At 62.7% G+C, this 110,854-nt stretch carries 109 protein-coding genes, 1 tRNA gene and 4 pseudogenes (2 of these 114 running past the window's edge); 54 read left to right on the top strand and 60 right to left on the bottom strand.

Annotated elements, in window-relative coordinates:
- Together AC1DYW_RS01895 and AC1DYW_RS01890 are read right to left on the bottom strand one after the other, a co-directional pair.
- Window positions 1–3,618: the 5' portion of a DUF7929 domain-containing protein gene (locus AC1DYW_RS01895; RefSeq protein WP_477224927.1), read on the bottom strand. It extends 240 nt beyond the left edge of the window; only the first 3,618 of its 3,858 coding nucleotides appear in the window; it begins with the start codon at window positions 3,616–3,618; the stop codon falls past the left edge of the window.
- Window positions 3,619–3,628: 10 nt separating this feature from the next.
- Window positions 3,629–5,587, bottom strand: coding sequence for a hypothetical protein (locus AC1DYW_RS01890; RefSeq protein WP_477224926.1), 1,959 nt, complete (start codon window positions 5,585–5,587; stop codon window positions 3,629–3,631).
- A 489-nt stretch (window positions 5,588–6,076) separates the two neighbouring features.
- Here AC1DYW_RS01890 and dnaK point away from each other — a divergent pair, with 489 nt between their 5' ends.
- The 9 genes from dnaK to AC1DYW_RS01845 all read left to right on the top strand — a co-directional run bounded on the left by dnaK (window position 6,077) and on the right by AC1DYW_RS01845 (window position 13,360).
- Complete coding sequence (gene dnaK, locus AC1DYW_RS01885; RefSeq protein ID WP_095083681.1) at window positions 6,077–7,993, top strand: molecular chaperone DnaK; 1,917 nt, start codon at window positions 6,077–6,079, stop codon at window positions 7,991–7,993.
- Window positions 7,994–8,195: 202 nt separating this feature from the next.
- Window positions 8,196–9,326 (top strand): molecular chaperone DnaJ, encoded by a 1,131-nt coding sequence (gene dnaJ, locus AC1DYW_RS01880; protein ID WP_184872869.1) that lies wholly within the window; start codon window positions 8,196–8,198, stop codon window positions 9,324–9,326.
- Between the two features lie 153 nt (window positions 9,327–9,479).
- Window positions 9,480–10,082: a phospholipid N-methyltransferase PmtA gene (pmtA, locus tag AC1DYW_RS01875; protein WP_477224925.1), complete on the top strand. Its 603-nt coding sequence runs from the start codon at window positions 9,480–9,482 to the stop codon at window positions 10,080–10,082.
- Window positions 10,083–10,170: 88 nt separating this feature from the next.
- A complete protein-coding gene (locus AC1DYW_RS01870; protein WP_477224924.1) occupies window positions 10,171–10,767 on the top strand; it encodes an NADPH-dependent FMN reductase in 597 nt (198 codons plus the stop codon).
- Window positions 10,768–10,793: 26 nt separating this feature from the next.
- Window positions 10,794–11,507 carry an orotidine-5'-phosphate decarboxylase gene (gene pyrF / locus AC1DYW_RS01865; protein WP_477225553.1) on the top strand — a complete coding sequence of 238 codons (714 nt, stop codon included), beginning with the start codon at window positions 10,794–10,796 and terminating at the stop codon, window positions 11,505–11,507.
- Window positions 11,508–11,525: 18 nt separating this feature from the next.
- Window positions 11,526–11,813, top strand: coding sequence for a DUF1330 domain-containing protein (locus tag AC1DYW_RS01860; protein ID WP_457150881.1), 288 nt, complete (start codon window positions 11,526–11,528; stop codon window positions 11,811–11,813).
- Window positions 11,814–12,121: 308 nt separating this feature from the next.
- Window positions 12,122–12,442: an ArsR/SmtB family transcription factor gene (locus AC1DYW_RS01855; RefSeq protein WP_095084355.1), complete on the top strand. Its 321-nt coding sequence runs from the start codon at window positions 12,122–12,124 to the stop codon at window positions 12,440–12,442.
- Window positions 12,439–12,903, top strand: a complete 465-nt coding sequence (locus tag AC1DYW_RS01850; protein WP_477224923.1) for an SRPBCC family protein — start codon at window positions 12,439–12,441, stop codon at window positions 12,901–12,903. Before AC1DYW_RS01855 ends, AC1DYW_RS01850 begins: the two co-directional genes overlap by 4 nt.
- Window positions 12,904–12,946: 43 nt before the next feature.
- Entirely contained in the window at window positions 12,947–13,360 is a 414-nt protein-coding gene (locus AC1DYW_RS01845; protein ID WP_477224922.1) for a GFA family protein, read from the top strand.
- 99 nt (window positions 13,361–13,459) lie between these two features.
- Here AC1DYW_RS01845 and AC1DYW_RS01840 read toward each other — a convergent pair whose 3' ends face one another.
- The 9 genes from AC1DYW_RS01840 to AC1DYW_RS01800 form a co-directional block, all read right to left on the bottom strand.
- Entirely contained in the window at window positions 13,460–14,533 is a 1,074-nt protein-coding gene (locus tag AC1DYW_RS01840) for a D-alanine--D-alanine ligase family protein (RefSeq protein ID WP_477224921.1), read from the bottom strand.
- Between the two features lie 119 nt (window positions 14,534–14,652).
- On the bottom strand, window positions 14,653–15,534 hold the full coding sequence (locus AC1DYW_RS01835) for an SMP-30/gluconolactonase/LRE family protein (protein WP_477224920.1): 882 nt from the start codon (window positions 15,532–15,534) through the stop codon (window positions 14,653–14,655).
- On the bottom strand, window positions 15,534–16,172 hold the full coding sequence (locus AC1DYW_RS01830; RefSeq protein ID WP_477224919.1) for a 2-dehydro-3-deoxy-6-phosphogalactonate aldolase: 639 nt from the start codon (window positions 16,170–16,172) through the stop codon (window positions 15,534–15,536). Before AC1DYW_RS01830 ends, AC1DYW_RS01835 begins: the two co-directional genes overlap by 1 nt.
- Window positions 16,169–17,128: a 2-dehydro-3-deoxygalactonokinase gene (locus AC1DYW_RS01825; RefSeq protein WP_477224918.1), complete on the bottom strand. Its 960-nt coding sequence runs from the start codon at window positions 17,126–17,128 to the stop codon at window positions 16,169–16,171. The genes AC1DYW_RS01830 and AC1DYW_RS01825 overlap by 4 nt, the downstream gene beginning before the upstream one ends.
- On the bottom strand, window positions 17,125–17,892 hold the full coding sequence (locus AC1DYW_RS01820; protein WP_477224917.1) for an SDR family NAD(P)-dependent oxidoreductase: 768 nt from the start codon (window positions 17,890–17,892) through the stop codon (window positions 17,125–17,127). Before AC1DYW_RS01820 ends, AC1DYW_RS01825 begins: the two co-directional genes overlap by 4 nt.
- A 216-nt stretch (window positions 17,893–18,108) precedes the next feature.
- On the bottom strand, window positions 18,109–19,458 hold the full coding sequence (locus AC1DYW_RS01815; protein ID WP_477224916.1) for a putative bifunctional diguanylate cyclase/phosphodiesterase: 1,350 nt from the start codon (window positions 19,456–19,458) through the stop codon (window positions 18,109–18,111).
- A gap of 153 nt (window positions 19,459–19,611) precedes the next feature.
- Window positions 19,612–21,372, bottom strand: a complete 1,761-nt coding sequence (locus AC1DYW_RS01810; RefSeq protein ID WP_477224915.1) for a GtrA family protein — start codon at window positions 21,370–21,372, stop codon at window positions 19,612–19,614.
- Between the two features lie 166 nt (window positions 21,373–21,538).
- Entirely contained in the window at window positions 21,539–21,937 is a 399-nt protein-coding gene (locus AC1DYW_RS01805) for a GtrA family protein (RefSeq protein ID WP_477224914.1), read from the bottom strand.
- Entirely contained in the window at window positions 21,934–23,220 is a 1,287-nt protein-coding gene (locus tag AC1DYW_RS01800) for a glycosyltransferase family 2 protein (RefSeq protein WP_477224913.1), read from the bottom strand. Before AC1DYW_RS01800 ends, AC1DYW_RS01805 begins: the two co-directional genes overlap by 4 nt.
- A gap of 238 nt (window positions 23,221–23,458) precedes the next feature.
- On the opposite strand from AC1DYW_RS01800, the gene gshB reads away from it, so the two are divergent.
- Window positions 23,459–24,400, top strand: coding sequence for a glutathione synthase (gshB, locus tag AC1DYW_RS01795; protein WP_457150892.1), 942 nt, complete (start codon window positions 23,459–23,461; stop codon window positions 24,398–24,400).
- A gap of 387 nt (window positions 24,401–24,787) precedes the next feature.
- Window positions 24,788–25,027 (top strand): annotated as a pseudogene (locus tag AC1DYW_RS01790) (magnesium chelatase domain-containing protein); the annotation flags it as partial.
- Between the two features lie 976 nt (window positions 25,028–26,003).
- Here AC1DYW_RS01790 and AC1DYW_RS01785 read toward each other — a convergent pair.
- Complete coding sequence (locus AC1DYW_RS01785) at window positions 26,004–27,002, bottom strand: pseudouridine synthase family protein (protein WP_477224912.1); 999 nt, start codon at window positions 27,000–27,002, stop codon at window positions 26,004–26,006.
- A 127-nt stretch (window positions 27,003–27,129) separates the two neighbouring features.
- Between AC1DYW_RS01785 and AC1DYW_RS01780 the strand changes: the two genes are divergently transcribed.
- From AC1DYW_RS01780 to AC1DYW_RS01755, 6 genes are all read left to right on the top strand, one after another.
- A complete protein-coding gene (locus AC1DYW_RS01780; protein ID WP_477224911.1) occupies window positions 27,130–27,369 on the top strand; it encodes a helix-turn-helix domain-containing protein in 240 nt (79 codons plus the stop codon).
- Window positions 27,366–27,863, top strand: a complete 498-nt coding sequence (locus tag AC1DYW_RS01775) for a thermonuclease family protein (protein ID WP_477224910.1) — start codon at window positions 27,366–27,368, stop codon at window positions 27,861–27,863. Before AC1DYW_RS01780 ends, AC1DYW_RS01775 begins: the two co-directional genes overlap by 4 nt.
- A gap of 492 nt (window positions 27,864–28,355) precedes the next feature.
- Entirely contained in the window at window positions 28,356–28,646 is a 291-nt protein-coding gene (locus AC1DYW_RS01770; protein WP_477224909.1) for a hypothetical protein, read from the top strand.
- Window positions 28,647–28,768: 122 nt separating this feature from the next.
- On the top strand, window positions 28,769–28,972 hold the full coding sequence (locus tag AC1DYW_RS01765) for a hypothetical protein (RefSeq protein WP_477224908.1): 204 nt from the start codon (window positions 28,769–28,771) through the stop codon (window positions 28,970–28,972).
- Window positions 28,973–29,182: 210 nt separating this feature from the next.
- Complete coding sequence (locus AC1DYW_RS01760; RefSeq protein WP_477224907.1) at window positions 29,183–29,389, top strand: hypothetical protein; 207 nt, start codon at window positions 29,183–29,185, stop codon at window positions 29,387–29,389.
- A gap of 177 nt (window positions 29,390–29,566) precedes the next feature.
- A complete protein-coding gene (locus AC1DYW_RS01755; RefSeq protein WP_477224906.1) occupies window positions 29,567–29,731 on the top strand; it encodes a hypothetical protein in 165 nt (54 codons plus the stop codon).
- 524 nt (window positions 29,732–30,255) lie between these two features.
- Here the strand turns inward: AC1DYW_RS01755 and AC1DYW_RS01750 are convergent.
- Both AC1DYW_RS01750 and AC1DYW_RS01745 read right to left on the bottom strand, forming a co-directional pair.
- Entirely contained in the window at window positions 30,256–30,762 is a 507-nt protein-coding gene (locus tag AC1DYW_RS01750; protein WP_477224905.1) for a hypothetical protein, read from the bottom strand.
- Between the two features lie 103 nt (window positions 30,763–30,865).
- Window positions 30,866–31,123 carry a hypothetical protein gene (locus tag AC1DYW_RS01745; RefSeq protein ID WP_477224904.1) on the bottom strand — a complete coding sequence of 86 codons (258 nt, stop codon included), beginning with the start codon at window positions 31,121–31,123 and terminating at the stop codon, window positions 30,866–30,868.
- Window positions 31,124–31,437: 314 nt separating this feature from the next.
- On the opposite strand from AC1DYW_RS01745, the gene AC1DYW_RS01740 reads away from it, so the two are divergent.
- Window positions 31,438–31,743, top strand: a complete 306-nt coding sequence (locus AC1DYW_RS01740) for a hypothetical protein (RefSeq protein ID WP_477224903.1) — start codon at window positions 31,438–31,440, stop codon at window positions 31,741–31,743.
- Between the two features lie 1,387 nt (window positions 31,744–33,130).
- On the opposite strand, the gene AC1DYW_RS01735 is transcribed toward AC1DYW_RS01740, so the two are convergent.
- A complete protein-coding gene (locus tag AC1DYW_RS01735) occupies window positions 33,131–33,331 on the bottom strand; it encodes a hypothetical protein (RefSeq protein ID WP_477224902.1) in 201 nt (66 codons plus the stop codon).
- A 512-nt stretch (window positions 33,332–33,843) separates the two neighbouring features.
- Here AC1DYW_RS01735 and AC1DYW_RS01730 point away from each other — a divergent pair.
- Complete coding sequence (locus AC1DYW_RS01730; protein WP_477224901.1) at window positions 33,844–34,647, top strand: hypothetical protein; 804 nt, start codon at window positions 33,844–33,846, stop codon at window positions 34,645–34,647.
- Between the two features lie 1,016 nt (window positions 34,648–35,663).
- Entirely contained in the window at window positions 35,664–35,819 is a 156-nt protein-coding gene (locus AC1DYW_RS01725; protein ID WP_457154839.1) for an entericidin domain-containing protein, read from the top strand.
- Window positions 35,820–35,931: 112 nt separating this feature from the next.
- On the opposite strand, the gene AC1DYW_RS01720 is transcribed toward AC1DYW_RS01725, so the two are convergent.
- Both AC1DYW_RS01720 and AC1DYW_RS01715 read right to left on the bottom strand, forming a co-directional pair.
- Window positions 35,932–36,168 (bottom strand): hypothetical protein, encoded by a 237-nt coding sequence (locus AC1DYW_RS01720; RefSeq protein WP_457151013.1) that lies wholly within the window; start codon window positions 36,166–36,168, stop codon window positions 35,932–35,934.
- An 80-nt stretch (window positions 36,169–36,248) separates the two neighbouring features.
- A complete protein-coding gene (locus tag AC1DYW_RS01715) occupies window positions 36,249–36,464 on the bottom strand; it encodes a hypothetical protein (protein ID WP_477224900.1) in 216 nt (71 codons plus the stop codon).
- A 206-nt stretch (window positions 36,465–36,670) separates the two neighbouring features.
- On the opposite strand from AC1DYW_RS01715, the gene AC1DYW_RS01710 reads away from it, so the two are divergent.
- Window positions 36,671–36,922 carry a hypothetical protein gene (locus AC1DYW_RS01710; RefSeq protein WP_477224899.1) on the top strand — a complete coding sequence of 84 codons (252 nt, stop codon included), beginning with the start codon at window positions 36,671–36,673 and terminating at the stop codon, window positions 36,920–36,922.
- Between the two features lie 101 nt (window positions 36,923–37,023).
- On the opposite strand, the gene AC1DYW_RS01705 is transcribed toward AC1DYW_RS01710, so the two are convergent.
- From AC1DYW_RS01705 to AC1DYW_RS01695, 3 genes are read right to left on the bottom strand one after another with little or no spacing between them, the layout of a single operon-like run.
- Window positions 37,024–38,277, bottom strand: coding sequence for a response regulator (locus AC1DYW_RS01705; RefSeq protein ID WP_184873623.1), 1,254 nt, complete (start codon window positions 38,275–38,277; stop codon window positions 37,024–37,026).
- Window positions 38,274–38,663: a response regulator gene (locus tag AC1DYW_RS01700; RefSeq protein ID WP_184873622.1), complete on the bottom strand. Its 390-nt coding sequence runs from the start codon at window positions 38,661–38,663 to the stop codon at window positions 38,274–38,276. Before AC1DYW_RS01700 ends, AC1DYW_RS01705 begins: the two co-directional genes overlap by 4 nt.
- On the bottom strand, window positions 38,660–43,306 hold the full coding sequence (locus AC1DYW_RS01695) for a GAF domain-containing protein (protein ID WP_477224898.1): 4,647 nt from the start codon (window positions 43,304–43,306) through the stop codon (window positions 38,660–38,662). The genes AC1DYW_RS01700 and AC1DYW_RS01695 overlap by 4 nt, the downstream gene beginning before the upstream one ends.
- Window positions 43,307–43,978: 672 nt before the next feature.
- Here AC1DYW_RS01695 and AC1DYW_RS01690 point away from each other — a divergent pair.
- The 5 genes and pseudogenes from AC1DYW_RS01690 to AC1DYW_RS01670 all read left to right on the top strand — a co-directional run bounded on the left by AC1DYW_RS01690 (window position 43,979) and on the right by AC1DYW_RS01670 (window position 47,790).
- Window positions 43,979–44,515, top strand: coding sequence for a cytochrome b (locus AC1DYW_RS01690; RefSeq protein WP_477224897.1), 537 nt, complete (start codon window positions 43,979–43,981; stop codon window positions 44,513–44,515).
- A 78-nt stretch (window positions 44,516–44,593) separates the two neighbouring features.
- Window positions 44,594–44,791, top strand: a pseudogene (locus tag AC1DYW_RS01685) (hypothetical protein); the annotation flags it as partial.
- Window positions 44,792–45,285: 494 nt separating this feature from the next.
- Complete coding sequence (locus AC1DYW_RS01680; RefSeq protein ID WP_477224896.1) at window positions 45,286–46,041, top strand: phosphatase PAP2 family protein; 756 nt, start codon at window positions 45,286–45,288, stop codon at window positions 46,039–46,041.
- Window positions 46,005–46,964, top strand: a complete 960-nt coding sequence (locus tag AC1DYW_RS01675; RefSeq protein ID WP_477224895.1) for a diacylglycerol/lipid kinase family protein — start codon at window positions 46,005–46,007, stop codon at window positions 46,962–46,964. Before AC1DYW_RS01680 ends, AC1DYW_RS01675 begins: the two co-directional genes overlap by 37 nt.
- A 16-nt stretch (window positions 46,965–46,980) precedes the next feature.
- The gene (locus AC1DYW_RS01670) at window positions 46,981–47,790 is read left to right on the top strand and encodes a metallophosphoesterase (protein WP_184873619.1); all 810 of its coding nucleotides are present in this window, start codon (window positions 46,981–46,983) and stop codon (window positions 47,788–47,790) included.
- Between the two features lie 289 nt (window positions 47,791–48,079).
- Here AC1DYW_RS01670 and AC1DYW_RS01665 read toward each other — a convergent pair whose 3' ends face one another.
- Complete coding sequence (locus tag AC1DYW_RS01665; RefSeq protein ID WP_477224894.1) at window positions 48,080–48,484, bottom strand: MAPEG family protein; 405 nt, start codon at window positions 48,482–48,484, stop codon at window positions 48,080–48,082.
- A 264-nt stretch (window positions 48,485–48,748) separates the two neighbouring features.
- Here AC1DYW_RS01665 and AC1DYW_RS01660 point away from each other — a divergent pair, with 264 nt between their 5' ends.
- The 7 genes from AC1DYW_RS01660 (at window position 48,749) to AC1DYW_RS01630 (ending at window position 53,855) form a co-directional block, all read left to right on the top strand.
- Entirely contained in the window at window positions 48,749–48,940 is a 192-nt protein-coding gene (locus tag AC1DYW_RS01660; protein WP_477224893.1) for a hypothetical protein, read from the top strand.
- 106 nt (window positions 48,941–49,046) lie between these two features.
- Window positions 49,047–49,325 carry a PepSY domain-containing protein gene (locus AC1DYW_RS01655; protein WP_477224892.1) on the top strand — a complete coding sequence of 93 codons (279 nt, stop codon included), beginning with the start codon at window positions 49,047–49,049 and terminating at the stop codon, window positions 49,323–49,325.
- Between the two features lie 43 nt (window positions 49,326–49,368).
- The gene (locus AC1DYW_RS01650; protein WP_184874377.1) at window positions 49,369–49,899 is read left to right on the top strand and encodes a cytochrome b/b6 domain-containing protein; all 531 of its coding nucleotides are present in this window, start codon (window positions 49,369–49,371) and stop codon (window positions 49,897–49,899) included.
- Window positions 49,900–50,299: 400 nt separating this feature from the next.
- Window positions 50,300–50,599, top strand: coding sequence for a hypothetical protein (locus tag AC1DYW_RS01645; protein WP_184873615.1), 300 nt, complete (start codon window positions 50,300–50,302; stop codon window positions 50,597–50,599).
- A complete protein-coding gene (locus AC1DYW_RS01640; protein WP_477225552.1) occupies window positions 50,587–50,814 on the top strand; it encodes a hypothetical protein in 228 nt (75 codons plus the stop codon). Before AC1DYW_RS01645 ends, AC1DYW_RS01640 begins: the two co-directional genes overlap by 13 nt.
- Window positions 50,815–50,892: 78 nt before the next feature.
- Window positions 50,893–51,528 carry a recombinase family protein gene (locus tag AC1DYW_RS01635; RefSeq protein WP_184873614.1) on the top strand — a complete coding sequence of 212 codons (636 nt, stop codon included), beginning with the start codon at window positions 50,893–50,895 and terminating at the stop codon, window positions 51,526–51,528.
- 575 nt (window positions 51,529–52,103) lie between these two features.
- Window positions 52,104–53,855 (top strand): adenylate/guanylate cyclase domain-containing protein, encoded by a 1,752-nt coding sequence (locus tag AC1DYW_RS01630; protein WP_477224891.1) that lies wholly within the window; start codon window positions 52,104–52,106, stop codon window positions 53,853–53,855.
- Between the two features lie 1,084 nt (window positions 53,856–54,939).
- On the opposite strand, the gene AC1DYW_RS01625 is transcribed toward AC1DYW_RS01630, so the two are convergent.
- A complete protein-coding gene (locus AC1DYW_RS01625; protein WP_477224890.1) occupies window positions 54,940–56,265 on the bottom strand; it encodes an adenylate/guanylate cyclase domain-containing protein in 1,326 nt (441 codons plus the stop codon).
- A 262-nt stretch (window positions 56,266–56,527) separates the two neighbouring features.
- On the opposite strand from AC1DYW_RS01625, the gene AC1DYW_RS01620 reads away from it, so the two are divergent.
- The 4 genes and pseudogenes from AC1DYW_RS01620 to AC1DYW_RS01605 form a co-directional block, all read left to right on the top strand.
- Window positions 56,528–56,872: an excalibur calcium-binding domain-containing protein gene (locus tag AC1DYW_RS01620; RefSeq protein WP_477224889.1), complete on the top strand. Its 345-nt coding sequence runs from the start codon at window positions 56,528–56,530 to the stop codon at window positions 56,870–56,872.
- A complete protein-coding gene (locus tag AC1DYW_RS01615) occupies window positions 56,866–58,236 on the top strand; it encodes an acyltransferase family protein (protein ID WP_477224888.1) in 1,371 nt (456 codons plus the stop codon). Before AC1DYW_RS01620 ends, AC1DYW_RS01615 begins: the two co-directional genes overlap by 7 nt.
- A gap of 99 nt (window positions 58,237–58,335) precedes the next feature.
- Window positions 58,336–59,016, top strand: a complete 681-nt coding sequence (locus tag AC1DYW_RS01610) for a hypothetical protein (RefSeq protein ID WP_477224887.1) — start codon at window positions 58,336–58,338, stop codon at window positions 59,014–59,016.
- Between the two features lie 36 nt (window positions 59,017–59,052).
- A pseudogene (locus AC1DYW_RS01605) lies at window positions 59,053–59,277 on the top strand (transposase zinc-binding domain-containing protein); the annotation flags it as partial.
- Window positions 59,278–59,289: 12 nt separating this feature from the next.
- Here AC1DYW_RS01605 and AC1DYW_RS01600 read toward each other — a convergent pair.
- The 6 genes from AC1DYW_RS01600 to AC1DYW_RS01575 all read right to left on the bottom strand — a co-directional run bounded on the left by AC1DYW_RS01600 (window position 59,290) and on the right by AC1DYW_RS01575 (window position 65,063).
- Window positions 59,290–59,856 carry a recombinase family protein gene (locus tag AC1DYW_RS01600; RefSeq protein WP_477224886.1) on the bottom strand — a complete coding sequence of 189 codons (567 nt, stop codon included), beginning with the start codon at window positions 59,854–59,856 and terminating at the stop codon, window positions 59,290–59,292.
- A gap of 444 nt (window positions 59,857–60,300) precedes the next feature.
- The gene (locus AC1DYW_RS01595) at window positions 60,301–61,683 is read right to left on the bottom strand and encodes an adenylate/guanylate cyclase domain-containing protein (RefSeq protein ID WP_184874267.1); all 1,383 of its coding nucleotides are present in this window, start codon (window positions 61,681–61,683) and stop codon (window positions 60,301–60,303) included.
- Window positions 61,684–63,323: 1,640 nt separating this feature from the next.
- Window positions 63,324–63,500 (bottom strand): hypothetical protein, encoded by a 177-nt coding sequence (locus AC1DYW_RS01590; RefSeq protein ID WP_477224885.1) that lies wholly within the window; start codon window positions 63,498–63,500, stop codon window positions 63,324–63,326.
- Entirely contained in the window at window positions 63,497–64,291 is a 795-nt protein-coding gene (locus AC1DYW_RS01585; RefSeq protein ID WP_477224884.1) for a hypothetical protein, read from the bottom strand. The genes AC1DYW_RS01590 and AC1DYW_RS01585 overlap by 4 nt, the downstream gene beginning before the upstream one ends.
- Before the next feature lie 326 nt (window positions 64,292–64,617).
- Complete coding sequence (locus AC1DYW_RS01580) at window positions 64,618–64,866, bottom strand: PC4/YdbC family ssDNA-binding protein (RefSeq protein ID WP_477224883.1); 249 nt, start codon at window positions 64,864–64,866, stop codon at window positions 64,618–64,620.
- Complete coding sequence (locus tag AC1DYW_RS01575) at window positions 64,866–65,063, bottom strand: hypothetical protein (RefSeq protein ID WP_477224882.1); 198 nt, start codon at window positions 65,061–65,063, stop codon at window positions 64,866–64,868. The genes AC1DYW_RS01580 and AC1DYW_RS01575 overlap by 1 nt, the downstream gene beginning before the upstream one ends.
- 170 nt (window positions 65,064–65,233) lie before the next feature.
- On the opposite strand from AC1DYW_RS01575, the gene AC1DYW_RS01570 reads away from it, so the two are divergent.
- Window positions 65,234–65,722, top strand: a complete 489-nt coding sequence (locus AC1DYW_RS01570) for an Arc family DNA-binding protein (protein WP_477224881.1) — start codon at window positions 65,234–65,236, stop codon at window positions 65,720–65,722.
- Here the strand turns inward: AC1DYW_RS01570 and AC1DYW_RS01565 are convergent.
- Entirely contained in the window at window positions 65,719–66,993 is a 1,275-nt protein-coding gene (locus tag AC1DYW_RS01565) for a tyrosine-type recombinase/integrase (RefSeq protein WP_477224880.1), read from the bottom strand. The two genes, AC1DYW_RS01570 and AC1DYW_RS01565, sit on opposite strands and share 4 nt — an antisense overlap.
- 172 nt (window positions 66,994–67,165) lie before the next feature.
- Here AC1DYW_RS01565 and AC1DYW_RS01560 point away from each other — a divergent pair.
- A pseudogene (locus AC1DYW_RS01560) lies at window positions 67,166–68,476 on the top strand (YifB family Mg chelatase-like AAA ATPase); the annotation flags it as partial.
- A 78-nt stretch (window positions 68,477–68,554) separates the two neighbouring features.
- Here AC1DYW_RS01560 and AC1DYW_RS01555 read toward each other — a convergent pair.
- From AC1DYW_RS01555 to AC1DYW_RS01525, 7 genes are all read right to left on the bottom strand, one after another.
- Complete coding sequence (locus AC1DYW_RS01555) at window positions 68,555–70,726, bottom strand: malate synthase G (protein WP_477224879.1); 2,172 nt, start codon at window positions 70,724–70,726, stop codon at window positions 68,555–68,557.
- A 230-nt stretch (window positions 70,727–70,956) separates the two neighbouring features.
- Window positions 70,957–72,999: a hydantoinase/oxoprolinase N-terminal domain-containing protein gene (locus tag AC1DYW_RS01550; protein WP_477224878.1), complete on the bottom strand. Its 2,043-nt coding sequence runs from the start codon at window positions 72,997–72,999 to the stop codon at window positions 70,957–70,959.
- Between the two features lie 265 nt (window positions 73,000–73,264).
- Complete coding sequence (locus AC1DYW_RS01545; protein WP_477224877.1) at window positions 73,265–73,891, bottom strand: CDGSH iron-sulfur domain-containing protein; 627 nt, start codon at window positions 73,889–73,891, stop codon at window positions 73,265–73,267.
- A gap of 169 nt (window positions 73,892–74,060) precedes the next feature.
- Window positions 74,061–74,432 carry a hypothetical protein gene (locus AC1DYW_RS01540; protein ID WP_095083724.1) on the bottom strand — a complete coding sequence of 124 codons (372 nt, stop codon included), beginning with the start codon at window positions 74,430–74,432 and terminating at the stop codon, window positions 74,061–74,063.
- Window positions 74,433–74,547: 115 nt separating this feature from the next.
- Window positions 74,548–74,904, bottom strand: coding sequence for a hypothetical protein (locus AC1DYW_RS01535; RefSeq protein WP_477224876.1), 357 nt, complete (start codon window positions 74,902–74,904; stop codon window positions 74,548–74,550).
- 49 nt (window positions 74,905–74,953) lie between these two features.
- Complete coding sequence (locus AC1DYW_RS01530) at window positions 74,954–76,438, bottom strand: pyridoxal phosphate-dependent decarboxylase family protein (protein WP_477224875.1); 1,485 nt, start codon at window positions 76,436–76,438, stop codon at window positions 74,954–74,956.
- 12 nt (window positions 76,439–76,450) lie between these two features.
- On the bottom strand, window positions 76,451–77,539 hold the full coding sequence (locus AC1DYW_RS01525) for a PLP-dependent cysteine synthase family protein (protein WP_477224874.1): 1,089 nt from the start codon (window positions 77,537–77,539) through the stop codon (window positions 76,451–76,453).
- A 215-nt stretch (window positions 77,540–77,754) separates the two neighbouring features.
- Between AC1DYW_RS01525 and AC1DYW_RS01520 the strand changes: the two genes are divergently transcribed.
- The 3 genes from AC1DYW_RS01520 (at window position 77,755) to AC1DYW_RS01510 (ending at window position 80,341) form a co-directional block, all read left to right on the top strand.
- Entirely contained in the window at window positions 77,755–79,773 is a 2,019-nt protein-coding gene (locus AC1DYW_RS01520) for a transcriptional regulator (RefSeq protein WP_477224873.1), read from the top strand.
- Between the two features lie 117 nt (window positions 79,774–79,890).
- Window positions 79,891–80,070, top strand: coding sequence for a hypothetical protein (locus AC1DYW_RS01515; protein ID WP_164548818.1), 180 nt, complete (start codon window positions 79,891–79,893; stop codon window positions 80,068–80,070).
- Between the two features lie 97 nt (window positions 80,071–80,167).
- Window positions 80,168–80,341, top strand: coding sequence for a hypothetical protein (locus AC1DYW_RS01510; RefSeq protein WP_477224872.1), 174 nt, complete (start codon window positions 80,168–80,170; stop codon window positions 80,339–80,341).
- A gap of 87 nt (window positions 80,342–80,428) precedes the next feature.
- Here AC1DYW_RS01510 and AC1DYW_RS01505 read toward each other — a convergent pair whose 3' ends face one another.
- From AC1DYW_RS01505 to AC1DYW_RS01455, 11 genes are all read right to left on the bottom strand, one after another.
- A complete protein-coding gene (locus AC1DYW_RS01505; protein WP_095083735.1) occupies window positions 80,429–80,737 on the bottom strand; it encodes a UBP-type zinc finger domain-containing protein in 309 nt (102 codons plus the stop codon).
- Window positions 80,737–82,428, bottom strand: a complete 1,692-nt coding sequence (locus AC1DYW_RS01500; RefSeq protein ID WP_477224871.1) for an FAD-dependent oxidoreductase — start codon at window positions 82,426–82,428, stop codon at window positions 80,737–80,739. The genes AC1DYW_RS01505 and AC1DYW_RS01500 overlap by 1 nt, the downstream gene beginning before the upstream one ends.
- 149 nt (window positions 82,429–82,577) lie before the next feature.
- Window positions 82,578–82,662 (bottom strand) — tRNA-Leu (locus tag AC1DYW_RS01495).
- Window positions 82,663–82,746: 84 nt separating this feature from the next.
- Complete coding sequence (locus AC1DYW_RS01490; RefSeq protein WP_477224870.1) at window positions 82,747–83,367, bottom strand: 2,3-bisphosphoglycerate-dependent phosphoglycerate mutase; 621 nt, start codon at window positions 83,365–83,367, stop codon at window positions 82,747–82,749.
- A gap of 47 nt (window positions 83,368–83,414) precedes the next feature.
- Entirely contained in the window at window positions 83,415–84,227 is an 813-nt protein-coding gene (gene dapB, locus AC1DYW_RS01485; RefSeq protein WP_477224869.1) for a 4-hydroxy-tetrahydrodipicolinate reductase, read from the bottom strand.
- Entirely contained in the window at window positions 84,224–86,083 is a 1,860-nt protein-coding gene (locus tag AC1DYW_RS01480) for an ABC transporter ATP-binding protein (RefSeq protein WP_477224868.1), read from the bottom strand. Before AC1DYW_RS01480 ends, dapB begins: the two co-directional genes overlap by 4 nt.
- An 81-nt stretch (window positions 86,084–86,164) precedes the next feature.
- Window positions 86,165–87,211 carry a glucokinase gene (locus AC1DYW_RS01475; RefSeq protein WP_477224867.1) on the bottom strand — a complete coding sequence of 349 codons (1,047 nt, stop codon included), beginning with the start codon at window positions 87,209–87,211 and terminating at the stop codon, window positions 86,165–86,167.
- Window positions 87,212–87,399: 188 nt separating this feature from the next.
- Window positions 87,400–88,491 carry a penicillin-insensitive murein endopeptidase gene (gene mepA / locus AC1DYW_RS01470; protein ID WP_477224866.1) on the bottom strand — a complete coding sequence of 364 codons (1,092 nt, stop codon included), beginning with the start codon at window positions 88,489–88,491 and terminating at the stop codon, window positions 87,400–87,402.
- Window positions 88,492–88,555: 64 nt separating this feature from the next.
- On the bottom strand, window positions 88,556–89,458 hold the full coding sequence (locus tag AC1DYW_RS01465) for an SDR family oxidoreductase (RefSeq protein ID WP_477224865.1): 903 nt from the start codon (window positions 89,456–89,458) through the stop codon (window positions 88,556–88,558).
- The gene (gene queG, locus AC1DYW_RS01460; RefSeq protein WP_477224864.1) at window positions 89,455–90,609 is read right to left on the bottom strand and encodes a tRNA epoxyqueuosine(34) reductase QueG; all 1,155 of its coding nucleotides are present in this window, start codon (window positions 90,607–90,609) and stop codon (window positions 89,455–89,457) included. The genes AC1DYW_RS01465 and queG overlap by 4 nt, the downstream gene beginning before the upstream one ends.
- Complete coding sequence (locus AC1DYW_RS01455) at window positions 90,590–91,282, bottom strand: glutathione S-transferase family protein (RefSeq protein ID WP_109667600.1); 693 nt, start codon at window positions 91,280–91,282, stop codon at window positions 90,590–90,592. Before AC1DYW_RS01455 ends, queG begins: the two co-directional genes overlap by 20 nt.
- Before the next feature lie 160 nt (window positions 91,283–91,442).
- Between AC1DYW_RS01455 and AC1DYW_RS01450 the strand changes: the two genes are divergently transcribed.
- Window positions 91,443–92,249, top strand: a complete 807-nt coding sequence (locus tag AC1DYW_RS01450; protein WP_477224863.1) for an undecaprenyl-diphosphate phosphatase — start codon at window positions 91,443–91,445, stop codon at window positions 92,247–92,249.
- A 261-nt stretch (window positions 92,250–92,510) separates the two neighbouring features.
- Here the strand turns inward: AC1DYW_RS01450 and AC1DYW_RS01445 are convergent, their stop codons facing one another.
- Both AC1DYW_RS01445 and rsmI read right to left on the bottom strand, forming a co-directional pair.
- Complete coding sequence (locus tag AC1DYW_RS01445) at window positions 92,511–92,906, bottom strand: YraN family protein (protein WP_477224862.1); 396 nt, start codon at window positions 92,904–92,906, stop codon at window positions 92,511–92,513.
- Window positions 92,881–93,792: a 16S rRNA (cytidine(1402)-2'-O)-methyltransferase gene (rsmI, locus tag AC1DYW_RS01440; protein ID WP_477224861.1), complete on the bottom strand. Its 912-nt coding sequence runs from the start codon at window positions 93,790–93,792 to the stop codon at window positions 92,881–92,883. Before rsmI ends, AC1DYW_RS01445 begins: the two co-directional genes overlap by 26 nt.
- Window positions 93,793–93,940: 148 nt before the next feature.
- Between rsmI and AC1DYW_RS01435 the strand changes: the two genes are divergently transcribed.
- Entirely contained in the window at window positions 93,941–94,126 is a 186-nt protein-coding gene (locus AC1DYW_RS01435) for a hypothetical protein (RefSeq protein ID WP_457150267.1), read from the top strand.
- Window positions 94,127–94,133: 7 nt separating this feature from the next.
- Window positions 94,134–94,322, top strand: a complete 189-nt coding sequence (locus tag AC1DYW_RS01430; RefSeq protein ID WP_457150266.1) for a hypothetical protein — start codon at window positions 94,134–94,136, stop codon at window positions 94,320–94,322.
- 115 nt (window positions 94,323–94,437) lie between these two features.
- Here AC1DYW_RS01430 and AC1DYW_RS01425 read toward each other — a convergent pair whose 3' ends face one another.
- From AC1DYW_RS01425 to rph, 5 genes are all read right to left on the bottom strand, one after another.
- The gene (locus AC1DYW_RS01425; RefSeq protein WP_457150265.1) at window positions 94,438–94,761 is read right to left on the bottom strand and encodes a low molecular weight protein tyrosine phosphatase family protein; all 324 of its coding nucleotides are present in this window, start codon (window positions 94,759–94,761) and stop codon (window positions 94,438–94,440) included.
- A gap of 3 nt (window positions 94,762–94,764) precedes the next feature.
- Window positions 94,765–95,928, bottom strand: coding sequence for a radical SAM family heme chaperone HemW (hemW, locus tag AC1DYW_RS01420; protein ID WP_457150264.1), 1,164 nt, complete (start codon window positions 95,926–95,928; stop codon window positions 94,765–94,767).
- Entirely contained in the window at window positions 95,925–96,572 is a 648-nt protein-coding gene (rdgB, locus tag AC1DYW_RS01415; RefSeq protein ID WP_457150285.1) for an RdgB/HAM1 family non-canonical purine NTP pyrophosphatase, read from the bottom strand. The genes hemW and rdgB overlap by 4 nt, the downstream gene beginning before the upstream one ends.
- 14 nt (window positions 96,573–96,586) lie before the next feature.
- Complete coding sequence (locus tag AC1DYW_RS01410; protein ID WP_477224860.1) at window positions 96,587–96,997, bottom strand: VOC family protein; 411 nt, start codon at window positions 96,995–96,997, stop codon at window positions 96,587–96,589.
- Between the two features lie 197 nt (window positions 96,998–97,194).
- A complete protein-coding gene (gene rph, locus AC1DYW_RS01405) occupies window positions 97,195–97,911 on the bottom strand; it encodes a ribonuclease PH (RefSeq protein ID WP_095083768.1) in 717 nt (238 codons plus the stop codon).
- 178 nt (window positions 97,912–98,089) lie between these two features.
- Here rph and hrcA point away from each other — a divergent pair, with 178 nt between their 5' ends.
- The 6 genes from hrcA (at window position 98,090) to AC1DYW_RS01375 (ending at window position 103,594) form a co-directional block, all read left to right on the top strand.
- A complete protein-coding gene (hrcA, locus tag AC1DYW_RS01400) occupies window positions 98,090–99,175 on the top strand; it encodes a heat-inducible transcriptional repressor HrcA (RefSeq protein ID WP_095083770.1) in 1,086 nt (361 codons plus the stop codon).
- Window positions 99,176–99,198: 23 nt separating this feature from the next.
- Window positions 99,199–99,396: a hypothetical protein gene (locus AC1DYW_RS01395; RefSeq protein WP_095084361.1), complete on the top strand. Its 198-nt coding sequence runs from the start codon at window positions 99,199–99,201 to the stop codon at window positions 99,394–99,396.
- Window positions 99,397–99,488: 92 nt separating this feature from the next.
- Window positions 99,489–100,859, top strand: coding sequence for a PQQ-dependent sugar dehydrogenase (locus AC1DYW_RS01390; protein ID WP_477224859.1), 1,371 nt, complete (start codon window positions 99,489–99,491; stop codon window positions 100,857–100,859).
- A 115-nt stretch (window positions 100,860–100,974) separates the two neighbouring features.
- Window positions 100,975–101,592, top strand: a complete 618-nt coding sequence (locus tag AC1DYW_RS01385; RefSeq protein ID WP_095083777.1) for a LysE family translocator — start codon at window positions 100,975–100,977, stop codon at window positions 101,590–101,592.
- Window positions 101,593–101,806: 214 nt separating this feature from the next.
- On the top strand, window positions 101,807–102,787 hold the full coding sequence (gene cysK / locus AC1DYW_RS01380) for a cysteine synthase A (RefSeq protein ID WP_095083779.1): 981 nt from the start codon (window positions 101,807–101,809) through the stop codon (window positions 102,785–102,787).
- 180 nt (window positions 102,788–102,967) lie between these two features.
- The gene (locus AC1DYW_RS01375) at window positions 102,968–103,594 is read left to right on the top strand and encodes a glutathione S-transferase family protein (protein WP_477224858.1); all 627 of its coding nucleotides are present in this window, start codon (window positions 102,968–102,970) and stop codon (window positions 103,592–103,594) included.
- A 20-nt stretch (window positions 103,595–103,614) separates the two neighbouring features.
- Here the strand turns inward: AC1DYW_RS01375 and AC1DYW_RS01370 are convergent, their stop codons facing one another.
- From AC1DYW_RS01370 to AC1DYW_RS01350, 5 genes are all read right to left on the bottom strand, one after another.
- Complete coding sequence (locus tag AC1DYW_RS01370) at window positions 103,615–104,862, bottom strand: RNA polymerase sigma factor (protein WP_477224857.1); 1,248 nt, start codon at window positions 104,860–104,862, stop codon at window positions 103,615–103,617.
- On the bottom strand, window positions 104,859–105,233 hold the full coding sequence (locus AC1DYW_RS01365; protein WP_477224856.1) for a YciI family protein: 375 nt from the start codon (window positions 105,231–105,233) through the stop codon (window positions 104,859–104,861). Before AC1DYW_RS01365 ends, AC1DYW_RS01370 begins: the two co-directional genes overlap by 4 nt.
- 207 nt (window positions 105,234–105,440) lie before the next feature.
- Complete coding sequence (locus AC1DYW_RS01360; RefSeq protein WP_095083790.1) at window positions 105,441–105,827, bottom strand: thiol-disulfide oxidoreductase DCC family protein; 387 nt, start codon at window positions 105,825–105,827, stop codon at window positions 105,441–105,443.
- 265 nt (window positions 105,828–106,092) lie between these two features.
- Window positions 106,093–106,233 carry a hypothetical protein gene (locus AC1DYW_RS01355; RefSeq protein WP_095083793.1) on the bottom strand — a complete coding sequence of 47 codons (141 nt, stop codon included), beginning with the start codon at window positions 106,231–106,233 and terminating at the stop codon, window positions 106,093–106,095.
- Window positions 106,234–106,283: 50 nt separating this feature from the next.
- Complete coding sequence (locus AC1DYW_RS01350; RefSeq protein ID WP_477224855.1) at window positions 106,284–106,613, bottom strand: hypothetical protein; 330 nt, start codon at window positions 106,611–106,613, stop codon at window positions 106,284–106,286.
- On the opposite strand from AC1DYW_RS01350, the gene ku reads away from it, so the two are divergent.
- Window positions 106,612–107,484 (top strand): non-homologous end joining protein Ku, encoded by an 873-nt coding sequence (ku, locus tag AC1DYW_RS01345; protein WP_477224854.1) that lies wholly within the window; start codon window positions 106,612–106,614, stop codon window positions 107,482–107,484. The two genes, AC1DYW_RS01350 and ku, sit on opposite strands and share 2 nt — an antisense overlap.
- A gap of 13 nt (window positions 107,485–107,497) precedes the next feature.
- Window positions 107,498–110,038 (top strand): DNA ligase D, encoded by a 2,541-nt coding sequence (gene ligD, locus AC1DYW_RS01340; protein WP_477224853.1) that lies wholly within the window; start codon window positions 107,498–107,500, stop codon window positions 110,036–110,038.
- A gap of 35 nt (window positions 110,039–110,073) precedes the next feature.
- Here the strand turns inward: ligD and AC1DYW_RS01335 are convergent, their stop codons facing one another.
- On the bottom strand, window positions 110,074–110,748 hold the full coding sequence (locus AC1DYW_RS01335) for an ArsR/SmtB family transcription factor (RefSeq protein WP_477224852.1): 675 nt from the start codon (window positions 110,746–110,748) through the stop codon (window positions 110,074–110,076).
- A 68-nt stretch (window positions 110,749–110,816) separates the two neighbouring features.
- Here AC1DYW_RS01335 and AC1DYW_RS01330 point away from each other — a divergent pair, with 68 nt between their 5' ends.
- Window positions 110,817–110,854, top strand: the 5' portion of a protein-coding gene (locus tag AC1DYW_RS01330) for a DUF1127 domain-containing protein (protein ID WP_477224851.1). It continues 172 nt past the right edge of the window; only the first 38 of its 210 coding nucleotides appear in the window; it begins with the start codon at window positions 110,817–110,819; its stop codon lies off the right edge, out of view.

Below are 110,854 nucleotides of genomic sequence, written 5' to 3'. Positions count from 1 at the left end.
CTGCGGCCTGGACCTGCGGCATGCGCCGTCGATCACCTCGGTCCCGCGCGGACAGACACACTCGCCGCGCTTGTTATGGACCTGGCCGCGAATGTCGCACTGCTCCACCGGCGGCTGTTTGCGCCGGCAGGCATTGCCTTGCACCTCGGTACCCCTCGGGCAGACACAATTGCCGTTGGCGTCGTGGACCTGGCCACGGATGGTGCATTGCTCGGGCTGCGGCCGGATCGGTCGGCAGGCATTGCCCCGGACTTCCGTACCTTTCGGGCAGACACAGTCGCCATCGGCATTGTGGACCTGGCCACGGACGGTGCACTGCTCGGGCTGCGGCCGGATCGGACGGCAGGCATTGCCCCGGACTTCCGTACCTTTCGGACAGACACAATCGCCATCGGCATTGTGGACCTGGCCACGGATGGTGCACTGCTCAGGCTTCGGCCGGATCGGGCGGCAGGCATTGCCCCTGACTTCCGTACCCTTCGGGCAGACGCAATCGCCGTCCGAATTGTGGACCTGACCGCGGATCGTGCACTGCTCAGGCTTGTCGGTCTTGACGCACTTCCCGTTTTGAAGCCCGGTTCCGCGTGGGCAGACGCAACGTCCGTCCTGGGTGCGGATCTGGCCTTCGAGCAGCACGCAGGGCCGCGGCTTTGGCTCGACGATGACGCCACCGTCGGGCGAGCACTGGCCGTTGCGGAAGGTGGTGCCTTGCGGGCAGACACACCTGCCGGCGTCGTTCATGACGAAACCTGGCGAGCACTCGTTCTTCACCTCATGTGTGATGGTGAAGGGATGGCACGCATAGGCCTTGCCACGATCGCCCTGGACATTGGCCTGGTCGCCGGGGAGCATGTCGCCGCCTTGCACCCGGGTGTCGGGAGACAGGACGCCGACGCAGTTCTGGCCGCTGACATTGCCCTGCAGATTGGCCAGGCGGCCGTCGTCGGGAATGACCACGGTGACTTGGTGCACCTGGCTCTCCCCTGCGCCGAGCGTCAGGTTGGCAATGCAGGACAGTGGCAAGGTCGCCGGTTCCGGCGAGCAGCCGAAAGGCGGATCGATCGAGGTGATCGCAACGCCGTCCAGCCTGCCGAGACCTTCGACGCCGATCGCATCACCGATGCGAACCGGACCGGAGAAGGGGCTCGTCCCATCGTTCGTGATGGTGATCTCGAACGAGCAGGGTTGGCCGAGCTTGCATTCGCGGTCACCGGTCTTTTCGACGCGGATGGTCGAAGAGCCGCCGCCCTTGGCGCAGGCCTGGCCGATCGGATAGACGATGTCGTCGCCGGGCGCCGGACCATACGAGCCCCGCGCGCAGTTTTCGAACTCGCCGTTCGCCGAAACCGTCACGTCGAAGTGGCGGCTGGTTCCAGGTGTCATGACGGCACCAGGAATCTGGCACGACAGCGCATTGGCCGGAACCGGCCCGCACGCCCATTCCGCGCCGTCGGGGGTGACGGTCTGGATCTGGACGGGCGCGCCGCCCGCCACCAGCGTGGCGGCGTCGTTGACCCGCACCGGACCGGTGGGGGCAGCGGTGCCGGCATTGACGACGGTGATGCGGCAAGAGACGACCGCCGCACCGGCCAGCGAGCCATTGCACACCTTGGTGATGCGCAAGGCGGGCTTGCCGCCATTGGGGTGACGAATGCGTTCCTTGGCGCAGGCCTTGTTGTTGGTGAGATCGGTTTCACCAGGGATGGCCTTCACCTCGGCGCAGTTCTCCACCGTATCGGACTGATAGCCGGCCGGCATGACCGCCTTAACGAAGATCGGTGTCGAGGCGCCCGGTGCGAGCGATATGCCCGCATTGTCGCAGCGGAACTGGCCGGGGCCGGTCGGGCCGCATGTCCATGGTGGGGTCGGACCGAAGGTCGAGGAGGCAGGCGCGCCGCCTGGATAGCTGTCGATCACCGTCAGCGGTCCATTGTAGGTGAAGGTGCCGTTGTTGATGATATCGATCACGAAGGTGCAGATGCCGTCGGCCGTGCAGACCTCGGTGCGGGCACGCTTCTTCAGGATCAGGTCGACCTTCTTTTCGACCGGTGGCTGGCATTCGCGATCACGATCGCCACGCCGGCAGATCGGGATCGAGGCACAGCCGCGATCGTTCGACTGGCTGCCGAACAGCGGCTTGCCGCTGGCCGCATAATTGTAGGTGGCGCAGTTGCGCAGCACGCTGCCTTGCCAGCCTCCGGCCGGCTTGAAGCCGAGCTTGAGGTCGACGAAGGCTCCCGGATTGAGCGTGGTCACCGGATAGGTGCACGTCATGGGGGTCGTGCCGGGTACGCAGACCCAAGGCGGATTTGGCCCCGAATCGAGCGTCGAGCCGGCCGGCAGCGTCACCTCGTCGAGCACGATCTTGCCGTGATAGGCACCGGTGCCGACATTGGTCACCCTGATGGTGAAGTCGCAGCCGCCGCCCATCGTGCAACGCTGGACTTCGGCACGCTTTTCAACCTTGAGGTCCGGTTCCTTGTCCTTGGGCGGGCATCTCTGGTCGCGCGGGATGACGATGTCGATGGTCTGCGTGCAGCACAGGCCCCAGCCTTCCTCCGGGCCGGCATAGGTTTCGATGCCGGTGACGATGAGGTGGATGACATCGCCGGGTGACGCGCCAACGATCTTCCAGTTGAGCACGCCGCCGCCCGCCGGCACCAGCTGGGTGTCGGGGATGATGGTGATGCCGGGTGTTGTCGTCGACACCTGCACCCATTTGCCGCCCATCTCCGGGCCGACCGGCATGTGGTAGATGAAGGCGCCGCCACCGGGCACGCAATCAACCGTGCCGCGCTCCACCTTGAAGCATTCCTTGCCGGGAGGCGGCGGTGGCGGGTTGCACTTGGTGACATCGATCTTGATCGAGGTCTTTTCGCCGGTCTTGATGTCGCCGTCGTCGGGCTTGCTCGGATCTTGCGACGGGATGATGATCCCCGTGCCGGCTTCCGGCGTCACCTTGATCATGCCCTGGTTGTCGACGATGGTCGGCGAAGGAAACGCCGCATGGTCGATCTTGGCCGTGATCTGGAAGGTGATGACGCGCTCGTTGGGAGCGCCGACGCCGTCGAGATCGGAGGCGGAAATCCGGAAATCGGAAACCGTCGCCGTGTCGTTGGGATTTGCCGATGTGCTGATCGTTGCACCCGGCAGTGGTCCGCCGGCCGCATCCGTGCCGTCGCCGGACACATTGACGTTGACGATCTCAAGGCCGTGCGGAAGCTGGTCCTTGAAGTCGAGCCGGGCCTTTTTCAGTCTGGCCGCGAAGCCAGGGTCGGCAAAACCCTGCGGGTCGCCGCGCAAACCGAAGCTCAGGGAATAGACAACATAGTCGCAGCCTCTCTGGGTGCCCTTCTTGGTGAAGAAAGGCACGACCCGGCCCGGTTCCGGATTGATGATGCGCGGATTGTCGAGGTCGAGTCTGGGCTCCGTAATGACGGTGTACACCTCTTCGGCGAAGCCTTGCACCGGGGTCAGGGTGGCGACCGCGATACCGGCCGCCATCAGCCAGCGCGCGCCGCGCCTGGCGAGTGACAGGGGTTTCATGATCGTCTCCAAGACGGTTGACTGCTTTGACTGGTTGCTCGTTGCGAGCGGGGAAAGTGCGAGATTTTTCATCTTCCCCTCCTCAACGTTCGCAGCTGACGGCTGGGGTTCTGAGCGGCAAAGTCATCTTGCAGCAAGGGTAGTAGCCACCCTTGTCCTTGTCGGACTTCCTGTAGAAGCAGAGCCCAACATCGACTGTGTCGCCCGGATAGTGGCCGGTGATGCCGATCGTGTATGGCGTGCCGGGCGCATGCGACATGGGGGAAGTCACCCCGACGCCTGGCGTCCTGGACTGGGCCTTGATCGAATCGCCGCCGAAGCCGGCATGGTCATGGAGATAGAGATCGGCCTCGAGGCCGGAAGGCGTGCAGTAGTACTGGACGTCCTCGACATCGAGACAGGGAGGCAGATTGCCGGGCGGTGGGAAGTCCGGCGGGTAGAAGGGGGGCAGATAGCCGCCCGGGATTTCTTCATAATAGCCGGCGCGACCTTCACAGGGATGCCAGACCGCGACGTCGCCGACATGGCCTTCCACTTCGGGATCTTCGAAATAGCCGTCGAAATCGACGAACCAGGAGCCGAAGGGCGGCACGTTGGCCGGTTTGACCAGCTCCCTGGGCGTGATCTGCACGCCGTGCACGGCCAGCGGCCCGCCGGCGGCGAGCTGCTCGGCGAGCGCCGGATTGTCGCGCAGCTTGTCGCCGGTGTTGACAAGCGTCTGCGTGCAGACCGAGGTGTCGAGATTGCCGTCGGCATCATAGCCATATTGCAGGTCGAGACCGCCGGCCGACTGCCGGTTGCCTTGCGGGAAGCCTACCGCATATTCCTGCGGCACTTCGACCCAGACCGATTCCGTCGCCGGATCGTCCGGATTCTCGCGCCAGTAGCGAATGACCTCGCCCTTGCCGGAATCGGCGAACTGGCTGTAATCATAGCGGTTTTCGACCGGGCCGCGCTGTGCCAGATACATGAAGCCGCTGTTGTCGAAGGCGATGTCGGTGACGGCGTAGTCCTTGTCGGCCTTGACCGTCAGTTCCCAGCGCGGATCGCCGGCGAAGGTGCCGTCGCGGGCAATGCCGACCGACCAGATTTCCGACTTTTCGCCAACCGAATAATAGAGCCGGCCGCCGTGATAGGAGACGCCCCAGACGCGGCGCTCGTCCTGCGTGTAGCCCCAGCTGTCGGGGTCTTCGCTGTCGAAGGCCGCGCCCTGTATGTCCATCACCGAACCGTCGTCTGCGACCGGGGCCAGCCCGTGCGCCGGACGCCCGGCAACGCCATGGTCGAAGCTGTCGATCAACCTGCCTTCGGCGTCGATGCGATGGATCAGGCCGGTGTCGAGGTCGGAAGCGAAGAACTGGCGGTGGATAGGATCGAAGGTGAGATTGCCGATGCCGGGACCGCTGTTGGTGTCGATGTCGGCAAATTTGGAGACCTGGCCGGTGATGCCGTCGATCTTCCAGATGGTGCCCGGCCCGCCGCCGTTTTCAGTGCCGAACTGGCCATCCATGAAGGTGGCGCCGGCCGCGCCGCGGCGCTGCCGCTCCGGCCTTCCATCGCTATCGGCATCCGGGGTGACGATGCGGATGCCGTGCAGCGAGGTGGCGCCGGCATAGAGATTGGGGACGCCCGACGGAACACCGTCGCGCACGCCGTCATCATAGGTGAGGCCGAACACCTGGCCGATCTGTTCGGCCGTCACCTCGAAGGGCGGCGGCGTGGAGACGAGCTGGCCAGCGGCCGGCCCGCCGAGATGCGAGACGTCGAACACGCGCAAGGTGGCGCGGGTGGTGTCGATGAAGGTTTCGTCGACCGGATCGACGCCGGGCGGCAGGCCCTCGTCGAAATTGGGAATGATGGTGCCGGAAAATCCGGTTACCGCCATCGAGCCGGGATAGATGATCTGGGTGTCCTGCGCCCGTGCTGCGTCACCCAGCCAAAGGCCGGCAGTGAGTGCCAGCACAAGCAATCCGCCCGGATGCACGGCGCGGCGCAGGCCGCTGTTGAGAGAAGACACGAATGTGCCGCGGACGCGAGACATGAAGCTACCCCCGTTAGCCACGGGAGAAACATCCGGCGTTACCGCGCAAACCAGGGCAAGGCGCGGTGGTCCGGCACGTTCTTCCCTGATCGAATTGTCTGCTTTCCTCATCTTGACGATACGCCTGCTCTTACGCAGGGTCAACGGAATCAACAGGAAGCCCAGCGCGTCGACCTCGTCCCGAAGGCGGTGGTCGCGCCGAGTTCCTGTTGTTCCCGGAGACCTCAGAGCCTCTGGGTTAATGGTCATGGGGGCTTCCTTTCCGGGCCGCACAATGCGGCACCTGGACATCAGTCGCGGGCTGAGGTGGAAAGGTTCATGGAAGCCTTGCGCAGAATGCTTGCGCGCGATGCTGCCTGTTCTTATATACGCGCCAAGCCGTTCGGCGCCGGAATGCCGGTTGCCGGAACGGAATTTCTTGTGAACAGGGGCTTTCGTCGGAACGCCTGTACGGGTCCTGAGAGCCTGCTTAGCGGAGAGACTAGAAAAATGGCAAAAGTAATCGGTATCGATCTCGGCACCACCAACTCCTGTATCGCCATCATGGATGGCAAAGAGCCGAAGGTGATCGAGAATGCGGAAGGCGCGCGCACGACGCCTTCCATCGTCGCCTTCAGCGGCGACGGCGAACGTCTCGTCGGCCAGCCGGCCAAGCGCCAGGCGGTCACCAATCCTGAAAACACCATCTTCGCGGTCAAGCGCCTGATCGGCCGCCGCTATGACGATCCGGTGACGGAGAAGGACAAGAAGCTTGTCCCCTACAAGATCGTCAAGGGCGACAATGGCGATGCGTGGGTCGAGGCCGGCGACAAGAAGCAGTCGCCCAGCCAGATCTCGGCCATGATCCTGCAGAAGATGAAGGAAACGGCGGAAGCCTATCTCGGCGAGAAGGTCGAGAAGGCGGTCATCACCGTTCCGGCCTATTTCAACGACGCCCAGCGTCAGGCAACCAAGGACGCCGGCAAGATCGCCGGGCTGGAAGTGCTGCGCATCATCAACGAGCCGACCGCGGCCGCGCTCGCCTACGGCCTCGACAAGAAGGATGGCAAGACCATTGCCGTCTATGACCTTGGCGGCGGCACGTTCGACATTTCGGTGCTCGAGATCGGCGACGGCGTGTTCGAGGTGAAGTCGACCAATGGCGATACCTTCCTCGGCGGCGAGGACTTCGACATGCGCCTGGTCGAGTATCTGGCGGCCGAGTTCAAGAAGGAACAGGGCATCGACCTGAAGAACGACAAGCTGGCACTGCAGCGCCTCAAGGAGGCGGCTGAAAAGGCCAAGATCGAGCTGTCGTCGACAACGCAGACCGAGATCAACCTGCCCTTCATCACCGCCGATGCGACCGGGCCGAAGCACCTGACGCTGAAGCTGACGCGCGCCAAGTTCGAGCAGCTGGTCGACGACCTCGTCCAGCGCACCATCGACCCTTGCAAGGCGGCGCTCAAGGATGCCGGCCTGAAGGCTGGCGAAATCGACGAAGTCGTCCTGGTCGGCGGCATGACCCGCATGCCCAAGATCCAGGAGATCGTGAAGCAGTTCTTCGGCAAGGAGCCGCACAAGGGTGTCAACCCGGATGAGGTCGTCGCTCTCGGCGCCGCCATCCAGGCCGGCGTGCTGCAGGGCGACGTCAAGGACGTGCTGTTGCTCGACGTGACGCCGCTGTCGCTCGGCATCGAGACGCTGGGTGGCGTGTTCACGCGGCTGATCGAGCGCAACACGACGATCCCGACCAAGAAGAGCCAGGTGTTCTCGACGGCCGAGGACAGCCAGTCCGCGGTGACCATCCGCGTCTTCCAGGGCGAGCGTGAAATGGCCGCCGACAACAAGGCGCTTGGCCAGTTCGACCTGGTCGGCATCCCGCCGGCGCCGCGCGGCGTGCCACAGATCGAGGTCACCTTCGACATCGACGCCAACGGCATCGTCAACGTTTCGGCGAAGGATAAGGGCACCGGCAAGGAGCACCAGATCCGCATCCAGGCATCGGGTGGCCTTTCGGACGCCGACATCGAGAAGATGGTCAAGGACGCCGAGGCCAACGCCGAGAGCGACAAGAAGCGGCGTGCCGTGGTCGAGGCCCGCAACCAGGCCGAGGCGCTGGTGCATTCTTCCGAGAAGTCGCTGAAGGAATATGGCGACAAGGTCTCGGAAGCCGAACGCACGGCGATCGCCGATGCGATCACGGCGCTGAAGGCCGCGGCCGAAGGCGACGACGCAGCCGATATCGAGGCCAAGTCGCAGGCGCTTGCCGAGGCTTCTATGAAGCTTGGCCAGGCCATGTACGAGGCTTCGCAGAAGGAAGCGGCGGAAGCCGACGCCAAGGCGGATGCCGCCAAGGACAGTGACGTGGTCGATGCCGATTTCGAGGAAATCGACGAGGACGACGACAAGAAGAAGTCGGCCTGAACCGTTTGACGGCAAGATAAAGCGAAAAGCCCGGCGCAGGCCGGGCTTTTTTGCAACCCTGGCGGAAAAAATCGCTGAAAAACACGGGCAGAACCGCGCCGGCCCTAGCATCCGGGCAGCACCGCTCCTAAATCGAGACAACGTGCCGGCAAACGACGCAACATATGCATCAAGACGTTGAACATCCGGACTGCGGGAAAAAATGAAAGCTGATTTCTACGAAACGCTGGGTGTCCAAAAAGGCGCCGACGAGAAGGAGCTCAAGAGCGCTTTCCGCAAGCTCGCCATGCAGTTCCATCCCGACCGCAATCCCGGCGATCATTCCTGCGAGCACAAGTTCAAGGAAATCAACGAAGCCTACGAGACGCTGAAGGACCCGCAGAAGCGGGCGGCCTATGACCGTTTCGGTCACGCGGCCTTCGAGCAGGGTGGCATGAATGGCGGCGCGCAAGGCTTTGGTGCCGGCGGCTTCGCCGACATTTTCGAGGATATTTTCGGCGACATGATGGGCGGGCGCCAGCGCCGCTCGTCGGGCGGCCGCGAGCGCGGCGCCGACCTGCGCTACAATATGGAAATCTCGCTGGAGGAAGCCTACGCGGGAAAGACCGCGCAGATCCGCGTGCCAGCATCGATCTCCTGCTCGGAATGCTCGGGCAGCGGCGCCAAGCCGGGCACCCAGCCTGTCACCTGCTCGATGTGCAACGGCCACGGCAAGGTGCGCGCCACGCAAGGCTTTTTCTCCATCGAGCGCACCTGCCCGCAATGCCAGGGCCGCGGCCAGACCATCAAGGATCCGTGCCCGAAATGCGCTGGTCAGGGCCGCGTCACCGAAGAGCGTTCGCTGTCGGTCAACATCCCTGCCGGCATCGAGGACGGCACCCGCATCCGCCTTGCCAACGAGGGCGAGGCCGGCCTGCGCGGTGGGCCGTCGGGCGACCTCTATATTTTCCTGGCGGTCAAGCCGCACGAATTCTTCCAGCGCGACGGCGCCGATCTCTACTGCAAGGTGCCGATCTCGATGACGACGGCCGCACTTGGCGGCTCCTTCGAGGTGACGACGCTGGATGGCACGCAGACCAAGGTGAAGGTGCCGGAAGGCACCCAGAACGGCCGCCAGTTCCGCCTCAAGGGTAAGGGCATGCCGGTGCTGCGCCAGCCCAATGTCGGCGATCTCTACATCCAGACCGCGGTCGAGACGCCGCAGAACCTCACTCGCCGCCAGCGCGAGCTGCTGGAGGAGTTCGAACAGCTCTCCTCGCAGGACAATTCGCCCCAATCGAGTGGCTTTTTCACCCGCATGAAGGATTTCTTCGAATCCTTCGGCGAGCGCTGATGGGAATTCTAGGCAAGCCGCGTGATTTCGTGAAATGCGTCGCATCTTGAGACGCGACGAAACTTATCTTATCCGCGACATGCGTCTGACCGCGCCTTGCCTTGCGCCGCTCAGATGTTAAGTAATTTGGGGGGAATGCTGAGGAGAGCTTGCATGACACGTCCCGGACTGCGCAAGGCGCTTGCCGAAAAGTTCGACGACGAGCTCAAATTCTTCAAGGGCTGGATCGACAAGCCGAAGACGGTCGGCTCGATCGTGCCGACCAGCTCGATCACCGCCCGCAAGATGGCCTCGATCGTCAATCCGAAATCCGGCCTGCCGGTGCTTGAGGTCGGTCCCGGCACCGGCGTCATCACCCGCGCTATCCTGGCCCTCGGGGTGCGGCCCGAAAATCTCTACGCTGTCGAATATTCCACCGACTTTGTCCGCCACCTGCGGCAACTCTATCCCGGCGTTAACGTCATCGAGGGCGATGCCTTCAACCTCAACGCCACGCTTGGCGAAAAGAGCGGGATGATCTTCGATTCCGTGGTTTCCGGCGTGCCGCTGCTCAATTTTCCGGTGGCCCAGCGCATCGCCTATATCGAAAGCCTGCTCGACCGCATCCCGCCCGGACGGCCGATCGTGCAGCTGACCTACGGGCCGATGTCGCCGATCCCGGCCGGCCGTGGCGACTACACGGTCAAGCATTTCGATTTCATCTTCCGCAACATCCCGCCGACGCAGCTGTGGATCTACCGGCGCGAGGCGCATTAGGGCGACCTGAATTTCGACTTTGATTTTTGGGCAGGTGCGTTGATTTGAGCGGCCTCTGGCTGTACCTGTCCGGGAACAAGGTTGGCCAATGGCAGTGATCCCGAAAATCCTCGTCTTCGCCGGCTCGGTGCGCAGTGGCGCCTACAGCGGCAAGACCGCCGACGTGGCGCAAAAGGAGCTCGCCATGCAAGGCGCCGAGGTGACCCGCATCTCGCTCGCCGACTATCCCCTTCCGATCCTCGACGAGGATCTGGAAAAGGAAAAGGGCGTTCCCGTGAATGCCCTGAAACTTGGCCGTCTGGTCATCGCCCATGATGGGCTGCTGATCGCCACGCCCGAATATAACGGCTCGATCCCGCCGCTGCTCAAGAACACGATCGACTGGGTGAGCCGGGTGCGCCGTGATGGCGGCCGGACGGTCAGGCCGCTGGCCGGCAAGGTGGCTGGCCTATGCTCGTCCTCCAACGGGCACTTTGCCGGGATCCGCTGCATCAACCATCTGCGCGCCGTGCTGGTGCGTTGCCAGATGGAGGTGGTGACGCCGGAATGCTCGGTGCCGGAAGGCGGCAGCGCCTTCGACGAGGGCGGCAATTTCCGCGACGAAAGACTTTACAAATCGATGGAGCACCTATGCCGCACGCTGATCGAAACCTCGCGCATGCTGTCGACCCGGATCGAGGCGTGATCGCCGAAACCATGCGGTCAGAATCCATCCAGGCCCCATCGATAAAGGCCAAATCCATGCAGGAAAGACTGATCGTCGGCCTCGACGTACCGACCGTGCAGGAGGCCGAACAGGCGGTGCGCGAACTCGACGGCGTCGTCTCCTTCTACAAGATCGGCTATCAGCTGGCGTTTGCCGGCGGGCTCGACTTTGCCAGGGAACTGGCCCGCGGCGGAACAAAGATCTTCCTCGACATGAAGCTGCTCGACATCGACCACACGGTGGCCAGGGGCGTCGAGAACATCGTCAAGATGGGCGTGACCATGCTGACCATCCACGCCTATCCAAAGGCGATGGCGGCGGCGGTGGAGGCGGCCAGGGGTAGCGGCCTTTGCCTGCTGGCGGTCAGCGTGCTGACCTCGATGGACGAGCAGGACATGATCGACGTCGGCTATGAATACGACCCGCACACGCTGGTGCTGCGGCGTTCGGAACAGGCGCTGCATGCCGGCATGGGCGGCATCGTCTGCTCGGCCGCGGAAGCGGAAGCGGTGCGCCGCATCGTCGGGCCCGACATGGCAGTGGTGACGCCCGGCATCCGGCCGGCGGGTAGCGACCATGGCGACCAGAAGCGCGTGGTGACGCCGGCACAGGCGATCCGCAACGGCGCCAGCCATCTCGTCGTTGGCCGGCCGATTGTTGCGTCGGCCAACAGACGAGAAGCGGCCGAAGCGATCATCGCCGAAATGCGCTCAGCGTAAACAACAGGGAGAAGAAGAATGCCCAAGGGATACTGGATCGCCCGCGTCGATGTGCGCGATGCCGAAGGCTACAAGGAGTATGTCGCCGCCTCGAAACTGGCCTTCGACCGCTTCGGCGCGAAATTCCTGGCGCGCGGCGGTGCGCATGAGCTGGCCGAGGGTGTCGGACGCGCACGCAACGTCATCATCGAGTTCGAATCGCTCGCCATGGCGCACGATTGCTACCACTCGCCGGAATACCAGCGCGCGGTCGCCATCCGCCAGAAGGTCGCCGATGGCGAGATCGTGCTCGTCGAAGGTATCTGAAGCGATCGATCAGAGTCCGGCGGCGCGTCAGCGAAGTCCTGACGGTCCCCTTCCCTTAGCTCCGTCCCGCTAAGCCGAGCACTCCGATCAGCTGGTGCTTGAAGGCCAGGGCAGTTTCACTATGCCCTGGCCGACAACCGGGCGGAGCCGTTCGACAACGACCGCCACATGGCCGGCGCACGGCCCATGCAACAATTGATCGCCGAGCCAGAGTCGCTTTCGCCCGAGGTGAAGCGACCGGGCTGGTTGCCAGTTGACATGCAGGTATTTACCTGCATATTACACCTCGAAAGCAACGAGTGAGGCTGATGGACGCTGACAAGGTTTTCAAGGCGCTGGGCGACCCGACACGCAGAAGGCTGCTTGACCTTCTTTGCGAGAAGAACGGGCAGACGCTCAGTCAGCTTTGCGAAAACCTGGACATGGCAAGGCAATCCGCCACCCAGCACATCGACCTGCTGGAAGCGGCGAACCTGGTGAGCACGGTCAAGCGCGGCCGGGAAAAACTGCATTTTATCAACCCCGTGCCGCTGCACGAAGTCTACGAGCGGTGGGTGCGGAAATTCGAACGGCAGCGGCTCAGCCTGTTGCACGATCTGAAGCAAGAACTCGAAGGAGAGGACCAATGACCCGAGAGACAACCAGCTTTGTCTACGTGACCTACATCAAATCGACGCCGCAAAAAGTTTTCGAGGCCATAACCAGGCCTGACATTGCGAAACGCTACTGGGGCCACGAGAACGTCTCCGACTGGAAGCTGGGATCGAGATGGGAGCATATCCGCGCCAATGACGAGCGGACTGTCGAACTCGTCGGCAAGGTCGTCGAGATCTCGCCGCCGACCCGGCTCGTCATCACCTGGGCGAACGCTTCGCAGGCCAACGATCCCACGCAATACAGCCGGGTGACGTTCGGCATCGAGGAATACGACACCATGGTGCGGCTGACCGTCACCCATGACGAACTCGAAGCCGGCAGCGGCATGGCGAAAGGCGTCAGCCAAGGGTGGCCGGCGGTGCTGTCCAGCATGAAATCCTTCCTCGAAACCGGCAGCGGCATCGACCTTTTCGCCAAGCCGAAATCGGCCTGATGCCCTGCGATATCATACAGAACCAGGCCAGTGGAGAACGACAATGACCAAGCGCTATATCGGCGGCTGTGCGTGCGGCGCGATCCGCTATGAAACCAGCGGCGAGCCCATCTTCCAGAACCACTGCCAGTGTCTCGACTGCCAGAAGCGTGCAGGCACCGGCCACGGATCCTATCTGACCTTCGGCCGGCGCGCCGACATGAAAATTGCAGGCGAGGCGACCACCTGGCGTGTGAGAGGCGACAGCGGCAACGAAAAGGTCCACGCCTTCTGCCCGACCTGTGGAACGCCGGTCTACCTGACATTCGTCGCCATGCCGGACCTGATTGCGATCAACGCGACCAGCCTTGACGACCCCGGCCAATTCGACCCGCAGGTGGTCACATACGCCATCCGCGGCCATGCATGGGACACGATCGATCCCACGTTGCAGAAATTCGAGCGAATGCCGGGATAGCGGTTTCGCCTCGGGCTGTCATGTCATGTCGGGCGCTCGTCGCGGGCGCTTGCGCCTGTTGGCAGCGCCCCGAGCATTTCCGGATGCGCCGCCGCGCGTTCAAAAATGGTGGTTTTGGCCGAGTAGCCGGCTGGCAGCGGTTTCGGCCATGGCGTCGGCAAGCTCGAGATCCCATTGCTGGCGGCAGTAGGCGCGGAAATCGAAGCAAGGCAGGCCGGGGCAGACCTCGAACTCGATGAGGTGAACCGTGTCGTCGGCCTCGACGCGAAGGTCGATGGAAAACACATCGCGCAGGCCAAGCCCGCTCATCAGCCGCTCGGCGATCGCGCGAACCCTGGCATCGGCGATCGGCTGGCTGTCGGCGACCGCAACGAGCTCCGGTTCGGCATAGTGTCCAGCCGCCTTCGCCGCCTCGCCGGTGTCACCGTAAAGCGCCAGGCTGTCCGCCATGGTCTGAAAATCGGCGCCTGAATCGACAAACGCCACGCCAAGCGCTTCGACCCCGGCGCCCGGCACCAGGCCGAGGAAACTGGCGCGCACGTTGCGGCCGGCAACGTAGGGCTGGACAACGACATCGTCGCGATAGGCCGCAAACACACGCCGGCTAAGCTCCAGTGCGTGGCCGAGATCGCTGATGCGCGAATCCGCCCATATGCCGATCTTGGCGCCTAGCCGGTTGGGCTTGACGAACCAGCCGGCGGCCGACGCCGGCGGCTCAACCAGCCATTTGCCGTCGCGCGCAAGACCGGCCTGCGGCACCGGCAGACCGAGCGCGCCAAGCACCGCGCCGGAACGGAACTTGTCCTGGCAGAGCGCAAACAGCGCATCGTCGGCGCCGATCGTCTTGAGCCCGCCGAGCCTCGCCAAGGCGGGTGCGGCGCTGCCACGGAAATAGGCAATGCCGTCGGTCAGCGTCCAGACCAGCGTCGTGCCGGGATGCTCGCCGGCGAGCACGCCCGCGGCATCGTCCAGCTCCACCGGCGTGAACGACAGGCCGCGCGCCTGGCAAACGGCGGCAAGCGCATCGAATTCATGGGCGAGATCAGTCGACTGCGCCAGATATGAGGCGATTTCGGCGGCACGCTCCGGTGCATGGCCCTCGGCGACGAGACGGTCGTGGCAGGCTTTTTCCGGCTCGTGGACGAGGATCAGTCTTGGCTTTTGGCTCGTCATGGATTTGCATTGTTTTCCAGCGATGGCGTCGCCTACCATCGCATGGGAAGCGCAATCGGCTGCCGCGAAACCGACCGGGTCGGACGGTTGCGTGACAACCAACCGCCGACCGCGTTCAATCAGGCGATCAGCACGCGCGGCTCGAAACGGCCGTTGACCTTGATGTCGAGCAGGAAGGTCATGCCCGCCTGCGGATCGAGCTTACGCTGCTTCTCGTCCTTGCCCTTCCAGGCGGACGTCACCGCCAGCCGATCGGCATTCTTGCCGACAAAGGCCGGACAGGATGGCTGTGTCACCGGCATGGCGACGGACCGCAGCAGCGTGCCGTCAGGAGCATAAGCCTTGACCACTTTGCCGCCCCAGACGGCGTTCCACAGCACGCCGTCACGATCGACCACCGAGCCGTCGACATAACCCTTGGACGAGCGGTGATCGACGAAAACTTTCGGCTCGCCGGTGGGCAGGCCGGTCGCCGGGTCGCAGTCCACGCGCATCAACAATCCGGTCGAGGTGTCGGTGTAATAGGCGAGCCCGCCATCTTGCGAAAAGCATATCGAGTTGGAGACCGTGATGTCCGAAAAGAGCCGGTGCAGTTCGCCCTTGAAAAACCAGTAGATGGAGCCAGCGCCCTTTTGCTCCATCTTGCCCATCGTTCCGGTCCATAGGGCGCCACAGGGATGGACGCGGGAATCGTTGGAGCGGGTGGCGGGATTGTCGGCCTCGATCGGCGTGTGCAGTGTGATGGTGCCGGTCGCGACATCGCGGACATGAAGCCCGGTCTCGGTGGCGATCAGCTGGCGCTGGTCGTCGATAATGGCGATGGCGCTTGCCATCTGGCCAAGCTCGTGGATTTTCAGCGCGCCGCCGGCCACCGGCTTTTCCAGAAGCTGGCCGTTGACGATGTCGAACCAGAACAGCGCATCGGTGACTGGATCGTAGCTTGGCCCTTCGCCGAGCTGGCAGATGTGGTCGGAAAAAACCGAAACGATCGCTTCGCTCATCATGCTTCTCCGAACACCGCATCCCAGGCCTCGACGGCGGCATGCGCGCGCGCAGCCACCTCGTCGACGCTCATGCCAGGCTTGAACAGGCTGGAGCCGAGACCAAACACCGTCACGCCGACGGCCTTGTAGCCGGCAAAATCCTTTTCCGAAACGCCGCCAACCGCGCCGACCAATGTCTGCGCCGGCAGCACCGCACGGATCGCTGAAATGCCGCTGGCGCCAAGCACGCTCGCCGGAAAGAACTTCAACGCCGAAGCGCCGAGCCGGATCGCCTGGAAGGCTTCGGTGGGCGTGAACACGCCGGGCATGGTGACCATGCCGTAGTGCATCGCACGCGCCATCACTTCGGCATCGATGTTGGGGCTGACCAGTAGCCGCCCGCCAGCCTTGTGCAAGCCATCGACATCGGCTGGCGTCAGCACCGTGCCGGCGCCGACCAGTGCCGTTTTCGGCAGCACTTCGACAATCCGGGCGATCGACGAAAACGGCTCCGGCGAGTTGAGCGGCACTTCGATCGCCTCGATGCCCGCGTCGAACAGCGCCTGGCCGATCGCGATCGCTTCGACCGGCTTGAGCCCGCGCAGGATGGCGACCAGGCCGCGCTTGAGCTTTGGGAAAGGTGCGGTCTGGCTCATCGGGCTGCTCCGGTTCTGGCGATCATGCCGTTCTCGCGTGCCGCTTCGATGAGCCCGGCACGCACAGCCTCGTCGGCATCGACGGTGCGGACCTCAAGTCCGGCAAGGCCGAGTGCGGCCTGGTAAAGCGCTGAAAGCGCACCGGACGCCACCAGCACGACAGGTTCGGCGCCGGCGCCATGGCGGCGGCTGGCCGAGGCTATCTCGCCACCGATCAAAAGGCCGGACAGGCAAGCGGCGGCATCATCGGCCTTTAGATCCTGCAGCAGGCCCGCGGCACGGATGGAAAACAACCTCGAGGTGACATCGCCGGCCTCGGCCAGTGCGGTTTCGCACCAACTGCGGAAGAATGGATTGCTAGGGGTGACCGGCTTGGGATGTTCGCCGAGCGAATGGCGCAGGATCGAGTGCGCGGCAAGCACCGAAAACAGCTCGCCGGTCGGCCAAGTCCCGAAACCGGCAACCGCGCCGTCCTCGATCAGCACCCATTTCGAATGAGTGCCGGGCATGCAGACCAGTTGGCGCCCTTTGACCGGCAGGCCGGCGCCGGCAAGCTGCGTTTCCTCGCCGCGCATCACGTCGGGCGCATCGATCTGGCGCTGGGCGAGGCCCGGCACGATGCGGACATCGCGGTGCTGGCCCGGTACCCTCGCCGCACCCGCCAGGATGGCGCTGAGCGGCGCCGGAACGGTGACATAGGGCGCCTCGAGCCAGCCCTGGCGAGAGCCGGCCATGCCGCAGATGATGACGGGCAGCGCTTCCGGCGCAGCCATGGCTGCGAGGTGCCCTTCGAGAATGGCCGAAAAGCCCTTTTGCTGGGCGGTGATCAGACCATCATCGCCACGGCGTTCGGAAAGGACCTTGCCGCCCTTGTCGATCAGCCAAACCCGCATGCGGGTCGTGCCCCAGTCGACGACGGCTACCGCCGGCGCGTTGCCGGCAAACCCTGGGCTCACAGGAAACCTCCATCGACGATCAGCATCTGCGCGGTCAGCATGCGCGAGGCATCCGAGGCGAGGAACACCACCGTGCCGACGATGTCGTCGGGCTGCATCACCTGCTTGATACACTGCTTGGCGACATGGGCGGCAAGCGCCTGTTCGGTCACCCAGAGCTCCTTCTGCCGCTCGGTGATCACCCAGCCGGGTGCAATGGCGTTGACGCGGATGCCGTCGACGCCAAGCTTGCCGGCCAGCCCCTTGGTCAGGCCGAGGATGCCGGCCTTGGCGGCGGTGTAGGCCGGCATGTCGGGGTGGTTGATCAGGTAGGACGTCGAAGTGAAGTTGATGATCGAGCCGCCGCCGGCCCGCTTCATGCCCGGCGCCACCGCTTGCGCGGTGAAGAAATGCGGCCTGAGATTGATCGCCTGGTTGTTGTCCCAGAATTCCACCGTCACGTCTTCGACGGCGTGGCGCTCGTCAAGCGCCGCATTGTTGACCAGCACGGTGACATCGCCATGCGCGTCGGCCGCCCTGGCTGCCGAGGTCCGCAAGGCCTCGACGTCGCGCAGGTCGGTCTTGAGATACAGCGGCCGGCGGCCGAAAGATTTCTCGATGCGGTCGGCAAGGACAGTGCTGGGGCCGTCGGCGATGTCGATGAAGGCGACATTGGCGCCCTGGCGCACAAAACCCTCGGTCAGTGCCGCGCCAATTCCGGAGCCGCCGCCGGTGATCAGCACCGAGGCCCCCTCGAGGTCGGCAAAATGCGCCGATGGCATCATATTTTTTTCTCCCTGCGCATGACCCCGACAGTATCCTTTGCGCGTCCTGAAGGACGCGCGGCGCTGTTGTCAGGCCGGCGCGCATCCTAGCCAGACATGTCGTGCGGGCAAGGGCGAAACGACGGATTGCGGGCTTATGTCAGACAAAATGACAATGCGCCGCAGCGGACGCACAGCTGCCCCACTGGGATTGCGGGGCCGCTTCGAGCTAGCCGGTCAGATCGCGTTGGCGCGCAAGGCGCCGCGGAAGGAATCGCGGAGGTAGCCAAGCGTGGCATCGGCATCGACCGGTTTGCCGAACAGATAGCCCTGCCCGCCGGCGCAGCCGAACTGGACGAGGCGGTCGGCCTGCGCCTCCTGCTCGATGCCTTCGGCGACCACGTCCATGCCGAGCCCCTCGCACATGGCGAGAATGGCACGGATGATGTGTTCGGACGGGCGGTCGTCGAGAATGGAAGAGACGAAGGCGCGGTCGATCTTGAGCTTGTCGAAATGGAATTCGCGCAGGCGGCCGAGCGAAGACTGGCCGGTGCCGAAATCGTCGAGCGAAACGCGGATGCCGACGCGGCGCAGATCCTCGACGATCTTCTCGGCCGAGGCCGGATCGTTCATCAGGCCGGTCTCGGTGATCTCTATCTCCAACCGGCGCGGATCGAAGCCGGTGCGCTCAAGTATCGCCAGAATGTGCAGGCCGGTGTTCTGGTCGACGAGCTGCGAGGGCGACAGGTTGAACGACAGGAACAGCTCCTTCGGCCAACTTCTGGCCGCTTCGGTCGCCTTGCTCAGCACCAGCTGCGACAGCGGGCCGATGATGCCGCGCTCCTCGGCAATGGGAATGAACACCGTTGGCGGCACCGAGCCAAGATCGCGATCGGTCCAGCGCGCCAGCGTCTCGAAACCGATGGTGCGGCGCGTGTTGAGATCGACGATGGGCTGGAAATGCGGCTCCACCTCGCCGGCCGAGACAGCGCGGCGCAGCGCCTGTTCGATGCGAGTGACGCGCTTGGCCGCCTCTTCCATCTCGCGGGTGTAGACGACGACGCGGCCACGGCCGGAACGCTTGGCGTGGTAGAGCGCCGTCTCTGCCTTGTTGATGAGGATCTCGGTGGTCTCGTCGCCCGAATAGAACAGCGAGCAGCCGACTGAGGCCGAAAGCCTGGCGGTGCGTTCACCGACATCATAGGGCGCCGAAAGAATCTCGATCAGCATGCGGGATTTCTCGGCCGCCGCCTCCTCGCTGAACACCATCGGGTAAAGATAGGCGAATTCGTCGGCGCCGATGCGGCAGACGGTGGAATGGCCGTCCATCGAGGCGCGCAGCCGCATCGCGACCTGGATCAGGATATCGTCCCCGGCCTTGTGGCCGAACAAATCGTTGATCGGCTTGAAGCCGTCGAGGTCGAGAATGCCGACGGTAAACGGAGCCGGGTCGTCGGCACGGTCGCTGATCAGGCGATCGACCTTGTCGAAGAAGCGGCGATGGTTGCCAAGCCCGGTCAACGGATCGGTGAACGCCAGATCCGTGCTCTCCCTGTTTGCCTGACCGGTGCCAAACGAAGTTTGCATCGGTATCCCTGTTTTGTGACTTCGGAATTTAGCTTCAGATTGGCAGCAAACCCTTTAGGAAACGTATCCCCAAATCGATTATTCGCGGGTAAAGCGCGTCGCCTTCGGAGGGATCGACGCGAGGTGCGTACAGCCCTTGCTTCAGGCCAATTTTCAGCCCCTGGGCCGGACACGGTAGAGTTCTAGCGAGGCGCCCTTGGTGTCGGCGATCGGCTCCAGCCATTCCGGCACGTTGCCGCGCATCAGCCCGGCAAGGAAACCGTTCGGCGCGGTGGAGGCCAGAAGCTGGCTTTCCGAGTTGCCGCGGCACAGCGCGACAAGGCCGACGTGATGATCGCCGACGATCGACCTAGCTTGCGCATCGGAACCGAGGAACGCGTCGAGCGCAAGCAAGTCTCCCGCGACGTTGCGGTGGTAGGGTCCGGCGAACACGCGATGCCCCGAGTACACCAGGATCGGCGATCCGATATTGGAGACGGCAAGCACGGTGGTATCGGGCAACCTGCCGAGTGTGGCGAACGTAGCCTTGGCCTGGCAAGACGGGTCTACGCTCGCGCCGACACTGGCGTCGCTGGTGATTTTTGCACCGGTTGCGAGCGCCGCCGACGCCGCCTGGGCGGCGCCTGACCAGAGCGAGTTCACCGAGAGGAGCCAAGCCGCTGCCATCCGCAGCACCGAGCCGCGCGACGGGCTGGTTTCGGCCCGCCGCCGCCATTTGGCGATCCAGGCCGACAGCGGGATCACCGCGAAGACAATCGAGAATGTCGAGCCGCGCACTTGCCAGACGCTGACCAGGAACGCCACGACCAGCAGCGTGGCGACGAGGCTGTCCTGGCGCCGCCAGCCGCCACGACGTAGGCGCAACGCCATCAGCACGAGCGCCACCAGCGGCGTGGCATAGCGCGCCGCCAGCTCGGCGGGATTGTGGGCGGCGAGTTGGAACAGCGACTGCGCCTCGTCGACATGATCGAGCCACAACGTCTTCAGGCGCGGATCGAGCCCGGCATAGGGCGAGGCCAGACATTGCGGAAACAGCAAAAGGAGGACCGCGCCGAGCGCAACGCCGAGCGCGGCAAGCGACAGCCGACGCTGCCCGCGCCCGGCCGCTTCGAGCGAGGCGATCGCCGCAAGGCCGGTTCCGGCAAGGGCCGCGACGACGAACTGCATCGTCGAGAAAGCGTCGCATTGCGCCTGGCCCCACGCCGACAGCGGGACGGTGGCGACGAAGACAAGCGCCGCGACGACGGCAAAGCCAAGGCCGAAATCCCTCGCGATCAGTCTTTCGCCTGATGCGTCAAAGGCGAACAGCGTCGACACGCAGACGCCGATGGCGGCGACGTAGGGAGCGGTTTCCATGCCGACGGCCAGGGTCAGCGCGGCGCACAGGCCGGCAAGCAACGCCGCAGGACGGCGCATGGGCGCTTCGAGCAGGAAACTCAGGCTGGCGACGGTCAGCATCAGCTGGATATTGTGATGGTCGAGAGCTGCCGGCTCGAAGATGCCAATGAAATACAGCGCTGCCGCGCCGACGATGACGGCGGGCAGCACCGCGCCATCGCCGGCAAAGCTGCGCGCGGCGCGAATGATGAAGACCATGGTCAGGCCGAAAAGCAGCGCCGGCCAGGCCACCTGCGCAACGTTCTCGGCCAGCAAGGCGTTGCCGGTCAGGCTCGATGCGGCGAGCACGATGGCGGCGATCGGCGCATCGACCAGCCGCGACCAATGCATGACGAAGCCGCCTTCCAGGCCCATCCGGTATTGATGCAGGTCGAACCAACCCTGGCCGGCCAAGAGGTCGCGCACTTCGACCAGCCGCAGCAGATCGTCATTGTCGCCGCCGGCATTGTTCAGCGCCGGGAATCCGGCCCAGGCGTTGACGACAAGGAAGCCGAGCGTGGCAAGCAGCGCGGGCATGAGGTCCGCTCGCCAGGAGGCGCGTGCCCCGTCTTTGGAAAGCATCGCGGTATGAGCGGTGGTCATGGAGTGGGCTTTCAGCCTGTGTCTGTCGGCGCACGCTAGCGCCGGCCGCTTCACAAAGCGTAAAGCGGCGCGATTTTGCGCCACTTTTGGGCGCCATGCATCAATCGCGCGCCGGAAACACCCACAGCGACGACAGAATGTAGCTGACCGTGCTTGCGGCAACCGTCATCAGCGCCGACATGGCAAGCGCCGACATGCCGAAACGGGTGACCGCCAGATGCGACACCAGGCCCGAAAACAAGGCGCATCCGACCTGTAGCGCGAGATAGCGCGGCATGGCGCTGGCATGGTCGTGCTGGCCGCCGAATGTCCAGCCGCGCTGCGCGCTATAGGCGACAACGAAGGTGATCGCATAGGCGACGACACTGCCAATGAAGGGCGAAAAGCCCAGCGACACCAGGAGCCACGACAGGACGAAAAGCAGCAATGCGGCGCCGACGCCGACCGTCAGGAACCGGAACAGGCGCGTCCGCACAAAGACCGGCAATGCCTCGCTCATGCGTCGCGCGCCGGCCGTTGGTTAGCCGGCGATTCACTGGCCGGCAACTCATTGGCCGGCAGTTCACTCGATTGACCGGCCCGGCCGGACTTCAGCCGCTTGACCGGTATTTCCAAGACTCCGAGCAGGAAGGCCGAGAAGAAGACCTGGAATGAAATGACGATCAAGCTCAGGCCCAGCACGACGATGCGTGGGATCTCGGAATCGTTCAGCGGGCCGAAGCCGAGATGCGCCCAGCGAGCCACGGCATAGCCGAAGAACAGCACGCCGCCGGCAAAGCAGATGCCGGCATTGGCGGCGAGCCGATCGGTGCTGATGGTCCTGGTCAGCCAGTCGGAACGGCGGCTTGGCGGCAGGATGCCGGTTATCTCGGCATAGTATCGCGAAATGGCACCGAAGGTGATGAGCTGGACGCCGGTGACGACCATGAAACAGGCGGCGACGAAGGTGTTGAGGTCGAGCGACAGATTGTCGATCACGCGCAGCGGCCCAAACACCAGCAGCGCCGCGAACAACAGGCCAAGGCCGGCGAGCACCGTGCCCGGGATGAAGAACATCCAGCGCGGGTTGTAGACCAGCAGGAACTTCAGGTGCCGCCAGCCATCGCGCCAGGTCCTGAGATGCGGCGGCCGGCTGCGGCCGTCGGGCTTGAGCGTGGTCGGCACTTCCTCGATGCGCAGGCCGGCAAGGGCGCCGCGCACCACCATCTCGCTGGCGAATTCCATGCCGGTCGTCTGCAGGTCGAGCTTCCTGATGCTATCGGCGTTGAAGCCGCGCAGGCCGCAGTGGAAATCGCCGGTCTTGATGCGGAAGAACAGGCGGCCGACAAAGCTGAGCACCGGATTGCCGAGGTAGCGGTGCAGCGGCGGCATGGCGCCGGCCTCGATGCCGCCCTGGAAGCGATTGCCCATGACCAGGTCGGCGCCGTCGCGCAGCCGCGCGACGAAGGCTTCCAGCGCGCCGAAATCATAACTGTCGTCGGCATCGCCCATAATGATGAAACGGCCCTTAGCGGCGGAGATGCCGCCTAAAAGGGCTGCGCCATAGCCTTTCTGGGCCACCGGGACGACACGGGCGCCACCTTCCGCGGCAATCGCCTGCGAATCGTCGGTGCTGCCATTGTCCGCGATCAGCACCTCGCCGGAGATGCCCGCTTTGTCGAGGAAGGCCTTCGCCTTGCCGATGCAGACGGCGAGCGTCTCGGCCTCGTTGAGGCACGGCATGAGAATGGTGAGTTCGAGCTGTTTGGTTGCGGAGGCGCGGATGGCGGTGACGGCGTTCATTGGTCGTTGTTCCATCGAGTGCCCGGCGCTGCGTCAATTCGGCCGGGCGCATTCGGGCTTACCGTTGCACGGCAAGGCTTAAGAAAGCGATGACGCGCAGCCTCGCCTTGTCTCCAATCGGAAGGCAGGGCGGGCTTGCGGTTGTCTGATGCCAATCTTCAAAATGTCGCGATTGGCAGACGGGCAGTGAGCCTGTACAGGCAAGACAGTAGCCCATCCGAGCCGCCGGAGACCTGCCATGAAGCTGAAAATCGCCGTCCAGATGGACCACATCTCCACCGTATCGATCGCCGGGGACACATCCTTCGCGCTGTCGCTGGAAGCGCAGCGGCGCGGTCATCAGCTGTTCCACTACACGCCCGACCGGCTATCGCTGCGCGAGGGCAAGGTATTTGCCCGCATCGAGGAGATGCAGGTGCGCGACGAGAAGGGCAACCATTATTCGCTGGGCGAAAAGGTGCGCACCGATCTGGAGGAAATGGATGTCGTCCTGCTGCGCCAGGATCCGCCTTTCGACATGAACTACATTACTACCACGCATATCCTCGAACGCATCCACCCGAAGACGCTGGTGGTCAACGACCCGGCCTGGGTGCGCAACAGCCCGGAAAAGATCTTCGTCACCGAGTTTCCCGACCTGATGCCGGACACGCTGATCACCAAGGATCCGCTTGAAGTCGCCGCCTTCCGCAAGGAGTTCGGCGACATCATCATCAAGCCGCTCTACGGCAATGGCGGAGCCGGCATCTTCCACATGCTGGAGGCCGACCGCAACCTTGCCTCGCTGCTCGAAATGTTCGGCCAGATGTTCCGCGAGCCCTATATCGTGCAGCGCTATTTGAAGGATGTGCGCAAGGGCGACAAGCGTATCATCCTGATCGACGGCGAGCCGGTCGGCGCCATCAACCGGGTACCGGCCGAGCACGATTCCCGTTCCAACATGCATGTCGGCGGCCGTGCCGAAAAGACCGAGCTGACGACGCGCGAGCGCGAAATCTGCGCCCGCATCGGGCCGGCGCTGAAATCGCGCGGCTTCATCCTCGTCGGCATCGACGTCATCGGCGACTACATGACTGAGATCAACGTAACGTCGCCAACCGGCGTGCGCGAAGTCAGGCGCTTTGGCGGCGCCGACATCGCCAGCCTGTTCTGGGACGCGGTCGAGGACAAGCGGAAGTAAGCCGTTTTCATTTTGTCTTAACCATGTTCCGCTTTTTCAACCGGGCACAACCCGGCCGCGACCGGCGGGGCTGGGTATTCCTGCAATGTTCCTGATTTGATCGATTCGATGTATGGCCCAGTGCGGATCGACACCGGCGATGGGCTTTCTTCCCACCCACTGACCTTGCTGTTTCCCGTTAGTTGCGCGACAGTTAATCACCCAAGCTTCCGATCGAAGCCGACTCATGAACGGTGCGTGCTTGCCGGTAGCTTCTTCGGCTTGCGTAAAGCAACCGCATGTTCTTGTAATGTTCTTGCCTAACTCCGAAATCTGTGGTTGTCTTGTCCGATCTCACTCGCGCCTTGATCGCCAAGGCATAAGCGAACCACTATCCGGGGGCATAAAATGGTGGCGCGGGTTCGCACGGTCGCTTTCCAGGGCATCGAGGCCGTGCCGGTCGACGTGCAGGTGATGATCGCGCCTGGCAAGGTCAACATGCACATCGTCGGCCTGGCCGACAAGGCGGTAGCCGAAAGCCGCGAGCGGGTGCAGGCGGCCCTGCATGCCTCGGGCCTGTCGATGCCGTCGAAGAAGGTCACCGTCAATCTGGCCCCGGCGGACCTGCCCAAGGAGGGCAGCCATTACTTTGGCACAGGCCGCTGATTTGCGGGCTTTTTGAAGCCGCGCGGATTCCCACTCACCAGATGCTCACCATGAAAAAGCCCGCCACCAGGGAAGAGGCAGCGGGCGCTAGTTCGGGAGGAGTGCCGGGTGTCCCCTATGCCCGCGAAACAACGGTACGCCTCGCCTAGCTGGATAATAAGCTCGCGCCGGTTGAAGCCCTGCATATTCAAGCTGCGTGACTTTTTTGCCACAAGATTGGTGCCAGCGGTTAATGCTTATCGCCGTTTGGATTTGGTGCCGGAGCCTCTCGCACATCGCGCGGTGGCGGATCGATATGCTTAGGCTCTGGTGACGCTTCCTTGTCTAGACGACGGACAGGTGTCTGCTTCGGGTCGGGCTGCTTCGGTGGCCGATCTTTGATTTTGTTTTGCATATCCACTTCCTCCCATCCCTGAAACCGGATCGCCGCTCTCTTTGTTCCCAAAGCGCCCTTAAAAAGCCCGACACCGTGAGGCAGCGACATCACGAGTTCGCGATCCTCCGGATGAGTGGTGGTCCCAAAAGCTAGTTCGCCGGGTGCTCCCAAGATCCGAGCGCCCTACCGAAACGCTTTGGGAGAACAGCCATGAAACATCCCTTCATTCCGACAATGCTGGGCTTGCTCGTAGCCTCCGCCGGCACGGCTTTAGCTGGCAATGTCCACACCGTAACCGGGTCGCCAGGCCAGCCCAGCCAAGCGATTGGAACCACTGCAACAGGAAGTGCTACCCCTGGCCACGCCGCTGTCGCTCCGGGCTCAGCCTTCAACCCCGACTGTAATGCGGGGACACACTACGCGGGCGAGCAACCGCAGAACTCAAACAATCCGAAGAGTGTATCTCAATACGACGTGGCCGGATTCCAGCAGTCCCATAACCATTGAGAGTGACGGCCCGGTCGGGCAAACACAGGCCCGCTGCCGTGGGCGGCGGGCCTCAAGTGTCCGAAGGGCATTTGTTCAGATCGTCTTGCTAGCCAACCGAGCAATGTCATCCATGATGCAATTGAAGTCCTGGCCGTCAAATTCCCACGTGCGATGCACTCGCTCCTTCGCCGCGAGATCGGCCAGCGTCTTTGCAGGGTAGCGAAGCAGCGCGTTAGCTGCGTTCCCCGTGCGGTGGGTCTGTTTGGAGTATTCTCGATCGAGCCTGCCATAGCCTGTCTTGCGCCGGGCGGCAGCATCGGCCTTGTTATAGGCGCGCATGGCCTCTGTATGTTCGACGCTGGCGCGGCTCGGCGGCAGCTCTGCGAGATCAGCGACAGCCGTCCGCCGAATCCGTTCGACTTCCTCCGCTGTCATTTCGCCCATGACAGGTCGCCGGCCCTTGATGTCAAAATAGCGTTGCTCTGCTGCGTTTAGCGCCGGCTCTAAGGCGCGAAGCTTTTTCCACTCGGCATGAAAAGCAGCTTCGAGGATTGCCACCTGCGACGGGACTGGCGGAGCCGCCTTCCTGACGAATGGATCGTGTTTCCTCTCCAGGTAGACGGAGTTCAAAACGCCTTCCTCATCACTCTGGACAGGGACAGCCTGCCCAAGCCAGGCGCCCGTTATCGTGGGGTCGATTGCCTTGGCCGCATCCCTGAACTGGGCGGCCAATTGAAGGAGTTGCTCCGCAACCCCCAGGTCACCAACCGGCTCTTCTCCAGCCAATACACCTACCACTGAGCCGCCGCAGATGGATGCGGTCAGAGCGGCAGTGCTGGTAACAAGATGGCGACGGTTGACATGCTGGTTCATGATTGAACTCCCTACTTCGATTGTGACCGGCCTTGCTTGCTCATTGATGGTCGCTGAGTCGCGGCGGTTGAACGAGCCGAAGAGCCGGCGAAGTTGGGGAAATCCTGGCGAGATGGTCATCATGGTTTCTTCCTCGTTAATGGGTGTGACGGCGAGAGCGGTTCTGTGGTTGACTTTGGGCATGCCTTCGGCGGCAGCCCGAACAGCGGTGTTCGGCATGTGGTACCTTCTGGACATTTCTAGTTATAGAAACCTGTTTACTATGTCCGGTAACCTAAAACCAAGTTAAGTCATTGTCAATGGGTTTCTAGGTATGATAACTAGAAAAGGCAATGTGAGATAGAAAATGCTTACTACCGGAAATCAGTTGAAAGCCGCTCGCGCCTTGGTCGGCATCGAGCAGAAGGACCTTGCAGAACTTGTCGGCGTCAACGTCAACACCGTTCGCAGCATGGAGGCCGCAGGCGCCGGTCCGATAGCCGGCAGAGCTCAAAACGTCCAGGCCGTGCAACGAGCCTTGGAGGGCCGTGGCATTGAGTTCTTGAACCATGGCCGGCCAGGAGTGCAGCTAAGGGAACAGTCGTGACTGCCAACGCACCCTGCGCACTCTTTGGCGCACTCATCGTGGGGTTGTTCGGCGCCCCCGCAACCGCGACTCCGCTGGTCGGTGTTCCGTCGGTCGTTGATGGCGACACCATAGAAATGCACGGGCAGCGAATTCGCTTGAGCGGCATCGACGCACCTGAAAGCGCTCAACTCTGCTTGGACGCGGCTTGGAAGAAATACCGCTGCGGGCAGAAGGCGTCTCTCGCCCTAGCAGACTTCCTGAAGTCTCATCGTCCGACGTCGTGCATTGAGGTTGATCGGGACCAATTCAGACGCATGGTTGCCGTCTGCACGGCCGGCGGTGTCGACATCGGCGAATGGATGGTTAGACGAGGGTACACGCTTGATTGGCCGCGATACAGCGCAGGATTTTACACAAAGGCTCAGAACGAGGCCCAGGCAGCCAAGCGCGGTATGTGGGACGGATCGTTCGAAAGGCCGTGGGAATGGCGCAAGCAGATGACGGTCCAATAAGCTACTTGCGCAATCAGCTCTTGGCCGCCTTGCGATGGCGAACCTTTTGCAGTTCACTGCACGCTGCGGGAACAAATTCTATGCGCAAGCGATATCTCTTCGCAGCTTTGGCTATTGCCGGCTGGCTGAGGCGCGATGCTTGCGGAATGGGACAGCGAGAGGGGCAGATAATGACGATGAGGCGTCGCGGCAGGCGAAAGAGGCTGGGCGGCATCACCTATAATTACGACAAGAACGGGAGCTTATCGTCCACCACGACAAAGCAGGGCAAACGTCAGACGACCACACACAGCAACAAGACTGGAAAGACGACAATAACCACGAAGCTGTTAGATGGCTGGGTGGATGTGCAGACGTCGGGAGAAAAGCGGAAGCCTGGGAGGCCCCGAAAAAAGGCTGAGAGCACCGGGATCTTTGCAGCGGTCATTGGCCTAGTGCTGGTCTGGATAGCACATCGGTTTCTGTAACGCGCGATACGGAGGCGCTTCGATCATGACCCGAGCATCCATCGCCGAAGAGCTTGAGAGTGCCGCCGACCGCATTGCGGATATACCGCGTGCGGATCTGCAGATCATCCTTCGCCGCGCTGCGTTGATGCTCCGGAACGTCGCAGGCGTGCCACTGGAACCGGCGACAGAAGATGCGCTCAATTCCATAGCCGCCGAAATGGGTATCGGTAAGTCGGATCTCATTCAGATCGTGCTGCGGGAGTGGCTGGAAACGAACGCTTATCTGCCGGTCCGGATGATCGATGAAGAAAGCGAGACAGACGGGAGCGCTTGAGCAAAGGCTTCCGCGATTACACCCAACTTGCGCGCCGGCCATGCTTTCGCCACCCGGCCGAAGTCTAATTGGCGTCGTCCGACCCATCGCGGCTCCCGAGCGGGTGGAAGAAGGAATCTACCATGGCTTCGACCACAGCGTTGATCTGGTATCTGGTAATCGCCGGTCCGCAGGGAGGATTGGTCGTGCTGCCAAGCACCTTCGACACGCGTGAACAATGCTCTACCGCCATCACCGAATATCAGAAACAGCCAGCGCCGGCCGGTTGGTCGCTGCAGTGCGTCCCGAGCGCCTCACCCTTTGCCGACAATGGGTCGGCAGAGTAAGGAGCATCGCAGCGATTGCGCCTCGACACTTGCCGGCATGACGCAGCGTCAAGACTCAGCTAATCTAACGCTGCGGCGGACCTTTTCCGCTTGGCCGGCGCCTTTCAGGCAACCTCCCCCTCTGGCGCCGGCCTTCTTCTTCCTAAGCTTGCCTTCGCGCACAGGTTGCGCGATGCTGCCCTTGGGGAAATAAAGAGATGGGGCAATCCAATGGCAGCAGAGATCAACAGCGAGAAGCAAGCAATTGCCATCGACAAGTGGGAGGTGGCCATGAGTGAAGCAGTCGGAGGCGTCGTTCTACTACTGTTCCCGACCGAAGGCGATGTTGTCCCGGTCATCCTCAGACCCGCTCAGGCAACTAAATTGGGCCGCGATCTACAATCGCCCAAGTTCATACCGAAGCCGACGGTCCAATGATCTGGCGCTAAAGGCAGCGCGATATGATCGGGATGGCCGCTTGCCTCCTGATGGCCGGCATGGGCGCCTACTTGCTGTTGCGCTAGGGTTGTCCGCCGGGCGGCGCCGGGGTGAGGTTGAAAAGGGGAACGAGTCATGGCGGAGCGTAGCGGGAAGACTGCATAGCCGAAGATCGGCGTGTGGTTCGACGGTGAAAAGGAGATCCATCTGAGCATCGAGGGCCAGGGTCTTTCGACGGTGAACGCAGATGCCGCCAGCGCCAGAGGCAACCCGCACCTGTTCGACAAGCTGGCGAAGGCTCTTCGCGACAGTGGCAAGCCTCACCCGACAATCATAAAATAGCTGACTGTCGCCGACCGCCCTTACGGGGGGGGCGAAGCTTTGCGCTGCATCCTTTGGAGAGGATGCAGTTTTTGGGAGGGGGTAGATTGTGAATAAGTCGATCGCGGCGATGTTTATGATCGTTGGACTTTGCACCTGGGCTTCACCGGGCTTTAACGGGATCTTTTTTGCTCCCTCTGATGTAAGCGTCGGGGACGGCCGAATTATTGCTTCTATCCTGATCTCCGCCGCAGCAATCCTATGGTTCATGAACCCGCAGAAGGGCTAGCGCCTCTTCGGCCTCGGCGTGATCTCCTCAATCCGCACCTTTGGGCTTCCGCGATCACACCATAGGCTAACGCGATCCCGCTGTTCACAATACAAACTACAAGCGGTTGATTCCTTTGGGGTGTAGCCGCTCCATCAGAGGTCCGTCGCGTGGGGGCACGCGGCGGACTGCTCGTGGCCGGCGGGGTTTCGCCGCGATTTCAAATCCAGCGATCTCCCGAGCGCGCCTGTGATCTGCGCAACTTGCGCGGGCACGTTCATCGCATCCACGAAACAGCTAGCAGACAGCAATTGGCGTCTTGGCGGTAATCAAATAATTCACTCTCTTGCACTGTGCGTTCGCTCATTTCACCCTGTTCCGAGACCAACCCCAGCAGCTTTCCACTTTCCTTGGCGCTGAATTGCTTGGCCAACAGTTTCTTGTAGTACACCAGCATATCTGCGGGGACTGCGAAGCCACGCCGAAAGTCTGCCGCGGCTTTCTGGGTGCGGGTGATGCCCAACTGGCTGGCAGTAGCCTTAACAGAAGCCACGCTACAGTTAAGCCGTGTGGCTATAACTTTCGGGCTTTCGTTGTTTGCATAGCCTTCCTTGATTGCTATCCGCCGTTCTGTCATTCCAACGCGCTGACGAACGCTTCTATCCATCTGAATTCTCCGAACTTTTCCGAGAAACAACATCCGTAAACGTAGGCTGTTCCACGCAACGTCATCGGTAAGACCATTGCGTTTTTCGATCAGACTTAAGTCCCACATGCCCCACATGGCGCGCGCTATCTTGTCATTGTCGATCGAACGTCGGTTTCCAGGCCGGCATGGGCGCCTTACCTTGCAGCATTCACCACGTAGGTTGTGGAGGGCTTGTCGGTCATGGTCGGCTGCCTGGTGATGAAACACCACCATCGCGACGAATGGGCTGAGGAGGCTCCGGTTTTTCTTCTATGCCCTTCGTCGGGCGTAGATAGAAAAGGCCATATGCCAACAGCAGATATCCAACCTGCAATATGATCAAGGCGAGGAAGGTCCAGGCCATCGCCCTCCAGAACGAACCCGTTGCCAGGTAAGTCCAGATCGCCACTACGGCCGACGTGGTGAACATCCCCACCAGGAACTGCGGAAAAAACACTGGCCTACCCCACTGGCCGTTCCCCAACGGCTCCCTCATGGAAATCTCATTTAGCAAGGCCCGCCGCCTCATTTGCGAAGCGACGGGTACCCCAACCCCATGTCTGTCAATGCAATTGCGGTGCCAGACCTGTTGACCCGTTATGGGGCACCTTGCCGATATCCTTAGGCGCGGGAGGGTCTGATTCAGTGCCGACGCGCCCCGCGCGTCCTGGCGCTTGCCTGTGGCTTAAGCCATGCCCCGTTGTTGCAAGCGCGCCCTTGCGGGAGCGAAGCTTTGGCGTGATGCTGCGGACCATGATCGGGAGTTCCGTTATGTTGGCCACGAAAAGTCCGTCGATCGCCTTTCTTGCCGGGATAGCAGTTTGTTGTGCCACGAGTGTCGCCGAGGCTCGGCCCGACACGCGCACGATGAGCTGCGAGCAGCTTCAGCAGTTGATCCAGAGCCGGCACGCCGTGGTGCTGACCACCGGCCCCAACACATATGACCGCTATGTGCGCCAGTTCGGCAATGAGTGCGACTGGCCCGACGTGCCGATGTCCGCCGCCGTTCCAACCCGCGACGGCCAATGCCGCGTCTATCACTGTGAGGAACCGAGCTACAATCTACTGGTGCGATAACGCCATGAAGGACGTGTGGAGCCCCATCCGGCGCTTTGCCCTCGACTTGGCCTACAAGCTTGCTGGCGGCCTTGCTATCGGCCTGGGCATCGCCATAGGGCATGCATTGGCAGGCTAAAGCTGTCAGTGCCTCTTCACCCTTCGGCGTGATCTCCTCGACCCGCACCTTGTCGCCGATCTCCCTTGCCCAGGCCAGCGCCTTGGCCTTGTCCTTGGTGGTCAGCAGGGTGCGCCAATGCGGCTTCTCGAACACGCTCACGACGAAGGTCGTTACCGGCTTTTCAGGCATCTCTTTCCCCCGCTGAAAGCCCGCGCCGCTTGCGGGGGCGCGGGCCGATCAGGAAGGACACCCGATCTTCGGCAAGCGATGGAGGGCACCGCCTGCCGCAAGCGAGAATATTTAGAAGTCACTAATGTCCCGTCAACCTAGTGGGCCGAACGTGATCAAACCGCAGGTTTCATGGAATAAAGCCCGCTGCTTAACGGTGATTGGCCTCTTCAAGGCACGAGAACGCGAGGTACCCACACTCATGGCACTTGAACAAATTCTGGTCTTGTCTGCCGTGGTTAACCATGGGCTCCTGCCTTGCTCGCCATATCCAGCAGCGCGGGCATTGAGGCGTATCGTCTATAAGGGGCTGATACGTATCTAGGCGGGCACAGGCAGCGACCTTGTCGTCCAGATCGGATTCCAGTTTTGCCTTGGCTTCATCGTGCAGTTCCAGTCTGCGCCTTAGGTCTCCGGCCTTCTTCTTCTCGTCGAAAGCCAACCGCTCGGCGTCGCGCGTGAGGGTTTCCCTGAAGCGGACCATTGCTGAATGGAGTGCAAATGGCGCACACGGAATGCAAGATGGCCCTATGAGGTACATCCGAATGAGGTACAGCGAGCCTCACGGTGGCAGGTTTTCAATTTAATTCGCACACGGCCATTTGAATTGCGGCGCGGACCCATACTGATTACCTGCCCGGCATGGACAAGATGAAGCTCACGATCTGGATCGTGCTGGCGGTACTAATCGTGGTCGGCATATATCTGTTTTTACAAGCGGACGCGCCCGATTGGTCATCGCGCCTTTGATCGCCGCTACCCAGCCGTAGGAGGCCGCACCGGTCCGGTGGTGTTCCACGGGATGAACTCGACTTCCTTCCCCGTCATTTGTGCAGGAAGTTGACGCCGCGTGTGCTCATCTCGCCATCATAAGTCCGTAACCTTTAAGAACCCGCCGCTCCATTCACGGCAGCGGCGGGCCGTCCCTTAGGGATCATGGGGACTTGCCGGGGATGTTGGTTGCCCCTGCCAACCAAACAACTATTAGAATGCTCTAATGTTCCATTGCGCCTTCGCGGAACGCACTCGTAATTTGTTAGTCAGGAACCACAGTGCTGGCTACTTCCGCACAATCCATTCGAGCATCTCGGAGTCGATTTCCTCCAAGCCGGTAAAGGCGCGGATCAAAGCCGTGGCATGATTGCGCCATTGATCGGCTGGGATGTTCTCTTCGAGAACGAACTTTTTGAACGCCTCGCGAATGACGTCGCAATCAAAGGCAGAAACGGCTTCAGATTCTCGCTGACAAGCTTGGGCCACAAGAGCCTCCCGCGTTAGTTGGGCGGGAGCACCTGAGTTGACTTCCAAGCGCCCGTTTGCCGAGCAAGGTGCGGGCGACTTCGGGAGTGTACGCTTCCGACAGTGGGCTAGCGAGTCATTTATCTACGGAACTAGAAGCCCCTTGCTACGTTGCGCCTTAGCATGACCGAAGTACCGCTAAGCGCTGTAACCGTTGCAGTTCAGCGCTTGGTCAAAGAGACAGGCATCACCGAAGCACAAGCACGCGAGCTTATCGCCTTCCTTGGGCCCCACAATTGGCCATCGCTCATGCGGGAAGCGCGCATTCTAGTCGAAGGGGCAGGCGGTTGAAGGCCAGCCAGGCGATCATGCAGTCAGCGATGGCAGGTCGGCCGGCAGCTTGGCCTGATACAGCGTGAACGCAGCGACATCGGAAAAGCAGCTTGCGATTGCGCGGGCAATGATGCGCGCCGGTCGGCATTTTAGAGCGCCGGCGGGGCGTTGCGCATCAACAAACGTGCGATGAGGAACCGATGACGACGACGGAAACTTCAAAAATCCTCCTCACCGCTCCTATAGAGCTTGCCGGCGACTGGGGCCGCATGCTGGATGGCGCAGCAGATCAGGTCGTCGAGCGCATGCGGCATGCATGCCTTGACGGCGTCCGCCTGCTCTCCGACCGCCAGCCGACGCGCCTGCGTGTCGACGAGCACACTTCCGGCACGCCGGCGGTCTGGCTGCATCCCGACGGCAGCAGCATGGCCTGGATCATTGTCGACATCGGGGAGCGCGATTGGTCGAAGCTAACCTACCAGTTCGGACACGAGCTCGGCCACGTGTTTGCTAATAGCTGGCAGCCGGATGCCAAGCCGGCAACGCCCTGCCAGTGGCTCGAGGAAGCGATGGTTGAAGCATTCTCGCTGCGCGGCCTCGGGCGTCTGACGGAGGACTGGAAGGAGAACCCGCCGTTCACCGGCGACAACGCTTTCGGCGATGCCATTGCCGCGTACCGCGAGAACATCATCCGAGGCTATTCCGCGCTCGCCGGCAGCCAGGGGCTGACGCGCGACGCCGCGGCGTGGTTCGCCGACCATCGCGGCGAGATTGAGATGCCCGCCCTCAATCCGTTCGCCCGGGCGATGTCTGTGACCATCCTTGCCGCATACGACCGCGCGCCGCAGTGCGTCGAGGCGCTCGGCGCACTCAACCGCTGGCCCGGCCGCACGGGTGTGCCGATCGGCGAGTATCTCGGGCGATGGGAGGCGAGTTGCGCCGAATTGGGCGCTTCGCCCAGCTTGCCGATCCACCTGCGTGACCTGCTGCACGTTCCGCAGTGAGGCAAGTAAAGGAATTCCGGCGTTGAATGTGGACCTGAAGCGCCGACCGCAGCGGCCTGCTGCGCCTTGGAGGCGCGCTTTGCTGGACGGGAAGCCGACTACCGGTTCTGGCGCCTTCAAGGAGCTGGACGCGGCAAAAACGGAAGCCCGCCACTGAGGAAGAAATCGATGCTCGCTAAGAGAACCGCGATTGCTCTGCTCTCCTGCCTGGCCATTTCGGGCTGTGGTATGGCCAAAGCTGCGAGGGAAACCGGTCAGACGTTCGACAAGTATGGATGCCTTGCTCGTGCCTTCAAAGGCCAGCCCCCCTGCGAACCTGACAATGCCGCAGCGCCCTGACGGGGGAGGCAGAGCACGGGCCAACGAGGTGTGCCCGGTAATGTTTGCAGCACGATCAAGCTCGGACGCGAAGCACTGGCAATGGCGACATCAACGGAACTGCTTATTTTTAGTCAATCTGCATATATTTAGCACCTTGGTTGGCTTCATGCAGGCGTCACAATGGCGATGAAGATTAGTAACGCCGAAGGGGTTCGATCCTCCCCTTTCGGGGTTCCCAATCGATCCTCCCAAGGCCCGGCTTCAAATTCAAATCGCTCGGACCACCCGGCGAGTCGGCACCGTATTACCGGGAGCCCGGCAAGGGAGCCGAGGACACCTTATGTCACACTAGTGCCACCTCAGACGCCGAAGAAGTAACGACCTTATCGCCTCTTCGGCTTTGGCGTGATCTCCTCGATCCTCACCTTGTCGCCGATCTCCTTCGCCATGGCAAAGGCCCTTTTCTCGAACACGGTTGTCGGCTATCTCTTCCCGCGCCTCGGCAAAGAGCGGCCCGATCAGAAGCCGCCAACTCATATATCGCGCCAAGCCTGTGGACAGTAACCGGCTGTTCCTTGACGGCCAACACCTCGCGCGCTTGGTCTGTTTTCCTCTTTGTGGCTTGGCCATGGAACCAGACTGAGCCGGCTTTCGTTGCTGTAGGGCGAGTCTACCGAGAGAGGGATAAACCGTCCATGAAAACATCCACATATGCAGTCATCGCGCTGCTCGCCAGTGCGCTTTTGGTATCGGCCTGCGCAAACACAATCCGTGGCGCCGGCAAGGATGCTGCCAACACCGTCAACGCTACCCAGAACGCCGGCAAGAGAGTTGCCACCGCCGCGAACTGAGCCTCGCGGTGGTCTGCCCAAGTGAATGGCCGCCATGATTGGGCGGCCCTTTCTTTTTCAGGCCGAAGCGCGTTGTGCTCGCGCTTCACTAATTGCCCTTGGATTTCCCCTTTTAGGCGCCGGGACTGCTGTCCGGCGTATAGATCAGGCCGACTTTCCTGCCGCCACACCTGCCGCATTTCAGTTTTCGAACGAGGTCATCTGCCATTGCCGGCGCATCCGGTCCGAACCGATCGCGGAGCTTCACTAGGTCGAGCGACTGGCTATGGTTGCAAGGCGCGTAATGGCAAAACGCCGTCACCGTCATCTTCGCGTCGATCAGTGATTGAAACGTCCAGCCCTTTGCCATCCGGCTGATATAGCCTTCAATCTTCCTCTCGAAAATCCTGGAGCAATGCGTGCGTGCTTAGCGTTCGGTTCCCACGCGTGCTAGTCGACCTCGATAATCTTCCGACCTGGCTTCTTGGCTGCCGGTTGACGACGTTTGACCGGAGCCGTCTTTTCGATAGATGCTTCCACAGAAAGGCGCTGCTCGCGCAGTCGCGCCGTCTTGGCATCTCTCGCTAGACGCTCAGCCTCGATCGTCAGTTTCGATTCGCGATCAGCGCGGTCAATCCGTTCCTTGTCGACGCGTCGTTGGGTCAAGAAAGCCTCCCTTGGCTAACTGACCGATGGAATGCGGCTCATGCTAAAATGTTCCGTGCTTTAGAGCGCCGTGATGAACGGTTGTGTTAGCCAAACCGTTTCACGCCTTTTTCCCTTATTAGCGCTCGCGAATGGATGTATGATCGACTTGACGACATCGGTCGCCGTTAGGGGACCATTCGGTGCATGCGGTCGGCACACGACACATGGCGGGACTGGCAGGCGTGGTAGCCGCGGCTGCACCGGTCTTAAAGCCCATGCTGTGCGGTGCGGTGCCACTCGGGCTGATTTTTGGCCTGTTGTTCTATGGCATCACCCGCTATGGCATGACAGCCTTCCGCGAACAGAGGCGTAAGCGACTGGCCGAAAAGGGGAGCCGGCCCGTTCAGCAAGAAGACAACGCGTTATCGCCCCCTCTGCCTGCTCTACATCGCCGTTCTGGTGCGATCCTGCCCTGATGTTCGACGATCTTAGCGTCCACCAGTTCCTGGCGATGCGCGCCTTGAACGCCGAAAGGGCTCAGCTCTCGTCGAGACCCAGAGCTTGGTAGCTGACCACATCAGTCGAGGCTGATCCGCGTTCCCTTGGCGCCGTTGAGCAGCCGCTTGAGATGGAAGCTGGCGAGCTGGTCGTCCGGACATTTGCCGATCTGCGCGGCGAAAGCCGTAACCGCGTTTGCATCGCCCGCCTCCAATCTGCCGAAGGCTTCGAGATAGCTCGCCGTCGAAGGATCATCATACTGTTTTGACGACAAAGGCTCGAACGCGCGCAGCGCCTCGGCCCTGCCGCGCAGTATCAGATCGCCGACCGGCCGTCCGCGGAAGCCGTCGACCCTTGCAGCCGCGCTCCCGCTGACGCAGATACGCGTGCCCAGCTGCTTGTTGGCGCTTTCCAGCCGCGCCGCGATATTGATAGTGTCGCCATAGGCCGTGTAGTCGAAGAAGCGGCCTCCGCCGAAATTTCCGACCAGCGCCGGACCTGCATGGACGCCGATGCGGGTCGTACCGACCGCGACGCCCTTGTCGCGCCAGCTATCGCGGAACGATTGCGACAGCGCGTCGAGCTCGAGCGCGCAGGCAACCGCGCGCGCCGCATGGTCCTGCTGCTCGCCAGGAGCGCCGAAGAGCACATGTAGTGCATCGCCGACGATCTTGGCGACGGTACCTTCATGCGCGAACACGACGTCGGTCATGCCGGCCAAATAGTCGTTGAGGAGCGCGCCTAGCGTGGCGGGGTCGATCGTTTCCACCAGCGTGGTGAAGCTGGTAATGTCGGTGAACAGCGAGGCGACCTCGCGCCACTGCCCGGCTAGCGCCAACCCGTCGGCGTCGCCGGCCAGCCGCTCGGCAAGATTGGGCGAGAAGTAGCGCGACAGCGATGCATGCGCGCGCTCCGCGACCGCTTGCCGCCGATGCGCCTCGTGCAGCACCTCGCGATGCTTCAAGGTCTTGGCAATCGTGGTCTCCAAGTCGGCAAAGTCGATCGGCTTGGTGATGAAGTCGAAGGCGCCGCGGTTCATCGCAGTGCGGATGTTGGCCATGTCACCGTAAGCGGAGACGATGACCGTCGAAAGCTGCTGCCCCTCGGCCTGCTGCAGCTTCTCCAGCAGCGACAGGCCGTCCATGCGGGGCATGTTGATGTCGCACAGCACCATGTCGATGTCGCTGTTGCCGTCGATGACGGACAGGGCGTCCACACCATCGCTGGCAAACAGGAAAATGACCGCGCCGTCGCGGATCTGACGCCGGAACTTCTGGACGATCAAGACCTCAAGGTCCGGCTCGTCGTCGACCACAAGGATGCGCGCCGTCACGCCACCATTCCCAGCCGTGTTTCGATCTGTTGCCTGAGCGCCGCAAAGTCGATCGGCTTGGTCAGCAGCGCTTCGGCGCCGTTCTCCAAGACCTTGCGCTTGGTTTCGGCGTCGCCATAGGCGGTGATCATGATGACCGGGACGTCCGGCCGCTGCACCTTGATCTTCGGCAGCAGCTCGAGCCCGCTCATGCCGGGCATGTTGATGTCGGACAGCACCAGGATCAGTGTCACCCCTTCGGCGTGGTCTATCTGCTCCAACGCATCCACCGCCGATTGCGCGAACTCCATGGTGAAGCGGCTGGCTCGGATGTCGCGGCGGAACTGCTGGCGAAACAGCGGCTCGACGTCGGGCTCGTCGTCGACGACCAGGATGAGGAGGTTCATTCTTCACCTCCCGATTTTGCGAGCGAGGCCGCAGCGCGCGGCAGCACAATCCGAAACTCGGTGAACTCGCCTGGCTGGCTGATGACGTCGATCGTGCCAGCATGCTGTTTGACGATGATGTCGTGGCTGAGCGACAGGCCGAGCCCGGTACCCTCGCCGGCTGGCTTGGTCGTGAAGAATGGATTGAACATCTTCTCCTTCACCTCCGGCGGAATGCCGGTGCCGTTGTCGCGGATCCTGATTTCGACACGGTCGCCGAGACTCATGGTGGTGGCGGAGAGCGTCGGCTCATAGCCCGCGCCATTCGCCGCGGCGCTGCGCTTGGCTGTTGCATAAAAGCCGTTGGAGATGAGGTTGAGAAGCACCCGCGTGATCTCCTGCGGGTAGAGATCGACATCCCCCGCCTGCGGGTCGAAATTCCGCGTCAGCGTGACGTTGAATCCCGGCTTTTCGGCGCGCGCCCCGTGATAGGCAAGGTTCAGGCTCTCCTCCACGATGGCATTGATGTCAATCGCACGATGCTCTCCTGAACCTGCGCGCGAATGCAGCAGCATGTTCCTGACAATGGAATCGGCCCGCTTGCCGTGCTGGACCACCTTGTCGAGATTGCTCTTGAGAATGGCTGTCAGCTCGCCTACCTCTTCGCGCACGGATGCCTCCAAAGGCGCTCCGGCCAGCACACTGTTCAAATCATCGATGAGTTCGCCGGAGAGCGTTGAGAAGTTGTTGACGAAGTTGAGCGGGTTCTTGATCTCGTGGGCGATACCGGCGGTCAACTGGCCGAGTGAGGCGAGCTTCTCCGTTTGCACGAGGCGGTCCTGCGCGGTCCTCAGATCTTCGAGCGAGCGTGACAATTCGCGGGTACGCGCCTGCACCTCGTCGAACAGCCGGACGTTCTCGATCGCTATGCCGGACTGGTCGGCAAACGTCTCGACGAGCTCGATCTGCCTCGGCGTGAAGTCCCGCACCTGTGACCGCGTCAGCGCGAACACGCCGACCGGCGCGCCTTCGCGCAAGATCGGAACGCATAGAATGGTACGGTAGCCGCCGAGCTTCTGAAGCTGCGTTGCCCCGTAGTCCGGGTCGGCGAGGACGTCCGAAACGTGGACGGCGCGGGCTTCGAGGGCCACCCGTCCGGTGACGCTGTCGCGACTGGCGGCGAAGGGATTGGCTTTGGCGAAAGTCGCGGCTTCAGGCAAATTGCCGTACTCGGCCGACCACCGGTAAAGATCGCCTTCACGCTTGAAGATGACGCTCGTGTCCGCGTCGCACAGCTTGGCCGCTGATTCTGCCAGCGTGTCGAGAACCGGCTGCAGGTCGAATGTGGAACGGCTGATCGCCTTCAGAACATCCGCCGTTGCCGTCTGCAGCTGCAGCGATTCGCTCAATTCCGCCGTGCGGGCCTGTACCTCGTCGAACAGACGGACATTTTCGATGGCGATCACTGCCTGGTCGGCAAAGGTTTCTACGAGTTCGATCTGCCTTTCGGTGAAGGGCCGCACCGTCGAGCGGGTGAGTGAGAAAACGCCGATTGGAACCCCCTCGCGCAGCAGCGGCACGGCCAGCACTGTGCGGTATCCGCCGAGCCGCTGTCCTTCCCACAGCGTGTAGTCGGCGTCAGCCAGCACGTCCGGAATCTGGACGGCATTGCCTTCGAGCAGGACTCGGCCGACCCCGGTGCCTCGCCCCGGGACGTGCACAAAGCCGCTGAAATATTCCTCGAGCTCGGCCGGATAGCCGTAACTTGCAGCCTCGACGAATTTGCCGTCCGTCTCACGCACGATCGAGGCGTTGTCCGCCTCGCACAGCCGGGTCACCGATTCGGCTAGAGCGTCGAGCACTGCCCGTAGGTCGAACGTCGAGCGGCTGATCGCCTTCAGCACATCCGCAGTCGCCGTTTGCTGCTGCAGTGACTCGCTCAGTTCCGCCGTGCGTGCCTGTACCTCTTCAAACAGGCGCACATTCTCGATGGCGATCACCGCCTGATCGGCAAAGGTCTGGACAAGTTCGATCTGGCTCTCGGTGAAGGGCCCGGGTTCGGGCCGCGTCATTGCGAAGACGCCAATTACCGATCCTTCGCGCATGAGCGGTACACAGAGCACAGCCGAATAACCTCCGAGTCGCGGAGCTTCGGGAAGGCCATGTTCGGTGTCCTTGGTAACATCCGGAATATGGACGACTGCCTTGTCGAGTGCTGTTCGGCCGACCCAGGATTGTCGGCTCATCGGACTCGGATTCGCCTCTTCATACGCGCGATACTCCGGGGTTTGGTGGTAGCCTGCCGCAAGTCGGAAGACATCGCCGTCCCGCATAAAGATGCCAGACGTTTTCGCACCGCAGAGCCTCACAGCAGAATCGATAAGTGTCTGCAGGACGCTCTGCAGGTCGAATGCGGAGCGGCTTATGACCTTGAGCACATCCGCGGTCGCGGTCTGCTGCTGTAATGCTTCGCCAAGCTCGGCGGTGCGAGCCTGCACCTCCTCGAAGAGCCTCACATTGCCGATTGCGATGACAGCCTGGTTGGCGAAAGTTTTGAGAAGGCCAATTTGGCTGTCGCTAAAGGGCCGCGCCTCGATGCGCCGGATCATAAGCGCTCCGATTGCTTTTCCTTCCTGCAACAGCGGAGTGGCGAGAATCGCGCGAAAACCAAGGCGTTGAGCCATCATTCGGCCAGTTGCAAACTCCTCTCCAGCGATCGTCAAGTCGTGAACGTGGACCGGAACCCGATCCAATACGGCGCGGCCGGTAACGATGTCGCGCGCGACCGGCAAGCCAGCACTGTCAATCGGAATCGGTCCGTGATGCGCTCCCACAGCCAGCCTGTCGGAGCGCAGCAGATAGATCGTTGCGTCATAGGCGTCGCAGAGCCGAGCGGCACTTTCAGCGACGGCGTCCAGCACAGGCTGAATATCCGTAGGAGACCCGGCGATCACTTGCAATATTGCGCCGGTGGCCATCTGCTGTTCCAGCGACTCGGCTAGGTCGCGGTTGCGGGACTCCACCTCTTCGAACAGCCGCACGTTCTCGATCGCGATGACCGCCTGATCCGAAAATGTCTGCACCAGTTCGATTTCGCGCGTACTGAACGGCGAGACCGACGAACGGGCGAGGACGAAGACGCCGGTCACGGCGCCGTCACGCATCAGCGGAACGCCCAGCAGGGTGCGGAAGCCGCCGAGCCGCTGGCCTTCGATGTTGGTATACTCCGGATCGTCGAGAACGTCGGTAATCTGCTCTACGGACCCGCTCTGGGCAACACGGGCGGCGATGCTGCCCCGGCCCGGCGTGACCGGGAGGTTATTCATGTGGTCCTGGAATTCTTGGCTCCATCCGATCTGTACCGTCGGCTGCAACACGTCGCCCTGGCGAAGATAGATGTAGCCCATCCCGGAATGACAGAGGTCGGACGCGGACTTCACAAGCGTATGCAGCACGGAATCGAGATCGAACACCGAACTGCTGATCGTCTTCAACACTTCGGCGGTCGCCGTCTGCTGATCCAGCGACTCGGCCAGTTCACGATTGTGCCCCTCGACTTTCTCGATCAGCCGGGCATTCTCGATCGCGATCACGGCCTGGTCGGCGAAGCTCTCGACCAGTTCGACTTGACGCGGTGAAAATAGCCCGATCGTCCGCCGCGCCAAGCCGAATACGCCGATGGTCTCCTGACCCCGCTTCATCGGAACAGAAAGTACTCCGCGGAAACTGCCCATGATTGCCGCTTCCGGCCTTTCGTATTCCGGGTCTTCAAGCGCGTCCGCCACGTGGATCGTCAATCCCTCCAGCGCGGCGCGGCCCTGGAACGTCCCTCGTCCCACGACATGTGGGTTGGCTCGTTCGTATGCACGCAGCTCAGCAGCCTGCCCGCCGCCTGCCATGAACCGCAACGTATCGCCAACGCGCAACGTGATTGCGCCCATGTCCGCCCCGGCCAGGCGTATTGCCGAGTCGACCAGCGTCTGCAGTACAGGTTGGAGATCGAAGGCCGACCGGCTGATTGCCTTGAGCACCTCGGCGGTCGCGGTCTGCTGCTCCAGCGCCTCGCCGAGATCGCGCGTGCGCGCCTGCACCTCGTCGAACAGGCGCACGTTCTCGATGGCGATGACCGCCTGGTCGGCGAAAATCTTGAGCAGCTTGATCTGCTTCTCGCTGAAAGGCTTGACCTCGATGCGCCTGATGACGAGCGCGCCGATCGCCTCGGTGTCACGCATGAGAGGTGTTGCGAGCATCGTGCGGTGGCCAAGCCTTTCGGCAAGTGTTTGGCTGACAGGAAACTCCGCACCTGCAACTGCTATGTCGTTGACATGCACAGTCTTGCAGTCGGCGAAGGCGCGACCGCAGACCCAATCGCGTGCGACCGGCATCGGTTCGAAGTCGAAGGCGATGGGTCCGTAGTGCGCTTTGGGGAATAGTGTTCCGTCTCGCGCTAGGAAAATGCCGGCGTCGTAGGTGTCGCAAAAGCGCGCAGCACTCTCCGCCACGACCTGCAGGACGGGTTGGATGTCGGTCGGCGATGCGGCGATCGCCCTGAGGATCGCACTCGTCGCATTCTGCTGTTCAAGGAGATTGGCGACCTCCGCGGTGCGTACCTGATTTTCTTCGCGCGCCGCTGTCAACTCGGATCGAAGCGAGCTGATCGTCATCTCAGAGTCGGAGTCGGGCCCTCCCATTGAGGCGCTCCTTTTTTCTCTGCTGAGTGTCGGCTTTGGCCAGCCCAGCGTCAAGTTTGGTGACCTGCAACGTCCGTTTGTGACGCAGCTCGGCCGCTTTGGTGATGCACCTGAGCGTCGGCTTTGGGAGCTGTTGCAGATAGGGAATACGTCCGAGATGGGGGTCGTAGGCTGAGTGCCCGCTTCTTCGCACCTTGACCTACCAGTCGGTCGTCAAGTGTTCCCCGCGGTGCCCCATCATCATCATCCGGAAGCATACATCGTGACTGATAGAACGAGTGCGCGCACGGCAGATCGCCAGTTGTGGTCGGCAAGCCCTAGTTCGGCTTTCAGGGTTGTCGTCCAAATCCAACCGGCTATTGCGATCATACACCGCTATGACTCAGCCAGCTGGAGTGCTGGCCGCTTTGACCGTTGTTGGCTTAGGACAGGCAGACGGCAAGTCGGGGGCACCTAAGTTAGCGAACCGGAACCCGCCGGGAGTGCGAGCGCCTATTGGAGGCACCGTTGAAGCCCCGCGCGGCTGGACACCGTTGAAGGCAGGACCGGGGGCGAGATCGTTACAAAACCGTAATTTGGCGGCCACAAGTCTGACGGGAAGCCAACGGAAGAAGGATATCCTTTTTAACAGGAGCCCCTCGTCGGATGACATCTCCCGCGTACACTTCCACCCAGAAGTTTCTTCACTGGTCTCTCTTCGTGCTTGTCCTTTTGCTCTACGCACTGACCTTCGGCGAGGACCTGTTGCCTCGTGGCGATCCTATGGTCGCTTCCTTCTGGCGGCTGCATATTTCGTTTGGCCTTCTGTTGGCTGGCCTGGTGCTTTGGCGGGTCGTCCTGCGCGGCCTGAGAGGAGCCCCCGGTCTTCCCGAAGAGATGTCGGCGCCAGAGCGGGCGGCGGCCAAGTTTGGTCACCTTGTCCTGTATGCATTGTTGATTGCGATCCCTGTTCTAGGCATCGTTTTGACCTGGTTCAGGGGTAACGAGTTGAGTTTCTTCGGCCTGTTTACGATCCCGGCTCCCTTTACACCTGATCGAACTACGGCTCGCACGATCCGAGAACTTCACTCATTGTGCGCGAATGGCATTCTGATAGCCGTCGGCCTGCATGCCTTGGCTGCGCTGTACCATCATTTCATCCGCCGCGATGCAATTTTGACGAGAATGCTCCCAAAGGGTTGAGCCTTTGTGGGCGCTAACGCCACGGGCAGGGTCCAGTGATCTTGGCGTCAGGTGGTTCGCGTTTCGAGGTATCTAGGTTTGGGACGCCATCCACGAGGTCATCGAAATGAACCTGGCCGCTTCCTCTGGCAATTCTGGGCGCTGCTATCACCGACTTTCGCCGCGCTGACGGCAATTTTCGCCAAGGTTTGCATCGAGAACATCAATTCCGATTTCGCGACCTTAATCCGCACGGCCATCATCCTGATCGTGTTCGCGGCCGTTCTCGCCGCCAGCGCCAGTTCGTGAGGCGGAGCTAGAAGTTAAATTTGCCGCGCCGCCTGCCGAACCGCTCTATGCGGCGAAGTTTTCACCCGCAGTGGATGCCTTCTGGATGGGCACTGTCCCAACATGGAAAGGCGATGTCCCTCATCCAGAACTCCATTCGGGCGCCGTGCGCTTGTCAATTGCCCATCCCTCGAATACGTCGGCTGGCGCAATTTTCCGGGCTTTGGAGAGACACCGAAGGCGAGGATTATATGTGAGATTCAGACAATAGCGGCAGCGAAATTGCTCCCCGGCGAGCTAGGAAGACAGTTTTACTGCTGGAACAGTCAACCTGCTCAAATTCTTTGCGCAGGTATTCCCGTCACACATGCGCCCCCAAGCAAGGGGTTAGCTAGCCGGGTGCGTCATGCAGCCGGTCGGCCAACCGCGTGGACCGGGGTCTGGACCGCATTTATGATTGGGGAACCTGGTTCATACGAAGCCGTTGTGGACTATAGATCGAGGTGCTGCGCTTGAGCGAACCAGTCCCAGATACCGAGCGCCGGCGCCTAGGGAGTTACCAGCCTCGCCCGCCATGTCAAATCAGCGGTGCGTCCGCGCAAGGCAAAAACAGGCTTGTTGCGGCGATGCTTGTAGCATGCCTCGTTTTCGGCTTCGGGGTGCTGGCAGAGGAAGTCCTGGAAGGTGACACGACCAAGTTCGACCTGGCCATCATGTCGGCTCTTCGCGCAGCCGATCCGGCCTACCCGATCGGTCCGCCATGGCTTCAGGAAGCGGCCCGGGATGTGACCTCAGTGGGCAGCGTGGTGTTTCTTGGCTTCGTGTTGCTGGCAGGGGTTGTCTATCTTCTTCTGATCCACAAGCGGGCTCTCGCCATCTGGATGGCGGTGGCGGTGGTTGGCGGTGAACTGCTTGGCACGATCCTCAAGCTGAGCTTCAACCGGCCCAGGCCAGAGATCCCTCATGTCACGCGAGTATTCACGGCAAGCTTCCCGAGCGGACATGCAATGCTTTCGGCGATCGCGTTCCTGACCGTGGGCGCTCTCCTTTCACACGCAAATCAGGAACTGCGTCTCAAAGTGTATTTCATGTCCATCGCCGTGTTTCTGACGGTGGCCGTTGGAATAAGCCGGGTCTATCTCGCGGTCCACTATCCCACGGATGTCCTGGCGGGATGGTGCATTGGTTCTGGCTGGGCGATCCTGTGTTGGATAGCCGCGTTATGGTTTCAGGAAAGGCCGAAGCGGGTGGAAACTTGAAGGTCCTGGCCCTCATCAACAAAAATGCCGGCGCTGCGGCGCACAAGGGTGACATAGAGAGAGCCGTACGGGATGGGTTCGCCGAACGTGGCGTCGAGGCGGATGTCCGATTGGTGGTTGGGCGAGAGGTTGGAGAGCTGGCTCAGCGCTTCGTCGACGAAAACAAGTCGAAGTCCGGCCATGGATCAATATTGGTGGTGGGCGGTGGCGACGGCACCCTCAGCAGCGCAGCCTCCGCGCTGGCGGGGACCGATCTGGTGCTCGGTGTCCTTCCGCTCGGCACATTGAACCACTTTGCCAAGGATTTGGGTGTGCCTCTCGACCTCGCAGCGGCGATCGATACAATCACGACAGGCAAGCCTGTGGCAGTCGATGTCGCCGAGGTCAACGGCCGCGTCTTTCTCAACAACTCATCGATTGGGATCTATCCCTTCTTTGTTGCAAAGCGTTCAGCCGAGCAGCGGCGCCGTGGGTTCGGCAAGCTTGCCGCCATCGGACCCGCCCTCATGAGAACGTTGAGATCCGCCTCGTGGCAGGCTGTCCACGTCGCTGCTCAGGGCACCCGCGAAAGACTGCGGACGCCCTGTGTGTTTGTTGGTAACAATCTTTACGACATCGCCGATCTTGGCCGTCGCCGCAGCCTGTCGTCAAAAGAGCTGTGCGTTTACGTCGTCAAGCAGCAGTCCTGGCTTGGACTGGCATTGCTTCCGTTCAAAATCGCGTTCGGCATGATCGACGCCACCCGAGATCTTGAAACCTATCGGGCAAGCTCACTCCAAATCACATCGCATCGCCACGCCATGCTGGTTTCTCTGGACGGCGAAGCCGTCAGTATGGACATGCCCTTGAACTTTCAGATTCGACCAGCTGCCTTGCAGGTCCTTGCGCCTGCCAAAATGACCAGAAGCCGGGGCCATAGGTGACAGCGGAGAGCTTTCAGTGAGAACCCTCGTCCACCTCTCGGATTTGCACTTCGGAAGAACGGAGAGCCAGCTTGTGGAAGCGATCGCGGTCGAGGTTCGCGCCGTCGACTCTGATTTGCTCGTCGTATCGGGGGATCTAACGCAGCGCGCCCGGAAAGCCGAATTCCTGCAGGCGCGAGCCTTCCTTGATTCTATTCCTGGTCCCCGCATCGTAGTGCCCGGCAATCACGATGTGCCGCTCTGGAATGTCTTCGCGCGCGCATCGACGCCTCTGTCGCGTTACAGGCGCTACATCGAGGCGGACACCGAACCGTTCTATGCCGACAGCGAAGTCGCTGTCGTCGGGATCAACACGGCACGATCCCTGACAATCAAGGATGGCAGGATCAATGTCCGCCAGCTCGCGGCTGCGACAGAGAAATTCTCACGTATGTCCGATGACATTACCCGGGTCGTGGTCACTCATCATCCTTTTGAAGGGCTGGATCTGGAAAGCGACGAAGGCATCGTTGGCCGCGCGGCTCTGGCAATGGATGCCTTCTCGCGCAGCGGCGTAGACATCATATTGTCTGGCCACCAGCATCTTCACCGCACCGGTTCGAGCGCAAGGCGTTACCTCATCGACGGCTATGCGGCGCTGCTCATTCAAGCGGGAACGGCGGTTTCATCGCGGCGTCGCCACGCTGCAAATTCGTTTAACATCATTCGCATCGAGCACCCGAGCATCTCCGTCGAGTGTCGAGCCTGGCAGCCTTTGCGGCCCGGGTTCGAGATCTCAGCCAGTTATTCCTTTCGGCACGGTCCACGCGGGTGGGAAGCTGCTTGAAGGGCGATCAGGAACAGCGTCTTACTCATCCGCAAGGGAGACACCGCGTTAAGTCGCTGCCCCAACGACTGCGGCTGAGCGTGGATGGCTGTTTTCCCGATTGATCCGTGACACAAAAATCGCGCGAATCCGGGGGTGGCGAAATTCGGTTTTGTCCCTACTGAAAACTACCTAGGCTGACAGTTGAGGGAAGACAATGAACAGCGACCCGCAGACATGGTTGGCCGTGGTTCCGCTATGGTCGCAAAGGTTGGTCGCTACCTTCGCTATCCCAAGATCCTCACGCCCTCTACGATAAAAGGGCGCACGCCCAATACGCGCCAATTGCCATCTGGACGGCAAATGCCGTGAACCGCAGACTCACTGCAATCTGACTGGTGGAAACGAGATGGATAACCGACTGGACGAGGCGTGCTCCCAAAAGCACGAAGGCTAGAGGGTCGGTAAGCGCCGTTCTCGATGTCATTATTGCAACGCCGAGCAAGCCGCCAAAGATTGGAAGGCCTTCAATGCAGTTGGCATGAGCGCGTGCCAACCTCTCCATGAAGGGGCAGAGTCCGCTATTGTCAGGCGCAAACCCATTAGCAGGCACCCGTCGGGAAACCACGAGATATGTGCGGATCACTTCCATCACGATCAGCAAGATCAGTGTCCATGAAATGAACCCGACCAAACTGTAAGCCGTTGCAGACATTGCCTCTCCCCCATGTACCACGGTCCTTTTAGCTGATTTGCTCTAGGTCGGCGAGGGAGATGGGTTTGAGGCCAGTCGCCATAGATTGGCTTTAACTTCCCACCTTCGAGCCGCGATACGTTCAAGATGGAACGGCCAGGAGATCGAGCTCAGGGCGAGGTCACCGTGTCGATGGCGAGTTGGTGACGATTAGCCGATTAGCCGCCTGCCCGTTCTGGAAGGGTTTCCTCATCGTTTATCCGGTGTCCTCGCACGGTTAGAGAAATGCAGCTGTCGATCGTCACAGCCGGCGTCACCTCTCCCGCCTCTACTGCCGGCAGCAAGCCCGAGCGCACCTATCCTCGATGTGGTTATCATGGCGATGTCCTTCCGGACGGCGGCAGAAGTGCTGTACATCCGGTCCTCATCCCGTTCATGAACGTCGCTCTTGCAGCTGTCAGCCAGTTGTCAGGTTGAATTGGCTATGTCGCACCAATGACGGTGAAATGGCCGTCTGACACGACCGATCGAAATCCCAACCGCAGGCGCAACATTCGCGCCCAACCTCCCGAATGGAGCCATCATGTATCGCACAATCGTTCTCGCCGCTCTTGCCGCCACGATTGCAGGACCGGCGCTCGCCGCCGGCGGCAGCTGCAGCACCGCCCCGAAATCGCAGTTCAAGCCCAAGGCAACGCTGGAGGCGCAGTTAACCGGCGAGGGCCTCAACGTCCGCCAGATCAAAGTCGAGAAGGGCTGCTACGAAGTCTACGCGGTCGACAAGGCCGGCAAGAAGGTGAACCTGGCCTACAATGCCGAGACCCTTGAAAAGCTCGACAATGCCGAAGCCGGCGAAAATTGATCCGAACGTTTCGATAGCCACGGAGGCGCGAGCATCTCCAGAGATGGTGCGCGTCTGGGACCGGGTCGTGCGGAGTTTCCACTGGGCGCTGGTGCTCAGCTTCGTCACTGCCTGGCTCACCTCCCATTCCTCGGAGGACATTCACCATTGGGCTGGCTACGCCACTGCCGGGCTGGTCGCGATGCGGCTCTTGTGGGGGGTTCTTGGCACTCACTATGCGCGCTTCTCGCAATTCGTGCGTGATCCAGCAACAGTGCTACGCTACCTCTCGGCGTTGCTGAGCGGTCGCGAGGCCCGCTATATCGGCCATAATCCCGCCGGCGGCGCGATGGTGATCGTGCTGATCGGGGCGATGGGATCGACCGCGCTGACCGGATGGCTGATGACAACGGACGCCTATTTCGGCGTGTCCTGGGTCGAGACCGCGCACAGTCTGAGCGCGCACGGCTTACTTGTGATGGTGCTTTTCCATATAGGCGGCGTCGCGCTGGCAAGCTTTCGCCATCGCGAAAACCTGGTACGGGCCATGATCACGGGGCGAAAACGCAAAGCTGAGCCCGCGGACGTAGCCTGACGACCTTTACCAGGCCGGTGTCAGTTTCGATGAGGTTACAGCAAAAGACGCCCGGGGTCCTTGGACATTAACCACGTTGTTTTGGCGACGCTCCTTAATGGTACGCGGAGGAGCATGCGACAGGCAGGTGCGGTGAACCCATGTATCCGATAATTCTCTCACTCGTGACCTTTGTTGTTGGACGGCGCTGCTAGCGGGCGGCATCTGGCTCGCTCATCTCGGCGGATCGTGGTTCTACCAAGGGGCGCGGCGCTGGTGGTTTCGGCAGCGCTAACCTTCACGCGCCACCCCGCTGGCTTGGCGCTATATGGCGTAGCACTGCTGGTGACGCTGTGCTGGTCGATAAAGGGGAGTTGGCTTCGACTGGTGGGCGCTTTCGGCGCGCGGTAGCCTGCTCATTATGCTCGGCGTGCTGCTGCTGTTACCGCCGATGGTGCGGTCACTTCACAGAATTGACACCGGCTCAGCCCGATACAACGGCACCAGCCGGCTTTTGGCCGCCTCCCTCGTAATCGCGGTGCTTGCCGGCGTCTACACCATGTTCCAGTCGCCGCACGATGTAGCCGGCACCTTTGCCGACGATCGCACGCGACGCGAGACCTTAAAAGCACCGTTCCGGATGGCGAATGGCAGGCTTACGGCCGCACTGCGGCCGGTGACCGTACTACCCAGCTCACTCCGCAAAACATCGGCGATCTGAAAGTCGCGTGGACCTACCATACGGAGGACATTCGCGGCCGAAACGATCCCGGCGAGGCGACCTATGTGCAGAGGCCCCACAAACCACCCCTGCCCGGCCGCCTGCCGACAAGGGGGGCGGGTACCGACCGTCGCGGAAGGGCGGCTTGCCGTCGCCTCATCCCGACAATCGGGACGAAGAACCCGCATAGTGTGTCAAGTGAAATGGGTTCCTAAAGAGCGTCCGTTAGGGCTGACTTGGATCAACGGACAAGTTAGTCAACGGACGCAACCCTTTCGGATAGGAGTCGGCCTGTGGCCAAGACCGTCTTTTATGCGCGCGTCTCAACTGCCGACCAGACGCTTGAGCATCAACGCAGGCAGGCCGAGCTAGCAGGTTTCAAGATTGATCAAGAGATTGCCGACCACGGTGTGTCCGGCATCTCGACCAAGCTGGCGGAGCGACCTCAAGGAAAGCGGCTTTTCGACATCCTCCGCCCTAGTGACACCCTGGTGGTGCGCTGGGTCGACCGGCTGGGCCGCGACTATCGGGACGTGTCGGATAGCATCCGGCTTTTCATGCGTGACGGTGTGGTGATCAAGACGGTCATCAATGCCATGGTGTTCGACGGAGCGACCAAGGACCCCATCCAACAGGCCGTTAGGGACGCGCTGATAGCCTTCATGGCAGCAACGGCGGAAGCACAGGCGGTCGCCACCAAGGAAGCCCAGAAGGCAGGTATAGAGGACGCCAAGTCCGACCCCAGGTCGTACCGTGGCAGGAAGCCGAGCTACGACCGTGAGGCATTCGACACGGTGGTTACAATGCTGGGCACAGGGGCTGGTGCATCAGCCATAGCCAAGGTCACGGGCTTGACGCGGCAGGCGGTCCTCAGAATCAGGGAGGACCGGATTGGAGCGGAGAAGGCCCTGGCCATGTGGGCGCTCTAGGCGTGGTCGGTGGCAAAGTCACTCGGCCCATCCTTACCACGCCAAGAGGCAGAGCTTATGGAGTCGTAGACGAACGGTACTGCCCTGCCGGTTTTTCGGACACGCAGTTAAGCTAGCATAGATTTCTCCTCGAACTCGACGGGGCTTAAATAGCCGCGTTCCGTCTCGATATTCTGATTGCCCGACAAAAATCCCAGCTCGCAAGCTTGCTCACAGTGATCTCCACTGCCTCCGGCGGACAAAGGTTCTGAAATTGCTGCCGGCAATATGCCGGGAGCGATCGTCGCTACGTGATCACTGAACGACCGAAATGGGGCCGACAGCGGAATGGCGGCTTCTGGCGTCCGAAGAACGATAGCGGACGTTCAGCCCAGCGCCAGCATCGTCCTGACCTGACCCAAAGGAGCCCTTCGGCAGCCCGCCTCGGGCCATAAACGACGCCGTGTGAGGAATGGTCCAAGGGACGTGATGAGTTGATCGCTGTCGGCGCCGGCACTGCACGCTCGCATTGGAGGTAGGACTGGAATACGCTCACCGCCCGGAGCTTCGACCTACGGAACAGGCAGGACACAAGCATGGAGCGACGCCTCACCGCAATCCTTGCTGCCGACGTCGTCGGCTACAGCCGCCTCATGGGAGCCGACGAGGTTGGCACGCTTGGGCACCTGAAGAGGCTTCGCGCCGAAGTGATCGAGCCCAAGATCACAGAGTCGCACGGACGCATCGTCGGTTCCGCTGGCGACAGCCTTCTTGTCGAATTCGCCAGCGCAGTCCATGCGGTGCGGTGTGCGGTTGAAGCCCAGGAGGAATTAGCCGCTCACAATGCAAGTTTGCCCGAGGACAAGCGCATGACTTTCCGCATGGGCGTGAATTTGGGCGACGTTATTGCACAGGACGATACGATCTACGGTGATGGCGTGAACATCGCCGCGCGGCTCGAGAAGCTTGCAGAACCTGGCGGCGTCTGCGTCGCGACCAACGTCTACGAGCAGGTCAAAGGCAAACTGGACTATGCCTACGCCGACCTCGGTAGCCATCAGGTCCACAACATCGTGGAGGCGGTGCGCGCCTATCGGGTCAGTCGAGCGAAACCCGCTGCGGCATCCTCCACAAGGGTTGCGCTGAGGCTTCCCGAAAAACCGTCCATCGCGGTCTTGCCATTCGACAACATGAGTGGCGACCCCGAGCAGGGCTACTTCGCTGACGGCATGGTCGAGGAGATCATCACCGCGCTGTCCCGGACGCGCTGGCTGTTCGTCATCGCGCGCAACTCGAGCTTTACCTACAAGGGCCGGGCAGTGGACATTAAGCAGGTCGGACGCGAGCTTGGTGTGCGCTATGTACTTGAAGGGAGCGTGCGCAAAGCGGCGAGCAGGGTTCGCATCACCGGGCAGCTTATCGACGCGACAACGGGAGCACATCTATGGGCCGACCGTTTCGACGGCGGGCTGGAGGAGGTTTTTGACCTGCAGGAGGAAGTGGCCAGGAGCGTCGTCGGAGCGATCGCTCCGAAGCTGGAACAGGCAGAGATCGAGCGAGCCAAGCGCAAGCCGACCGAGCACCTTGACGCCTACGACTACTATCTGCGCGGGATAGCAAGCCTCCACCAGTTGACCAGGGAATCCACCGCAAACGCCCTTCAGTTGTTTTACGAAGCCATCGAACTCGACCCTGAATTCGCCTCGGCATACGGCATGGCCGCGTTCTGTGCCGTCATACGCAAGGCGAACGGCTGGATGGCCGATCGTGAGCAGGAAACCGTCGAAACAGAACGCCTGGCTCTGAAGGCAGTGGATTTGGGCAGGGATGACGCGGTTGCGCTCTCACTCGGCGGGGAAGCGCTCGCGTTTGTCGTTGGCGACTACAATAGCGGGGCAGCGTTTATTGATCGCGCGCTTGCGCTCAATCCGAACCTGGCTACCGCGTGGCTATTCAGCGGCTGGGTCAGAGCGGACCTCGGTGATACGGAAGCCGCCCTCCAGCGCTTGGCTACCGCGATACGCATGAGTCCAGTCGACCCGTTCATGTTCGATATGCTGAATGCGGTTGCAATGGCTCATCTCTTGGCTGGTCGATTTGAGGAGGCATCATCTTGGGCGGAAAGGTCGCTACGGGAAAAGCCGGATTTTTTGGCGTCGTTGCGCTTCGCCGCTGCAAGCTATGCTCTCGCTGGCCGGACCGAGGATGCGCAAAAGGTGGTGAGCCGAATTCTCGCCCTCGATCCTGGCGAACGAATTTCCAATCTCGCCGACGTCGTTTCAATCAGGCGTGCGGCCGATATGGCTCTGTTTTCAGAAGGTCTACGAAAGGCTGGGCTGCCGGAATAGCTCTGCCAGGCTGGCGTATCGATCGCGAGTTGCAACGCACCGAGATCTCAACGGACCGCACCGTGGGGGATGCCTGCGGCAAAGCACCTACTCGATCTCAATCCAAGTCGGCGATCCCTTGGCATAGGCGATAGCTGCTTCGGCTGGAGAATGGCTGATAGTCCGTTTTTGGCGCACCCGCGACCTCCAGTGAGGTCGTCACTAACGTCCGCTTTTAGGCAGTGGCACAGCTAGCTTTAATGACTGAGATGAGGCGCAAAGCAGCCACGGTACCTCTGCCACCACGACGCGTAGGCCGAAGGTCCAACATTTTGAACCGGATATTCTACTCGTCCATCAGGTACGACCAAAAAATCCGACAAGGGAGAGTGTACCCGCTGGCGGATCCCAATCCGGGCCGACTTCATCTGCCAACCGCCTCAGAGACTATGCCCACCCAGTCAACTTCAATTTGCCCAGCCCTCAAGAACGTCGGCTAAGCGGATCATATGGTGATGCCCGAGCTCCTCTCGTAGGTCCTCCGACCAGCGTTACTCAGCAGCTTGATCGAACATGCGTGCGAGTCCTTCAGCAGAGGACCTTCCCCGCTTCATTGATGAGGTTTACAACACCCGCCAATTGCACTCAGCGCTCGGCTATCTCAGCCCGCAACAGTTCGAAGACCAACACGCCCGGAAGATGGTCAAAACTGCCGCTTGATCCTGTCCGCTCCGAGGGGCGCACTCCATTTCGCGTCCAATCGCGACCCCTCTGGGTGCCCAGGTTTGGGCTTATCCGGGTAGTGCATAGGAGGGACCCGCGCCCGGAGCGCAGCGCCCTCGGCGTTGCGCTGAGCGGAGGGCGTGGGAGGTTCCTGTGCACCCACGCGGGTAAGCCCGGGAGGGGCCATTCGGTTAACGTGGGGAATCAAACGGCCGCCAGTTATACTGGCGGCCGTCCCTTTTTTTGGATCGTCGCCCCCAGCCCGATCACCAAGTCACGAAATGACGCCTTGGCCAGACCTTCTAGGTACGAGCAGAGATCGAGATTGGATGGTGCATAGTGACTAACCGTAGCCACCAACCGCGTCTCGGAAGTCTGCGGCTTATTCAACGACGGCGAAAAGCGACCATTCGCCAGGCACCCCCTTTAACGAGTACATGCCTTGGTCAATGAACCCGATCCCCGAGCCGACAACCAGGTCTTTGACCGTATTGGACACCAGGATACTGCCCGGCGACGCATTGCTGCAGATGCGTGACGCAACATGCACCGCGAGCCCACTCAGATCGGTCTCGCGCCGCTCGCATTCACCGGTATGCAGTCCAGCGCGCATGGTGAGGCCGAGACGCGACAGTTCCTGTATGATTGCCCGCGCGCACTGGATAGCCCGGGTAGGCCCGGTGAAAGCCAAAACGAAGCCATCGCCCGTGCGGTTGACTTCCTGGCCACCGAAGTTCTTCAGCTCTCGTCGCACGACACCGTCATGCGCTTGCAGAGTCTCCTTCCATTTGAGGTCTCCGATTGCCGCGAGCTTTTCGGTTGATCCAACAATATCGGTCACGAGCACGGTCAGGAGGACCCGCTCGGAGGGCGGACTATTTCGGGTTCCAGTCAGGAACTCCTGCACTTCACCTGCCAGTCGTTCCTGGTCACCCCACCACGGTAAGTGATCGTCGCCGGGAAGCACGACCAACTTGGCGCCAGGAATATGATCGGCAAGATATTGGGCTTCGGGGACAGAATGCCAGCGGTCTCCGCTGCGATGCAGCACTAGAGTAGGCACCTGAACACTCGGCAAAACACCGCGTATATCGACTTCAAAACTCAGATCGTTGAGCGCTCGAACTGCACCCGGACTTGCGGAATAGCGAAGATAGGCGCCGAACCATGAGCGCGCCGCCTCATCCTTTGCCATGCTCGGCGCAGCCTGGTCGAGCTCAAAAGGCTCACCCCAATTCTCTTCCATGAGCGTGTTCCACGCGTCACGATCCTCTAGCGTTATGCCCCACGGATAGTCAGGCGCCCAGCTTTGCCGAGCATAGCTCCCGCAGAGAATAAGCGCGGCTGTACGTTCGGGATGAGTTGCGGCGAACATTGCCGCCATGTAGCCCCCCTCGGACACGCCAAGGAGGGCTGCCCGTTCCGACCCGGCAGCATCCATGACCGCCCGGATATCATCCACTCGCTCTTCGATCGTCGCGGGCCCGACATCTCGATCGGATAGACCCATGCCCCGACGATCGAACCTGATCAAGCGCGAGAAATTGGCGAGACGCCTGAAGAACCGCGCATAGTCGGGACTTTCCCATGCATACTCCAAATGGGAGACCCAACCTTGCGCATAGACAAGATCGATTGGCCCGTCACCAAGGACCTGATAGGCGATCGATAGATTGCCGCACTTCGCGTACTGGGTGCGTGGAGCCATGGCTGTTCGAATCCCGGAAACGAAGCCAATCTCAACCGTGGACTGGAGATATGCGATCAAGCACCGTTGAGCCTGCTTCGGACGCCACAATCAGGCCACCAATGGTAGCACGTGGCCAAGTTCCTAACCTTAGCAATCTGCATGCGGTGACACGTTCTTGGCCGCCTCGAGGCCGATCCAATGCACGTTCATCAGTTGGGATCGCTACGGCCGCTTTGTCGGCGACTGCAGGCGCGCTGACGGCGCCAGCGTAGCCGCCTGGATGGTCGATCACGGCCAGGCGCTCGACTGGCCCCGCTACAGCCGTGGCGCCTATGCAGGGCAGCAGGCGAAAGCCGCGGCGGCAAAGGTCGGTCTATGGGCCGGAACGTTTCAGGCGCCTTGGGATTGGCGGGCTGAGCACGCTGACGGTGCGAGGCCGATAGCGAAACAACCGCTCGGCATCATCAGCCGCCGGCAGGTAGCGCAAAGCTACTCATGCCAGCCGCGGCGAACCTGCTCGCAAATTAGTTCGTGCGATGAGGCAAACTGGTATCTGGTCAATTGCCCCTGGGGCGGCAAGCTCGACCGCGACAAGGACGGAAGACCGTGTGAAAGTCTGTGCTGAATGCCGCCAGCAAGGCCGATCTGCGGAAGATCCGGGATGATCAGATCGCGACCGTTTATCGCCGATTTTATTGGGATGCCGTCATCGCCCGCCTTCACGTAGCGGCGGAAGTTGGCAAGCGTGACACCCTTCATGGTGGCGCCGCCGGCGGGGCCGTGTTGTCGCTCCAGCCACCTTCTGATTTCAAGACGAGCGCAAGCGCCCGCGCAAAATTGCGGTCCATAACTGTTTTCCTTTTGATGTTGGGATTTGAAGAACCGAGATTTCTCGGCTACAGGGAGTTCTTCTTCTGGGGCGGAATCATGAAATTCTCGCAGATCGCCGCACTGACATCATTGCGATTTTTTGCTGCGGCTTCGATTTTTGTATACCATGCGCAGGTACATATCTTTGGGATAAACCATCCTCAACTTGCGCTCGGCGTTTCGTTTTTCTTCGTTCTGTCCGGGTTCGTGCTGACGTACGCCTACCGTGACCTGCGGTGGGATGAAATCGGCGACTTCTACTTCGCCAGGTTCGCGCGGATTTGGCCGGTTCATGCCGTGACCTTTGTGGCGGCCGCAGTTTTCCTGACGCCCTCTTTTTTCAGCGTATGGAGCGGAATTATAGGCGCTATCAATATCTCGCTGCTTCAAGCATGGGTGCCATACCAAGGCGTCGTTTTCTCGTTCAACGCCGCATCGTGGAGCATATCTGCCGAGATGGCGTTTTATGCGCTGTTTCCCGCACTGTTGCTCACTCGGCGGTTTGGTTCCTGGTACTTCGCGCTTGCGGCAGTCACCGTCTTGATAGTCGGCGCTCTGGCCGCATTGCGACTTCCTGGGCCAACGAGCCCGTGGACCTTCAACCCAATTTCGTTCGCATTCCAGTTTCCATTGTCAAGAGTATTGGAATTCGCAACTGGCGTGTTTGCTGGCAGACTCTATGTCACTGGCCGCGCCGCGAATGTGAAGGGCACAGTCTTCGAAGTGGGAAGCCTCGTAAGTGTTCTGATCTTCGCCGTTTTCAGCCAGTGTCTTATCCCATGGCTCAGCCAGTCGGGAGGGATGTTTTTCTTCGCCGCAGCCATTTTCGTTTTTGCGCGGGAGGCCGGCAAAATTAGCAAAGCTCTTTCATGGCCTCCGCTGGTTCGTCTCGGCGAGATCAGCTTTTCAACCTACATGCTGCATGATCTGATTTTGCGAATAGCCGTCACGCACGGCCTGGTCCAGAGGATCGGGAAACCATGGTCTGTTCTCCTGATCGTGCCGCTGGTCTATGTCTTGTCATATGTGATGTGGGCTGGCGTGGAGGTGAGATTTCGTAAGATATTGATGGGTATGCGAAATTCCCGCGTAGCAACACAGCTGGTGCCCGGCCAGTAGAGAAGGGATGTTTTCTAACAACCCCTTTTCGCAGTGAGGCCGTTCAGAAGGCAAGCACCTAATGGAACTGCGCAAGCCGGCGGATCGTTTCAGCGACACATGAGGGCGCTAGGGCCCCGTTTTCTGCCCTTAACAACCGGACCTATCGCTGTTACGCCGCTGTTTTCAGCGGGCCCGATCTTTGCGATATTTTCAGAAGCGCTCCAAGGGCGAACACTCAAAAAGGATCAAAAGGGCAACCTGTACATCGCGCCATCTTCATTTTCTGGCACAACAAGCGTAACGGGGGTGTTGGGTAAGGGGGCAAAGTTAGTGAAAGCCGCGTGTGCACTTTGTATTGCGCTCATCATTTCCGGGTGTGCAGGGACCAGCGTTGTTCAGACTTCAGGTAATACCGCCATCGTAACGGCCAGAGCTGCGCCTGTCTGTGGTGGCGTGGGCGCCGAGAGGGTCGCCGTCAGAGAAGCCGCCATTGAGACGATCAAGGCAGGGTTCGACAAATACATCATCTACGATGCTGCGGCTCAGAACACTGTCACGACTACGCAGATGCCGGGGACGGCCACGACAATGGGCACTATCAACGGCGGAATGCTAAACGCGACGACCACCTATCAGCCGGGGCCAACAATCTACTCAGGTCACCACTCCCAAGCCTTTGCCATCAAGATGTTCAAGGCGAGCGACCCTCTTGGCGCCAATGCTGTTGATGCGAGGACAACGCTCGGCCCAGAGTGGCCAAAGCTGATTAAGCAGGGGTCTTTGACGACCTGCACGTGACGGGTGCTCTGGTCATAGAGTTCCGCCTACCGGGCCGCCCATACAGCGCATCTGACGCTGCAGCAGCTCAAGCTCATGTCGGCGATCAAGCACTGTCGCACTGCGGCCCTTGGCGGTCACGTGGAGGCCTGCGAGGACTGCGGCCAGTGGCGCATCGCCTACAACTCCTGCCGCAACCGGCACTGTCCGAGGTGCCAGGGTGCCACGGCGCGGACATGGCTTGCCGAGCGCGAGGCCGACCTGCTGCCGGTCGGCTACTTTGCACACCGTGGGCTACCTGAGGCCAGCAGCCGTAAGCGCTCGGTACACTGACCCCCGACCGATGCCGAGGGACGCGGCGATCTCTGATACGGATTTCTGTTGCTGGTACAAGACGACTGCTTCACCGGCCTTTGCTCGCGCCGTAGGCTTCCGCCCTTTGTATTTCTTATCTGCCTTCGCCTTCGCGATGCCTTCCTTCTGTCGCTCTCTCATCAGGCCCCGCTCGAACTCTGCGAAAGCGGCGAACATGTTCAGCATCAGCCGACCGTATGCTCCGGTCGTGTCCAGCGTCTCCTTGCCGAACTGTAAGACCTTCAGACCTACACCACGTCCATGCAGGCCATCGACAATATCACCAAGGGTCCGCGTATTCCGCGCCAAGCGATCGATCTTGGTCACCACCAGCGTATCGCCCTTGCGCAGAAATTTGAGCGTACGATCGAGCTCCTGTCGATCCCCCAGGGCTGAGACTTGCTCCGAAAAGACTTCTTCGCAACCGGCGGCTTTGAGGTCACGTATCTGGGCCTCCAGTCCCGCTACCTGCTCTTCTGTTGAAGTTCGTGCGTAGCCGACCTGCATCCTACTCTCCAATGTCCAATAGCCTCTGAGCTTTTGAGTCAGATACGTCCAAAAGTCAATAAGAACCTTATTGGACGCCGCTAGGGCTTGTTGGAGGTCGTCCGGTAGACCCTGCCCATGTGGACAGCATGTCAATGGATCGTAGGATTGCGCAGGGCGTCCCGCCTACGCCGCCGTACCCATAAAACGAGCGGCCGGCTCAGGATCATCGTAGGATTGCACTGAACGACGGCATTTGAGGCTGTGCAGCCATGACTTCTTTGGGGCCGTTTGCGGACCGGCTGCTTCAGGCGGCAAATCTTCAGGGCCGGACATTACGGTCGCCGTGACCATTGTCGTGACCTGACCCGATGCTGCCGTTCAGTCTCACGATCAGGAAGTCCTAGAATGTGAGAAAAGGCGACATGGGATCGCGACGGAAAACTGAAATATCGGAACGTCGCTTCACTCGAGCCCGATCCACACAAAGCCGTCCTGCTTTCGGCAGGGGTATACGATCAGTTTTGCGCGGTTTTTCGAAATGTCACCGGCGAATTCATAGCCCGGCGCAGTACCATCCTGCTGCAGCTGCGCCCACCCCCTGATTTCGCCGGTGGACAGGTCGAAACAACTCTGATGCCAGCGGCAGACCAGGCCAAGATCTGCGGTGATCGTGCTCTCCGTGTGTGGGAGCTTCAGCTTTTCGGCCTCAGTGGAACTTCGGCGTTCGTAGAGCGGCAGATGAAGATGCGGGCAAGCATTGTTGAAGGCGCAATAGTTGTCGGATCCGCGAACGACGACGATATCGTAATCTTCAAAATCGAGAATCCGACGTTCGTAGGGCCGAAGCTCGTCTTCGGCAAAAGCGCGAACCCACCTCCTGCCGCCGTGACGGATGGTTTCGCGAAGCCCCTTGGAATTCAGTTCGGCGTCAATTTCGGGCTTCAGCCTGACTATTTCAAACAGGCTTGTGCGCTCGGCGGTACCGCGAAGGCGTACCCTGACGAAGTCGCCGATTTCCACCTTGTCGGCGATCTGATCGCGGAGGGCCTCGGATATTAGCAATCGCGTACCGGCATCTTTATTGGCGGCCTCGACCCGGCTGGCCAGATTTACAACGTCGCCGATGGCCGTCAGACGTTCGTGTCCGGCGAAACCCAATGTGCCGATGACGGCTTCGCCATAGTTGAGGCCGATACGAATATCGAAATCGATGCCATACATCGAGGCAAAGAAAGGCTTCAGACGATCGACCGTGGCGAGGGTCTGAAGTGCGGCGTTCACGGCGCGGAGCGGGGCGTCTGGCTGGTCGTCGATACCGAATATTGCCATGAGCCCATCGCCGATCAGTTTGTCAATGAAACCGCCATTCTGCTCGATGACGTCGCCGACTTGGGCGAAGTAACGATTGAGCAGATACATCACGTCGTAGGGGGAAAGCCGCTCCGACAGCGCGGTGAAATCGACAATATCACTGAAGAAGACCGCAACATGCCTTGCTTCGCCGCAACGCGTCGCGGCAGAAGTGCCCAGCTGGCTAGTGATCATCATGTCGGTTTCGTCTAGCACCAGGCGTCGGACGCGAAGCTCGCCTTCCGGCCTGAGCTGACAGGCCAGCCGAACCTCATCGGCCAATCTCAACCGGTTCGCCATCAGGGTTTCGTCCGGATTCCGGTCCGGGCAAGCCTCAATGCCGTCGAGAACCCAAACGCGGCATGTCGAGCATTTCGCCCTGCCGCCGCATGCATGGGCGAACGGCACGCCCGATCTGAGAGCCGCCTCGAGCAAGGTCTCATCCGCGGCCACGTCGAAATCCACTCTGTCGGGTAAAGCGGTTACTTTGGTCATATCACCGAACACAGGTCCGTCGCGTTAACTGGCTTGTCAGTGTAGCACCAAACGGCTCAGGCAATAGAATCGTGCAAAATTCGAGTACCAACGAAGCCGAAATGGTTTCGTTGCGGGGACCGGACCACAAGACCGCTTGCATCGGCAGCGACCGCTTGCCGAGCGGACAACGAGGGTTCATCACGGCGCGGATCGTGGTGGTGACGCTGCAGAGCAGAAACCGGCTTCGTCGAGATGCGACAACCAGGCAGCAACGATGTACGCCAACTATCAGCGCGCGAAGCAGACCATCTCGCTCTAATCGTCGAACTTTCGTCAATGGCGCAACCGCGACCTCCAGCGGGGTCGCCGGCAATGTCTGCTTTTCAGGCGGTGGCAAAGCTGACCTCAACGACCGACATAGGGCGCAAAGCAGCCACAGCACCTACGACGAATAAATTGCCGGCGGGCGCTTGTCCTGCGGCCTCTAACGACTGACGGCGAGCAGCCTGTCCGCCGCCCCAGCAAAAGCGCGCAGTGTCGCCTGCTCCTGTGCTACTGCCTTTTCGTAGAGCCTGTTATATGTCCGCCAATGCATTCCTCGAGGCTTGTCCGCAAGTCGTAGCGGGACGCTTGCGGTTCCTCCAAGGCGTTGCCGCAATTTCCGTGCCTTAGAGAGACATCGAAAGCGAGGATCTTCGCTCTGGGAGCGATAACTGAGATCCAAACACACACGGCAGCGAAAGCCGTTACCGTCGTAAAGAACTGCGCATCTACGATTGCAGGACGGGCAAATGAACCAGCGCCGCTCACCGCCGAAATGTTGTTCCGTGGAATCAAGCGCGATGACCTCGTGCACGTGCCGCCACTCCTGGGCCGGTCCTCGACGATGATAGGTCAACTCCAGGCTGCCTTCCTCCACGAAAATCCCGATCGAACCGGAAGGACGGCCGCCGACATTCCAGGTCAACTCCCCTCGGCGCCCGGGCGCCAGCAACCTGCTCTTGCGCAAGTCCGAGATGCGAAGATACAGCAGGTCCTCGCACTTCTTGCGAGCTCCGTTTCGCCACCGATTCCCTGATCCTGCGCCGCCCATTGATACCTCCGATTTTCCCGAAATAGTGTGCGTATCTGAGCAACTCTTACAACGCAGGGGCATAAGGAACTCTGACAACGAGACCCCTAGGATATCGATGGCGCAGCTCGTTCCAGAACGAATCCCGCGTCTGCGCTCAGGCTATCTGGTCTGCAGTGCCTTCTTCAGGTAGCCAGCCGACCGAGGTAGCGATCGAAGAGCCCTTCATTCCAGCAGAAGGATTGCAGAAGGGATTGCAGACCTCATTTCAATTTGAATCCAAGCTATTGCGGGCCGGAAGCGGACTCGGCAGGAATGCGTTCGAGCCTTTCTAGGAAGGTGATAGGCTTTGACATCCTTTTGGTCCCAATGCATCCGGTCGCGCGATCCGCTACTGGAACAGCACCGGGCCACGGGGTATCGCGCCCTCCCTCTGCTCTGGATGCACCATTCAGTCGGTACAGCTTTGTGCACTGTACATACATATTTGTGCATCCAGCGGCCCAATGGCCGCGAAATAGCCGGATAATCCCTCGCTCGCTTCGGTCATGCCGCGGCCCGCCCTGCCGGTTGTTTCTATGCCAGGTCATGCCCGCCTCCGAAGCGGCACGACATGCGGCGGATTGTTCGGCTGCGCCATATGGCGCTCGCGCCACATCCGCTTGGCGATGCCGGGGATCGCCGATATCACCTTCGCGGTCGGCCGGGCTGCTGCCCATGCGAGCAGGTCGAGTTGCGTCGTATCGTTCTTGCGCTTTTTCATGCCGCGCTCCGTTGGCCTTGCACGATTGCGGGGGTCAGCCTTCCGGTCTCGAGCAACTTGCGCATTCGCGTCATCGCGAGCGGTCCAAGCTGGCAGTCCGCGAACAGTGTCAAGAAGGCCGCCGCCAGTTCCTGCTCGCTGGACGGCGCCGGGAACGGAATGTGCAGGTCATCGCCTTTGGCTGATGCATATCCATTGGGAGGGACAGTGCTAACCATGAGAGGTTCTTCAGGTTCTTCCTCCTTCATAGCCATATCCTGAGGGGTATATGGGGGGATATTGCCAGCAATGGCTGCGGGGACGTCACACTCGCTAGGTGCGTGTGACATCGGTCCATCTGTCTCTGCAATTTCTGCGGGGACAGAACGAGCCAGGCTGCGCCTGTCAGCCTGTCGAAGAGCCATCTGCTCCTTGAGGTGTTCGACCGTATAAGAGACATGATCGAGGATCTCGTCGGCCCTCGGATTCTCTACGCGAAAAACTTGCGAGGAACGCGTCTTCGTCTCCGTGTCGATCAGATAACCTCGTCCTAGTAGCCTGCCGCGACAGGTTGATATCTGGCGTTCGGAAAGGCCAGTCCGTGCCCTCGCGGCTGAGATGGTCAGGTATGTCGTTCGCGTCGGCCACGTCAGGAAGGCGAGATAGGCAACCATCAACGACAGGTCGCTCGGCTGCATCTTCGGATCGGCCGCGACCGTCTCGATCAGACTTAGCTTGAAGCTCGCCTTGGACGCGTTTGCTGCCTTGTCGTCGTTCATGCTGCGCGCGCCTGGGTCAGTATCAATGCTCATGTGTGTGGTTCCTCGCCGCAATTCTGGCGCAGCGCCCCTGAAAAAACTCTGCCAAGGCGGTTACAGGACTGCGGGACGCTCATGGCTTAGCTGCCCGACCGCCTGCAAAGCGCTCGATCGCGCGATTTAGGCTGCCTTCCAAGGAGACCAGTGGCGACCTGTGGCGTCAGCTCGTAATGGAGTTTCAACACCTCCAGGACGGCCATCTGTGAGCTTTCGACGATCACCACTCATCTGGGCATAGGTCGCGCCGTCTTTGATCGCCGCGCCGACTATTTCATAAACGAACCGGCGCGCTAGGAGGTCGCGGGTCGACGCCGCGTCGCTCATTTTTCCCGAGCCCACTCTTTTCGGCCATCAATAGCGCCATGGCGACGCCCAAAAGCCTCGAGCTTATCGACCTCGAAGGCGATGCCCTTGCCGGGGCGCATGGTGCCGTCGCCGGCTTTGTAAAATTCGCGGTCGTTGCACAGATGGTAGTCACTGAACGTGTCGAGCGAGATGCGAATCTCCAGTTTCCCATTCTTCGGTACGACGGCGACGAGATCGGATTGAGATGCGGTGTAAGTGCCCATCAGGCCACCGCCTTTTCTGCCGGCCTTTCCGACGTGGACCCGACCGGCTTAGAAAGCCGAGACGCGGCCCAGGCGTCCAGCGCCTGCGGCGTGTAGAGCGGAATGCGCCCCGCGTACTGCATTTTCGGACCGCCGCCGATCGTGGCGAGCTTGTTCAGTGTTGCGAGCGCGACGGGGATGCCGTGCTTCTCTAGCATGTAGGCCGGAACCTCTGATCGGCGGAGGCGCGGGCGATCACTAGCAGTCATTGAGGCCATCTCCAAAATCATACTATCACGCGTGCGATTAGTGGTATATTGGAGACAGGGGTGGTTAAGTCAAGCGAATTGTATCGCACGCGTGATAGCATGGTGTGGGGATAGACGAAGTGGCCAAAAAAACGTTGGTGAGGGACCAAGATCAATTCCTCGTCCGCCTTCCAGAAGGCATGCGCGACCGAATCAAGGCCAAGGCCGATCGCGCCGGAATGTCGATGAACGAAGCAGTGGTCTGGTGCCTGGAGCAATACTTCCCCGCTCCCATAACGCTGGAGCAAAAGATCGACGACCTTGTCCAGATGGTGGCGATTCTAAAGGGTGACGACGACAAGGCCGCAGGCATCGATCGTCTTGTTGACGAGATTCACGACGCCATCGCCGAGATTGAGGATAAGAAAATCCCAGCGCCGACAGATTTCAGAAGGGCGGTGTCAGAACGGTGGGAACGGTGGCAAGAAGAGGAAGCCGAAAACCAGTCCGATCTGCATGAGAACCGCTTTGACGATAGCAACTGGCCGGAGCCAAGCTATCGAGGGCCGATTGAAGGGCCCACCCCTGACGACGATTCGATTTCAAACGATCTGCCGAAAAAGGACTAAGCCCGTCGCGGCATCTCGATCAGGTCCGTGGTCTTCCCAGTCATCTGCCGGTAGACGTCGCCGCAAATTTTATTGGCCGCCGCCACCAGAACAGTATCGAGCCTGTGCACGTACTTGCTGGTCACGGTCCCGCCGGCGTGCCCGAGCATGGCCGCGATGGTGCTATCGGCAAATCCAAGATCCCCGCCGACGGATGCATAGGAGTGGCGCATGGTGTGCGGCGTGACACCGACCAGCTCGGCCCTCTCCATAAACCTAACCCACGCACCCGCCAGGCCGTTGTAGTGGCCTGTCTTGCGCAAGGCAGGGAGGACGTAGGGATTGCCGGAAACGCGGATGGCCCTGCGCAGCACGTCGAATGCTTCGCGGCCAACGGGGCGCACGGAAGGCCCGCTCTTGCTGTCCTTCAGCCGGAAGCAACCGGCGGCCTCGTCTACCTCATCCCATCTGAGCGTCGATATTTCACCCAGCCGGCAGCCTGTGAGCGCGAGCAGCCAGGCGCCAGCCTTTGCCTGAGGCGTGTCGAGATCTGCCGCCTCGCCGGTGAGAGCATCGCCGATGGCGCGGTATTCATCGGCAGTCAGGCGCCGGTCGCGAACGTTGTCAGCGGGCAGGGGAACCCCCTGGACTGGATTCGTTGCGATGATGCCTTCGCCGACGGCATAGGTAAGGATACCGCCGAGAAAGCCTGTCGTGCGCGCGGCGGTGCCGGCACCACCAGTGACTAGGACGCGGTTCCCATTCTTGCCGGACCGATCGCGCCGGGCTGTTTTGCCAATCGTGACGTCCCGAACGAACTTCACGATGTCGGCGCGGGTGACGTCGATCACAAGTTTCGTGCCGAGCAGTGGCTTGATGTGGCGCTCGATTCTGCCCCTATCGATTTCAATCGTCGATGCCTTCTTGGGGCGTCGGCTCCGGCCGAGGATCGCGCCCTTGTCCGCCGCCTTCAGGTACTGGTCGCAGAGCTGGGCAACGGTTAGAGATTTCCGACGGGTCTTGCGCTCGAGCAGCGGATCGCCCTTCTGAAGCACTACGCCCCCCATCGTCTCGATCGCCAGCTTGCGCGCCTGTTCCGCGGTGATGGCTCCATGTCGACCGATCGTCATTCGCCGCCGCACACCGTCGCCGGATCGGTAGTCGACGAAGTAGGTCCGGCTGCCAGTTGGATGGATGTAGGCACCGAAGCCCTTAAGTTCCGAACACCAGATGGTGTATTGCTTATCCCGGAGTTCGGCACCGTCGACGACAGCCTTGGTGAGTTTTGGCATTGGAGAGCCATCCTTGAAAGGGTCGGCTCACCATATGCTCACCGCGAGCGTGGAAACAAGAGCAAACCGCCGCCCTATTTGGAAAGCTTGCGAAACACCAGATGCATTGCATCACATGACTTTGGCCTGTTCAAGAAAACATCCGCCATCATAGGCACATGCCATCCGGCGGCCCAAGGAGGGCAGCCATTACGATCTGCCGATCGCGCTTGGCCTGATGGCGGCACTGGGCGCCATTCCAGGCGACATGCTGGCCGGCTATGTCGTGCTTGGCGAATTGTCGCTCGACGGCACGATTGCCGCGGTGGCCGGCGCCTTGCCAGCGGCAATCGGCGCCAACGCCGAGGGCAAGGGCCTGATCTGCCCGTTCGCCTGCGGGCCGGAAGCGGCCTGGGCCGGCAAGGATTTTGACATTCTGGCACCACGCAGCCTGATTGCGATCGCCAATCATTTCCGCGGCACGCAGGTGCTGTCGCGCCCCGAAGCCGGCATCCACGCCTCGGCGCGCGACCTGCCAGACCTTGCCGACATCAAGGGCCAGGAGACCGCCAAGCGGGCGCTGGAAGTGGCCGCCGCCGGTGGACACAACCTTTTGATGATCGGACCGCCTGGATCGGGCAAGTCGATGCTGGCGCAGCGGCTGCCGTCGATCTTGCCACCGCTGGCGCCGAAGGAATTGCTCGAAGTCTCGATGATCGCCTCGGTGGCGGGAGAACTCGGCGAAGGCAAGCTGACCGACCGGCGGCCGTTCCGCGCGCCGCACCATTCGGCCTCGATGGCGGCGATGGTCGGGGGCGGCATCCGCGCCCGGCCGGGAGAAGTGTCGCTCGCCCATCACGGCGTACTGTTCCTCGACGAGTTTCCCGAATTCACGCCGCAGACGCTCGATGCACTGCGCCAGCCGCTGGAGACCGGCGACTGCATGATCGCGCGCGCCAACCATCGCGTCACCTATCCGGCGCGCATCCAGCTGGTCGCGGCGATGAACCCATGCCGCTGCGGCATGGCGGGTGAGCCGGGCTATCGCTGCCTGCGCGGCGAGCGCTGCCGCACCGATTATCAGGCGCGCATCTCGGGCCCGCTGCTCGACCGCATCGATCTCAGGATCGAGGTACCGGCGGTGTCGGCCAGCGACCTGATCCGGCCCGACCGGGCGGAGAAGAGTGCTTCCGTGGCGCTGCGCGTGGCGCGCGCCCGCACCATCCAGCGCGAGCGTTTCGAGCGGCTCGGCGTCAGCGCCACCACCAACGCGCATTGCGCGCCGGCGGTCATCGAGGAGATCGCCATGCCTGATGCCGCCGGCCTGTCGCTGCTCAAGGACGCGAGCGAAAAGCTCGCCTTTTCAGCGCGGGCCTATCATCGCGTACTGAAAGTGGCGCGCACACTGGCCGATCTCGACGCCAGCGAAACCGTCGGCCGCATCCATCTGGCCGAGGCGATTTCCTACCGCATGAGTTCGGAGCGCGTGGCGCAGGCGGCGTGACGCCTCCCTCGCCCTTAGTCTAAAGGGCTGGAAAAGCAAGCGGCGGCACCTTGCCCTTGGCTCTGATGAAACTTCGGCTCAGTCCGAGGCGCGTGCCTTCAGTTCCAGCCGCCGCGCGTGCAGCACCGGCTCGGTGTAGCCATTGGGCTGGATGCGGCCCTTGAACACCAAGTCGCAGGCCGCCTGGAAGGCGATGGAGTTGTCGAAGTCGGCCGCCATAGGCTGATAGAGCGGGTCGCCGACATTCTGCAGGTCGACGATGGCCGCCATGCGCCGCAGGGAATCCATCACCTGGATGCGCGAGCAGACGTCGTGGTGCAGCCAGTTGGCGATGTGCTGCGAGGAGATGCGCAGCGTGGCGCGGTCCTCCATCAGGCCGACATCGTTGATATCTGGCACTTTCGAACAGCCGACGCCCTGGTCGATCCAGCGCACGACATAGCCCAGGATGCCTTGCGCGTTGTTGTCGAGCTCACGCTGGATCTCGTCGGGAGTCCAGTTCGGCCGCACCGCGACCGGCACGGACAGGATATCGTCGAGCTTGGCCTTGGGCCGATTCTTCAGCGCCGCCTGCACGGCGCGGACATCGACCTTGTGGTAGTGCGTGGCATGCAGCGTGGCCGCCGTCGGCGACGGCACCCAGGCGGTGTTGGCGCCGGCCTTGGGGTGGGCGATCTTCTGTTCCAGCATCGCCGCCATCAAATCCGGCATCGCCCACATGCCCTTGCCGATCTGTGCGTGGCCGGCCAGCCCGCATTCGAGCCCGGTGTCGACATTCCAGGCCTCGTAGGCGGAAATCCAGGCGGCCTGCTTCATGTCGCCCTTGCGGATCATCGGGCCGGCTTCCATCGAGGTGTGGATCTCGTCGCCGGTGCGGTCGAGGAAGCCGGTGTTGATGAACACCACACGTTCCCTGGCGGCGCGGATGGCCTCCTTGAGGTTGACGGTGGTGCGCCGCTCCTCGTCCATGATGCCCATCTTGATGGTGTTCTTCGCCATGCCGAGCAGGGCTTCGACGCGGTCGAATATCTCGACAGCGAAGGCGACTTCCTCCGGCCCGTGCATCTTGGGCTTCACGACATACATCGAGCCGGCGCGGGAGTTGGCGCGGCGACCCTTCGGCGCGACATCGTGCAACGCGATCAACGCCGTCAGCGCCGCGTCCATGATGCCTTCCGGTACCTCGTTGCCGTCGCGATCCAGGATCGCCGGATTGGTCATCAGGTGGCCGACGTCCCTGACCAGCATCAGCGAGCGGCCGGGCACGGTCAGCGTGCCGCCGGCGGGCGCGGTGTAGGCGCGGTCGGGGTTGAGCTTGCGAATAAAACTCTTGCCGCCCTTGGTGATCTCTTCCGCCAAATCGCCCTTCATCAGGCCGAGCCAGTTGCGGTAGACGACGACCTTGTCCTCAGCATCCACCGCCGCGACCGAATCCTCGCAGTCCTGGATGGTGGTCAATGCCGATTCCAGGATGACATCGGCGATCCCCGCCGGATCGGTCCTGCCGATCTGGTTGTTGCGATCGATCACGATCTCGATGTGCAGGCCGTTCTTGACCAGGAGCACGGCTTCAGGGTTGGCGGCGTCGCCGCGATAGCCGGCGAATTGCTTGGTATTGGCGAGTGTCGTGACACCGGCACCCTCGCCCAGCCGCAGCATGCCGTTGATAAACGAAAGCCCGTTGACGCCCGCCCACTTGCCCGAGGTGAGCGGCACCGACTGGTCGAGGAAATCCTTAGCCCAGGCAACTACCTTGGCGCCGCGCGCCGGATTGAAGCTCTTGCCTTTCCCGGCGCCGTCGGTTTCGGGAATGGCGTCGGTGCCATAGAGCGCATCGTAGAGCGAACCCCAGCGCGCATTGGCGGCGTTGAGCGCGTAGCGGGCATTCATCACCGGCACGACCAGCTGAGGGCCGGCAACGACTGCGATTTCCGGATCGACATTTTCGGTGGACACGCTGAAGGCCGGCCCCTCGGGGACGAGATAGCCGATCTCCTTCAGGAAGGTCTTGTAGGCCTCCATGGCGATGGGCGCGCCATGGTCGCGATACCAGCCGTCGAGCTTCTCCTGCATGGCGTCGCGTTTTGCCAGCAGCGCCCGGTTCTTCGGCGCCAGGTCATGGACAATGACCGAGAAGCCGTTCCAGAAGTCGGCCGCTTCGATGCCGGTGCCGGGCAGCACCTCGCCAGCCACAAAATCATGCAGCTCGCGGGCAATCCGCAATCCGGCGATCTCGATGCGATCGGTCATCAGGCTTCTCCAGATGAAAGGCTTTGCGGGCCTTTGGCATGTCAGGTTTGCCGGGTCAATTCAGCTTAGGGTGAAGGGCGAGCATTTACATCGCTTCATACGGCGTGCGCGATTCAGGTCAGGCCGAGCCGAAAATGGTGGTTTCCCAGAACCGGAGCGGTGCGTACTTTTGGGTACGTGAGCACCGGAAGTGCAGGAAGCCGCCATTTGCAGGCCGGCCTGACCTGAATCTACACCGCAATCCTTGGCCTTCCCGAGGCGACCGCCACGACATGCGCCTCGATGAACATGCGCTGGGCTTCGACAGTGGAGACGCGGAATTCGGTCGCGACCTCGATCTCAGCATTGTCGGTGCCGGCATCCCTGGCGCGCTGGGCGACGATGGCGCGGACATCGGCTTCGGCTGCCGCGATCGCCGCCGCTTCATCGAGGAAATCGCGCACGGTTTCACCCGAGGCAAGTCGAAACAGCCCTTCCTTCGGCTGGCTGACCCGGGCCTCGGCCGAAACCCTGACCTGGCCGACGACGGCGCCGAGTGCGTTGGCGACGTCGGTGTCCTCCGGCACCACGCACTCATTGCCGATCAGCGGCGGCAGGCCGGCATAGTGCAGCGGCGCTGAAGCGCCGAGGCCGATGACCGGGCGGTCGAGCGCGACGCTCAGCCGGGCAATGCCGGGGTGAGAATCGACGGCGCGCTGCACCAGCGCATGCGCCACCGTCGACGCGCCATCGAGACCGTCCTCGGCAAAGGCGGTTTCGAGGATGTATTCCGCCGACCAGCGTGTCAGTGTCACCAGCACGCGCTCCGAGATCACCTCCGGCGATGCGGCGATGGGCTGGCCACGGCCGTCGCGCTTGCGCGCGAACAGTTCTGCGCCAAGGCGAGCGGCGGCCGGATCCCAGTTGGCCTGCTTGCCCAGCACATGGGCGGCGTCCGACGGCGTGAAGCCGGCGACATGCACCAGCCCGCGCGACACCAGCCGGTTCAAGGTCGCATTCTGCGCGTTGGAGGTCAAAAGCCTGTCGACGGCAAGCGGGACGGCCCTAATCGCCTCGTAGAGCCGCGCTTCGGCGCCGGTCAGTCCGGCGGCAAGCCGGTCCGGCACACCGGTGCGCACCGCAAAGCGGCCGTCCATGCGGCCGGGATTGGGCGCCCGCAATTGCCGTTCGAGTTCCGCGGTGACGGCGGCGCCATGGGCCATCCCCGCCAGCGCCAAGGGCACCAGGCGGCGCGGCCCGAGCAGGATTTTCGGGTTGAGCGCGCCATCCTCCAGCGCCACTTCGGAATCGCCGCCGAGGCCGAAGGTGCGCATGGCGACGGCCTCGACCATGGTGCGGAAGCCGCCGACGGTGGCACCTTCCGGGTCGAGCCGCGGCCGGCCCTTGTCGAGCACGGCGACGTCGGTGGTGGTGCCGCCGATGTCGGACACCATGGCATTGTCGAGCCCGGTCATGTGGCGGGCGCCGACGAGGCTGGCGGCGGGGCCGGACAGGATGGTCTCGATCGGCCGCTGGCGGGCAAACGCCGCCGACACCAGCGCACCGTCGCCGCGCACCACCATCAGGGGTGCGGCGATGCTGCGTTGTTCCAGAAACCCTTCGGTTGCCGCCACCAGCCGGTCGATCATCGAGATCAGCCGGGCGTTGAGCAGCGTCGTCAGCGCCCGGCGCGGGCCGCCGAGCTTGGCCGACAGCTCGTGGCTTGATGTGACCGGCAGGCCGGTCTTTTCGCGGATCAGCTCGCGGGTGGCGATCTCGTGCGCCGGATTGCGGGTCGCGAAATAAGCGCAAACGGCAAAGCCGGAGACCGACACGCCGAGTTCCGGCAGCGCTGCATCGAGCCCCGACAGGTCGAGCTTGGCCGCATTGCCATGCACATCATGACCGCCGGGGCAGAACACCACCGGGTCGGTGCCGAGTGCAGCCTTGAGCCCGTCACGGGCGAGGTCGGCCTCGGAAAAGCCGATCATCACCAACGCCACGCGGCCGCCCTGGCCCTCGACCAGCGCGTTGGTAGCAAGCGTCGTCGACATCGAGACCAGCTTGATCGCGGTCGGATCGGTGCCGGCCTTCTGCAGCACCGCATCGACCGCGCCGGAAATGCCGACGGCCAGGTCATGCCGCGTGGTCAGCGCCTTGGCCTTGGCCAGCACCTTGCCCTTGTTCGGCCCCTCTTGCTTACCTTCCGTTTCAGACCACAGCACGGCATCGGTGTAGGTGCCGCCGGTGTCGATCCCGAGGAACAGCGGCTTTGGCTTGGTCTTGGCGGTCATTTCTTATGGTCGTCCGGCTGGGTAAATTTGTTTCCCTGCCCTTAGCCGATACAGGGCGGCCGATAAAGACGCGAGCGCTGGGCCACGGTGGAGTTCGATCTCCCCCGCAAGGGATAGCAGCTCCGCTAAGGTTTCGAGATTCAGGTGAGGCCGAGCCGAAAATGGTGGATTCCGAGAACCGGAGCGGACCGTACTTTTCGTACGTGAGCACCGGAAGCGCAGGAAGCCGCCATTGGCAGGCCGGCCTCACCTGAATATCGACACCTTAGCCGACAAACCCCACCTTCTTGTGCGTGCCATCGCAAAACGGCTTGTTGGCCGAGTGGCCGCAGCGGCACAGGAACGCGACTGTCGTGCGGTCAACGGTGTGGCCGGTGCCGGTGACGATCTCCATATTGCCCTCGAGCTTGAGCGGGCCGTTTTTCGTCGGAGTGACCTTGAGCGGACCGTCGCGCTTTTCCAGCGCTGGCGTGTCCTTCAACGGCGGCTCGCCGGTGGCGGTGAAACCTGATTTGTTGTGGCTGCCGTCGCAGAACGGCTTGTTTTCCGAAGTGCCGCAGCGGCAGAGCGTGGCGCGATAGAACGTCTCGCCGTCGAGCACGATCTCGGCATGCACGGCCAGCGGACCGTTTTCCCGCAGGCGCACAGTGTTGACCACCGGCGGCTGTTCCTGCGGCCCGCCATCCTTCCTGATGTAGGTGATGGCGCCGGAGGGGCAGCTTTCGGCGATGGCGACGATCTTCTCGACGCTGGCCGCCTCGGGATGGATCCACTGCCCCGGCGCGTTGGGCACGAAAACATGCGGATCGCCGAGCACGCAGTTGCGCGAATGAATGCAGCGCTTGCCCGAGAACCCGACGTCAATCTTGTCGCTTTCGACCATACCGGCCATGGCTACGCTCCTGTTGCCTGAAGCGCGTCGCATCCAGACGGACAGACGCGGCGCGCTTTGGGTATTTGTGCAGGCAATGTTTTAACGCAATTCCCGTCGGAACCGCTTCACACTTTTTCTGGAATTGCTCTACGGCTCCAGTAGGAAAACCGTCAAGCTGGCAAACCGGTCAGGGGACCAGATCGATTTCCTCGGTCTCGCCGCCGCTGCAGGTATAGCAACAGTCCTCGCATTTTTCCTTGTTGCCGGGGCCGACGCCCCAATAGGTCTCCTCGTCGCCGTCGACCCAGGCGCCGTAACAGATCGATTCCCCTTCGTTGCAGGATATCGGCAAGGACTTGGTCTCGCCGTCATTGAGGTAGAAATCCTGGTTGTTGCCCGGCCAGACATAGTCGCGGTCCTGGCTGTAAAGCTCGAGGCGCATGGCATTGGGATGGCTGTTCTTGATGGCAAAGGTAACGTCGCCGGCATGTGCCGACGGCACGACCAGCATGACGAGAGACAGCGCGGCCAGCGTGCGGCGCGCGTAGGCATGAAACATGGTAACCCCCTGGAAAGACACGGCCTACCCGGCCGCGGGGCGACCATGGCACGCCGTGCGTGGCCGCTAAAGGGACGATTGCAACAATTCCGGACTGATTTTGGGGATATCGGAACTAAGGTACCAGATCGATCGTCTCGGTCGTGTGTTCCACGCAGATGAAGCAGCAGGTGTCGCAGGGCTGGTCGTTGTCCGGACCGACGCCGGCGGAGATGCTGTCGTTGCCGTTAACCCAGGCGCCGTAGCAGATGTGTTCGCCCTGATTGCAGGAGAGCGGCACCGATTTTTGCGAGGCGGGGTCGATCAGGAATACCTGATCGCTGCCCGGCCAGACCGTTTCGCGGTCGCGGCTAAACAGCTCGACCGCAACCGCTTCCTTGCGCAGGTTCTTGACGAAAAAGGCCATCTCGGCAGCCTCGGCCGAGGTGGTGAAGACCAAAGCAGCAAATGCAGCCATGCGAAACAGCGTCACGGTCTCGATCTCCCGAATCATGGCGCCAGAATCGCATGCCTGCCGGGAACTAGAAAGACGCAGGGTGCTCCGCCGCGATCTGCCGCCCCAGCCTCGTCACTTGACGCACCAGAAGGTCGAGATCCTCGCGCCGGGTGCGGTGGTTGGTGATCGCCACCCGCAGCCAGTGCTGGCCATGTACGGTGGTGTCGGAGAGTGCTGCAATGCCCTCTTCCTGCAGCCGCAGCATGATTTCGGTGTTGAGCGCCTTCGGCGCCTCACCGGCGAGCCCCGGCTGATAGCGGAAGCAGACGATGTTGATGGTCGGCAATGCTGCCAGCTCCAGCTCCGGCTCGGCCTCGATCAGCCCGGCGAGGTAACCCGCCTGCGCTATGTTCTGGTCGATCAGGCGTCCGAACTTGTCGGCTCCATGCTCCTTCAGCGCCATCCACACCTTGAGCGCGCGAAAACCGCGCGACGTCTGCAGGCCGTAGTCGTGCAGCCATTCGCCGGAGGCGAGACCGCGCGGGGTCGATTCCAGGTATTCCGGCGTCACCGCGAAGGTCTTGCGATGTGCGACGGCGTCCCTGACCAGGGCGCAGCCGACCTCGAATGGCGCGTGCAGCCATTTGTGCGGATCGAGCGCGACCGAATCGGCCCATTCGATGCCGGCGACGCGATGGGCATTTTCGGGTGCAATGGCGATCAGCGCGCCGATGCAGCCGTCGACATGGAACCAGAGGTCTTCCTCATGCGCCAGTTTGGCTAGCGCCCGCAGATCATCGATCGCCCCGGTGTTGACCGTGCCGGCCGTGCCGATGACGCAGGCCGGCTTGAATCCGGCCGCGCGGTCCTCGGCGATCGCTGCGCGCAAGGCAGCGATATCCATGCGCAGGCCGGCATCGGTCGGGATGCGGCGCAGCGCCCGGTTGCCGAGGCCGAGCGCTTCCATCGCCTTGCGGTGGCAGGAGTGGATCTGGTCCGAGCCGTAGAAGCGCAACGGCTTCTCGATGGCGGCAACGCCATGCTCGCGCACGTCGATGCCGGCCTTGACGTTGCGCGCCACGGTCAGCCCGATGATGTTGGCCATCGAGCCGCCGCTGACCAGCGTGCCGCCGGCGGAAGCCGGAAAACCCAGCATCTGCTTGCACCAGTTGACCACCTGGCTGTCCATCAGCCCGGCGGCGTGGTTGCCGCCGCCGAGATTGGAACCCTGGATTGCCGCCAAAAAATCGCCGAGCGCGCCAGCAAAATTGCTCGACCCCATGTACCAGGACCAGAAGCGCGGATGGATGTTGCCCATCGGATAGGACATCACAGTCCGGGAGACCTCGTCATAGACAGCGGCAAGGGGCGACGGCGATCGCGGCAGGGGTGCCGCGAAGACATCTCTCACATCCGCCGGCATCTCCCGCCATACCGGGCGGTCGCGCACGTCGCGCAGGTAATCGACCGCATCGTCGATGACCTGGTGCGACAGGGCCTGCACATCGGCCCAGTCCCGGGGGTCAAGCGTTTCCTCGGTCACGCCAAGGGTTTCTTGCGCCATGTCCATGATGGGTCTCCGTCAAGCCGCCGGGAACTGGCAGCCGGGCGTCGAGCGCGACAGGGCGATCTCGTCGGCATCCATCTCGGCCTCGATGCCGTCGAACAGCGGCGTCGACATGTAGCGTTCGCCGGTGTCGGGCAGCATGCACAGGATGACCGCGCCGGCCGGTGCCCGTTCGGCGACCTGCCGCGCCACCGCGAAGGTTGCGCCGCCGGAAATGCCGGTGAAGATGCCTTCCTGACGTGCCAGCGCCTTGGCCCATTTGATGCCCTCGGGCCCGGCAACCGGCATCACCTCGTCATAGAGGCTGGCGTCGATCGCTTCCTGCAGCACGTTGGGGATGAAGTCCGGCGTCCAGCCCTGGATCGGGTGCGGCTCGAAGGCCGGGTGGGTGGCGGCGGGAGCGCCGTCGGCACCGCGCTGCTGCGCCTTGCCGCTGCCGATGAGCTGCGCGTTGGCCGGCTCGGAGAGCACGATGCGTGTCTCCGGCCGTTCCCGCCGCAGCACGCGCGCCACGCCGACGACAGTGCCGCCGGTGCCATAGCCGGTGACGAAGCCGTCGAGCCGCGAACCGGCAAAATCATTGATGATCTCGCGCGCCGTGGTCGCCTCGTGGATGGCGGCATTGGCCGCCGTTTCGAACTGGCGAGCGAGGAACCAGCCATTGGCCTCGGCCAGTTCCACGGCCTTTTTGTACATGCCAAAGCCCTTCTCGGCGCGCGGTGTCAGCACCACCTTGGCGCCCAGCATGCGCATCAGCTTGCGGCGCTCGACCGAAAAACTGTCGGCCATGGTGACAACCAGCGGATAGCCCTTCTGCGCACAGACCATGGCCAGCCCGATGCCGGTGTTGCCGCTGGTCGCCTCGACCACCGTCTGGCCCGGCTTCAGCGCGCCGCTGCGCTCGCCCGCTTCGATGATGTTGAGTGCCAGGCGGTCCTTCACCGAGGCGCCCGGATTGAAGAATTCGGCCTTCACATAGATCGTCGCATGGGCCGGCGAGAGATTGTTGATACGCACCACCGGCGTGTCGCCGACGGTGTCGAGAATGCTGTCGAACAGGCGGCCGCGGCCGGCGGTGGTCCTGATTTTCTGCTTCTGCAACATCTTTTTATCTCCTCGATCGTTTGCCATCACAAGCCGGTTACAAACCGGCGGGTTGGGCGGCGAGGTTTCGAGACCTGGCCGCGCTAGGACAGACATGCCGGCATTGCGGCAATGGCGGCATCCGGCACGGGAATACGCCGCCGGATGCGCTTTGTCGGTTTCGGTGATACAGCAAGGGCCGACAGGCCAGCGTGGGAGCAGGCGTGGAAACGCACGTGGAATCCACCCGATCGAGACTGGACGGCCAAGCGACCGGCCTGTCCGTGCGCCTGCTTGGAACGCTGACGATCTCCCGCAACGGCGTTGCGGTGGCGCTGCCGGCCTCACGCAAGCTGCGCGCGCTGTTTGCCTATCTGGCGCTGGCGCCGCACGCCGTCGGCCGCAGTCGCCTGTGCGAGCTGTTGTGGGACGTGCCCAACGACCCCCGCGGCGAGCTGCGCTGGTGCCTCAGCAAGCTGCGCGGCGCGCTCGACGAGCCGGACAGGCGCCGTGTCTCCACGCAAGGCGACACGGTCGCGCTTGACCTCAGCGATTGCCTGGTCGATACGCTGGAGGTCAGCCACGCTGCGGAGCAAGGGATCGGCACCCTCGATGCGGAGCGGCTAGGGGCGCTGGCCAAACTGTTCGCCGGCGATTTCCTCGACGGGCTGGAGCTCGAACGCAGCCCGCATTTCAACAGCTGGCTGGTCGCTCAACGCCGCCGTTTTCACTCATGCCACGTCGCCGTGCTGGAGCATCTTGTCGCAAACCATCCGGCTGACACCCCGGATGTGTCCGCGCATCTCGACAAATGGGTCGAACTGGCGCCGTTCGACACGCGCGCGCATCTGGCGTTGCTGGCCAATCTGGCGGAGCACGGTGAGATCGGCGCGGCCGAGCAGCATCTGGCGGCGGCAGAACAGTTATTTCAGTCGGAGGCGATCGATTTCGGACCGGTCAATGCCGCCTGGCGGGTGATGCGTGAGCAACGGCCAGCCGTCTTGCAGCTGCCGGCCGGCCTGTCCGCGGTATCGCAATTGGTCGCCTCACCCGGCCATACGGGCCCGGTCGAGCCGAGCCATGCTTCGCTCGCCGTCATGCCGTTTGTCGAGGAAACCGGCGGCGCGCGCGGCGGGCTTGCCGACGGTTTTACCCACGACATCATCACCCGCCTGGCGAAGCTCAGGGATTTCTTCGTCATCGCGCGCGGATCGGTGTTTGCGCTGGCCGAGAAGAACATCGCACCCGAGGATGCCGGCCGCCGGCTGAATGTCGACTATGTCGCCACCGGCACGGTGCGCAGCCCTCCCGGCCGCCTCATCGTCAGCGTCGAACTCATCGAGGTGCGCACGGCCAGGATCGTCTGGGCCGAGACGTTCGAGCGCCGGTCCGACGACATCTTCGGCTTGCTCGACGATATCGGCAACAGCATCGTCTCGTCGATATCGGCCGAGATCGAAACGGTCGAGCGCAACCGCGCCATGCTCAAGGCGCCCAATTCGCTCAACGCCTGGGAGGCCTATCACCGCGGTCTCTGGCACATGTACCGCTTCACGCAGGTCGAAAACGAGCAGGCAAGGCATTTCTTCGACATGGCCTTGCGGCTCGATCCGACCTTTGCCCGCGCCTATGCCGGCCTGTCCTTCACGCATTGGCAGAATGCCTTCCAGCGCTGGGGCGACCGCGACCGGGAAAGCGCGCTGGCCTTCGAGAGCGCCGGCCACAGCCTGTTGGTCGACGACCACAATCCGGCCGCGCATTGGGCGATGGGCCGGGCGCTGTGGCTGCGCGGCGAACAGGACGGTTCGCTGCTCGAATTGGAACGGGCGGTGGACCTCAGCCCCAACTTCGCGCTTGGCCATTACGCGCTGTCCTTCGTCCACTCGCAGTCGGGCGACCCGCAAGCGGCGATCGGCTCGTCCGACCATTCGCGCCATCTCAGCCCGTTCGACCCGCTGCTGTTCGGCATGCTGGGGGCGCGGGCGATGGCGCATGTCCGGCTCGGCCAGTTCGATGAGGCGGCCGAATGGGCGCTGAAGGCAGCGGCACGACCCAACGCTCACGCCATCATCCTGGCGATCGCCGCACACTGCCTGGCGCTGGCGGGCCGGCTTGACGAGGCGCAGGGCTTTGCCGCCGCCATCCGCAAGACCTTGCCGAACTATTCAAGCGACGATTTCATCGGCACCTTCCGCTTCGATCCGGATGCCGCGGCACTGTTCCGGCAAGGCGCCAGACGCCTCGGGCTGGGCTGAAGCCGGGGATCATGGCCCGGAACTTCGCCTCAATTCCGCCGGGTTAACAAAGTCGGAAGGAGTTGCTTAACCGTTCCCGGCTATGTCACGCCCGGGGGGTCTGACAAAGTGAGTATGATGAGCAACAGCCCCGACAAGCGCAACGAATGGCGCGCCATCTTCTACGTGCAAGCCCGCGTTGCCATCCTGTTCGTGCCGGTTGTGGCCAGCCTGCTGATCATAGCGGCTCTTGCCGGCAACGAACGCAAATCCGTTCCCAGCACGATCGACCCGACCGTCACCGGCTCCGTGCGATAGAGAGGCCGCTGGCTGTTTCCCTCTTGGCGAGAGCGCCGTCTTTGGCTGGGAACGCTATGCTGCGTCGAACATTGTGTTTCCAGCGATGGAGGACATGATGACGAGAGCTCTCGACGTGAATGAGAACACCGCGCAAAATCCCAAGCGCCTGCCGCAGCCGCGGCCCGATGACGACCTGAAGAAAAAGAAGGTTGAAGGCATAGCCTTCCAGGTGAACGAGAACAGCGTGGACAACCGGGAGCCCGCCTCTGCATCGCCAAAGCGAGGTTGAGCGCGAAATCCGGTCCCCTGACGATCAGGCAAGAGCCCGGGAGAACCGGGCTTTTTCCTTTTGGGGCTCCAGCCCCTCGGCGCTGGCTCAATAGAATCGCGGGATCGGACCGTTCTGCGGCGTGGTGCGGTCGCCGAGGTCGAGAAAGGCCTCGTCGATGTAACACCAGCCCCAGCCTTCCGGCGGATCATAGCCCTCGATGATCGGATGACGGGTGGCGTGAAAATGCTTGGTGGCGTGACGGTTGGGCGAGTCGTCGCAGCAGCCGACATGGCCGCAGGTGCGGCATAGCCGCAGGTGCACCCATTGCGAACCGCTCTTCAGGCATTCCTCGCAGCCGAGCGCGCTCGGCGTCACGTCCTTGATCTCAGCCGCATGTCTGCATTCATCCGCCATCACACTCTCCCGACCAATTGAGGCGCGACGGCGTGGCTGCCGTCTTGCGCTAGATAGGCGTGCAACGCCGCCACCACCTGGGCACCCTCGCCGACGGCCGCCGCGACGCGCTTGACCGAGCCGGCGCGGACGTCGCCGATGGCAAACACCCCGCTGCGGCTCGTCTCCATCACCCCATGCGCCGATCCCAGGTCGGATCCGGTGCGCACGAAACCGTTGGCATCCAGGGCCACGTTGCAGTGCGCCAGCCAGTCCGTATTCGGGTCGGCGCCGATGAACAGGAAGAGATGGCGGATCGGGCGCGTCGTTTCCACGCCGCTGGCGCGGTTGCGCCACCGCACGGTGGCAAGATTGCCTTCGTCGCCTTCCAGCGCTTGGACCTCGGTCCCGGTCAGCACCTCGATGTTCGGCTGCGCCTTGATGCGCTCGACCAGATAGCGCGACATGCTGGCATCGAGGCTGCCGCCGCGCGCCAGCAGCGCCACCTTGTGCACGTGGCTGGCCAGGTAGACAGCCGCCTGTCCGGCCGAATTGCCGGCACCGACCAGCGCCACCTCCTGGCCCTGGCAAAGCCGCGCCTCGATCGGCGAGGCCCAATAGTGCACACACGTCCCCTCGAACCGCGCCAGATTGGCGACATCGAGGCGGCGGTAGCGCGCACCGCTGGCGATCACCACGGTGCGCGTCCGCACGGTCTCACCATCGCCGACATCAAGCGTGTAACGGGCACCGTCGGTCCCAGCGCTCAGCAGCTTCGCCTCGTCGGGTATCACCATTTCAACGCCGAATTTCTGCGCCTGGTTGTAGGCGCGCGCCATCAGCGCCATGCCCGAAATGCCGGTCGGAAAACCGAGATAGTTCTCGATGCGCGAGGAGGCGCCGGCCTGCCCACCGAAGGCCCGGCAATCGAGGACGATGGTCGACAGACCTTCGGACGCCGCATAAACGGCCGCCGCCAGCCCCGCCGGCCCAGCGCCGACGATGGCGACGTCGTACAATTTGTCGGCATCGATCGGCCGCAGCAGGCCGATGCAGCGGGCGAGGTCCTTCTCGCCGGGATTGAGCAGCAGCCGGCCGCTCGGACACAGCACGATCGGCAGATGGTGGAGGTCGACATCGAAGCGCTCGACCAGGGTTTTGGCGCAGGGGTCGCTGTCGGAGTCGAGCACGCGGTGCGGCTGGCCGCTGCGGGCCAGGAATCCCTGCAGCCGCAAGACGTCGGCATTGCCGACGGGTCCGATGATGATCGGCCCGCTGGTTGCGCTTTCCAGCAGCCCGACACGGCGCAGGATCAGCGCCCGCATGATGCGCTCGCCGAGATTGGCCTCCTGCACCATCAGGTCGCGCAGCCTCTGCGAGGCTATGACGAACGCCTTCACCGGCTCGGCAGCCTGCGCATCCACCAGCGACGGACGGGCAGAAAGCTGGGCCAGTTCGCCGACGAAGCTGCCCGGACCATGCGTCACGATCGTTTCACGACGGCCGAGCCCGCTATCTTGGATGATGTCGACCTTGCCCGACAGGACGACGATCAGGCCGGGCGCCACATCGCCGGCCGTGACGATGTACTCGCCGGCGACATAGGTGCTGGCCTCGCCGAACCGGCGCATGCGATCGATGTCGGCTTCAGCCAACGTGGGAAACGCCTGATCGCGACGGGCGCCTAAGATCGGGTTGGTGGTTTGAGTCATGGTTTCGACCGTACCGAAGCGGTCGCAGAGTTTGAAGCGGTTTGTTCAGCGCCTAGCCGGGAGGAGAGGTTGGCGGCAAAGAAAAAGCCCGGACGAACCGGGCTTTTCCTTTGGGTCTCTGAACCGTCGAATGGTTCGAAACGGGAATTTGGTGCCCAGAAGAGGACTCGAACCTCCACTCCTTGCGGAACACGGACCTGAACCGTGCGCGTCTACCAATTCCGCCATCTGGGCTGGTGCGGGCTCATGTAAGCGGGCAAGCGATGTGTGTCAACGCGGTTTTTTAAGCCATTGCTCGCTTGCCGGCTTAAGGAGCCCTCAGTTCTCCAGGACTTCCTTGGAAGCCACCGTCGAATCCGCGTTAAGCGTGTAGATGACCGGCACGCCGGTGCCGAGTTCCAGCTTGACGATCTCCTCGCCGGACTTGCCGTCCAGCGCCATGATCAGCGCGCGCAGCGAGTTGCCGTGCGCGGCGACCAGCACGGTGCCGCCGCGCAGCACGTGCGGCTGCAGGTCGTGCAGGTAGTAGGGCCAGACACGCGCGCCGGTGTCCTTCAGGCTTTCGCCGGCGGGCGGCGGCACGTCGTAGGAGCGGCGCCAGATATGCACTTGCTCCTCGCCCCATTTCTTGCGGGCATCGTCCTTGTTGAGGCCGGACAGGTCGCCATAGTCACGCTCGTTCAGCGCCTGGTCGCGGATGGTCGTCAGATCGCTCTGGTCGACGGCGTCGAGAATGTGCTGGCAGGTTTTTTGCGCCCGGATCAGCGCCGAGGTGAAGGCGATGTCGAACTTCAGGCCGCGCGCCTTGAGTTTTTGGCCGGCGGCCTTGGCCTCGGCGTGGCCCAGTTCGGTCAGGTCGACGTCGCGCCATCCGGTGAACAGGTTCTTCAGGTTCCATTCGCTCTGGCCGTGGCGTACGAGCACGAGGGTTCTCGACATGTTTGCTCCTTCAAATTGCCAGATAGGCAGGTTGGCAGATTGGCCGCTCAGCTGAGGCCGAGCACGTCCCGCATCGAATACAGTCCCGGCTTGCGGCTGCGCGCCCATAGCGCCGCCTTGACGGCGCCGCGGGCGAAGATGGCGCGGTCCTCGGCGTGGTGGGACAGGGTGATGCGCTCGCCGGTGCCGGCCAACATCACGCTGTGGTCGCCGACCACCGAGCCGCCGCGCAGCGAGGCAAAGCCGATCGAGCCGGTTTTGCGTACGCCGGTGTGGCCGTTGCGGACGCGCACATCGTTGCCGGCGAGCGCGATGCCGCGCCCGGCGGCGGCGGCCTCGCCGAGCAGCAGCGCCGTGCCCGACGGTGCGTCGACCTTGTGCTTGTGGTGCATTTCGAGGATCTCGATGTCGAAATCGTCGGCGTCGAGGGCGCGCGCCGCCTGTTCGACCAGCACCGCCAGAAGATTGACGCCGAGGCTCATATTGCCCGACTTGACGATCGTCGCGTGGCGCGCCGCCGCCGCGATCTTGGCGTCATCGTCGGCCGAGCAGCCGGTGGTGCCGATGACATGGGCGATGCGCGCCTGCGCCGCGTAGCCGGCGAATTCGACGCTCGAGGCCGGCGTGGTGAAATCGAGCACACCGTCGGCCCTGGCGAAGACCGGCAGCGGGTCGTCGCCGATCGGCACGTCGATGCGGCCGACGCCGGCAAGTTCGCCGGCATCCTTGCCCAGATAGGGTGAGCCGGCACGCTCGACGGCGCCGATGACCCGGGCGCCCGGAATTGTGTGGATGGCGCGGATCAGCGTCTGCCCCATGCGGCCGGCAGCACCCACCACGACCAGGCCCATATCGCTCATGAAGGTCTCCCGACCGCCTTTTTCGCGCGGCTGCGCGGCGACGGAGTTTGGATTGGCTTGGCGTCGTCGACAAGCCCCAGCCCCTTTTTGCCCTGTACCCGGTGGAAGCGGGCATAGACGCTGTGCGGATCGGCCATCAGCGAGGCATGCGTTCCCTGTTCGACCAGATGGCCCTGTTCCAGCACGATGATGTGGTCGGCATTGACCACCGTCGACAGCCTGTGCGCGATGACGATGGTGGTGCGCCCTTCCATGACCTGGATCAGCGCTTCCTGGACCCGCGCCTCGGCCTCGTTGTCGAGCGCCGAAGTCGCCTCGTCGAGCAGAAGGATCGGCGCCTGCCGCACGATGGCGCGGGCGATCGACACGCGCTGGCGCTGGCCGCCCGACAGGGTCACGCCGTTTTCGCCGACGGGCGTGTCGTAGCCCTGCGGCTGCTGGCGGATGAAGCCATCGGCCTCGGCCTGCAGCGCGGCCTGTTCGATTTCGGCGTTGGTGGCATTCAACCGGCCATAGCGGATGTTGTCGCGGATGGTGCCTTCGAACAGATAGGGCTGCTGCGAGACATAGGCGATGGAGCTGCGCAGCGAGTGCTTGGTGACCTTGGAAATGTCCTGGCCGTCGATCTCGATCGTTCCCGCCTCGACGTCGTAGAAGCGCTGCAGCAGCGCCACCAGCGTCGTCTTGCCGGCGCCGGAGGCGCCGACGATGGCGGTCATCTTGCCGGCTGCGGCGACGAAGCTCAGGTCCTGCAGCACCGGTGCCTCCTCGACGTAGCGGAAGGACACGTTGTTGAAACGCACTTCGCCGGTGGTGAACCTGGCCTCTGCGGCTCCCGGCGTGTCGCCCTGCTGCGGCTCGAGATCGAGAAGTTCGTAGATCATGCGTGCATTGACCAGTGCGCGTTCCATGCCGACCTGCATGCGCGCCAGCCGCCGTGCCGGATCATAGGCGAGCAACAGCGCGGTGATGAAGGAAAAGACCGCACCCGGCGGCTGTCCAAGAACGATCGCCCGGTAGCCGGAATAGGCGATGACACCGGTGACGGCAAGACCGGCCAGCATGTCGGAGATCGGCGCCAGCCGTTCCGAGACGCGGGCGATCTTGTTTCCCCGCTGCTCGGCGCTGTCGGCGAGCGCGCCGATGCGGCGCGACAGCTCCTCTTCCATGGTGAAGGCCTTGACGATGGCAATGCCTTGCGTGGCCTCCTGCACGGCGCCGATCAGCCGCGAATTGATCTGCACCGATTCGCGGGTGATGCGGCGCACCCGGCGCATCAGATAGGTGACAGTCCAGATCAGCGGCGGTCCGATCAGCAGGGAGCTCAGGGAGAGAACGGGATCCTGGTAGATCATGACCCCAAGAAGGCCGAGCAACGTCACGCCATCGCGCGCGATCGACGTGAGCGTCATCGACAGGAGGTCGCGGATGCCGTTGACGTTCTCGTTCATCTGGGCAGCCAGCCGGCCCGAACGCGTGTCGCTGAAAAAGCCGACGCCGAGCTTCATCAGATGGTCGAAGAGGCGTTTCTGGTAGCGCGCCACCAGATTGTTGCCGACCTTGGCCAGCGTCACCGCCTGGCCGTAACCGGCGAAACCGCGCACGAGGAAGGCCGCCATGATGGCGGCGCAAATCCACACGATCAGATCGCCGCGTCGTTCATAGAATATCGAGTTGACGACGGGGCTCATGACCCAGGCGGTGAAGGCGGTCGTCGCGGACACCGCGATCAGGCAGGCAGCGGCAAAAGCATAAGACCAGCGGTAATCACGGCCGTTTTCAGCGATAATGCGGCGGAGCACCGCCGTGACCGCACGGGGCGTGACTTTCGGCTTGTTGGGTATCTGAAATGTCAAATCGGAGCGCTTCACAGGTTCCTGCTTCCCGTGGCCGGGTTGCGATTCGGCACTTCTCTTAGCGCCAAGGGGCCGGCTTGCCTATGCCTTGGGGTGACTAACTTCGTCGCGCCAGCGGCGGTCCGCGGTCTGGACTCCGAAGAGCGAGGGGTTTCTGGCATAGGCGGCAAGGCCCAAAAGCGCTGCCAGCGGATGGGTGATCACATAGACCGGCATGGTGCGCATGAGCGCGCTGTGCGGCGCCTTGTCCTCGAAGGCAGCACGGAAATTGCCGGCTTTCAGCGCCGGCACGATCTTCTGCGCGATGCCGCCGGTGAGGAACACGCCGCCGCGGCTCATGAACACCAGCGCAAGATCGCCGGCGGTGCGCCCGAGGCAGGTGACGAAGGTCTCCACCGCCTCTTCGGCAACCGGATCGGTCTTGGCCAGTGCCGCGGCGGTGACTTCCGCCGGCGTGGTGAAGGGGGCAGGCTTGCCGTCCGCCTTGGCCACCGCCCGGTAGACGTTGACGAGGCCGCGTCCGCACAGGATCTGCTCGCCCGAAATGCGGCCCTCGAGCTTCTCGATATGCGGGAAAACCTCGAAATCGCGCGGCGTGCGCGGGCCGATGTCCATATGGCCGCCCTCGCCCGGCACCGGTATCCAGTGGCGAAGCGCATAGACCAGCCCGGCAACGCCGAGCCCGGTTCCGGGGCCGAGCACGACGCGCCCGGCATTTGGCTCCGGCGTGCCGCCGCCGATCTTTTCCATGTGCTCCTCGCCGAGCGCGACGACGGCCAGCGCCTGCGCCTCGAAATCATTGAGCACGACGATGTCGCTCAAGCCGAGGCTGGCGAACATCTGCCTGGGCTTGACGATCCACGGGCAGTTGGTGAGCTCGATCTCGTCGCCGTCGACCGGGCCGGCCACCGCCAGCACCGCCGAATTGGGGCGGACCGACGAGCGGTCGAGCACGGCAGCCTGGATCGCCTCGTCGATGGTGTTGTAATTGGCGGTCTGCACAATGGTCGGCTCGCCGGCCTCGGAATTGGCGTCGAGCACGATCGAGAAGCGCGCATTGGTGCCGCCAATGTCGCCGATCAGAATCGGAAACCGCAACAAAGTATCGTCATCGCCCGTGCTTGGCATGCTCTCGTCCGTCCCCGGCGCCCGCGACGGCGCAACGCCGTTCTCCCGTTGACTAGCGCATGAGTTTGAAAAGGGAAACGGTTTTCGAGGCCGGTGTCACGGTGAGACAGGTTCTGCGGCCAAACGGCCACTATTTCGCAAAAACGGCCCGGCTAAACCGGTTCAACCCTGGATAAAAGCTGCAGCGGTCAGTTTCCCGGCCGTGGCCGCGGCAGCGGGATGCCGATCTCGGGGGTCTCGGTGAAAGCATTCACCGAGGCCGGCAAGCCGGCCGCACCACTGGTAGTGGCGGCGGGCAGCGAAGGCGCTTCGGGCTCGGGCGCCGCGGCCGCGACCGGCACAGCGCCGCCATAATAGGTTGCCGCCTCGGCAGACGCTGGCCCCGGCGCGTCGAGTACGGCGCGGCATTCCTTCGGCAGGTTCGCCATCGTCATCAGGTCACGAGCCTTCGGCGCATCCGGGTTCTTGTTGGGGCGCCAGGGCTCCTGCGTGAACCACCAGGCGAGCGGCTTGCCGCAGCCGTCATCGGCAGGCGTCGCTTCCTGCGCCTTGCAGTTGGGCGAGCCCGGCTGGCAGCCGATGCGCATGTGGAAATGATAGTCGTGGCCCCAGAACGGCCTGATCTTGCGCAGCCAGTCACGATCGCCCTTGACGGTGTCGCAGAGCTTTTTCTTGATGCCGGGATTGACCAGGATGCGTTCGACCTCGGGAAAGCTCGCCGCCCGCTTCAAAAGCCTTGTATGTGCCGGCGTCCACAACGCGTCCTTCACCAGATGGGTCTTCTCGTCGACCATCAAGGTGGCGCTGATGCTCTCGCGTTGCGCCATCGACAGGGGAGAGCTGGGCATCGGCGTCAACCAGATGTCGGCATCGAGGCCGATCTGGTGCGAGGCATGGCCAGTCATCATCGGGCCGCCGCGCGGCTGCGAAATGTCGCCGATCAGCAGGCCCGGCCAACCATCGGTCGCGGCGTCGCGCGACAGTTTCTCGATCACCGCGATCATCGCCGGATGGCCCCAGCGACGGTTGCGCGACGGCCGCATCACCTCCCAGGTCGGCCCATCCATGGGAATGGCGACGCCGCCGGCAAAACAGCCCTTGGAATAGAAGCCAATGGATTGCGCTGCGGTCGCCGCCGGCAGCTTCTTGGCGCCGAACAGATCCTTCGCCCGTTCCTCGGCCGCGGCCGGCTGCGCGGCGAGCCCGGCCAGCGCGAACAGGCCGAGCGCTGTGGCCAGCAGTGATTTCCTGCCGAGAGATCGCCGCGTCGCTGTTTTCATGAAACCGGATCCCCACCGCAATCCAAGGCCGAATCATAGCACGCTACGCGCGCCGCTTCGATGATTAGCGCTTCATCGGGCTGCGCGGCTCGCCATCGCGCCAATCGCCGCTGGCCCACATATGGTCGAAGGCGGCGCGGTAATCCGGAAAACGCAGGGAATAACCCGCCGCCTTGATCGCCGCGTTGGCGACACGCTTGTTCTCGCCATAGAAGGAGCGCGCCATGGGCGAAAGTTGGGCGGCGTCGAAGGGAATTTCGGGCGGCGGTGTGATGCCCATCAGCGCCGCGGCATAGGCGACGACATCCTGTGGCGGCGCGGGCAGGTCGTCGGTGACGTTGAAGATGCCGCCGGTATTGCCGCCGATAAGCTGCCAGAGGGCACCGGCAATGTCGTCGCAATGAATGCGGTTGAACACCTGGTCGGGCTTGACCAGCCGCCGCGCGGTGCCGTTTTCCAGATTGACCAGGGCGTTGCGGCCCGGGCCGTAGATGCCCGACAGGCGCAGGATCGCCACCGGTCGGTGGATCTCCCGGCCCAATTCCAGCCAGTCCTGTTCGGCAGCCACCCGCATCACCGAGCGCTTCGACACCGGCCGGCATTCGGCCGTTTCATCGACCCAGGCGCCGTCATAATTGCCGTAGACACCGACGGTCGAGAGATAGCCGATCCATGCGAGCGCCGGCATCCCGGCCACGATCGCCGCGCGGGCGGCATTCAGCACGGGATCACCCGCCTCTTCCGGGCCGACCGAAACCACCAGATGCGTTGTCTTTTCCAGCGCATCGCCGATTTCGCCGGTCAGCGCGCCGTCGAACAGCAGCGGTGCGATGCCGGCCTGCCGCAGCGTCTCGAGGTTATCCCGCGAACGCGTCGTCCCGAAGATCCTGGCGGCACCCTTGTTGGCGCGCGCAAAAGCCTGGCCAGAATAGCCGGCGCCGAAGATGAAGATCTGCTTTTCGCTCATGCATGCACCCTGGTTGGCCGCGCCAGACGCCATTCGTCGCGCACGGCCTCGTCGTCCTCGGATTTCAGGCCGATAGCTGCCCGTTCGGAATATTCGGCATCGGGCACCAGCCCCGCCAGCGCCCATATTGCCGCGCCGCGCACCAGCGGCGAAGCGTCGTCCAGCAAGGCACGGACGGGACCGGCAAGTGTGGCATCGCCGGAATTGCCGGCGGCGATCAGCACGTTGCGGACAAAACGATCGCGGCCGATGCGTTTTATCGGCGAACCGGAGAAGAAGGCGCGGAAGGCTGTGTCGTCGAGTTGCAGCAGCTGGCCAAGCGGCGGCTCGCGCAAATCGTCGCGCGCGGCGAGTTTTGCCTCGGAAGCCGCCCGGGCGAACTTGTTCCACGGGCAAGCGGCGAGGCAGTCGTCGCAGCCATAGATGCGGTTGCCGATCTTTTCGCGGAATTCGTGCGGGATCGGCCCCTTGTTCTCGATGGTGAGATAGGAGATGCAGCGCCGCGCATCGAGGCGGTAGGGTGCCGGGAAGGCATCGGTCGGGCAGGCGTCGAGGCAGGCGCGGCAGGAACCGCAATGGTCGATCTCCGCCCGGTCGGGCACGAGTTCGGCTGTGGTGAAGATGGTGCCTAGGAACAGCCAGGAGCCATGCTCGCGGCTGACCAGGTTGGTGTGCTTGCCTTGCCAGCCAAGCCCTGCGGCCTCAGCCAACGGCTTTTCCATCACCGGTGCGGTGTCGACGAACACCTTCACGTCACCGCCGGCACGCGCCACGAGCTTGCCGGCGATTTCCTTCAGCCGGCCCTTCATCACTTCGTGATAGTCGCGGTTCTGCGCGTAGACCGAGATGGCGCCACGGTCGTGCTTGGCCAGCACCTCGCGCGGATCATGGTCGGGACCGTAATTCATCGCCAGCACGATGATCGAGCGCACCTGCGGCCACAGTGCCGTCGGTTCGCTGCGGCGCTCAAGCGTCTCGGCGATCCAGCCCATCGAACCGTGAAAGCCGTCGGCGACGAATTCGGCCAGGCGCGCAGGCGCGAGCGGGATCGCATCGGGTGTGGTGACGGCGACGGCATCGAAGCCGGCGCGATGCGCCTCAGCGTCGATCAGCGCGCGCAGTTTTGCGGCGTCAGAAGTCGAGGTCCGCATAATGCGACACCGGCGACAAGCCGCGCACCCGGTCGGTCAAAAGCGGCCGGAAGGAGGGCCGCGACTTCACCCGCGTGTACCATTCGCGGGCCGCGGCGTGCTCGCGCCAGTCGATCTCGCCGAGATAATCGAGCACCGACAGCGTCGCGGCGGCCGCGAGATCGGCATAGGTGACCCTGCTGCCGGCCAGCCAATGGCGGGTGCCGGCGAGCCAATTGGTGTATTTCATGTGCTGGCGGATGTTGGCGCGGGCGGCACGGATCGCGCCCGAATCGGGCGAGCCGCCGCCCGCCGTTTCCGGCATCACCGGCTTCAGCACGCGTTCGCGCACCAGATGGCGGGTGACCTCGCTTTCGGCCTTGTTGAGGTACCAGTCGATCAGCCGGCGGATTTCGGCGCGCTGCATCGGGTCCTCGGCGAACAGCCGCTTGTCGCGCTTCAAGACGCCGCGCGTCTCATCGAGATATTCCGATATGACGGTTGCGCCGACGATCGGCACGTCGCCTTCGGCCAAAAGGATCGGCAGCGTGCCGGCCGGGTTCAGCGCCAGGAACTCCTTGCGCCGCGTCCACGGCTTTTCCTCGATCAGGGCCAGCTCCTCGCCGTACTCGCCAAAAGCGAGGCGGACGAAGCGACAGGTGGCGAACATGGGGTGGTGGAAAAGCGTCAGCATGGTTCCGCGATGATAAAGCGCACTGGCGAATCGCCGGTCGCACCGGTAAGTCTTGGCCGCCCGCCTAGCGGGCCGTCAGGGTGTTGCGACCTATAGGGGGACTTGCAGGCCATGACAAGCAAGCCGTTCTGTTAGCCGTCACGCCAATGCCGAGGTAGCCATGGAAAGCCAGACCATCGTCGAAGCCCTGCTGCTCGGCCTGCTGGAGGGGCTGACCGAGTTCATCCCGGTCTCGTCGACCGGTCATATCCTGCTCGCCGGCCATTTCCTCGGCTTCCATTCAACCGGCAAGGCCTTCGAGATCCTGATCCAGCTCGGCGCCATCCTGGCGATCCTGAGCGTCTATTTCCGCCGCCTGTGGCAAATGCTGCTCGACCTGCCGCATGACCGGCTGACACGACATTTCGTCATCGGCATCCTGATCGCCTTCCTGCCGGCGGCGATCATCGGCGCGCTGGCTCATGATTTCATCAAGACGGTGCTCTTCGAATCGCCAAGGCTGATCTGCATCATGCTGATCATCGGCGGCGTCGTGCTGCTGGCGGTTGACCGCATGAACCTCAAGCCGGTCTACCGCGACGTTGAGCGCTTCCCAACCCGGCTTTACCTGCAGATCGGGCTTTTCCAGTGCCTGTCGCTGATCCCCGGCACGTCGCGCTCGGGGTCGACGATCGTCGGCGCGCTGCTCTTGGGCGTCGACAAGCGGGCGGCGGCGGAGTTCTCCTTCTTCCTCGCCATCCCGACGATGGTCGGCGCCTTTGCCTTCGACCTGTTCAAGAACCGCAACGTGCTGAGCAGCGCCGACCTGCCGATCATCGCCATCGGCTTCGTCGCCGCCTTCGTCGCGGCGCTCATCGTCGTACGCTTCCTGCTCGATTACGTCTCGCGCAACGGCTACTCGCTGTTCGGCTGGTGGCGGCTGGTGGTCGGTGGCGTCGGGCTGGTGGCGTTGATGATCTGGGGTTGAGCTACGGCAATCGCTTCGGTTGGAGTTCTCATCTCACCGGCCGTCACCGCTGCCCCTCACCTGCCTGCCGGCATCCTCTCCCCGTATAGGACGGGGCGAGGGGCGCTCTCATCTATCGTTTCGCCAATCGTCAGCGTTACAAAAAAGGAGCCGGCGTTGCGGCCATCTCCCTTCTCCCCGTCCCTATACGGGGAGAAGGTGCCGGTAGGCGGATGAGGGGCGGCGCCAACTTCGGCAACGAGTCGTCTTCAGAAGCCTACTCTAATTCCGCCCATAAAACGCATTCTCCACATGCACTGGCCAGCGCCAGGGCAGCACCGCGACCATGTCGAAGCGCATCGACAGCCTGCCATAGTCGGACTGGCGCGACAGCCAGATGTCGGCCGCCGCCTCGATGCGGCGCTCCGATTCATGGCCGATCGCCTCCATGGCTTCGATCAGCGTGCGGCGGGCCTTGACCTCGACGAACAGGACGAGGTCGCCGCGTCGTGCGATCAGGTCGATCTCGCCGAAGCGGGTGCGGTGGCGGCGCGCCAGGATCCGGTAGCCCTTGAACATCAGCGCTGCCGCCGCCAGCCATTCGCCGCGATGGCCGCGCCGATAGGCTTTTTGACGGCTGGCGCTCGGGCGCTCAGCCACCGCCTTCTCCAGCGGCATCCTTAAGCTCCAGCAATCGCCGATAGAGCGCCTGTTTCTGGCCGCCGGTCATTTTCGCGGCTTCAGCCGCAGCCTTGGAGGCTGGCATTTCGGCAGCGAGCGACAACAGCAGGCGGTCGATATCTTCAGGCTCGTCGGCCCTGGCCTCGGCGGGACCGACGCAGACGACGATCTCGCCCTTCGGCGTATCGGCCGCCGCATAGTGGTCGGCCAGCACTTGCAGCGTGCCGGTGCGCATCTCCTCGAACGTCTTGGTCAGCTCGCGGCCAATCGCGGCCTTTCGGTCGCCGCCGAGGGCCTCGACCATGGCGCCGAGGGATTCGGCCAGCCGGCGCGGCGATTCGAAGAAGATCAGCGTCGCCGGCACGGCCTTCAGGGCTTCGAGCCGCGTCAGCCGCTGCCCGGTCTTGACCGGCAGGAAGCCGGCGAACAGGAAGGCGTCCGACGGCAGGCCAGATGCGGTCAGCGCGGCAAGTGGCGCCGACGGACCGGGGATCGGCACGACGCGGATGCCATGGTCGAGCGCCTCGCCGACCAGCCGGTAGCCGGGATCGGACACCAGTGGCGTGCCGGCATCGGAAATCAGCGCCACGCTCTGTCCGGCCTGAAGTGCCGCGATCAGCTTGGGTCCGGCCTCGCCGGCATTGTGCTCATGATAGGCCGTCGTGCGGCGGCGGATGCCGTAGCGGTCGAGCAGCACGCGCGACACCCGCGTGTCTTCGCAGGCGACGATGTCGGCGGCGGCCAGCGTTTCCAGCGCGCGCAGCGTGATGTCGGCGAGATTGCCGATCGGCGTCGCCACCAGATAGAGCGCCGCCTCGAGCGGCCGGGCCGCGATCTCGGTCTGCCCGACCACATAGCTGCGCTTGCTCGTCTCGCCGGTCACCGATGCATCTCCGTTCAAACCCTGTTTGGCACGGCTGACGCCGGCTTGCAAAAGCTCACGCTGGGTCCGCCTGCCATTCCTTTGCCACAGTAGGGAACGAAACCGGGTTCGGCAGATTTACCCCCTGATTCCCGAGGAGGAGGACAGGATGGACAGCCTAAAAATACAGGACGCTTTCGAACCCTACTATGCCGGCCGCAAACGCGTTGCCGCGGCCAAGGACAAGTGCCTGCCTGCCAAGACCGACACCAGCCTGACCAAGCGGACCACGAGCGCCTTGCCGACGAATGTCAGGCTTTCCGACAACAAACCAGACAGCACGACGGAGCACTGACCGAACGATGCCCAATCGCTTCGATATCTTCATCACCCGTCTTGAAACGAAAAACGCCCGTAACGGCGTGCCGCTATCCCAAGTAGGTGACCAGCATCGCGCCCGCCGCGACAAGGACGACGCCAAGCCGGTCCGCTCCGGAGACTCGCACGCCGAGAAGGACCGCGCCAAACACCGCCACAAGCACGACGCCTAGCGCAGAGGTTGTGACGGTTCAGAATTCTGCCGTCGCATTCCTCGCCAACGATCGCGGCATGGATCCGGGTCAAGCGCGAGGCTGACAAAGCGTAGTTGCAAATGCTCGGCCTCATTCAGCCGAGATATCGCGGGACCTTCGCCTCGAGAAGCTGGACCAACACCGGGTCCATGAATTCATAGTCATCGGGGATGTCGAGGCAGATGACACGGGCCTTCTTCAGGCTGGCCTTGAATTTCTTCTGCAATTTGGCGCGGTGCGCCTTTTCCATGACAAAGATGATATCGGCCCAGGCGACGAGCTCATGCGTCAGCGGCGTTTCCGCGTCGTGGTTTGTTCCGGCCGACTCAACCTCGATATCGCTGCGCTTGGAAAACACCTGCTCGGCGGTCGGGCTGCGCAAGCGGTTCTGGCTGCAGACGAAGAGCACGTTCTTCAAGGGTTAGCGCGCCAGATCCGCCACCACCGCGTCGAGCACGATCATGCCGGCCGGCGTGGCGCGGAGCCGGGCGTTGCCGATCGGCGCCACCAGCCCCTCGCCCTGCAGCACCGCCAACCGTGCGCTCGACAGGCCGCGCCCGGAGAACGCCTCGTAGCGGGAGAGATCGATGCCTTCGGCCAGCCGCAGGCCCATCAGCAGGAACTCGTCGGCCTCCTCGGAGCGCGTCAGGATCTCGCCGCCGGTGACGCCATGGCCCTTGGCTTCGACCAGATTGGCCCAGGTTTCCGGCATCCGCTCGGCGATCGTCACTGTGCGGCGGCCGTTTTCAACAAAGCGGCCATGCGCGCCGGGTCCGACACCGACGTATTCGCCATAGCGCCAATAGGTGAGATTGTGCCGGCTTTCGGCGCCAGGCCTGGCGTGGTTCGAAATCTCGTAGGCCGGCAGGCCGTGCGTCGTGGTGATCTCCTGCGTCAGCGCATAGAGGTCGGCGGCCTGGTCATTGTCGGGGATGATAAATTTCTTTGCCGCATGCAGCGCGTGGAAAGGCGTGCCTTCCTCGATGGTCAGCTGGTAGAGCGACAGATGATCGGCGGCATGGCTGATCGCCTGTTCAAGCTCGGCCTGCCAGGCCTCCGGTGTCTGGCCGGGCCGGGCATAGATCAGGTCGAAGGACAGCCGCGGGAAGATCTCACGCGCCAGGCCGATGGCATGCAGCGCTTCCTCGACATTGTGCAGCCGGCCGAGAAAGCGCAAATCCTTGTCGTTCAACGCCTGCACGCCGAGCGAGACGCGGTTGACGCCTGCTGCCCGATAGCCGCGAAACCGTTCGGCCTCGACCGAGGATGGATTGGCCTCCAGCGTCACCTCGATGCCATCGGGCACCTTCCAGTTCTTCGCGACGGCGTCCAGAATCCTGGCCACGGTTTCCGGCTTCATCAGAGACGGCGTGCCGCCGCCGAGAAAAATGCTGGTCACTTCGCGCGGCCCGGTGCGCCGGCGCATGGTCGCGAGCTCGGCCTCGAAGGCGCTGGCAAAGCGCTCCTGGTCGACCGGCTGGTGGCGGACATGGCTGTTGAAGTCGCAGTAAGGGCATTTGGCCGCGCAGAACGGCCAATGGATGTAGACGCCAAAACCGGGCGCCCGGTCGAGCAGCATGCTCATGCCGAACCCAATCTCGCTTCGGCGAATTTCTGGAAAGCGCGGGCGCGGTGCGACAGCGCCGTCGGCTGGCCGGGCTTCCAGCCATGTTTTTCCTCGGCGCTCATCTCACCGAAGGTCTTTTCAAAGCCGTTGGGCAGGAACACCGGGTCGTAGCCGAAGCCGAGGTCGCCGCGCGGCGGCCAGACCAGCGTGCCTTCTGCCTCGCCGCGATAATACTCGGCATCACCGTCGGGAAAGGCCAGGCAGATGACGGCGACAAAGCGCCCCTTGCGCTGTTGCGGCAAGGCGGCACCGACTTCCTGCAGCGCCACTTCGGTGCGTTGCATGGCCATGGCGAAATCGCGCGAACCGTCAGGGGTTTCGGCCCAGTTGGCGGTGTAGACGCCAGGCGCGCCGTCGAGCGCGTCGACGCACAGGCCGGAATCATCGGACAACGCCGGCAGGCCGGTGGCCTGGGCGGCGGCAAATGCCTTGATGTAGGCGTTCTCCTCGAAGGTGGTGCCGGTTTCGTCCGGCTCCGGCAGGCCATAGTCCTTGGCCGATTTCGCTTCGAAACCGAACGGCCCCATCAAATCGGCGAATTCGCGCAGCTTGCCGGCATTGTGGCTGGCGACGACGATCTTTTTTCCATCAAGCGAGTGAATGGTTGGCGAATGCATCATATGCCCCAGATCCGTGGCTCGGCGAACTCGATCGAATTGCCCGAGGGGTCGCGTATATAGATCGAACGTCCGCCTTGCGGCCATTCAAATTCGCTATCGATGGCGATCTTCTTCGCCTCGAGATGCGTTTTCCAGCGCTCGATCTCGTCGGCGCTGGCCGCAAAACAGAGATGACCCTCGCCGACCGCACCGTGCGGCGGCACTTTCAGTCTCGCATCGGGCGCCGGCGGCACTTTCGTCGCCTCGGCGTTGAAGATGAGCAATACGCCGGAGCCGCAGCGGAAGAAGAGGTGCCTGCCGTCGACCTTGCCGAGCAGGTCGAGGCCGAGGATATCAGTGTAGAACTGCTCAGCAGCGCCGAGGTCGGTGACGTAGAGGGCTGATTCAAGGATGGCGGAAGGAATCACGAGGCACCCCCCTCTGCCCTACCGGGCATCTCCCCCGCAAGGGGGGAGATTGGAAGCGTCAACGCCGGCTCGCAGCTTGCAACGTTGGTGGTTGGCCAAACCCAGGACCACAGCCGATCTCCCCCCTTGCGGGGGAGATGGCCGGCAGGTCGGAGGGGGGTGGGAAGGATCGCCAACCTCATCAATACAAACCAGGCCTAAACCACCGCCATCTGCTGCAGGCTGACCAGGCGCTGGATGCCTTTCTTGGCCAGGCCCATCAGGTCGGCGAACTGGTCCTCGGAAAAGGGCTCGCCCTCGGCGGTGCCCTGGATCTCAACAATGCCGCCCTTGCCGGTCATGACGAAATTGGCATCGGTGCCGGCCGAGGAATCTTCGAGATAATCGAGGTCGATGACCGGCTGGCCGTCATGGATGCCGCAGGAAATCGCCGCGACATGGTCCTTCAGCACCTTGGCGACGCTGGCCATCTGGCGGGCTTCCATCCAGCGCAGACAATCATACAGCGCCACCCAGCCGCCGGTGATCGAGGCCGTGCGGGTGCCGCCATCGGCCTGGATGACGTCGCAGTCGACGGTGATCTGCTGCTCGCCCAGCGCCTGCAGGTCGACGACGGCACGCAAGGAGCGGCCGATCAGCCGCTGTATTTCCAGCGTGCGGCCGCCCTGCTTGCCGGCGGAAGCCTCGCGGCGCATGCGCTCGCCCGTCGAGCGCGGCAGCATGCCGTATTCCGCCGTGACCCAGCCCTTGCCGGAATTGCGCATCCAGCCCGGTACTTTCTCCTCGAGGCTGGCGGTGCACAGGACATGGGTGTCGCCGAACTTCACCAGGCATGAACCTTCTGCATGCTTGGAGACGCCGCGCTCAAAGGAGATGGCGCGCATTTCGTCGAATTGGCGTTTGGAGGGGCGCATTCAGGCTTCTTTCCCGTCATTTTTCGGATTCTTGGCCGGCTTGTAACCGCATGGGGCGCGTGGCGCAAAGGAAAATGGCCGGTGATCTGACTTCAGACACCTGGGTGATCTGATACAGACACCGGGTTGCGCGGACCATGGTGAAGTCTATATCCTTGGGCCGGAGGTTTTTGGCCTAATGACCAAGGCAGTTGCCGAACCCAGTCTGCTGTCACCTGCGCTGCAGTCGCTCGACATGCGTTCGCGCGACATCTTCCGGCGCATCGTCGATTCCTACCTGAAGGACGGCGAACCCGTGGGATCACGCAGCCTGTCGCGCATCCTGCCGTCCTCACTGTCGCCCGCCACCATCCGCAACGTGATGAGCGACCTCGAGCATCTCGGCCTGATCTATGCCCCCCACATTTCCGCCGGCCGGTTGCCGACGCAGGCCGGCCTGCGCTTCTTCGTAGATGCCTTCATGGAACTCGGCGACCTCTCCGACGAGGAGCGCCGCACCATCGAGGCGCAGGTGCGCGCGTCCGGCTCGGGTGCGACGCTGGAACATATGCTGACCGAGGCCAGCCAGATGCTGTCGGGCATGTCGCGAGGCGCCGGCCTGGTGCTGGCCGCCAAGAACGAGGTGGCACTGAAGCACATCGAATTCATCCAGCTCGAGCCGACCAAGGCGCTGGCGGTGCTGGTGTCGCAAAACGGCGACGTCGAAAACCGCGTCGTCGAGTTGCCGGCCGGCATCACCGTCTCGCAGTTGCACGAAGCCTCGAACTTCCTCAACGCCCATATTCGCGGCCGCACGCTGGCCGAGGCGCGGATCGAGATTGCCCGCATCAAGGAAGAGACCAGGGCCGCACTCGACACGCTGTCGCAAGACCTGGTCGAGAAGGGGCTGGCGGTGTGGGCCGGTGCAGAGAGCGGCCTGCCGGCACGGCTCATCGTGCGCGGCCGCGCCAACCTGCTCGAAAACGTCACCGCCCAGGCCGACATCGAACTGTTGCGCCACCTGTTCGAGGACATGGAGACGCAGGACGGGCTGATCCAGCTGCTTGACCTGGCCGAACAGGGATCGGGCGTGCGCATCTTCATCGGTTCGGAAAACAAGCTGTTTTCGCTGTCGGGCTCGTCGCTCGTCGTCGCACCCTATCGCGACAAGGACGCCCGCGTCGTCGGCGCACTCGGCGTCATCGGCCCGACCCGGCTCAACTATGCCCGCATCGTGCCAATGGTCGACTATACGGCGCAGCTGATTTCCCGCATGCTGCGTTGAACTGGGTAACCGAGGAGACGACGATGGCGCTCGAAGAATTCAAGGCCCGGATCAGTCTGTTGCTCGAGGAAATGGTCAACCAGCCGGAGGACCAGCACGAAATCCAGGAGCAGTTGCGCGAGAAACTGCAGGAAATGCGCGCCATGGGCCTGCCGCTGCCGGCCGATCTCGTCGCACTGGAAAAGCGCCTTGACGACGATTTCTACGCCGCCGGCACCTGAGGCTGGAGACCGTTTCACCTCAACTCATCGTGTGAGGCGGAACCGAGGAACAAACAGGCCGTTGATTCCTTCGCGACAAGGTGGAGGACGAAATGATCCGATTGGCCGGGCTGGCGTTTCCCGCCGCACTGTTTCTCACGACCGCGGCATTGGCCCAGCAGGCAGAGCAGCCAGTGCTGAAAGGCGCGGCCGCCTTCGGCGACTGGCGTGCCGACAGGCCGGGGGTGCGCCGCCTGATCAAGCCGCAAGATCTGCCCAGGCCTTACGTCACCAAATCCGCCTCAAACGGCGCCGGCCTCGCCGACAGGCCGGCAGACGCCGAGCCGATCTTGCCACCGGGCTTTTCAGCCGAGCTGATCACGTCGGGCATCGACAATCCGCGCGTCGTGCGCACCGCGCCGAATGGCGACCTGTTCGTCGCCGACAGCGAAGCCAACCAGATCCGCGTCTATCGCCTTGCCGAGGGCAGCGCGAAGCCGGCGAAGGACGGCATCTTTGCCGGCGATCTCAACCAGCCCCACGGCATCGCCTTCTACCCGCCAGGCAACGACCCGCAATGGGTCTATGTCGCCAACAGTGACAGCATCGTGCGCTTTGCCTACCGCAATGGTGACCTGAAGGCGGCCAGTGATCCGGAAACCATCGTCGACAACATCCCTGCCAATCATCACTGGACCCGCGACATCGTCTTCTCGCCGGACGGCAAGACGCTCTATCTGTCGGTCGGCTCGGGATCGAACGTCGCCGAGGGCATGGCAAGGGAGCCGGATGGCGGCCTCGACGCCTGGACGAGGTCGCAGCCGCTGGGTGCTGCTTGGGGGTCCGAGGACGGCCGTGCCGACGTGCTGGCCTTCGACCCCGACGGCAAGAATGGCCGCATCGTCGCCACCGGCTTGCGCAACTGTTCGGGCATGACGGTCCAGCCGGCGACCGGGGCGCTGTGGTGCGTCGTCAACGAGCGCGATGCACTCGGCGACAATGTGCCGTCCGAATATGCGACTGTGGTCAAGGACGGCGCTTTCTATGGCTGGCCCTGGTATTACATCGGCAACAACGAGGATCCACGCCACAAGGGCGAGCGCCCCGATCTTGCCGGCAAGGCGACCATTCCCGATGTGCTGATGCAGGCGCACTCGGCGCCGCTCAACATCGCCTTCTACGACAGAAAGGACTTGGCCCTCGGTTCCGGCTTTCCGGCCGAATACAAAGGCGATGCCTTCGTCGCCTTGCACGGTTCATGGAATCGCGGCAACCGAACCGGGTACAAGGTGGTGAGGTTGCTGTTCAAGGACGGCAAGCCGACCGGCGAGTACGAGGACTTCATCACCGGCTTCGTCGTCTCCAACGGCGAGGTGTGGGGACGACCGGTCGGCGTCGCGGTGGCCCGAGACGGCGCGCTGATCGTGACCGAGGACGGCAACGGAACCATCTGGCGCGTCACCTATAGTGGCGGCCGTTCCTGACAGCATGGTCGCACGCCGGCGTGGTGCAATCGAATCCGGCTTCAGGGGGAATTCCCGCATGGCTGACCTTGTGCCATAAGGCGTCGTTGCAACAGCGTCGCGCAAGGCCGCAACCATGACCCTTACCGGCTTCCTCGCCTACAGTGCCGCCCTCGGCATCGCCGCCGCCATTCCCGGCCCCGGCGTTACCGCGCTCGTCGCGCGGGCGCTCGGCTCAGGCTTCCGTTCGTCGCTGGCCATGTCGTTTGGCCTGATGCTTGGCGATCTCACCTATCTGACCGCCGTGGTGCTGGGCCTCGCCTTCGTCGCGCAGACCTTCGGCATGGTGTTTCTCGCCATCAAATGGCTCGGCGTCGCTTACCTCGCCTTCCTGGGCTGGCGCTTCTGGACCAGCGGCATCACGCCCGAAACGGTCGAGGCGAAGAAAGGCAAGGGCGGGCTGGTCTCGAGCTTCCTCGCCGGCCTCACTGTCACGCTTGGCAATCCGAAGACGATGATCTTCTACCTCGCCATCACGCCGACCATCGTCGACCTGAAGACCATCACGCTGGCCGATTACGGCATTCTCGTCGCGCTGACGATCGTCGTGCTTTTGGTGGTGCTGGTGCCTTACCTGGCGCTCGCGGCCAAGGCGCGCTGGTTCTTGAAATCGCCGCGCGCGCTCAAGGCGCTGAACCGCACCGCCGCCGGCTTCATGGTCGGCGCCGCGGCGGCGATTGCCGCCCGTCAGTAGGCCTCTTTCGGCCAAATCATTCCAGGGTCAGGCTTTTCCGGGAAATGCTTTTCCGGGAGCCCTATGTTTTAGACATGGGTCCCACTCGATATTTTCGGCCGACAGTCTATCTTGCGCGACCGAAGGTCCTATCTTGGCGGTTGCAGTGCCACTTGCCTGAAGTCCTCCACTTGCCTGAAATTCTCACTTGCCTGAAGTTCTGGGAGCGAAACCAATGAACAAGCCCGTCACCCCTGCCCGCGTGCCCGGTCGCGGCCGCGTCTACGATTCCATCACCGACACGATCGGCGACACGCCGCTGGTGCGGCTCGACAAATTCGCCAAGGAAAAGGGGATCGTCGCCAATCTCATCGCCAAGCTCGAATTCTTCAATCCGATCGCCTCGGTCAAGGATCGCATCGGCGTGGCGATGATCGAGTCGCTGGAGGCAGCCGGCAAGATTTCTCCCGGCAAGACCACGCTGATCGAGCCGACCTCCGGCAATACCGGCATCGCGCTTGCCTTCGCCGCGGCCGCCAAGGGCTACAAGCTGATCCTGACGATGCCGGAGACGATGTCGATCGAGCGCAGGAAGATGCTGGCGCTGCTCGGCGCCGAGCTGGTGCTGACCGAAGGTCCCAAAGGCATGAAGGGCGCCATCGCCAAGGCCGACGAGCTGGCGGCGACGATCCCCAATGCCATCATCCCTCAGCAGTTCGAAAACCCCGCCAACCCGGAAATCCATCGCACGACGACGGCCGAGGAAATCTGGAACGATACGCATGGCGAGGTCGATATCTTCGTCGCCGGCATCGGCACCGGCGGCACCATCACCGGCGTCGGCCAGGTGCTGAAGAAGCGCAAGCCCTCGGTGCATGTCGTTGCCGTCGAGCCGGAATCCTCGCCGGTGCTGTCGGGTGGCCAGCCCGGCCCGCACAAGATCCAGGGCATCGGCGCCGGATTTGCGCCAAAAATCCTCGACACCACGATCTATGACGAGATCGTCAAGGTCTCGAACGAGGATTCGGTCGCCAATGCCCGCCTCGTCGCCCGCCTCGAAGGCGTGCCGGTCGGCATCTCGTCGGGCGCCGCCCTGCAGGCGGCAATCGTCGTCGGCTCGCGGCCGGAGAACAAGGGCAAGAACCTCGTCGTGGTCATCCCGTCCTTCGCCGAACGCTATCTGTCGACGATCCTGTTCGAGGGGTTGGGGGCGTAGGGTCTCGCTATCTCGAGAATAGGACCGGCGCGATCCTTCGCGCCGACATCAAAGGTTTCTGCACCGTTCGGCCTGGACCGCTGGAAAAACCTCTGGTGGCGGCCGGCATCGGCTTGAGCAGAACCTGCTTCCCGTGCAAATCGTAACCGGCCTGCTTTGCGCAGGCCGGGGAGAAATTTCATGTACAAGCTCTATACCCGTCCGGGCAGCGGCGGCTTCGTCGTCGAGGCCGCGCTGGCGCTGGCGAACGCGCCGTTCGAGCAGATCGACGTGCCGAAGACGGACAGGCCCGATCCGGCATTTGTCGACATCAGTCCCTTGAACCAGGTGCCGGTGCTGACCTTGCCGGACGGAAGCTCGATGACCGAATCGGCGGCGATCTGCATCCTGCTTGCCGAGCGTCACCCCGATGCCGGCCTGGCGCCGGCGGTCGACGCGCCGGCCCGCGCTGACTTCCTGCGCTGGATGGCCTTCATGTCGTCCGTGCTCTATCCGGCAATCCTGCGGCTCTACTACGCCCATCGCTATACGACCGATGCCGAAGGCACGAAGGCCGTCAAGCAAGCGGCCATCGCCGAAATGGATCGCGGCTTCGCCGTCCTCGATGCGGCGCTCAAGGGCCGCGACTGGCTGGTGGGCGACCGAATGTCGGTGGCCGACATCTACCTCGTCATGCTAGTGGCCTGGCATCCCGACCCCGACAGGGCTCGCGCGGCGTGGCCGAATGTGGAACGCCTGTGGGCCGGACTGCGCGAACATCCGCTGATGAAGACGCTCAACACGTCCCATGAGATGTGGCCGGCCTGAACGACTGCCGACGGCGAGGCTTAATGTCTGAGGGCTGCCCGTTTTCCCTGCAGGAACCGGCGCACCGCCGGGTCGCGCTCAAGGCCGATCGCCCGGTCATAGGCCTCGATCGCCTGCGGCACCTGACCCAGCCTGGCCAGGAGACCGGCACGCGCCGCCCAATAAGGCTGATAGTCGTTGAGCCGCTTGTCGTCGCCCAACACATAAAGAGCCGCCAGCCCCGCCACAGCGCCTTCAGCCTCCGCGATCGCCACCGCGCGGTTGATCGCCACCACCGGCGATCCGACGATGACTGACAGCGCATCGTAGAAATTGCGGATCGCGGCCCAGTCGGTCAGGCCGGTCAGCCGTCGCGCCGCATGGACGGATTGTACGGCCGCTTCGAGCTGGTAACGGCCTATGACGCCCATGGTGGCGGCTCGGCGCAGCAGGGATTCCGCTTCCTCGATCAAGGCCGCGTCCCATTCCGCGCACTTCTGCTCGGCGAGCGGCACATACTCTCCGGCCGCATCGCGCCGCGCCGGGCGGCGTGCCTCGGCAAACAGCATGAGCGAAAGCAGGCCGAGCACCTCCGGCTCATCCGGCATCAGCGAAGCCACCAGCCGGCCGAGCCAGATGCCTTCGGTCGCCAGGTTGCGGCGCTGCGTCTCGGTGCCGGCCGGATCGGACCAGCCTTCGGCGAAAGCGGCGTAGATGGCTTCCAGGACCGCGTCCAGCCGCTCGCCGAGTTCGGCCCGTTCAGGCACTCGGAACGGAATGCCTGTTTCCCGGATGCGGGTTTTGGCGCGCACCAGCCGCTGGCCCATGGTTGCGGGCGAGACCAGGAAGGCAGAGGCGATGGTGGCTGCGTCCAACCCCAGGACCGTCTGCAGGATCAGCGGCGCCCGCACACCCGATTCGATCGCCGGATGCGCGCAAGCAAACATCAGCCGCAGCCGTTCGTCGGGCAGCTCTTCGTCGGTCATGCGCGCTTCCGCCTCCTCTGCAATCAGCTTGAGATGATCGCGGCCGGCCTCGCTGGTCAGCCGGCGCCGCACTGCATCGACGCGCCGGCGCCTTGCCACGGCCAGCAGCCAGGCTTCCGGCTTTTCAGGCACGCCGGTTCGCGGCCAGTGTTCGAGCGCTGCGGCAAAGGCATCGGCCAGCGCATCCTCGGCCGCAGCCACGTCGCGCGAGCGCGCCGCGAGCCAGGCAACCAGCTTGCCGTAGCTCTGCCGGGCGGCGGCCTCGGCGACCGCCCGGGCAGCGTCTGACCCGACAGCCTTCATGCAGCGTATGTTGTCATGTATTCGGCCATCGGCCAGATCGGCCGCACTTCCATTGTGCCGGCGCTGGCACCGGGACAGCGTGCCGCCCACGAGATAGCCGCGTCCATGTCGGGCACCTCGATCAAATAGTAGCCGCCGAGTTGCTCCTTGGTATCGGCATAGGGGCCGTCAATCACATTGGTCTTGCCGTTGGCCACCCGTACGGTGGTTGCTATCTTCGTTGGTTTCAATCGCTCACCGGCCACGAACACACCGGCCTTCTTCATCGCTTCGGTATAGGCGCCATAAGCGGCGCTCATCTGGGTGATCGCCTCCTTGGGCGCGGCCGCCATTCCGGCTTCGCTGGAATAGATAAGAAGCAGATACTGCATGATCATCTCCCGTGGTTTCGAAGGCCGCGTCGTTGCGAGCCGGACGTATGTCGCGCGGCAGTGCCCGATTTCGACAGGCTGCGGAAAAAACTTTCGGCTGCGGCGGCTTTTTGCGCAAGCCGCCAACTGTTTTGTGATCGCCCGCACCCATGGAGGTGCCGTAGCCGACAATGATACGCCTCATTCGCTGCTCCCAGAGCCGCGCTTTCAGCCCAGGAACCGCTCGCGCAGTTCGGCAGGAGGAATGCCGCAACTGTCCTTCCTGCCGAACAGGGCGTAGCGATTTTCGGCGATGCGGTCGTAAAGCCAGTTGCGCAGCGGGCGCGGCAGCAGCAACAGGACCTTGGCCGCCCGCCACGGCCAGCCGAGCTCCGCCATGACGGCAACGAAGCTGTCTAGCTGCGTGAAGGCGATGCCGTCGATCAGGACGAGATTGGTCTCGTAGGAATCCGTGCGCAGCCCGTGTTGCCTGAACAGCGCTTCTCCGAACGGCGACTGCGCGGTGGCGAAGCGGAAGCGGCCTTGACGGTCGAGCCTGACCACCATGCGCACGAAGCCGGAGCACAGCACGCAGACGCCGTCAAACACGATCAACGGATGGCTGCGATCAAGGGGGTCGGAGGGACGGGTGGACTTGGGTCGACTTGAATGGGGCCGACTTGGACAGGAAGGGTCGGTCACGTGGGCCTCGGCTGCTTATGCCCTAGGAACTAAGCCAGCCGGAGGCGGTATCAAAGCCGAGGCGATGTCGCACGCCGCCTGTCGGCGAGAGCGGGACGCTCGGCGCGATAGGTGGTGGCGCGGGATTCGGCGGCCGGCCGGCAGATCCGGCTGTCGTGGCGGCTCTCGAAGGTCATGGTCAGCGCGCGCTCAACGAATTGCCGCGACGGGCGCTGGCCGGGCCGGGGCCGCGCATGTAGTAGCGCTCCGGCCGATAGGTCGGCGCAACGAATTCGCGGATGGCGGCGGCATAGCCGATGAGGTGCGTGAGGAAGTTCATTTTACCTGTCCCTGTCCCGATTTTCGGATGTCCCTTCCGAATTGCGGGCATCATAGCGTCGAGGCGTGAATAGTCGGTGAACACGATGTTAATATCTGGTCGAAAAGGCCTTGGTTCGTGGCCGGAATGCGGCTGATTCGGGGTCTTTCCGTGTGGTCCGCCGACATTTCGGCCAATGTGACTTTTGCATCACATATGTTTCGTTTGAATGTCGCCTGCGCGCGGTTCTGTTTCAATTCTTGCCGCGCTGGCGAAATTTCCTTGCTGGCCGACGCAGCCCCGGAAATCCCAGCCTCGCATCCCGACAGGGATCGGTGACGGAACTGGAACAGGCTCCAGTCGTTCTGGATTTCGAGACCTGTTGCGAAGGGAATTGTCATGGCGCCGCGTCCGGCCTGGAAGGGTTATCTGAAGCTGTCGTTGGTCACCTGTGCCGTCGAATTGACCAACGTCGTCACCCACGCCGAGAAAGTCTCGTTCCGGGTGCTGAACCGCAAGACCGGCAACACCGTGAAGCGCATCTATGTCGACGCAGAAAATGGCAAGCCGTTGCGCGAGGGGGATGAGATCAAGGGCTATGAAGTCAATGACGGCGACTTCGTCCGCATCGAGGAAGACGAGATCGAGGCGGTGCAGATCGAGTCCTCGCACACGATGGCGCTCGACGGTTTCGTCGACAAATCCTCGATGCAGCAGATCTATCTCGACACCCCCTACTATGTGACGCCGGCCGACAAGGTGTCGGAAGAGGCTTTTGCCGTCATCCGCGATGCGATGGCGGACAAGAAGATGGCCGGGCTGGCGCGCATCGTGCTTTACAACCGCGAACGCCCGGTGGTGATCGAACCGCGCGGCATGGGCATGGTGCTGACGACGCTGCGCTACGACGACACGGTGCGCGAACCGGACTCCGTCTTCGGCGACATCAAGGATGTGAAGAGCAACCCGGAGATGACCGATCTAGCCGAACGGATCATCGACAAGACGAAGGCGAAGTTCGATCCCTCGCAGTTCGAGGACAAATATGAGAACGCGTTGCTGGAGTTGATCCGGGCCAGGAAGGCCGGCAGGAAGGCGCCGAAGGCCAAGGCAGAGCCCAAGCCGTCAAACGTCGTCAATCTGTTCGACGCGCTGAAGAAGAGCCTGTCTTCGGATGCCGTTGCATCGGAGGCTTCCACGCCGGCAAAAGCAAAACCCGCGGCCAGACGCACCAAGCCGAAAGCCGGAGCGTCCAAGCGCAAATCGGCCTGAGGATCAGAGACAGATGGCCAGCCTCGAACAGTATCATTCCAAGCGTGATTTCAAGAAGACGTCCGAACCGGCCGGCAAGGTCGGGCGCGGCGAGAACGCCAAGGCGGGCGGCATCTTCGTCATCCACAAGCATGCTGCGACACGGTTGCACTACGACCTTCGCCTGGAGCAGGACGGCGTGCTGTGGAGCTGGGCGGTGACGCGCGGCCCAAGCCTCGACCCGCATGAGAAACGGCTGGCCGTGCATGTCGAGGACCATCCGATCGACTATGCGCCGTTCGAAGGCACCATTCCCAAGGGCGAATATGGCGGCGGGTCGGTGCTCGTCTGGGACAAGGGCACCTGGGTTCCCGAAATCGACCCGGCCAAGGCGATGAAGAAGGGCCATATCACCTTCGAGCTCAAAGGCCACAAGCTGCATGGTCTGTGGCACCTGGTGCGGCTGAAGCCGCGCGCGGGCGAAAAGCGCGAGAACTGGCTGCTGATCAAATCGGACGATGCCGCGGCGCGCCCTGGCGAGGACATTCTGAAGGAGGCGCCGGAATCGGTGAAGTCGGGCCTGACGATCGAGGAGATCGGCGAAGGCAAGGCCGCCAGGGGCGAGAAGCCTGATGTCTGGCATTCCAACAAGCCGGCCGCCGGCAAGGCAAAGACCGGCAGGCGCCTGGACTTCGTCGAACCGCAGCTTGCGACGCTGGAGCGGGACGCACCGCCGGGCAAGGACTGGCTGCACGAGGTCAAGTTCGACGGCTATCGCATGCAGGCGCAGATTGCCGGCACGGAGGTGCAGCTGCTGACTCGTACCGGGCTCGACTGGACGGAAAAATTCGGCGGCGCGATTGCCGCGGAACTCGCCGGACTGAAATGCAGCGACGCCATCATCGATGGCGAGATCGTCGTGTTGGCCGACAGCGGCGTGTCGTCGTTCGCGCTGCTGCAGGCCGACCTCTCCGCGAAACGGACAGATCGCTTCATCTACTATGTGTTCGACCTGATGCGGCTTGATGGCAAGGATTTGCGCGGCGAGCCGCTGGTCGAGCGCAAGCAGGCCTTGCAGGACCTGTTGGGCAAGCCGCCGGAGAACGCGGCCGTCCGTTTCAGCGACCATTTCGCCGAGCCCGGCAAAATCATGCTGGAACATGCCTGCCGCATGGGGCTGGAAGGCGTCGTCTCCAAGCGCGCCGATGCACCCTATCGCAGCGGGCGCGGTCCTTCCTGGGTGAAGTCGAAATGCACGGCGCGGCAGGAGTTCGTCATCGGCGGCTATTTGCCGTCGGACAAGACCGGGCGCGGGCTGCGCTCGCTGCTGGTCGGCTATCACGAGGGTGGCCGACTGCACTATGCCGGCCGTGTCGGCACCGGCTTCTCGGCCAAGACCGCCAGCGAACTCAAGACAAGACTCGATGCGCTGAAGGCGGAGCGTTCGCCCTTCGACAAGGCCGTGCCGAAAGGCAAGGGCTTGGTCTGGGTGAAGCCCGAACTGGTCGGCGAAGTGGAGTTCCGCAGCTGGACATCCGACCGTATAATACGCCATGCATCGTTCCAGGGATTGCGCGAGGACAAGCCGGCGGAGGAAGTCGTGCAGGAAAAGCCCCAGTCTGCGGCAGGGAAGTCTTCGACCGGGGAGGCTTCGACAGGCAAGAGCCCGCCCAAGGCGAAGCCGGTATCAGGCAGCGCTGGCAAACCTGCCGGAGCGATGACGACCAGCGTGAAGCTTTCCCACCCCGACAAGCTGCTGTGGCCCGAGGAAAAGATTTCCAAGCAGGGCCTGCTCGACCACTACGCGTTGGTGTGGCCGCGCATGGAACAGTTCATCGTCAACCGACCGCTCAGCCTGGTCAGGGCGCCGGACGGCGTCGGCGGCCCGCGCTTCTTCCAAAAGCATGCCTCGGCCGGCATGAGCGACAAGATCGCCCGGATGAAAGACCCGACCGACGGCGAGGAGATCCTGTTCATCCGCGATTTCGACGGCGTCGCAGCGCTCGTCCAGTATGGCGTGGTCGAGATCCACATCTGGGGCTGCACCGTCGATGCGCTGGAACAGCCGGACCAGATCATCTTCGACCTTGACCCCGATGAGGGCGTCGACGTGAAAGCCGTGCGCGAGGCCGCACTCGATATCAGAGGTAAGCTTGAAGAGCTGTCGCTGCCGAATTTCGTCAAGACCTCAGGCGGCAAGGGCTACCACGTCGTGATGCCGCTAAAACCATCTGCGGACTGGGACGCAGTGAAAACCTTTGCGCATGATTTTGCCAAGGCGCTGGAACAGGCCTCGCCCGACCGCTACACGGCGACGCTTTCGAAAAAGGCGCGCACGGGAAAGATCTTCGTCGACTATCTGCGCAATGGCCGGGGCTCGACGACGGTCGCGCCCTATTCGTCACGCGCCAAGAAGGGCGCCACCGTGTCGATGCCTGTGACGTGGGCCGAGATCGAGGCGGGATTGGCGCCGAACGCTTTCCCGATCGGCGACAAGACGACGCTGAGGCAGCTGGCGGAAGCCGATCCGTGGGTGGATTTCTTCAGGCAAGGGAAAGTGCTGGGGCGGGGGTAGTTAGCCGCATACGCGCGGGCTGTCCCGCTAACGTCTCAGCCCAGAAAAACCCTCTCGAAAGCCTGCTTGCCCGGCGGTGAGAAGATGACCGCGCGGCTGTCCTTCTCGCGGCGCGCCCATTTTTCGGCGAGGATCTTGTCGAGGATAGCGGCACCCAGCGTGCCGGCGAGGTGCGAACGGCGCACGCTCCAATCGAGGCAGGCGCGGCAGACCGGCCGGCGCGGCTTGGCATCGACATCGATACCGATGGCGGCGAAATGCGGTGCCGCCGAAGGCCCGAGCCTGATCTCCCTGTCGTCGCGCAGCAGGATTTCCTTCTCGACGAGACGATCGAGCATCGCCACCGCCTGCTCGCCGGCGAGGTGATCGTAACAGACGCGCGCCACGCGCATGGCGCCGTCACGCGGGCCCGGCCGCACGCGCTTTGGGCCAACGGCTTCGGCGACACCGGTGATGGCCTCGATCATGCCCGCCACCTGGGGTCCAGCGAGGCCGTAATAGCGGTGCCTTCCCTGGCTCGCCAATGTCAGCAGCCCGCCCTCCATCAGCTTGGACAGATGCGAGCTCGCCGTCGGCAGCGACACGCCGGCCTCGAGCGCCAGTTCGCTCGCGGTCAAAGCCGTGCCGCCCATCAGGGCGTTGAGCATGTTTGCCCGCGCCGGATCGCCAACCAGGCTGGCGATGCGGGCGATGTCGGGTCCTTCACGCATAGTTCGTTCCTCATCGAAGCATCCTTGTCAGATAAGCATTATTCTCCGACCAGATCAAGGAGATGACGATGACAACCGCTTCCACCTCCGCACCGCTCGCCAGCCG

The organism is Mesorhizobium sp. P2_D5, from assembly GCF_056404355.1.
The sequence above is the reverse complement of the archived record's forward strand: the minus strand, read 5'-3'. Positions and strand labels throughout refer to the sequence as shown.

What these genes read in the sequence shown, in the direction of transcription:
- hrcA (WP_095083770.1), top strand. Translation starts at nt 98,090, where the DNA reads ATGACCAAGGCAGTTGCCGAACCCAGTCTGCTGTCACCTGCGCTGCAG.
- AC1DYW_RS01565 (WP_477224880.1), bottom strand. Translation starts at nt 66,993, where the DNA reads ATGCCAAAACTCACCAAGGCTGTCGTCGACGGTGCCGAACTCCGGGAT.
- AC1DYW_RS01375 (WP_477224858.1), top strand. Translation starts at nt 102,968, where the DNA reads ATGTACAAGCTCTATACCCGTCCGGGCAGCGGCGGCTTCGTCGTCGAG.
- AC1DYW_RS01475 (WP_477224867.1), bottom strand. Translation starts at nt 87,211, where the DNA reads ATGCCAAGCACGGGCGATGACGATACTTTGTTGCGGTTTCCGATTCTG.
- dapB (WP_477224869.1), bottom strand. Translation starts at nt 84,227, where the DNA reads ATGAGCGATATGGGCCTGGTCGTGGTGGGTGCTGCCGGCCGCATGGGG.
- AC1DYW_RS01890 (WP_477224926.1), bottom strand. Translation starts at nt 5,587, where the DNA reads ATGTCTCGCGTCCGCGGCACATTCGTGTCTTCTCTCAACAGCGGCCTG.
- AC1DYW_RS01730 (WP_477224901.1), top strand. Translation starts at nt 33,844, where the DNA reads ATGACGACGACGGAAACTTCAAAAATCCTCCTCACCGCTCCTATAGAG.
- AC1DYW_RS01450 (WP_477224863.1), top strand. Translation starts at nt 91,443, where the DNA reads ATGGAAAGCCAGACCATCGTCGAAGCCCTGCTGCTCGGCCTGCTGGAG.
- AC1DYW_RS01765 (WP_477224908.1), top strand. Translation starts at nt 28,769, where the DNA reads ATGGCTTCGACCACAGCGTTGATCTGGTATCTGGTAATCGCCGGTCCG.
- AC1DYW_RS01390 (WP_477224859.1), top strand. Translation starts at nt 99,489, where the DNA reads ATGATCCGATTGGCCGGGCTGGCGTTTCCCGCCGCACTGTTTCTCACG.
- pmtA (WP_477224925.1), top strand. Translation starts at nt 9,480, where the DNA reads ATGACACGTCCCGGACTGCGCAAGGCGCTTGCCGAAAAGTTCGACGAC.
- AC1DYW_RS01630 (WP_477224891.1), top strand. Translation starts at nt 52,104, where the DNA reads ATGGAGCGACGCCTCACCGCAATCCTTGCTGCCGACGTCGTCGGCTAC.
- mepA (WP_477224866.1), bottom strand. Translation starts at nt 88,491, where the DNA reads ATGAAAACAGCGACGCGGCGATCTCTCGGCAGGAAATCACTGCTGGCC.
- AC1DYW_RS01830 (WP_477224919.1), bottom strand. Translation starts at nt 16,172, where the DNA reads ATGAGCCAGACCGCACCTTTCCCAAAGCTCAAGCGCGGCCTGGTCGCC.
- AC1DYW_RS01350 (WP_477224855.1), bottom strand. Translation starts at nt 106,613, where the DNA reads ATGACAATTCCCTTCGCAACAGGTCTCGAAATCCAGAACGACTGGAGC.
- AC1DYW_RS01580 (WP_477224883.1), bottom strand. Translation starts at nt 64,866, where the DNA reads ATGGGCACTTACACCGCATCTCAATCCGATCTCGTCGCCGTCGTACCG.
- AC1DYW_RS01525 (WP_477224874.1), bottom strand. Translation starts at nt 77,539, where the DNA reads ATGTTGCAGAAGCAGAAAATCAGGACCACCGCCGGCCGCGGCCGCCTG.
- AC1DYW_RS01430 (WP_457150266.1), top strand. Translation starts at nt 94,134, where the DNA reads ATGCCCAATCGCTTCGATATCTTCATCACCCGTCTTGAAACGAAAAAC.
- gshB (WP_457150892.1), top strand. Translation starts at nt 23,459, where the DNA reads ATGAAGCTGAAAATCGCCGTCCAGATGGACCACATCTCCACCGTATCG.
- AC1DYW_RS01700 (WP_184873622.1), bottom strand. Translation starts at nt 38,663, where the DNA reads ATGAACCTCCTCATCCTGGTCGTCGACGACGAGCCCGACGTCGAGCCG.
- rph (WP_095083768.1), bottom strand. Translation starts at nt 97,911, where the DNA reads ATGCGCCCCTCCAAACGCCAATTCGACGAAATGCGCGCCATCTCCTTT.
- AC1DYW_RS01490 (WP_477224870.1), bottom strand. Translation starts at nt 83,367, where the DNA reads ATGTCGAGAACCCTCGTGCTCGTACGCCACGGCCAGAGCGAATGGAAC.
- AC1DYW_RS01655 (WP_477224892.1), top strand. Translation starts at nt 49,047, where the DNA reads ATGTATCGCACAATCGTTCTCGCCGCTCTTGCCGCCACGATTGCAGGA.
- AC1DYW_RS01710 (WP_477224899.1), top strand. Translation starts at nt 36,671, where the DNA reads ATGGCGGGACTGGCAGGCGTGGTAGCCGCGGCTGCACCGGTCTTAAAG.
- AC1DYW_RS01650 (WP_184874377.1), top strand. Translation starts at nt 49,369, where the DNA reads ATGGTGCGCGTCTGGGACCGGGTCGTGCGGAGTTTCCACTGGGCGCTG.
- AC1DYW_RS01545 (WP_477224877.1), bottom strand. Translation starts at nt 73,891, where the DNA reads ATGGCCGGTATGGTCGAAAGCGACAAGATTGACGTCGGGTTCTCGGGC.
- AC1DYW_RS01385 (WP_095083777.1), top strand. Translation starts at nt 100,975, where the DNA reads ATGACCCTTACCGGCTTCCTCGCCTACAGTGCCGCCCTCGGCATCGCC.
- AC1DYW_RS01835 (WP_477224920.1), bottom strand. Translation starts at nt 15,534, where the DNA reads ATGAGCGAAGCGATCGTTTCGGTTTTTTCCGACCACATCTGCCAGCTC.
- AC1DYW_RS01860 (WP_457150881.1), top strand. Translation starts at nt 11,526, where the DNA reads ATGCCCAAGGGATACTGGATCGCCCGCGTCGATGTGCGCGATGCCGAA.
- AC1DYW_RS01555 (WP_477224879.1), bottom strand. Translation starts at nt 70,726, where the DNA reads ATGACCGATCGCATCGAGATCGCCGGATTGCGGATTGCCCGCGAGCTG.
- hemW (WP_457150264.1), bottom strand. Translation starts at nt 95,928, where the DNA reads ATGAGCATGCTGCTCGACCGGGCGCCCGGTTTTGGCGTCTACATCCAT.
- AC1DYW_RS01540 (WP_095083724.1), bottom strand. Translation starts at nt 74,432, where the DNA reads ATGTTTCATGCCTACGCGCGCCGCACGCTGGCCGCGCTGTCTCTCGTC.
- AC1DYW_RS01355 (WP_095083793.1), bottom strand. Translation starts at nt 106,233, where the DNA reads ATGAACTTCCTCACGCACCTCATCGGCTATGCCGCCGCCATCCGCGAA.
- AC1DYW_RS01610 (WP_477224887.1), top strand. Translation starts at nt 58,336, where the DNA reads ATGAGGGCGCTAGGGCCCCGTTTTCTGCCCTTAACAACCGGACCTATC.
- AC1DYW_RS01850 (WP_477224923.1), top strand. Translation starts at nt 12,439, where the DNA reads ATGACCCGAGAGACAACCAGCTTTGTCTACGTGACCTACATCAAATCG.
- AC1DYW_RS01370 (WP_477224857.1), bottom strand. Translation starts at nt 104,862, where the DNA reads ATGAAGGCTGTCGGGTCAGACGCTGCCCGGGCGGTCGCCGAGGCCGCC.
- AC1DYW_RS01505 (WP_095083735.1), bottom strand. Translation starts at nt 80,737, where the DNA reads ATGGCGGATGAATGCAGACATGCGGCTGAGATCAAGGACGTGACGCCG.
- AC1DYW_RS01845 (WP_477224922.1), top strand. Translation starts at nt 12,947, where the DNA reads ATGACCAAGCGCTATATCGGCGGCTGTGCGTGCGGCGCGATCCGCTAT.
- AC1DYW_RS01805 (WP_477224914.1), bottom strand. Translation starts at nt 21,937, where the DNA reads ATGAGCGAGGCATTGCCGGTCTTTGTGCGGACGCGCCTGTTCCGGTTC.
- AC1DYW_RS01530 (WP_477224875.1), bottom strand. Translation starts at nt 76,438, where the DNA reads ATGGACATGGCGCAAGAAACCCTTGGCGTGACCGAGGAAACGCTTGAC.
- AC1DYW_RS01760 (WP_477224907.1), top strand. Translation starts at nt 29,183, where the DNA reads ATGGCAGCAGAGATCAACAGCGAGAAGCAAGCAATTGCCATCGACAAG.
- AC1DYW_RS01690 (WP_477224897.1), top strand. Translation starts at nt 43,979, where the DNA reads ATGACATCTCCCGCGTACACTTCCACCCAGAAGTTTCTTCACTGGTCT.
- AC1DYW_RS01675 (WP_477224895.1), top strand. Translation starts at nt 46,005, where the DNA reads ATGGTTTCAGGAAAGGCCGAAGCGGGTGGAAACTTGAAGGTCCTGGCC.
- AC1DYW_RS01515 (WP_164548818.1), top strand. Translation starts at nt 79,891, where the DNA reads ATGAGCAACAGCCCCGACAAGCGCAACGAATGGCGCGCCATCTTCTAC.
- ligD (WP_477224853.1), top strand. Translation starts at nt 107,498, where the DNA reads ATGGCCAGCCTCGAACAGTATCATTCCAAGCGTGATTTCAAGAAGACG.
- AC1DYW_RS01820 (WP_477224917.1), bottom strand. Translation starts at nt 17,892, where the DNA reads ATGATGCCATCGGCGCATTTTGCCGACCTCGAGGGGGCCTCGGTGCTG.
- AC1DYW_RS01365 (WP_477224856.1), bottom strand. Translation starts at nt 105,233, where the DNA reads ATGCAGTATCTGCTTCTTATCTATTCCAGCGAAGCCGGAATGGCGGCC.
- AC1DYW_RS01465 (WP_477224865.1), bottom strand. Translation starts at nt 89,458, where the DNA reads ATGAGCGAAAAGCAGATCTTCATCTTCGGCGCCGGCTATTCTGGCCAG.
- AC1DYW_RS01720 (WP_457151013.1), bottom strand. Translation starts at nt 36,168, where the DNA reads ATGGCAAAGGGCTGGACGTTTCAATCACTGATCGACGCGAAGATGACG.
- AC1DYW_RS01620 (WP_477224889.1), top strand. Translation starts at nt 56,528, where the DNA reads ATGGTCGATCACGGCCAGGCGCTCGACTGGCCCCGCTACAGCCGTGGC.
- cysK (WP_095083779.1), top strand. Translation starts at nt 101,807, where the DNA reads ATGAACAAGCCCGTCACCCCTGCCCGCGTGCCCGGTCGCGGCCGCGTC.
- AC1DYW_RS01550 (WP_477224878.1), bottom strand. Translation starts at nt 72,999, where the DNA reads ATGACCGCCAAGACCAAGCCAAAGCCGCTGTTCCTCGGGATCGACACC.
- AC1DYW_RS01600 (WP_477224886.1), bottom strand. Translation starts at nt 59,856, where the DNA reads ATGCAGGTCGGCTACGCACGAACTTCAACAGAAGAGCAGGTAGCGGGA.
- AC1DYW_RS01780 (WP_477224911.1), top strand. Translation starts at nt 27,130, where the DNA reads ATGCTTACTACCGGAAATCAGTTGAAAGCCGCTCGCGCCTTGGTCGGC.
- AC1DYW_RS01395 (WP_095084361.1), top strand. Translation starts at nt 99,199, where the DNA reads ATGGCGCTCGAAGAATTCAAGGCCCGGATCAGTCTGTTGCTCGAGGAA.
- AC1DYW_RS01625 (WP_477224890.1), bottom strand. Translation starts at nt 56,265, where the DNA reads ATGGCTCCACGCACCCAGTACGCGAAGTGCGGCAATCTATCGATCGCC.
- AC1DYW_RS01665 (WP_477224894.1), bottom strand. Translation starts at nt 48,484, where the DNA reads ATGTCTGCAACGGCTTACAGTTTGGTCGGGTTCATTTCATGGACACTG.
- AC1DYW_RS01815 (WP_477224916.1), bottom strand. Translation starts at nt 19,458, where the DNA reads ATGCAAACTTCGTTTGGCACCGGTCAGGCAAACAGGGAGAGCACGGAT.
- AC1DYW_RS01590 (WP_477224885.1), bottom strand. Translation starts at nt 63,500, where the DNA reads ATGAAAAAGCGCAAGAACGATACGACGCAACTCGACCTGCTCGCATGG.
- AC1DYW_RS01800 (WP_477224913.1), bottom strand. Translation starts at nt 23,220, where the DNA reads ATGAACGCCGTCACCGCCATCCGCGCCTCCGCAACCAAACAGCTCGAA.
- AC1DYW_RS01500 (WP_477224871.1), bottom strand. Translation starts at nt 82,428, where the DNA reads ATGACTCAAACCACCAACCCGATCTTAGGCGCCCGTCGCGATCAGGCG.
- AC1DYW_RS01455 (WP_109667600.1), bottom strand. Translation starts at nt 91,282, where the DNA reads ATGCTGACGCTTTTCCACCACCCCATGTTCGCCACCTGTCGCTTCGTC.
- AC1DYW_RS01575 (WP_477224882.1), bottom strand. Translation starts at nt 65,063, where the DNA reads ATGCTAGAGAAGCACGGCATCCCCGTCGCGCTCGCAACACTGAACAAG.
- AC1DYW_RS01335 (WP_477224852.1), bottom strand. Translation starts at nt 110,748, where the DNA reads ATGCGTGAAGGACCCGACATCGCCCGCATCGCCAGCCTGGTTGGCGAT.
- AC1DYW_RS01510 (WP_477224872.1), top strand. Translation starts at nt 80,168, where the DNA reads ATGACGAGAGCTCTCGACGTGAATGAGAACACCGCGCAAAATCCCAAG.
- AC1DYW_RS01740 (WP_477224903.1), top strand. Translation starts at nt 31,438, where the DNA reads ATGTTGGCCACGAAAAGTCCGTCGATCGCCTTTCTTGCCGGGATAGCA.
- AC1DYW_RS01695 (WP_477224898.1), bottom strand. Translation starts at nt 43,306, where the DNA reads ATGACGATCAGCTCGCTTCGATCCGAGTTGACAGCGGCGCGCGAAGAA.
- ku (WP_477224854.1), top strand. Translation starts at nt 106,612, where the DNA reads ATGGCGCCGCGTCCGGCCTGGAAGGGTTATCTGAAGCTGTCGTTGGTC.
- AC1DYW_RS01810 (WP_477224915.1), bottom strand. Translation starts at nt 21,372, where the DNA reads ATGCCCGCGCTGCTTGCCACGCTCGGCTTCCTTGTCGTCAACGCCTGG.
- AC1DYW_RS01725 (WP_457154839.1), top strand. Translation starts at nt 35,664, where the DNA reads ATGAAAACATCCACATATGCAGTCATCGCGCTGCTCGCCAGTGCGCTT.
- dnaK (WP_095083681.1), top strand. Translation starts at nt 6,077, where the DNA reads ATGGCAAAAGTAATCGGTATCGATCTCGGCACCACCAACTCCTGTATC.
- AC1DYW_RS01595 (WP_184874267.1), bottom strand. Translation starts at nt 61,683, where the DNA reads ATGACCAAAGTAACCGCTTTACCCGACAGAGTGGATTTCGACGTGGCC.
- AC1DYW_RS01750 (WP_477224905.1), bottom strand. Translation starts at nt 30,762, where the DNA reads ATGTGGGGCATGTGGGACTTAAGTCTGATCGAAAAACGCAATGGTCTT.
- AC1DYW_RS01445 (WP_477224862.1), bottom strand. Translation starts at nt 92,906, where the DNA reads ATGCCGCTGGAGAAGGCGGTGGCTGAGCGCCCGAGCGCCAGCCGTCAA.
- AC1DYW_RS01660 (WP_477224893.1), top strand. Translation starts at nt 48,749, where the DNA reads ATGCAGCTGTCGATCGTCACAGCCGGCGTCACCTCTCCCGCCTCTACT.
- AC1DYW_RS01870 (WP_477224924.1), top strand. Translation starts at nt 10,171, where the DNA reads ATGGCAGTGATCCCGAAAATCCTCGTCTTCGCCGGCTCGGTGCGCAGT.
- AC1DYW_RS01770 (WP_477224909.1), top strand. Translation starts at nt 28,356, where the DNA reads ATGACCCGAGCATCCATCGCCGAAGAGCTTGAGAGTGCCGCCGACCGC.
- AC1DYW_RS01585 (WP_477224884.1), bottom strand. Translation starts at nt 64,291, where the DNA reads ATGAGCATTGATACTGACCCAGGCGCGCGCAGCATGAACGACGACAAG.
- AC1DYW_RS01435 (WP_457150267.1), top strand. Translation starts at nt 93,941, where the DNA reads ATGGACAGCCTAAAAATACAGGACGCTTTCGAACCCTACTATGCCGGC.
- AC1DYW_RS01645 (WP_184873615.1), top strand. Translation starts at nt 50,300, where the DNA reads ATGCTCGGCGTGCTGCTGCTGTTACCGCCGATGGTGCGGTCACTTCAC.
- queG (WP_477224864.1), bottom strand. Translation starts at nt 90,609, where the DNA reads ATGCGGACCTCGACTTCTGACGCCGCAAAACTGCGCGCGCTGATCGAC.
- dnaJ (WP_184872869.1), top strand. Translation starts at nt 8,196, where the DNA reads ATGAAAGCTGATTTCTACGAAACGCTGGGTGTCCAAAAAGGCGCCGAC.
- AC1DYW_RS01785 (WP_477224912.1), bottom strand. Translation starts at nt 27,002, where the DNA reads ATGCCGAACACCGCTGTTCGGGCTGCCGCCGAAGGCATGCCCAAAGTC.
- AC1DYW_RS01840 (WP_477224921.1), bottom strand. Translation starts at nt 14,533, where the DNA reads ATGACGAGCCAAAAGCCAAGACTGATCCTCGTCCACGAGCCGGAAAAA.
- AC1DYW_RS01855 (WP_095084355.1), top strand. Translation starts at nt 12,122, where the DNA reads ATGGACGCTGACAAGGTTTTCAAGGCGCTGGGCGACCCGACACGCAGA.